This window comes from Roseospirillum parvum, assembly GCF_900100455.1.
GTDB lineage: Bacteria > Pseudomonadota > Alphaproteobacteria > Rhodospirillales > Rhodospirillaceae > Roseospirillum > Roseospirillum parvum.
In genome coordinates, this window is record NZ_FNCV01000009.1 from 1 (window position 1) to 98,541 (window position 98,541).

Sequence of the window (98,541 nt, forward strand, 5' to 3'; positions counted from 1 at the left end):
GGATCGCCACCCGCTTCGAAAAGTCGGCACAGAACTTCTTGGCCGCTGTCATGTTGGCTTCAACACGACTCTGGATGCGGGATTATGAGTCCAGAACCTAGAGCAGATCGCGCCCAATCTGAATCGCTAGGCGATTCAGATTGGGCGCGTGAATCTGCTCTTGATTCAATGATTTAGAGCACGGCCTCGCGTTTATCCGGGGTCGCTTTGTGACCCCGGATAAACGCGACGTGCTCTAGCGGGTCAGATCGAAGCTGATGTCGCCGCCCGGGGTGCCGGTGTCGCGGTCCATCTCGTCGAAGATCTTGTCGAGCAGGGTCACCAGCACGCGCAGACCGCCCTGGTAGCCGAAGGTCGGGAAGCGGTGGTGGTGGTGCCGGTCGAAGATCGGGAAGGTCAGGCGGATCAGGGGGATGCCCAGATCCCGCTCGAGGCTCTTGCCGTGGCTGTTGCCGATCAGGAAGTCGGCCGGCTCGGTGGCCAGCAGCGAGTGCAGGTGCCACAGATCCTTGCCCGCCCAGACCTGGGCGCCGGCCCCGAAGGGCGAGCTGTCGAGCAGGGCCTGCATCTGCTTGGCCCACGGCTTGCCGCCGTTGGTCGACAGGCAGTGCACCGGCTCCACCCCCAGTTCCAGCAGGAACTCGGTCATGCCCAGCACGAAGTCCGGATCGCCGTAGATGGCCATCTTCTTGCCGTGCAGCCACGACTGGCTGTCGGCCATGGCGTCGACCAGACGGCCGCGCTCCAGCTCCAGGGCCGCGGGGATGGGCTTGCCCGAAAGCTCGCTCATCTTCATCAGGAAGCGGTCGGTGCCGGCCACGCCCATCGGGTAGTTGAGGGCGACCGTCTCCTGGCCCTTGGCCTCGCAGTACTTCAGCGTCTCCTTGGAGCAGGCGGCCTGCAGCGACACCGTGGCCTTGGCGTTCAGGGCGGCCTTGGTGTCCTCCAGGGTGGTGCCGCCGGCGTACATCTCGAACTCGCCGTTGGCCGGCGTGTCGAAGACGTCGGAGACGTCACAGATCAGGGTGTGCGGCACCTCCATCAGGTCCAGCATGCGGACCAGCTCCCGGTTGTTGGCCACCGCGTAGCCGTCGAAGCCGGGGATGATGTTGATGCTCTCGGTTTCGCTGCGCTCGGCCTCGTCCCAGAAGTTGGAGAGGATGCCCTTGATCATGTTGTCGAAGCCGGTGGTGTGGCTGCCGACGAAGGCCGGGGTGTGGGCGAACGGCACCGGGAAGTCCTGCGGCACCGAGCCCTTGTCCTTGGCCTGGATGATGAACGAGTTGAGATCGTCGCCGATCACCTCGGCCATGCAGGTGGTGCTGATGGCGATCATCTTCGGATCATACAGGGCGTAGGCGTTGGCCAGCCCGTCGACCAGGTTGGCCAGCCCGCCGAACACCGCCGCGTCCTCGGTCATCGAGGAGGAAACGGCCGACGAGGGCTCCTTGAAGTGGCGCGACAGGTGGCTGCGGTAGTAGGCGACGCAGCCCTGCGAGCCGTGCACGAAGGACAGGGTGCCCTCGAAGCCGGCCGCCGCGAAGACCGCGCCCAGCGGCTGGCAGGCCTTGGCCGGGTTCACCGTCAGCACGGTGCGGGCCAGGTTCTTTTCCCGATAGTCCCAGGACTTGGTCCAATCGGCGATTTCCTGGACCTTCTCGGCCGAGGGGCGGCACTCGAAGTTGGCCCGCTTGTCGGCGAACATCTCCTGATATTCGGGTTCGCGGAACAACGTCTTGTGGTCGAGGATTTTTTCAGCGCTCTGTGGCATGGGAAGAACTCCTAGGTGAAGCCTTTAGAGGGGGGCGGGGGAAGGCGGTCAGGCCGCCTTCCAGGGCGCCGTCATGCGGCTCCACACCGGGTTGTTGATGGCCAGGTCCATGTCGCGGGCGAAGATGGCGTAGCCGTCGTAGCCGTGATACGGGCCCGAGTAGTCCCACGAGTGCATCTGGCGGAAGGGCACGCCCATCTTCTGGATGGCGTACTTCTCCTTGATGCCCGAGCCGACCAGGTTGGGGCGCACCTGCTCGATGAACTTCTCCAGCTCGTAGCCGGTGACGTCGTCATAGACCAGGGTGCCCTGCTTGATGTACTCGCCGGTGCGCTTGTAGTCGTCGTTGTGGGCGAACTCGTAACCGGTGCCGACCACTTCCATGCCCAGGTCCTCGTAGGCGCCGATGACGTGGCGCGGACGCAGGCCGCCGACGTACAGCATCACCGTCTTGCCTTCCAGGCGCGGCTTGTACTTGGCGTTGATGGCATCGACCATCGGCCGGTACTTGGCGATCACGGCCTCGGCCTTTTCCTGGATCGCGGCGTCGAAGTGGGCCGCGATCTTGCGCAGGCTGGCCTCGATCTGGCTGGGGCCGAAGAAGTTATATTCCATCCACGGAATATTGTAGGTCTCTTCCATGTGCCGGCAGATGTAGTTCATCGACCGGTAGCAGTGGATCAGGTTCAGCTTGCCCTTGGGCGCGTTGGCCATTTCCTTCAGGGTGGCGTCGCCCGACCAGGACGAGATGACCCGCAGGCCCATCTCTTCCAGCAGGATGCGGCTGGCCCAGGCGTCACCGCCGATGTTGTAGTCGCCGATGATGGTGACGTCGTAGGGGCCGGGGGTGAAGTCCGAGCCCTCGACCTTGTCCAGCACGTGGTCGCGGATGGCGTCGTTGGCGATGTGGTGGCCCAGCGACTGGGAAACCCCGCGGAAACCCTCGCAACGCACCGGGATGACGGCCTTGCCGGTTTCCTGGGTCTTGGCCTTGCCGACCGCCTCGATGTCGTCGCCGATCAGGCCGATCGGGCATTCCGACTGCACCGAGATGCCGTTGGCCAGCGGGAACAGCTCGTAGATCTCGTCGATCATGGTGCCCAGCTTCTTGTCACCGCCAAAGACGATGTCGCGCTCCTGGAAGTCGGAGGTCACCTGCATGGTGACGAAGCTGTCCACGCCGGTGGTGCCGGTGTAGTAGTTGCGGCGCTGGGACCAGGAATAGTGGCCGCAGCCGACCGGACCATGGCTGATGTGCACCATGTCCTTCACCGGACCCCAGACCACACCCTTCGAGCCGGCATAGGCACAGCCGCGGATGGTCATCACGCCGGGGATGGACTTGACGTTGGACTTGACCCCGCAGGAGGGGGCTTCATCGCCCTCGCCCGCCTGGGCGGTGGTCAGGTGGCGACGGCGCTTCTTGGCCGCCTTTTCAGGGTAGGCCGCCAGCACCTCCTCGATGATCTGGTCGTGGCGGGCCTGGTCGATGGGGGTGTCGAGGCTCATGTCAGGGGACTCCCGAACCGGGGATTGTTGAGGGGGGGCGGGAAGGCGGCGGACAGGCTGCCGCCTTCCCGGAAATCGGCGCCCTTAGGCGTTGGCGGCGGCTTCCAGGCGGGCCGCCTCGGCCAGTTCCTGCTCCTCGGTCTTCATGATGCCGAAGTCGAGCAGCATGTCCTCGAGCTCGTCCATGGTCACCGGGGTGGGGACGACGCCCTTGCCCGAGTTGTTATGGATCTTCTGGGCCAGTTGGCGGTACTCGTTGGCCTGCTGGCTGTCCGGGGCGTACTGGATGACGGTCTGGCGACGCAGCTCGGCGCGCTGCACGATGTTGTCGCGCGGCACGAAGTGGGTCAGCGTGGTGCCCAGCTTCTTGGCCAGTTCCTCGGCCAGATCCAGCTCGCGGTCGGTCTTGCGCTCGTTGCAGATCAGGCCGCCCAGGCGCACGCCGCCCGAGTGGGCGTACTTCAGGATGCCCTTGGCGATGTTGTTGGCGGCGTACAGGGCCATCATCTCGCCGGACATGACGATGTAGATTTCCTGGGCCTTGTTCTCGCGGATCGGCATGGCGAAGCCGCCGCACACCACGTCGCCCAGCACGTCGTAGGAGACGTAGTCGACGTCGTCGTAGGCGCCGTTCTCTTCCAGGAAGTTGATGGCGGTGATGACGCCACGGCCGGCACAGCCGACGCCCGGCTCGGGGCCGCCGGACTCGGCGCAGCGGATGCCCTGGTAGCCGATCTTGACCACGTCCTCGACGTCCAGATCCTCGACGCTGCCGGCCTCGGCGGCCAGGTGCAGCACGGTGTCCTGCAGCTTGGTGTTGAGGATCAGGCGGGTCGAGTCAGCCTTCGGGTCGCAGCCGACGATCAGGATCTGCTGCTCCAGCTCGACCAGGGCGGCCAGGGTGTTCTGCGAGGTGGTCGACTTGCCGATACCGCCCTTGCCGTAGAAAGCGATCTGACGGGGCTTGGCCATGGGAACTTCTCCTTATCCAGGTTTCGGCGCGAAGGGGCCGGCCGGCCCGTCCCTCTCACATCGAGGGCCCCGCGCATGGGGTGGAACGTGGTTTCATGTCTGGGCTGTCGTGCGCGGTGACGTCTTGTGAGAAAGCTCGTCGTGTCGCCCGGCATCCCGGCTCGCCGGTCTTTGCAGCAAGCCGCGTGCCAATTGCCCCGAGTGCCGGTGGGGACTCTCTAGTGGTCTGATAGGATTGCGGGAATTGGCGGCCGTGTCGGTTTCGACGGGCTGTTGGAAAGCCGACAAAGCGAAGCCAAGGCTGTCGCACCCCTGACACCGCCAAGGCCCCGGGAGCCCACCGGAGGACGGAAAACCGAGCCCTCTGTCCGATTGCACGGAATTTGCTTACCCTTGCGCACCATGGCAGCCCCGTCCGATCCCACCACCCCCACCGCCCCCATCGGCCATTCCACCAACCTGCTCGGCATCCCCACCGAGTTGTTGGCCTCGCTGGCCTTCAACGACCATCCCATCGGTCTGTCGCTGGCCGGGGTGCGCGAGATGCATCCGCGCCTGTTCGAGATGCTGGGTCTGGCCGAAACCCTGCCCGAGGCCGGCGAGGCCTTTCACGCCTACATGATGGCGGTGTTCGGCATCGACCCCGAGCAGCGCGAGCGCAAGATCGGTCGCCGCGAGGACGGGGCGCGCCGCTACCGGTCGTCCTACCTGCGGCTGTTGCGTGGCTGGGGATATGATTCCAACGGCCCGGAAGGGGCGGTCATCAAGGGCTGGGCGGAAAGCCGCTTCGGTCTCTTCCCGACCTACCACAAGGCGCCGATCCGCCGGCTGTCCGGCCAGCCCTGGATCGGCTATGTCGAGGAGAAGATGTCCTCGCGCTTTCACAACAACGCCATCCAGAGCCAGCTCGATCTGGTCTATGAATTCTGCCAATGGGCCCTCAGGCGCTTTGTCCTGAAGGGGCGGCGGCATCTGGAGCTGTACCGGGCGGTCAACGACTTCGCCGAGCATCAGGTGCTGGATCGGCCGTCCAAGCGTCAGGCGGTGGTGCGCATGAACAGCGTCGTCTCGTTCAGCACCGAGCGCGAGACCGCCGATTGCTTCGGCGATACCATCATGACGGCGCAGGTGCCGGCGGTGAAGGTGCTGTTCTTTTCCGGCCTGCTGCCCAGCCACCCCCTGAAGGCGGAAAGCGAGGTGCTGGTCATCGGTGGCACCTACCGGGTGGAGACCAGCTATCTTTAAGCCCCCAGCCTGAAATCCCGACTGCCTGAAACCCCGACGGCCTGAAGCAATGGAGACATGCCGCCTTGACCCTGACCTGTGACCGCACCCTGTTCCATGACCGGGCGCTGGGCGCCTTCCTTGGCTTGGCGGTGGGCGACGCCCTGGGCGCCACGGTCGAGTTCATGACCCGCCGCGAGATCGAACAGCGCCACGGCATCCACCAGAAAATGACCGGCGGCGGCTGGCTGAACCTCAAGCCCGGCCAGGTGACCGACGACACCGAGATGGCGCTGGCCCTGGGCCGCGCCCTGGTCGACCACGTCGGCGACTGGCGGGCCGAGCACATCTGCGACGCCTTCGCCGGCTGGCTGAAAAGCGTGCCGGTGGATGTGGGGCACACCACCCGGCGCGGCATCCGGCGCTACATCCTGGAAGGCTCGGTGGCCGGCCCGATGAACGAGGGCGACGCCGGCAACGGCGCCCTGATGCGCAACCTGCCGGTGGCCATCGCCCTGGCCGGCGATGCCGAGGCCCGTCACCACTGGTCGGTGGTGCAGGGGCACGTCACCCACCACCACCCGCTGTCCGACGCCGCCACGGTGGTCTTCGCCGACATGGTCGCCGACCTTCTGACCGGCGGCGGCATGGCCGATGTCAGGCGCCACGCCAGCGCCCTGGTGGCCCAGCACAAGACCTTCCGCTTCGAGCCCTACCGGGGCCACTCCAGCGCCTATGTGGTTGATACCGTTCAGACCGTGCTGGCCTTCTATTTTCGCTCAGACAATTTTCGCACTTGTGTTACGGATACGGTGAATCAGGGCGGGGATGCCGATACCACCGGCGCGCTGGCCGGCATGCTGGCCGGGGCGACCTGGGGGGCGGCGGCCATTCCCCGGGCCTGGCTCGGCAAACTGGACAAGGCGGTGGCGGCCGAGGTCCGCGGCCAGGTGGATGCCCTGGTCGAGTTGGCGTTCTCCGCCTGACCCGACTTCACCGGGGGGCGGTGAGCCCGAAAGGTCGCGCCGCGCACAGCGAACAGGGGCGGGAACCGACACTTTCATGGCGCATGTGATTTTTCACGAACGACCCGGATGCCACAACAACACCCGGCAGAAGGTGATGCTGGCCGAGGCCGGCCACACCGTGGAGGCCCACGACCTGCTGGCCGAGTGCTGGAGTCCGGAAATCCTGGCCCCGTTCCTTGAGACCCTGCCGGTGGCCCGTTGGTTCAACCCGGCGGCGACCCGGGTCAAGTCGGGCGAGGTCGATCCAGCCAGCTTCAGCGATACCCCGGCCGACCGGGCCCGCGCCCTGGCCGCCCTGTGCGCCGACCCGCTGCTGATCCGCCGCCCGCTGATGGAGGCGGGCGGAGAGTTCCGCTGCGGTTTCGACCTGCGTGAGGTGGATGCCTGGATCGGCCTGGAAAAGGGCTGCGACCTCAAGGGCGATGTGCAGACCTGTCCCTACATGGATGTGGTCGAGGGCTGTCAGGACCGCTTCCAGGATTCCCAGGCCCGCTGCGGTGCCTAAAGCAGACCGTGCGAAATGTGAATCGCGGAGCGCTTCAAATTTCGCACGCTCTGCTCTCGGCTCCAGGGAAGCCTCCCGGCGCCCGGTGGACAGACGTTTTCAAGCCGCGCCAAGGGGGCTAGACTCTGTCGATGGTGGATCGCCGTGGGTGTCCGCGTTGGATTCACGGGTGGATTTCACGAAAAATTTCATAAAATGCGAGGCATTCCGGTCGGTGCACGAGCAGGATCAGACGGTAGCAGGAGGCACGCTCGAGTCGCCGGAGACGGCGGCCGACAATGTCTATGCGGCCATCGACCTGGGCACCAACAACTGCCGCATGCTGATCGCCCGGCCGCAGCGCGGCGGTGGCGAGCGCGGCTTTTCCCAGCCCGAGCAGTTCCGGGTGGTCGACAGCTATTCGCGCATCACCCGCCTGGGCGAGGGGCTGGCCGGCAGTGGGTTGCTCAGCCGCTCGGCCATGGACCGCACGGTGGAGGCGCTGAAGCGGTGCGTCGACAAGATGCAGCGGCGCGGCGTCACCCATGCCCGCAACGTCGCCACCGAGGCCTGCCGGCGGGCCGCCAACTGCGACCATTTCCTGGAGCGGGTGCGCGCCGAGGTCGGGCTGGAGCTGGAAATCATCAGCGCCGACGAGGAAGCCCGTCTGGCCCTGGCCGGCTGTTCGGCCCTGCTCGAGGAGGACCGTCCGCGGGCCCTGGTCTTCGACATCGGCGGCGGTAGCACCGAGCTTTTGTGGGTGCGCCTGTGCGACAAGGGCATCGATCAGGTGGAGGGCTTCGCCAGCCTGCCCTTGGGCGTGGTCACGGTCAGCGAGGATTGCGGCGGCGGCGACCTGACCCGGCGCCTGTACGAGGCGGTGGCCGAGCATGTGGCCAACCTGCTGGGGCCCTTCGAGGCGGCGCACGACATCGGCGCGGCGATCGCCAGGGGCGAGGTGCAGATGCTGGGCACCTCGGGCACGGTGACCACGCTGGGCGGCATCGCCCTTGATTTGCCGCGCTACAACCGCTTCAAGGTGGACGGCCTGAGACTGGATTTCAAAACCGTGTTCGAGATCAGCCACAAACTCTCCCTGATGAGTCACGCCTCGCGCGCCGCCATCCCCTGCATTGGTCGCCAGCGGGCCGATCTGGTGCTGGCCGGCTGCGCCATCCTGGAGGCCATCTGCACGGTGTGGCCGGTGGGCAGCCTGCGCATCGCCGACCGCGGGGTGCGCGAGGGGCTGCTGCTCGAGCTGATGGACCGCGACCGCAGCCGGGCCGAAGGGGAGACCGCCTGATGGCCCGGGGTTCCCGTTCCTCCGCCGGCCCGACCGGGCGCGGTCCCGGCGACCGTGGCCTGACCCAGCGCGTCAAGACGGCGCGCGGCCGCAAGCCCAGCTCGACCCGCTGGCTGCAACGCCAACTCAACGACCCCTACGTCAAGGCCGCCAAGGCCGACGGCTGGCGCTCGCGGGCCGCCTACAAGCTGCTCGAACTGGACGAGCGCTACCAGTTCCTGCGCCCCGGCCTGCGCATCGTCGATCTGGGCGCGGCGCCCGGCGGCTGGACCCAGGTGGCGGTCGCCAAAACCGGCGCCACCGAGGGCAAGGGGCGGGTGGTCGGCCTCGACATCCTGGAATGGGAAGGGGTGCCCGGCGCCACCTGCCTGACCATGGACTTCCTCGACCCCGAGGCTCCGGCGGCCCTCAAGGCGGCGCTCGACGGCCCGGCCGATCTGGTGCTCTCGGACATGGCGGCGCCAACCACCGGCCACGCCCAGACCGATCACCTGCGCATCATGGCCATGCTGGAGGTGGCCTGGGACTTCGCCGAGGAGGTGCTGGACGAGGGCGGCGCCTTTGTCGGCAAGGTTTTCCAGGGCGGCACCGAAACCGCCCTGCTGGAGCGCATGAAGCGGGCCTGCCGGGTGGTCCGCCACGCCAAGCCGCCGGCCAGCCGCAAGGACTCGGCCGAGATCTACGTCATCGCCCAGGGTTTCCGGCGTCGCGACGACCGGGAAGGGTCATGAGGGGGCCGGGACGGTCCGGTGTGGAATGGGGTCTTTGATCAAGCACAGGGGGAGCGGGCCATGAGTGAGCACAACGCCGCGCCCCGGGCCGCCGAGCCCGGGACCTTCGAACTTGGGTTGGCCATGGCCGGGGCGGTCTCCGCCGGTGCCTACTCGGCCGGGGTGGTCGACTTCCTGATCGAGGCCCTGAACGCCTGGGAGGCCGAGAAGGAGGCCCAGCGGCAAACCGGCAAGCCGCCCCACAAGTGGACCGTGCCCTCGCATCAGGTGCGGCTGAAGGCGCTGTCGGGCACCTCGGCCGGCGGCATCTGCGCCGCCATCTTGAGCTCCGCCCTGCGCCAGCCGTGGCAGCCCCAGCCGCGCCCGCCGGCCAACCCGGAGGACGCCAACCCCCTTTACCGGGCCTGGGTCAGCGGCATCGACATCCGCCAGCTTCTGAACACCGACGACCTGACCGAGGGCGCGGCGCCGGAAAGCCTGCTCGATTGCACGGTGCTCGACCGTCTGACCGCCCAGGCCCTGGACATCCCCGGCGGCGGCCCCAAGCCCGCCTGGCTGGCCGACCCGCTGGAGGTTTTCATCACCACCACCAGTCTGGCCGGGGTGCCCTACAGCCTGGCCTTCGAGGACGGCCAGCGCGACCTGATGTGGCGCCACGCCGACCATCTGGCCTTCACCCTGGGCGATACCCCGGCCGGCCCCGGCGTCCACCGCCTGGACCCGAGCCGCGACGGGGCGGCCGAGTCGTGGGGTCTGCTGGGGCAGGCGGCGTTGGCCACCAGCGCCTTCCCGCTCGGCCTCAAGGCGCGCTCGGTGGTCCGCCAGCGGGCCGAGTTCGAGGCCCTGGAATGGCCCTTCCCGGGCGGCGACGAGGCCCACCCCGACGCCTGTTGCCATCCCGGCCATCTGGCCACCCGGTTGACCCAGGACGACTTCGCGGCCAGCCATGTCGACGGCGGGGTGGTCAACAACGAGCCCTTCGAGCTGGTCCGCCGGGCCCTGGCCGGCAGCCCGTGCGCCCGCAACCCGCGCCGCGCCACCGAGGCCCACCGGGCGGTGGTGCTGGTCGATCCGTTCCCCAACGACCGCGTCGAGGCGCCCTTCAACGACACCCGGCTGACCCGGGTGCCGGGCCGCCTGTTGACCGCCTGGAAGCAGCAGGCCCGCTTCAAGCCCGACGAGCTGGCCCTGGCCGCCGCCGGCGACACCTACAGCCGCTTCATGATCGCCCCGGTGCGCTGGGACCACGGCCAGCGCCACACCGGCGACATGGCCCTGGCCTGTGGCAGCCTGGGCGGTTTCGGCGGCTTCCTGGCCGAATCCTTCCGCCGCCACGACTATTTCCTGGGGCGCTACAACTGCCAGCGCTTCCTTCAGCGCCATCTGGTGCTGGACCACCGCAACCCGCTGTTCGACGGCTGGGAGCCCGGCCTGAAAAGCAGCCTCGGCCGGGGGCCGGGCAACCAGTTCCTGCCGGTGGTGCCACTGCTTGGCACCCTGGCCGCCGAAGCCTGGCGCGAGGAAACCTGGCCGGCCCTGAGCACCGCCGAGCTGGAGGCCCTGAAGGCGCCCCTGAAGCGCCGCGCCGATGCCGTGACCAAGGCGCTGATCGCCGAGTCGGGCCTCGGCTGGTGGGGTCGGCAGGCGGTCGGGCTGGGTTGGCGCCTGCTCGCCCGGGGCAAGGTGCTCGACCAGATCGGCGCCACGGTCAAGGACGACCTCAGGCGGCGCCACCTGCTGCGCGGCTGAGCAGACCTTCCCTTGGCATCGGCGGGCAGGCGTGTATAGTGAGGCGCACCCCGCTGGCGGCGCCTTTCCCCTTTTGTCAACGCCTCCCCCGGGACGGCGCCCGTCCGTGTTGGCCGGGTCCGTCCGGCGCCCGCCGTTTCTCCCCTGTTGACAGGGGCGCGGCCGCCCGGGGTCCGCGACCGATCGCGGCCCGCCACATTCCCGCCTGCTCGAGGTGTCATGTCCGCCCCCGCCCCGTCCCCCTTCCGCGAAGCCTATACCTTCGATGATGTGCTCCTGGTCCCGGCCGCCTCCGAGGTGCTGCCCAACCAGGTCAGCACCGCCACCCGCCTGACACGGCGCATCAACCTCGGCATTCCCCTGATCTCCTCGGCCATGGACACGGTCACCGAGGCCAGTCTGGCGATTGCCATGGCCCAGGCCGGTGGCCTCGGGGTGATCCACAAGAACCTCGACATCGAGGCCCAGGCCGAGGAGGTGCGCCGGGTCAAGCGCTTCGAGTCCGGCATGGTGGTCAACCCGCTGACCATCGGCCCCGACCAGACCCTGGCCGAGGCCCTTCAGATGATGGACCACAACCACATCAGCGGCATTCCGGTGGTCGAGCCGGGGACGGAACGGCTGGTCGGCATCCTGACCAACCGCGACGTGCGCTTCGCCAGCGACCCCCATCAGCCGGTGCGCGGCCTGATGACCTCGGAAAACCTGATCACCGTGCGCGAGGGGGTGGGCCAGGAGGAGGCCAAGCAGCTTCTGCACCGCCACCGCATCGAAAAGCTGCTGGTGGTCGACAAGGACTATCGCTGCATCGGCCTGATCACGGTCAAGGACATCGAGAAGGCGATCAACCACCCGCACGCCTGCAAGGACGAAAAGGGCCGCCTGCGCGTCGCCGCCGCCACCGGGGTCGGCGCGGACGGGGTCAGCCGGGCCCAGGCGCTGATCGGCGCCGGGGTGGACGTGGTGGTGGTCGATACCGCGCACGGCCACTCCAAGGGGGTGCTGGGAACCATTGAGCGCATCAAGGCGATCTCCAACGACGCCCAGGTGATCGCCGGCAACGTGGCCACCCCGGAAGGCACCCGGGCCCTGATCGATGCTGGGGCCGACGCCGTCAAGGTGGGCATCGGCCCGGGCTCCATTTGCACCACCCGCATCGTCGCCGGGGTCGGGGTGCCCCAGTTGACGGCCATCCTGGAGAGCGTCGAGGAGGCCCGCAAGTCCGACGTCCCGGTGATCGGCGACGGCGGCATCAAGTTCTCCGGCGACATCGCCAAGGCCATCGCCGCCGGGGCCGATTGCGTGATGATCGGCTCGCTGCTGGCCGGCACCGAGGAAAGCCCGGGCGAGGTGATCCTCTACCAGGGCCGCAGCTACAAAAGCTATCGCGGCATGGGGTCGCTGGGCGCCATGGCCCGTGGCTCGGCCGACCGCTACTTCCAGCAGGAGGTGCGCGATTCCCTCAAGCTGGTCCCCGAGGGGATCGAGGGCCGGGTCCCCTACAAGGGCCCGGTGGGCGGGGTGCTGCACCAGTTGCTGGGTGGCCTCAAGTCGGCCATGGGCTACACCGGCAACCGCACCATCGCCGAGATGCAGACCGGCTGCACCTTCCGGCGCATCACCGCCTCGGGCTACCGGGAAAGCCATGTCCACGACGTGGCCATCACCCGCGAGGCGCCCAACTACCGGGTCGACAACTCGTGACCCCGGCGGCCCGTCTGGCCGCGGCCATCGAGCTTCTCGACGCCCTGCCCGGGGCGCCGGCGGCCGATGACCTGCTCTCGGCCTATTTCCGCGCCCGCCGCTTCATCGGCGCCAAGGACCGCCGGGCCATCGCCGAGCGGGTGTGGGGCGTGGTCCGCCGCCGGGCCCGCCTCGCCCATGCCCTGGCCCGCGCCGGCGTGGCCGAGGCGACCGGGGAGGGGGCCGGTGACAGCGCCCCCTGGCTGGCTGGCCGCCCCTTCGTGCTGGCCGACCTGATGCTGGCCGATGGTCTGGCCCCGGGCGCGGTGGAAGGGCTGTTCGACGGCGGCCCGCACGCCCCGCCGCCGCTCTCGCCGGCCGAGCGCGACCTGTTGGAGGTGCTCGCCGGCCAGCCCCTGGAGGCGGCCGATCTGCCCCCCCATGTCGCCCTGGAATGCCCGGCCTGGCTGGCCGAGGAGGCGGCCCGGGGGCTCGGCGCGGCGGCCGCCGACGAGCTGGCCGCCCAGCGCGATCCGGCCGGCACGGTGCTGCGCGTCAACACCCTGAAGGCCGACCGCGCGACGGCCCTCGCCGCCCTCGCCGAGGCCGGCATCGAGGCCCGGCCGCTCGACCTGTCGCCGTGGGCCATCGCGGTCGAGGGGCGGCCCAACCTGCCCGCTGCCGCGCCCTACCGCGACGGGCTGGTCGAGGTGCAGGACACCTCGGCCCAGCTCTGCGCCCTGCTCACCGACGCCCGGCCCCACCAGCCGGTGGCCGACCTGTGCGCCGGGGCCGGCGGCAAGAGCCTGGCGCTGGCCGCCAGCATGGCCAACAGCGGGCGTCTGGTGGCGCTGGATGTGGACAAGCGGCGGCTCGACCAGGGGGCAGGGCGGGCCAAACGGGCCGGGGCCACGGTCATCACCCGTCACCACCTGCGCGAAAACGACCGCTGGGCCGACCGCAACGCCGGCAAGTTCGCCCGCGTGCTGGTCGATGCCCCGTGCTCGGGCAGCGGCACCTGGCGCCGTCAGCCGGCCCAGCGCTGGCGCCTGACCCAGGCCGACCTGGAACGCCTGCGGGCCACCCAGGCCGGACTGCTCGACACGGCGGCCGGGCTGGTGCGCCGGGGCGGCCGGGTGATCTACGCCACCTGCAGCCTGCTCGAGGCCGAGGGCGCGGCCCAGGTCACCGCCTTCCTGGCCCGCCAGCCGCGCTTCGAGGTCCTGCCCGCGGCCCGGGTGTGGGCGGCGCTGGGCGAGCGGCGCGGTGACCTGGGCGCCTATCCCGGCGACCCCGACGATCCCTTCCTGCGCCTGGGCGCTCACGCCCATGGCTGCGACGGCTTTTTCATCGCCCTGCTGCGCCGCCGGGGCTGAGACCGCAAAACGGCGCCCTACCGCTCGACTTCGGAGCCTTTCCATTCGGAGCCTTTCATGGACCACGACCGCATTCTGATCATCGATTTCGGCTCCCAGGTGACCCAGCTCATTGCGCGGCGGGTGCGCGAGGGCGGGGTCTATTGCGAAATCCACCCCTTCAACGCCACCACCGAAGCGTCGATCCGCGCCTTCGCCCCCAAGGGGGTGATCCTCTCGGGCGGCCCGGCCTCGGTGGTCGCCGCCGACACCCCCCGGGCGCCCGAGGGGCTGTTCGACATGGGCCTGCCGGTGCTCGGCATCTGCTACGGCCAGCAGACCATGGTGGCGCAACTGGGCGGCCGGGTGGCCAGCGGCGAACACCGCGAGTTCGGCCGCGCCTTCCTTGACGTCACCGAACCCTGCGTGCTGTTCGAGAACACCTGGGAGGTGGGCGCCCGCGAGCAGGTGTGGATGAGCCACGGCGACCGGGTCGACGCCCTGCCCGAGGGCTTCCGCGTGGTCGGCACCAGCGAGGGGGCCCCCTTCGCCGCCATCGCCGACGATGCCCGGCGCTTCTACGGCGTGCAGTTCCATCCCGAGGTGGTCCACACGCCGCACGGCGCGGCGCTTTTGCGCAACTTCACGCAGACCGTCTGCGGCTGCGCCGGCGACTGGACCATGGCCGCCTTCCGGGCCGAGGCCATCGACCGCATCCGGGCCCAGGTGGGCGACGGCAAGGTGATCTGCGGGCTCTCCGGGGGGGTGGACAGCTCGGTGGTCGCCGCCTTGGTGCACGAGGCCATCGGCAGCCAGCTGACCTGCGTCTTCGTCGACCACGGCCTGTTGCGCCAGGGCGAGCGCGACGAGGTGGAGCAGGTTTTCCGCGACCGCTTCAACATCAATCTGGTGACCGTCGACGCCGGGCCGCTGTTCCTCGACAAGCTGGCCGGCGAGACCGACCCCGAAAAGAAGCGCAAGACCATCGGCGCCACCTTCATCGACGTTTTCGAGGAAGAGGCCAGGCGCATCGGCGGGGCCGACTTCCTGGCCCAGGGGACGCTCTACCCGGACGTGATCGAGTCGGTCAGCTTCCACGGCGGGCCCAGCGTCACCATCAAGAGCCATCACAACGTGGGCGGCCTGCCCGAGCGCATGAACATGGCCCTGGTCGAGCCCCTGCGCGAGCTGTTCAAGGACGAGGTGCGGGCCCTGGGGCGCGAGCTGGGCCTGCCGGAAACCATGGTCGGCCGTCATCCCTTCCCCGGGCCGGGGCTGGCCATCCGCATCCCCGGCCAGCCGCTGACCGCCGAGGCGCTGGACCTTCTGCGCAAGGTGGACGCCATCTATCTGGAGGAAATCAGGAGCGCCGGGCTGTACGACGCCATCTGGCAGGCCTTCGCGGTGCTGCTGCCGGTGCGTACGGTGGGGGTGATGGGCGACGCGCGCAGCTACGATCAGGCGGTGGCCCTGCGCGCCGTCACCTCCAGCGACGGCATGACGGCCGACTACTTCCCTTTCGACCACACGTTTCTCGGCCGCGTCGCCAATCGCATCATCAACGAGGTGAAGGGGGTGAACCGGGTGACCTACGACATCACCAGCAAGCCCCCGGGGACCATTGAGTGGGAGTGAGGGGCGCGCCATGACCGTTACCATCTACGGCATCAAGAATTGCGCCACCATGAAGAAGTCCTTCGACTGGCTGGACGGGCAGGGGATTGCCTACACCTTTCACGACTACAAGAAGTCCGGGGCGCCACGTGAGGCCTTGGAGCGCTGGTGTGACGAGGCCGGGTGGGAGGTGGTGCTCAATCGCGCCGGGATGACCTTCCGAAAGCTGCCCGACGAGGCCAAGGCCGACCTGGACCGGGACAAGGCCATCGCCCTGATGATCGAGCGCCCCTCGATGATCAAGCGGCCCATCCTGGAAGCCAACGGGCGTCTTGAGATCGGCTTCAAGCCGGAGCGCTAGAGCCGAGAGCGAAAAATCGGAACCACTTGGTGGTTCCCGATTTTTCGCTCAGATCGGCTCTACACCTGAAATCGAGAGCAGATCGTGCGAAATCTGAAGCGCTCCGCGATTCACATTTCGCACGATCTGCTCTACGCCGCCTTTTTCGGCGGCTAGCCTTCACACCACCACCTCGCCCACCGGGGGCGCGGCGAGCAGGGTCTTGAGGCGTTCGAGGCCGGTGCTTAGGCGCGCTTCGTCGGCTTCGTGGCTCAGGCACAGGCGGACCGCGTTGGGGGCGGGGGCGCCGGGCGCGGCGAAGGCGCGGGCCTGGCTGATCAGCACGCCGCGCCGCGCCGCCTCGGCCCGCAAGGCGTCGGCTTTCCACGCCCCGGGCAGCTCAAGCCACAGGTGCAGGCCGTGCGGATCGGCCATCACCGCGTGGCCGGCCAGCGCCTTTGCGGCCAGGGCCTGACGGCGGCGGGCGGTGGCGCGCTGGGTCTCGGTCAGGCGCTCCGCCGTGCCGTCCTCGATCAGGCGGGCGGCGATCTCCGCCCCCAGCGGCGCCGTCATCCACACACTGAGCCCCACCGCCTGCCGCAACGCCGGGGCCAACTCGGCCGGGGCGCGCAGCCAGCCCACCCGAAGGCCCGGGGCGACGCACTTGGACAGGCTGCTCAGGTAGACCGTGCGTTCCGGGGCCAGGGCAGCCAGCGGCGGCGGGCGGTCGGGCTTGAGCAGGCCGAACACGTCGTCCTCGATCAGCCACACCCCGTGCCGGCGGGCCACCTCGACCACGGCGGCGCGGCGTTCGGGGCTCAGCGTGACCGTGGTCGGCGATTGCAGGGTCGGGGTCAGGTACAGGGCCTTGGGGGCGCCCTGTCGGCAGGCCTCGGCGAAAGCGTCGGGGCACAGGCCGCCGTGGTCCAGGGCCAGGGGTTGGACATGGAGGCCCAGGCGCTCGGCCAGGGCGCGCACCGGGGCGTAGGTCAGGGCCTCGGTCAGCAGCAGGTCGCCCGGGGCGAGCAGCGCGGCCAGGGTGCACAGGATGCCGTGCTGGGCGCCGTTGGTGCGCACCAACTCGTCGCTGTAGGCGGCCACCCCGGCGCCGGCCAGCCAAAGGCGCGCCGCCTCGGCGTGGCGGCCCAGGTCGGAGTCCGTCTGCCGGTCGAGCAGGGGCCTGAGGTCGGCCGCCCCGGCCAGCTCGCCCAGCACCCGGCGCAGGTGGGGCTCGGCGAGGCCGGGGCAGGGCAGGTTGCGGGCCAGATCGATGGGGCCGTCGGTGGGGCGCCGAAGGTCGCCCACCGACCCACGCCGCGCCGGCGGCTCGGGCGTCCGCACGAAGGTGCCGCGCCCCACCTCGCCGCGCAGCAGGGCGCGTTTCACCCCCTCGGCATAGGCCCGGCTGACCGTGCTGGCGGCCAGCCCCAGGTCGAAGGCCAGGTCGCGATAGGCCGGCAGGCGGTCGCCCGGGGCCAGCCGGCCGGCGGCGATGTCCTCGGCCAGGGCGTCGAGCAGTTGGCGGTAGCGGGGGCCGCGCCGGCCGTCCAGGGAGGGGTGCCAGATTGCCATGCGGTCAATGTTTTCCTTGCCCGGGGCCGATGGATGGAAGCAATTTTCACATCAATCGGTTCAATATGGCAAGGGGATGAGTGCAATGTCCGCCGTCGATAGCAAGAAGGGCGTCGCCCTGGCCCTGGTCTGTCTGGTCCTGCTTGGCACCATGCCGGTGATCGCCAACAGCCGCCCGGCCGGGATGGATGCCCTGGTCTTCGCCTTCGCCCTGTCGGTGTGGCAGGTGGTGTTCGCCGGGCCGCTGATGGGCTGGGAGCTGAAACGGGGCCAGGCCGGGGTGTTCGGAGCCCGCCTGCGCGGCCGGGCGCGGCGCCGCGCCATCACCGTCGCCCTGCTCACCGGGGCCATGTTCGGGCTGTCCACCTACCTCTATGTGCTGGGGGCGGAAAAGGCGGGGGCGACCAACACCGCCATCGCCATCCAGGCCTATCCCCTGTTCGCCATCCTGTGGGAGAGCCTGTTCCTGAAGCGCCGCAAGACGCCCCTGGAACTGCTGCTGACCGGCCTGTTGCTGGGCACCCTCTACTATCTGGCCACCGGCGGCACCTGGCGCATGTCGGGGCTGTCGGAATGGTTCCTGGTGGCGCTTGGCGTGCCCCTGCTGTGGAGCATCGCCCATGTGCTGATCCGCGAGGAGTTGACCCGCACCCCGATCACCCCGGCTCAGGTCACCTTCTTCCGGGTCACCCTGTCCACCCTCTTCCTGGGCGGCGTGCTGCTGTTCGCCGGGCCGACCGAGGGGCTGGGCGCGGTGATCCTGAGCCTCCACGCGGCGGGCATGGGGCTGGTCTATTTCCTCGAGCTGATCTTCTGGTTCCACGCCGTGCGCCACATCGACGTCTCGCTGGCCAGTTCGATCACCACCCCCTGGCCGGCCCTGACCATGGGCCTGGCGGTGGTCTTCCTGGGCGACGGCATCGCGGCGCATCAGGTGGTGGCGCTGGTGGTGGTGATCGCCTGCATCTACGGCCTGACCCTGGCCGGTCTGCGCAAGCAGCGCCCGGCGGCGGCGGAATAGGGGGGCGCACGGCGCATTGGACAGGCGGCGCGGCGCGGCCTACCTTTAGGGCGGTCCGAGGGGGAGCGGGCCGACCCAGCCAGTCGAGCGAAAGTGCCGTGTCGATGTCCGCCGTTTCCCCCGCCGTGTCGCCGCGCGGCCTGTTCTCCTACCGCCAGCACTGGGCGCACCGCTTCGGCCGCGCCCCCTTCCTGCCCATGAGCCGCGCGGAGATGGACCTTTTGGGCTGGGACGCCTGCGACGTCCTGCTGGTGACCGGCGACGCCTACATCGACCACCCCAGCTTCGGCATGGCGCTGATCGGCCGCCTGTTGGAGGCCCAGGGCTTCCGGGTCGCCATCCTGGCCCAGCCCGACTGGTCCAGCGCCGAGCCCTTCACCGCCCTGGGCCGGCCCACCCTGTTTGCCGGCATCACCGCCGGCAACATGGATTCGATGGTCAACCGCTACACGGCGGACCGGCGGCTGCGCCACAACGACAGCTACACCCCGGACGATGAGGGCGGCCGGCGCCCCGACCGGGCCAGTCTGGTCTATGCCCAGCGGGTGCGCGAGGCGTTCAAGGACCTCCCCATCGTGCTCGGCGGCATCGAGGCCAGCCTGCGCCGGGTCGCCCACTACGACTACTGGAGCGACACCGTGCGCCGCTCCCTGCTGATGGACGCCCGGGCCGACATCCTGGTCTTTGGCAACGCCGAGCGGGCCATTGTCGAGATCGCCCACCGGGTCGCCCGGGGCGAGCCGCCGCGCGCCATGACCGACATCCGGGGCACCGCGGTGATCCGCCCGGCGGTGCCGGAGGGCTGGGCGGTGGTCGATTCCTCCAGCCTCGATGCGCCCGGCCCGGTGGCGCCGCCGGCCAACCCCTATGCCGACGACGGGGCGGAGCAGGGGCGTACCCCCGGCCACTGCCAGAACGGCGGCGGCGGAGCGGGGCCCCAGGGTCCGCCGCCCGACGATGCCCCCGACGATGCCCCCGACACGGCGCCGGGCAACCTGGGCACGGTGGTCCGTCTGCCCGCCTTCGAGGCGGTGAAGGCCGACCCGGTGCTCTATGCCCATGCCTCGCGGGTGGTGCATCTGGAAAGCAACCCGGGCAACGCCCGCCCCCTGGTCCAGCGCCACGGCGACAAGGAGGTGTGGATCAACCCGCCGCCCTGGCCGCTCTCCAGCCAGGAGATGGACGCCGTCTACGAGCTGCCCTACGCCCGCGCGCCGCACCCGGCCTATGGCGGGGCGCGCATCCCGGCGTGGGAGATGATCCGCTTTTCCATCACCATCCTGCGCGGCTGTTTCGGCGGCTGCACCTTCTGCTCGATCACCGAGCACGAGGGGCGGATCATCCAGAACCGCTCGCAGGACTCGGTGCTGCGCGAGGTCGAGCATGTGCGCGACAAGACCGAGGGCTTCACCGGGGTGATTTCCGACCTCGGCGGGCCGACCGCCAACATGTACCGGCTGGCCTGCAAGGACCCGGCCATCCAGCGCCTGTGCCGGCGGCTGTCGTGCCTGCATCCGGGCATCTGCAAGAACCTCTTGACCGACCATTCGGCGCTGGTCGCGCTGTACCGCGCCGCCCGCGGGATGCCCGGGGTGAAGAAGATCACCATCGCCTCGGGCCTGCGCTACGACCTGGCGGTGCGCGCGCCGGCCTATGTGAAGGAGCTGGTCAGCCACCATGTGGGCGGCTACCTGAAGATCGCCCCCGAGCACACCGAGCCCGGGCCGCTGGCGATGATGATGAAGCCCGGCATGGACAGCTACGAGCGCTTCCGCCAGATGTTCGAGCAGGTCTCGCGCGAGGCCGGCAAGGAGCAGTACCTGATCCCCTATTTCATCGCCGCCCACCCGGGCACCACCGACCAGGACATGATGAACCTGGCCCTGTGGCTGAAGCGCAACCGCTTCCGGCCCGATCAGGTGCAGGCCTTCCTGCCGGCGCCGATGGCGCTGGCGACGGCGATGTATCATTCCGGCCGCAGCCCCCTGAAGCCGCTCAGGCGGGACGGCGGCGCGCCGGTGTTCACCGCCAAGGGGCTGCGCCAGCGCCGCCTGCACAAGGCCTTCCTGCGCTATCACGACCCGGAGAACTGGCCCTTGCTGCGCGAGGCCCTGAAGCGCCTCGGCCGGGCTGATCTGATCGGCCCCGGCAAGCGCCATCTGGTGCCGGCCCATCAGCCGGGCGGTGGGGCGGGGCGCCCGCCGGGCCATCGGCCTGGGGGTGGCACGCCGACCACCGGCAAGCCGGGCCGGGCGGCGGGAGATAAGCCAGTTCGGGCGGCGGGGGATAAGCCGGGCCGGGCGGCGGGGGACAAGCCGGGACGGGCAGGGGGTGGCAAACCCGGCCGGCGCAAACCCGACCGGCGCAAACCCGGCCGGTAGGCCGGTCGTCAGCCGACCCGGAAACCGATCACCGAGACGTCGTCGCGGCGGTTCTCGCCGCCCTGGTAGGCGATCAGGGCCGCCAGCAGGCGCTCCTTCTGCTCCTCGAAGGGCAGCCCCTGGATGTCGAGCAGCAACTCCTTGAAGCGCTTCTTGCCGAAGCCGCGTCGCCGCTCGCCGCCGACCTGATCGATCAGGCCGTCCGAGCTCAGGTAGAAGCTCTGGCGGCCGTTCAGAGGCACCTCGTGCAGGTCGAACAGCGGATCGCGGGGGACCCGGCGATAGGCGATGCCCTGGCGGGTGCCCTTGAAGGTTTCCACCGCCCCGTCCTCGACCACGAACAGGTCGAAGCGGGCGCCCACGAAGTGCAGCCGGGTCATGTCCGGGGTCAGGTAGCAGGCGCCCAGTTCCAGCCCGTCGTCCGAGCCGCCGTCATGGCGATGCTGGCCCAGGGTTTCCTGGAGGGTATTGTGGAAGGCGGTGATCAGCCCCGGCAGGTCGCCGCTGAAGGACTCGGCCTTGGCCTTGTTCAGGGCGCCGGTGGCGAGCAGGGTGACGAAGGCCCCCGGCACCCCGTGCCCGGTGCAGTCGGCGAGGATCATCAGCAGGCCGTCGCCCCACACGTCGCACCAGTAGATGTCGCCGCCGACCAGATCGCGCGGCTCCCACAGCACGAAGAAGTCGGCCAGGGCGCCGCGGATCATGTCGGTGTCGGGCAGCACGGCGCGCTGGATGCGGCTGGCGTAGGTGATGCTGCCGCGGATCACCTCGTAGGCATCCTCCAGCTTCTGTTCGGCCTGCTTGCGGTCGGTGATGTCGTAGTAGGTCAGCATGCGCCCGCCGTCGGGCAGGGCCAGGCACTGGTAGATCAAGGCCCGGCCGTCGGCGCGCACCATCTCGGTGGGCGGCACGGCCCCCTGGCGCACGGCGGCCACGCGGTCGGCGACGTAGGCCTCGAACTGGGCGTCGTCGACGTTGTACAGCCCGTTGTGGCGGTTGTGACCCAAGAGGTCGGCCATGGTCGGTCGGGATTCGATCAGGCTCTGCTCGATGCCCCACATCCTGGCGAAGGCGTGGTTGATCATGCGCGCCCTCAGGTCGGCGTCCATGAAGCAGATGCCATAGTCGATGGCGGCCATCACGGCGTTCATCTCGTCCAGCGCCTGTTGGGCGATGGCGTGGGCTTCGGCCCGTTTGCGCTCGGCCTCGCGGCGCAGGCTGATGTCGTTGAACGAGATCACCGCACCGACCACGCTGTCGCCCTTGCGGATGGGGGTGCTGTTGTATTCGATCTCCAGCGGGCTGCCGTCCTTGCGCCACAGCACCTCGTCGTCGATGCGGTTCGATTCGCCGAAGGTGAAGGACTTGTACATCCAGCTCTCTTCCAGCGGATAGGGCGAGCCATCGGGGCGGTGGTGATGGAACAGGTGGTGGGCGCTGTGGCCGATCATCTCCTCGGCGGTGTAGCCAAGCAGTCGCTCGGCCGGCGGGTTGACGAAGGTCACCCGGCCCTCGCGGTCGACCCCGAAGACCCCTTCGCCGACCGATTCCAGCAGCAGCCGGGTGCGTTCCTCGGATTGGGCCAGGGCTTCCTGGGCCCGCCGGGTCTCGGTGACGTCGGTGAAGGTGCTGACGAAGCCGCCCGAGGGCAGCGGCCCGCCGGCCACCGAGATGATGGCGCCGTCGGGGCGCGGGCGCTCGAACTGGTGGACCTGCGAGGTCTTGGCCCGTTCGACCAGGAAGGCGACCGTTTCCTCGACGTCGCAGTCGCCGAATTCGCCGTGGGCGATGTCGTGGCGGACCCAGTCCTCGAAGCGGGCCCCGGGCATGCGCAGCTCAGCCGGCATGCCGCGCACCTCGCCCATGCGCTCGTTGGCGACGATCAGGGTCAGGTCGCGGTCGTAGGCGACCAGTCCCTGGTGGATGCTGACCAGCACGGCTTCCAGCAGGTCGGTCTGCTCGGCCAGCTCCTCGGTGCGGGCGCGCACCCGGGTTTCCAGGTCGTCGCGGGCCCGGCTCATGGTGCGGTGGGCCCGCTGGCCGACCAGCAGGGTGAACAGGGTGGTGGCCACGGCGAGCAGGGTGGTGACGGCCGAGATCAGCACCAGGTTGAAGCGGAACGCGCCGTGGGCGGCGTAGGCTTCCTCGACATCGAGTTCGGTGGCCAGCCCCAGGTCGAGGTCGGGCAGCCAGGTCCAGGCCCCGACCACCGGCACGCCGCGATAGTCGCGGTAGCCGGTGAGGTTGGTCGGATAGCTGAAGGCGACGTCCTGGCCGCCCGCCGCCCGGTCCTTGCCCTCGGTGCGCAGCCTCAAGGCATCGCGCATCATCGTTGTCGGCGGCCAGTCTTCCGGCGGGCCGCTGGCCGAGCCACCGGCGATCAGGTTGGCGCCGGGGTCGCGGATCGGCAGGCCGACCGACGAGCCGCCGGCGGAGAGCAGCCCGACGTCCACCAACTGATTGGCGAAGCGGCCCTGGCTGACCATGATCTGCTGGGCCGAGACGGCGTAGGTCTCGCCGCTTGCCCCGACGCGGCCATGGCGCAGGGCCTCGGTCAGGTGGGTCGAGGGCGACAGTCGCTCGGCCAGAACGGCCAGCGGACGGCCCCTGGAATCAAGGATCGGGGTGGCGAAATACATGACCAGCCCGGCGCCGCCGGCGGCCAGTGGCCGCTGGATGGGGCTGGGCGGCAGGAACACCGTCTCGCCGGCGAAGGCCTGGTCGATCAACCCGGCGTGGGTTTCGAGGGCCCCGGCGTCGCCCTGGTCGCCGATCAGCGTGCGTTGAGGGGTGATCAGGAAGTAGTCGGGGTGGTCGTAACGCTCGCTGGCCATGATGTGGTCGCGGACCAGGGTGTCGAGGGTCGAGGCCGGGGCCTTGGAGCGCACCACCACGCCGGTCAGCGAGACCAGATCGGCATCGCGGGCGATCTGCTGCAACTCGGTCTTGTGGCGGTTGGCCCAGGAGAGCACCTGGTCCACCGAGCCGTTGAGCACGACCTGCAGTTTCTGATTGATCTCGGCCCGGGTGCGGGTGCGGCTTTCCGACAGGGCGATCAGGTTCATGCCGACCACCACGGCAACCAGCACGCTGAGCCCGACCAGCACCCCGACCCGGAAACTGGCGGCGCCGAAGAAGGCCGACAGGTCGCGGTTGCGGAGGGCCCGGCCCAGGGCCAGCAGCAGCAGCGCGAAGCCGGCGGTCAGCCCGGCGACGACCAGCAGGAAGGTGGGATCGAACGCGGTCGAGGCGCTGGGCTGCGGCGGGGTCAGCCACTTGGCGCGCAGGGCCGCCAGCTCGGCCGGCGGAATGGCGGCCAGCGCCTTGCTGACGATGTCGTGGAGGACCGGCTGGCTGTTGTGGATGCCGATCCGCAGCGCCCCGCCTTCCAGCACCCGGCTGGCCGCCACCTTGAGGCCGGGCCGGTAGTCGGTGCCCTGGGTATCGACGAAGTTGATCAGGGTGGTGATGTGGGCGTCGATCTGGCCGCGGGCCAGCGCCTCCAGCCCGGCGGCGTTGCTGTCGAACAGGCGCAGGGTGCCGTCGGCGATGTCGGGGCGCACATTGTCGATCACCGCGAAGCCCTTGACCGCCCCCACGGTGCGCCCTTGAAGGTCCTCCAGCCGGCCGATGTCGGTGGTGTCGTCGCGGGTGATGGCGACCACCGGATCGTGGGCGTAGGGCGGGGTATAGAGAATGTACGCCTCCCGCTCCGGGGTGCGCGAGAAGCTGAGCACCCCGTCCACCTCGCCGGCCAGGGCGGCGTCGACCACCTGCTGCCACTGGCTGTAGAACTCGGGCACGATGTTGGTGCCCACCTCGGCGTTGAGACGGGCGATGAGGTCGGCGTTGAGGCCGGTATAGCTGCCGTCGTCGCCGACGATGTCGATCGGTTCGATGAAGTTGGTGACCGCGAAGCGGATCACCGGATGGCGGGCCAGCCAGGCCTTTTCCGTGGCGTTGAGGGTCGCGGCGCCTTGTTCGCCGAGGTAGAAGCGGTCCTCGGCGTGGCGCACCCAGCGGGCGTCGATGGCTTCGAGATCGGCTTGCGGGATGGCGGCCAGCCCGGCGTTGACGTGGGCCAGCAACTGGGGCCGTGTCTTGGGGACACCCACGTGCAGGGTGTTGCTGAGCAGGTCGTCCGGAGCCCGCTGGATGGCGCCGTGCAGCCCATGGCGGTCGAGGTCGGCCTCGACCGTGGGCACCTCGTTGACCAGGGCGTCGATGTCGCCCTCGAGCAGGGCCAGGAAGGCGGCGGCCCCGTCCGGAAAGGTCTGGATGACCAGCCCCGGCTGGATCTCGGCGATATGGCTCTGCTGCACCGAGCGCTCGATCACGCCGACCCGGGTGCCATCCGGCAGGGCCGACAGGGGGGGGTGGTCGGGCCGCTCGGCCGGGTAGTAGACGGCGGTGCGGATGCGGTGGATGGGTTCGGAGAAGCTCAGCCACTGGGCCCGCGCCTGATCGGCGAACAGGCCGGCGTGAACGTCGGCCTGGCCATTGCGCAGGGCGTCCAGGGTGGTCGGCCAGTCGCCGATCACGAAGCGGATCGGGGTACCGGTGGTCTTGCTCCACATCTGCCACAGATCGACCAGGGCGCCGTGCACCCTGCCGCCCGGGCCGACCACCGAGAACGGCGGATAGGGCGCATACAGGGCGACCCTGAGCGGCGTGCCGGGGGAGAGGAGCGGCTCGGCCGTCGGCTGCTGGGCGCCGGCCGGCGAGGCGCTGAACAGGGCCAGCCAGAGCAGCAGCAGGGCGGCCGGAAAGCCGCGCAAGGGCAAACACCTGGGTTGGGAACAATCCATCCGGCACGTCCCGCGTGGCGAGAAACGACCCGCGATGCTACACCGAAAGCCGTTGCAGGGGGAGGTGGAATGGCGGTCCGTCGCCGCGCCGCTTCAGGTGGTGGCCGGTGGCAGCGGATCGGCGGCCGGCCGGGCGAGCAGGAAGCCCTGCACGAAGTCGGCGCCGCTGGCCTTGAGCCAGGCCAGATCCTCGGCCCGCTCGATACCCTCGGCGACGATGCGGATGCCCAGGTCGTGGGCCAGCTGGATCAGGCGCTGGATGATCGTCGCCTGCACCGGGTTGTTGTGCACGCCGTCGACCAGCCCCCGGTCCAGCTTGATGAAGTCCGGTTGCAGGCTGGGCAACAGGCCGAGGGTGGAGTAGCCGCCGCCCAGATCGTCCAGGGCCACCTTGAAGCCGGTGTTGCGGTAGTGGCGCAGCACGTTGGCCAGATGGTCCGGGTCGTTGATCTGCTCGGTCTCGACCACCTCGAAGACCACCCGCTCGCGCGCCAGGCCGGCCCGTTCCACCGCCGCGACGGTGGTCCTCAGGCAGAAGGCCGGGTCGTAGACCGCCGAGGGCGTGAAGTTGATGAACACGTGGCCGGTCAGCCCCTTGGCGCTCGCGTTGGCGACGTGGGTGGTGCGGGCCAGCCGATCGAGCGGAAAGATCAGGTCGGCCCGGGTGGCGGTGTCGAACATGGCGCCGGGGGGGATCATCGCGCCGTCGGGGCCGACGCCGCGCAACAGACACTCGTGGGCGAAAATCCGTGACGGGTCGCTTACATGGAAGATGGGCTGGAACAGGGTGGTCACCCGCTCGGCGGCGATCAGGTCGAGCAGCCAGCCGCCGCGGGCCCGGGCGGCGTAGGCGTCCAGACCCATCACCTGCCCCAGGTGCTGGCGTCCGGGCTCGGTGCCGTCGGGCAGGAACAGCACCCGGCTGTCGCGGCACTCGGCGCGGGTCAGGGCGTCGTCGAGCAGGGCGGCCAGACGGGTGTGGTCGTCATTGCCGACGCGGGCGATCAGGCAGGCGTCCTGGCCGTCGGTGTGGGCCGGGATGGCCGCCGCCGTCAGGGCACGCTCCAGCTTGCCCGAGGTGTGCCCCAGCGGCGTCCAGATCAACAGCCGCCCGTTGCCCCCCGGGGCATCGGGAACACACTCGCAGCGTGGACACAAGGACGCGGACATGTCGTTCTCCAGCTTGGCGGTCGGTGCGCCGGAGACCCCACCATGCCGTCTCGGGCGCTTCCGGGAAACACCCTTTCTCTTCGACCTCCCTCGGCCTACTCAGGTCCGCCAGGGCCGGCGCTGCCCTGGTCGGGGCCCGCGTGTTCCGGTGCCGGCGGGCCCAGGCAGCGTGCGGGCGGGAACCACAGGGAAACGGTGGTCCCGCCGCCGGGTCGGCTGTCGATCTCAAGGCGGCCGCCGAACAAGGTCATCAGGCGCTGGCACAGGTGCAGTCCGAGCCCGGTGCCATCGTGCCGGCGTGGCACGGCGCTGTCGGCCTGCTCGAACGGCCGCAGGGCTTTCTCGATGCCCTCCGGGGTCATGCCGATGCCCTGGTCGGCGACCTGGAGCAACAGACCGCCGGCCGGATCGGGCCGCGCCACAAGCCGCACGCGGCCGCCGGTTTGATTGAACTTCAGGGCGTTGGACAAAAGGTTGTTGAGGATCTGCAGAAGGGCCCGCCGGTCGCCGAGCAGCGGGGGCAGATCGGGGGCCACCTCGACGCTGATGCACTGGCCGCTTTCCTCGGCCATCACCATCTGCAACTCGCGGGTCCGTTCCATCAAGGCGCCCAGGGCCAGCGGTTCTTCGTCCAGTTCGTACTTGCCGGCCTCGATCTTGGACAGGTCGAGCACGTCGTTGACCAGACTGACCAGCAACGCCCCGCTGTTGCTGATGTGGCGGGCGTACTCGACGTACTTGGCGGCGCCGAGCGGCCCGAAGGTCTCAAGCCGCATCATCTCGGCGAAGCCCATGATGGCGTTCAGGGGGGTGCGCAGGTCGTGGCTCATCGCGGCCAGGAACTCGGACTTGGCCTGGTTGGCCCGCTCGGCCTCGGCCTTGGCGGCGAGGATCTCGGCCTCGGCCTTCTTGCGGCTGGTGATGTCGCGGATGAAGACGAACATCCGCCCCTCGGCGATGGGGCTGTAGCTGATGCCGATCTCCACATCCAGGATGCGGCCGTCGCGGGCCCGGTGGCGGCTCTGGAAAAGGTCGTTGCCCTGGCTTTTCAGGCGGGTGATGCGGGCCGCCGTGTCGACCGGGTGTTCGAGGACGTCGACGGCGTCCGGCTGGCGACCGAGCAACTCGCCGCGCTGGTAGCCGGTCATGCGCAGGTAGGCGTCGTTGACCTCGAGCAGCCGGCCCCGGTTGTCGGTCAGCCAGAAGCCGTCATGCGCCGAGGTGATCACCGAGTGGTACAGGGCCTCGCGTTCGCGCACCTGCCGTTCGGCCTCCAGGCGGTCGCCGATGTCGAACAGGGTGACGGGGACATCCGACCAGTCGCCCAGGGACTCGGGCGAGGGGACCGCCAGCACCACGTCGATCACCGTGCCATCAAGGGCCCTGAAACAGGTTTCGACGCGAAACGACGGGCGACCTTCCCACACCGCCAGGATGAACCCGGTGAAGGTGGCGAGGGTTTCGGGCAGGACCAGCCGTTCCAGCGAGCCACACAGCTCGTCCGCGCGGCCGGCCCGGAACAGGCGTGCCGCGGCGGCGTTGGCCCGGGTGACGCGCAGGGTCGAGAGCAGTTCGCGGGCGCCTTGTGGATGCTCGGCCAGCCACCTCCCGAGATCGCGCACGCCGTCGGCGCGCAGGCGCTGAAGGGCGGCGCGGAAGGCGGTCTGGTCCTCGGTCCAGATGGCGGTCTCGGCGGTTTCGAACAGCAGCGCGTTGCGCGCCGCCGCCTCGCGGGCCTGACGCTCGGTCTCGGCGCGTGCCGTGATGTCGCGCATCAACAGGCCGAGCAGCGCCGTGGCCAGGGCCAGGGTGGGTACGAAAACCGGGGTCACGGTGCGCGCCACCACGGCCGCGCTCTCGCCCGGCAGCAGCAGGAACAGGGCGGCGGCGACGCCATGCACCAGCAGGCCGAAGAGCAGCAGCATGCGGCCACTCAGGGCCACCCGGCCGCGCTGGTGAAGGGCCCGGTAGCCCAACCCGAGCAGGGCGCTGGCGGCGATCACGGCGGCGCCGATCACGTCTCCCGGCGGGCCCAGGCCAAGGCGATAGCCGCCGGCGATGGCGGTCGCCACGGCGGCCGGCAGAGGGCCGCCGAACAGGCCGGAAATGGCCAGCACCACCGAGCGTGGATCGAAAATCAGCCCGTCGGTCAGGCGGACCGGGGTCAGCATCCCGAACACCGCGATGCCGCCGAACAGCAAACCGGACAGCACCTGGGTGGTCAGCGGGCGCTGGGCGCGGTTGCGCAACACCATGCCCTGCAGGTAGGTCAGGGCGACCAGGGAGGCGGCGGCTTGCGCCAGGCCGACGATGATATCCACGACTCGCTGTCCGACCAGCAGGGGGGGGCAGGCCGCCAGCGACCGCTTGACCGGCGGTCGCATTCTATAACCATTACATCATCGTTCACATGCCGGGGGAAGGCAAGTTGGCAGCCGGCACGTTTGCAACTGCCCAGTTGCCGGGCGGATTGCTCCCGGGGCGCGGCATTCCCTTCGCGCGCCGACCGTGGTAGGGGTTCGGGGCCCCTTCACCCAGCCTCCCCGAGCCCAAGCCCCCCGAGCGATGGAACAGGCCCGCGACCTCCTTCAACGTGTGTTCGGGTTCGCCGACTTCCTGCCCCACCAGCGCGCCGTGATCGAACGGGTGCTGGCCGGCGACGACCTGCTGGCAGTGCTGCCGACCGGGGCCGGCAAGTCGCTGACCTATCAGTTGCCGGCCATCCGGCGCGGCGGGCTGACCGTGGTCATCTCGCCGCTGAAGGCGTTGATGCGCGATCAGGTGGCCCAGATGCGGGCCCTGGGGATCGCCGCCGGCGCCGTGCACACCGGCAATTCGGCGGACGAGAACGCCGACACCGAGCGGGCCCTGGCCGAGGGCCGGCTGGCCCTGCTCTACCTGTCGCCGGAACGGGCCCTGCGCGACGACACCGCCCGCCGGCTGGCCGCCGCCGCGCCCCGCCTGATGGTGGTCGACGAGGCCCATTGCATCTCCGAATGGGGCCACGATTTCCGGCCGGAATACCTGCAACTGGGCGAGCTGCGGGGTCGGCTGGGCGGGCCGCAATGTCTGGCCCTGACCGCCACCGCCGACGCCGCCACCCGGGACAGCATCAACCAGCGGCTGTTCGGCGGCGGGGCCCACATCCACGTGGCCGGCTTCGACCGCCCCAACCTGCGCCTGACCCTGGCCCCCAAGACCGATCCGACCCGCCAACTGGCGCGCTTCCTGGAGCGCCACACCGGGGGCTCGGGGATCGTCTATTGCGCCACCCGGGCCCGCACCGAGGAGTTGGCCGACAGCCTGCGCAAGGCCGGCCTGGATGCCGAGGCCTACCACGCCGGCCTGGAAGACGCGGTGCGCAACCGGGCCCAGGACCGCTTCCAGACCGAGGACGGGGTGGTGGTGGTGGCCACCAACGCCTTCGGCATGGGCATCGACAAGCCGGACGTGCGCTTCGTCGCCCATGCCGACCTGCCGGGCAGCGTGGAGGCGTGGTACCAGGAGATCGGCCGGGCCGGCCGCGACGGCCTGCCGGCCGAGGTGCTGACCCTCTATGGCCTGCAGGACATCTCCCTGCGCCGCCGCTGGATCGCCATGTCGGAGGCCGACGCGGCCCACAAGCGGGTCGAGAACCAGAAGCTGGATGCCCTGATCGCCCTCTGCGAGGCGCCCGACTGCCGCCGCCAGAGCCTGCTCGCCTATTTCGGCGAAACCGCCGAGCCCTGCGGCAACTGCGACCTGTGCCTGGAGGCGCCGGAGCGCGAGGACGCCACGGTGGCGGCCCAGAAGGTGCTTTCGGGCATCTGGCGCACCGGACAGCGCTTCGGCACCCGCCATGTCATCGACCTTTTGCGCGGCACCGAGACCGACCGCATCCGCCAGTTCGGCCACCACGAGTTGAAGACCTTCGGCTGCGGCGGCGAGCTGTCGATCCAGGCCTGGACCACGATGATCCTGCAGATGTCGGCCGCCGGCCTGGTGGTGCCGGACATCACCCGGCACGGGGTGCTGACCATCACCGAGCGCGGCGAGCGGGTGTTGCGCGGCCGGGAGACCTTCCACCGCCGGGTCCCCACCCTGACCCCACGCGGCAAGCGCAGGAAGGAGGCGCCCGACCCGGTGGTGCAAAACGCGGCCGATCAGGGCCTGTACGACGCCTTGCGGGCCTTGCGCACCAGGCTGGCCAAGGAAGCCGATGTCCCGGCCTACGTCATCTTCCCCGACCGCACCCTGCTGCACATGGCGGCAACGAAGCCGCGCACCACCGAGGCGTTGTCGGCGGTCCATGGGGTGGGGGAAAAGAAGCTGGCCACCTACGGCCCCGCTTTCCTGGCCGTGATCGCCGAGTGGGCGTAGGGGGAGCGCCGATCCCGAGGGTGCGGCCCTGCGGGTCTGGTGGTTGTTTCGTGCGCGGGAGCGGGGGCGCGGCTCTTGTTCAATCAGGCTCCAACGGCCACCGGGCCACCTTGATGAAGCGGAGCGTCATGGCGACCAACGAGACAACGCTGGCCAGCGCCACGGCCTGGAAGATGCCGGCCACCCCCTGACCCGCGGTCAACGTCAAAAGGATGGCGGCCGGCACCAGGATTCCCCAATAGCTGATCAGATGCAGGCCGGTGGGCACCCAGGTGTCACCCCGTCCGCGACAGGCGTGGTTCATCACCGTCTGTCCGCCGTCAAAGACGAGGGCCAGCGCGACCCATGCGAGAATCGGCACCGCGCCGGCGATGACCGCATCCTCGGTGGTGAACAGACGCACCAGAGGGGCCGGGGCCACCAGGTAAGCCAGTGCCACGCTCCCCGTCACCAGCACCGTCAGGGCCAGGCCGATCCATCCGGCCAGCCAGAGACCTCGGGCGTCGGTGCGGCCCCAGGCGTTGCCCACCCGCACCTGCGTGGCGGTGGCCAGGCCGAAGGCCACCATGAAAGGGATCACCAGGAACTGAAACAACACCCCGTTGATGGCCAGCGCCAGCGTGCCCAACAGCCCCACGACCAGGGTCAGGGTGCTGAAGGCGCCGGCCTCCAGGGTGTAGGACAGGCCGGCCGCGTAGCCCGGTTGGCGGAGGGGGGTGATGGCCCGCCACCAGCCCGGCAGGGTTCGCCCGCGCCCGATCCCGGCGCCGTCCGAGGCGGCCCCGGTCAGGCCAAGGGCCGCGCGGTCCTTCAGGCCGAAGCGGACGTAGAGGCCCAGGCCGGCCGCCAACAGACCGGCGGTCAGCACCGTTGCGATGGCGCATCCCAGCGCCCCCATGGCGGGAATGGGACCGGCCCCGAACACGAACAGGACGTTGAGGCCCAGGTTGGCGAGGTTGGCGAGCAGGACGGCCACCATGCCGAGCTTGGGGCGGTTGATGGCCTCCAGGAACGAGGCGCTGACCAGGAACAGCCCCAAAAGGGGCAGGGCCATCCCCAGCACCCGGGCCACCGCTCCGGCGTGAGCCGAGAGGACGGGGTCCTGCCCGCTCCACAGGAACAGGGGTTCCGCCGCCTGAAGCGCGCCCCCCAGACATCCCCCGACCAGCAGTGCGTAGGGCAGGGCGCGCCGCCAGATCGATCCCAGGGTGTGTGTGTCTCCGGCGCCGAACAGTCGGGCCGCCACCACCGGGACACCCAGCAGCAATCCGGACAGCGTGGCGATCAGGCTTTCAAACGGGGCGGCCGCCAGCACGTAGGCGGCCAAGGCTTCCGCATTGGCGCGTCCCAGAACGATGACGTCCGTCGACGACAGGCCCACCATGCCGACACGGGCCACCACCACCGGCCCAGCCAGGGTGAGGGTGCGCAGGATATGGTGGCGCAGGGACTGGGGTGGGGACTGGGGCAGGGACTGGGGCTGAGGGGATCGATCGCGGAATGGACCCCGAACGGTGGTCATGAGCGTGGGGCCTTGACGGGGGAGATGTTTCGACTGAGGTGAGCGGACGCCATGCGGCTTTGCGGACGGGCGCAACCCCTTGCCGGCGCTGCTCAGATCACCGCCGCCGGCAGGGGGTCGGCGGGGTCGAGGGCCAGGGCGTCGGCCACCTTTTCCAGGCCCTGGCGCACCGCCTCGCGGTTGTCGGTGGCGCCCAGGCAGAGGCGCAGATAGGGCGGCGGCGGCTCCAGGCCGCGGGCATCGAAGACGTGCGGGTCGGTGACCGTCACCCCGCGCCGGCGCAGCGCGCCGATCAGTCGGCCCGGCTGGGCGCCCTCGGGCACCGGCAGCCACAGGTGATAGCAGGCCCGGCCGGGCACCGGGGGCGGGGTGCCCAGGATGTCGGACGCCATGCGCTGACGGGTCAGGGCCTCCTGGCGGTGCCAGTGGAGCAGCGGCTCCAGGTTGGCCGGCTCGAGCATGCGGGCGGCCAGCTCGATGCCGATCGGCGGGGCCATCCAGCCGGACAGCCGCACGTTGGTGGCCAGCCGACTGGTCAGCCCCGAGGGGCCGCGCAGGAAGCCGACCCGCAACCCGCCGCTCATCACCTTGGCGGTGCCGGTCAGGAAGACGGTGATGTCCGGCGCCAGACGGGCCAGCGGCGGGGCCGGGCGCTCGGCCAGGAAGCCGTAGATGTCGTCCTCGACGATCATCATCCCATGGCGTCGGCACAGCGCCACCACCTCCTCGCGCCGCTCGGCCGGCATGTAGCTGGCGGTCGGGTTGTGGAAGCTGGGGATGGTGACCAGCACCTTGGGATGGAAGCGGCGGGCCAGGGCATCCAGGGCGCGCGGGCACAGGCCGTGCTGGTTGGTCTCGATGCTGACCACCTTGAGGTGCAGCAGCCGCGCCACCCCCAGCACCCCGGGATAGGTGGTGGCCTCGCAGGCGATGGTGTCGCCGGGGTTGGCCAGGGTGGCCAGGGTGGCGGTCAGGGCGTTCTGCACCCCGTTGGCGACCACCACCTCGGCCGGGTCCACGTCGAGTCCGGCGCGGGCCATCCAGGCGGCGCCGGCCTGCCGATGGGCCAGGGCGCCGCCGTCCGGCAGGTAGTGCAGCAACTGGTCGATCTGGCGGGGGTCGGACTGCTGCGCGGTGCGCCGCAGGAGCTCGGTGAAGGGACCGCGGACCGGGCTCGCCGGGGTGACGTTGAAGCTGAGGTCGATCACCGACTCGGCGTACTGGCTGGCCACCGAGATCTGGTCGGCGGGCGGCATGTGGGGCGCGTCGAGGTCCGGGGCGGCCTCGCCGCGCACGAAGGTGCCGCGCCCCACCTCGCCCGACAACACGCCGAGCCGCCGGGCCTCGCCATAGCCCCGGGTGATGGTGCCCACCGTCACCCCCAGGCGCCACGCCAGGTCGCGTTGGGCCGGCAGGCGGCAACCCGGGGGCAGGGTGCCATCGGCGACGGCGGCGGTGATGGCCTGGGCCAGTCGCTGGTACAGGGGGCCTTGGTGGGCGGAGAGATCAGGGGTCCATATTGTCATGGTTACAATAATTGCATTGACCGAAATGTGGGGCAATGTTTTTCTTCGATTGTACCCGTTGTCGGGGCGGGTATGCCCCGCGATGGACGGGTGCATTAGAGACAATCCACGAGACGTCAGGAGGGCGTCATGACCATGATCGCCGGAAACCCCTCGCCCGCTTATGGCGAATGTACCGATTCATTGTCCCGCAGTGCCGTGTCCCACGCCGCCCTGGTGTCGGCCACCACCGAGGCGCCCCTGCGCGGCTGGCGTCTGGCCGGCGCCGGCGGCAAAGCCGTGGTGCGTGGCCTGGGGCAGGCGGTGATCGATCTGGTCTGGGTCGGCCGCGCCTTCCTGCGCCGGCAGGCCGAGTACAACCGGCTGGCCGCCCTCGATGAGCGGATGCTGCGCGACATCGGCCTGACCCGGGGCGATGTCGATCTGGTGACCTGCCGCACCCCGATTGAACAGTGGGCCCTGCTGCATCGCGAGATGACGTCCGACCGCCGCACCGGCCGCCGGCACTGAGCCTCGGCCCAACCGTCAGTCCCCCGTATCAGACGTCCGAAAGCCTCCCCTCCCATGCTGCTCAACGCTGAATTCGCAAGCCCGGCCGGCGATCCGCTGGCCGGGCTGCCTGATCTTGCGGCCCTGAAGGCGGCCAGCGATCTGGTGCGCCGCCACATGTTGCCGACGCCGACCCTGAACTGGCCGCTGCTCGACCGCCGCATCGGCGCCGAGGTCTGGGTCAAGCACGAGAACCACACCCCCATCGGCGCCTTCAAGGTGCGCGGCGGGCTGGTCTACCTGAGCCGCCTGAGGCAGGCCCGGCCCGAGGTCGGGGGCGTCATCTCCGCCACCCGGGGCAACCATGGGCAAAGCCTGGCCCTGGCCGGGCGGACCGTCGGCCTGTCGGTGGTGATCGTGGTGCCGGAGGGCAACAATCCGGAAAAGAACGCCGCCATGGTGGCCCTGGGGGCCGAACTGGTGGTCCACGGCCGCGACTTCCAGGAAGCCGCCGAGCACGCCGCCGAGTTGGCCGAGGCGCGCCACCTGCACATGGTGCCGCCGTTCCACCCGTGGCTGGTCGAGGGCGTGGCCACCTATGGTCTGGAGCTGTTCTCGGCCCACCCGGACCTGGAGGCCGTCTTCGTGCCCATTGGCATGGGCAGCGGCATCTGCGGGCTGATCACCGCGGCCCGGGCGCTGGGGGTGGAAATCCCCATCATCGGCGTGGTCAGCCAGGGAGCGCCGGCCTACCACCTGTCGTTCCGGGCCGGCCGGGTGATCGCCACCGAGCGCGCCGAGACGGTGGCCGATGGGCTCGCCTGCCGCACTCCCAGCCCGCAGGCGCTGGACATCATCCGGGCCGGCGCCACCGATGTGGTGACGGTTGCCGACTCGTCCATCCGCGCCGCCATGGCGGCCTATGTCACCGACACCCACAACCTGGCCGAGGGCGCCGGGGCGGCGCCGCTGGCCGCCCTGATCGAGGCCAACGGGCTGTACCGGGGGCGCAAGGTCGGCGTGGTCTTGTCGGGCGGCAACGTGGACCGCATTCTGCTGAGCGAGATTCTCGCCGCCGAGGAGTGACAGGCACACCATGACCGACGCCCCAACCACCGAGGAACTGTTCCGCGACGACGGCTATCTGGACCACTGCACCGCCCGGGTGATCGGCCATGCGGAAGGGGCGGTGGTGCTGGATCGCACGGTGTTCTATGCCCAGGGCGGCGGCCAGCCCGGCGACAGCGGGCGGCTGGTTCTGCCCGAGGGTGGCGAGCTGGCGGTGGTCAATACGGTGACCTCGCGCGACGATGGCCGGCATCTGCACCTGCTGGCCGAGGGGGCGGCGCTCCCACCCGTCGGAACCGAGGTCGTGGCGCACATCGACTGGCCGCGCCGCCATCGCCTGATGCGCATCCACACCTGCCTGCACCTGCTGTGCGCGATCGTCGACGGGGCGGTGACCGGCGGCTCGGTGGGCGAGGGCAAGGGGCGGCTCGACTTCGACATCCCCGAGGCGAGCCTCGACAAGGACGACCTGACGGCGCGCCTCAACGCCCTGATCGCCGCCGACCACCCGGTCGCCCCGACCTGGATCGAAGAGGCCGAACTGGACGCCAACCCGGAGATGGTGCGCACCATGTCGGTCGCCCCGCCGCGCGGCGCCGGCCGGGTGCGGGTGCTGGAGATCGGCGCCGAGCCCGCCGCCCTGATCGACCGCCAGCCGTGCGGCGGTACCCACGTCGCCCGGACCGGCGAGATCGGCCCGGTGGTGGTGACCAAGATCGAAAAGAAGGGGCGCCAGAACCGGCGCGTCAACGTGGCCTTTGCGCCAGAGGGTCAGCCCGCCTAACATTGCCGCTCCCAATGATCGCCGCGTTGTCTGCAACCGGGAGCGTCCGTTCGCCCACATGACCCATGATCTGATGGCCACCGGTGGCCTGAGCCTGGAGATGGTTCTGGTCTTCGCCGTGGTGGCCGTGACCGTGACCCTGTACGTCACCGAATGGGTCAGCCTGGAGCTGGCCTCGCTGTTCGGGCTGACCGCGCTGCTGGTCGTCTTCCACCTGGTGCCGGTGGCGGCGCCCGGTGGCGGCACGGTCGGCCCGGGGCAGATCCTGGCCGGCTTCGGCAATCCCGCCCTGCTCGCGGTGATGGCCCTGCTGGTGGTCGGCGAGGGGTTGATCCGCACCGGGGCGCTGGATGCCATCGCCGAGGCGGTCGACCAGCCGCGCCTGGGGCCGCTGAGCCTGGGGCCGACCGGCTCGCTGGTCCTGCTGCTGGCCCTGGTCGCCCTGCTTTCGGCCTTCCTCAACAACACCCCGGTGGTGGTGATCTTCATCCCCATCCTGCAAGCCCTGGCCCAACGCCAGGGGCACAATGTCTCGCGGCTGATGATGCCGCTGTCGTTCATCGCCATCCTGGGCGGCATGACGACGCTGATCGGCTCGTCGACCAACCTCCTGGTCTCCAACAGCCTGACCGGCCTGGGGCTGGCGCCGCTGGGCTTTTTCGAGTTCACCCCGCTGGGGCTGATCATGGCCGTGGTCGGCTTTTTCTATGCCGCCTTCGTGCTGCCCCGGGTGTTGCCGGAACGCGCCCCGCTGGCCAGCCGGCTGACCGGGCACGGCAAGCAGTTTCTGTCGCAGTTCGTGGTTCCGGCCGAGTCGGCGCTGGTCGGGGCCAGGGCGGTGGCCGGCCAGTTCGCCCAGTTGCCCGATGTCACCGTGCGCATGGTCCAGCGCGGCGAACACGCCGAGCTGCCGCCCTTCGACGGCCTGGAAATCCAGGCCGGCGACCTGCTGGTGGTGGTCGCCACCCGGGCCGCCCTGACCGACCTGATGAGCGACCATCCGGGCCTCTTCCTGCCGCCGGTCGATGGCGGGCCGGACAGCGCCCGGGCCCGCCTCGCGGCCACCGACCCGACCCGCGTCGAAACCGCCAAGGGGGGCGGCAAGGGGGGCGGCAAGCAGGCCCGCAAGGGCGACGGCGAAGGCAAGTCCGAGGCCGACAGCCGGCGCGACAGCGAGCTGCGCGACCGGGTGCTGGTCGAGAGCATGGTTTCGCCCTCGTCGCGCATGATCGGCCAGAACCTTCAGCAATTCAGCCTGCGCCGGCGCTTCAACTGCGTGGTCGTCGGGATCTTGAGGCGCAACCGCATGATCCGCGCCCGGATGACCGAGATCCGGCTGGAGGCCGGCGACGTGCTGCTGCTGTTCGGACGCCAGCGCGACATCGACCTGCTGCGCGCCGAGCGCGATCTGGTGGTGATGTCGGGCACCACCGGCACCCTGGTCCGGCGCACCAAGGCGCGGGCCACGGCGGCGGTGTTCGGGCTGGCCGTGGGGCTGGCGGCGCTGGGCCTGATCCCCATCGTGCTGGCGGCCATCGGCGCGGCCAGCGCCATGCTCGCCCTGCGCGCCCTCAACCTCCGGCAGGCGGCGCGGGCGCTCGATACCAAGATCTTCATGGTCGTCGCCTGCGCCCTGGGCATGGGCTACGGTCTGGAGGCCACCGGCGGCGCCCAGTGGCTGGCCGCCAATCTGGTCGGCGGGCTGGGCGAGGTGCCGCCCGAGGTGATGTTGTCGGCCTTCTTCCTGGTCGTGGCGTTGTTCACCAACCTTTTGACCAACAACGCCTGCGCCGTGCTGTTCACGCCCATCGCGGTCAGCCTGGCCCAGACCATCGGCAGCGATCCGCGGACCTTCGCGGTGGCCACGCTGCTGGCTGCCAATGCCTCGTTCGCCGCCCCCATGGGCTACCAGACCAACCTTCTGGTGATGGCGCCGGGACACTACCAGTTCGCCGATTTCGTGCGCGGCGGGCTGCCCCTGGTCCTGCTGCTGTGGCTGGTGTTCTCGCTCTCGGCCCCCCTGGTGCTGAATATTTAGGCGCCAGAGCAGATCGGGCGCGTGAATCTGCTCTCGATTCAATGACTTGGAGCGCGGCCTCGCGTTTATCCGGGGTCGCTTTGTGACCCCGGATAAACGCGACGTGCTCTAAGGACCACCCGTGGCCGGCATTTATGCTTGATGCCAGCGGGGCGGGGCAGTTAACTGCCCCCATGGTGCCCGACCATTCCGCAGGCGGGGCGGTGGGGCGCCATCAATGAAGAAAAACAGGGATACGGCGGTTCCCGGCCACTGACCGGCGCCGCCACGGCAACTGGCCGAAACAACAGGCCAAAAAACTTGGCAAGGTCTGGCATCCAACACGGGAGGACTCCTGCAATGCGGAGACGTTTGATGCGCGCCCTGGGCATGATCGCCCTGGCGCTGGGGATGGTGATCGTCGGGCGCGGCCCGCTGTACGCCGCCGACGGGTCGATCCGCATCGGCTCGTTCCTGGCCGTCACCGGTCCGGCCTCGTTCCTGGGTGACCCGGAACTGAAGACCCTTCAGATGTACATCGAGCTGATCAACACCGATGGCGGGGTCAACGGCCGCCAACTGGAGCTGATCCACTATGACAGCCAGGCCAACCCGAAAAACGCGGTGGGCTTCGTCAAGCGCCTGATCGACCAGGACGAGGTGGACATCATCATCGGCGGCTCGGCCTCCGGCGAGACCCTGGCCGTGATGCCGCTGGTCGACAAGGCGGAGGTTCCGTTCATCTCGCTGGCCGGCTCGATCAAGATCATCGATCCGGTCCAGAAGTGGGTCTTCAAGACCCCGCACACCGACCGCATGGCCTGCCAGAAGATCTTCGAGCACATGCAGGGCGAGGGCATCCAGCGCATCGGCATGATTTCGGGCACCGGCGGCTTCGGCAAGTCGATGCAGGGCCAGTGCCAGGAGGTGGCCGGCGACTATGGCATCGAGATCCTGGCCGACGAGACCTACGGCCCCAAGGATACCGACATGACCGCCCAGCTGACCAAGATCAAGGGCACCGAGGGCATCCAGGCGGTGCTCAATCCGGGCTTCGGTCAGGGGCCGGCGATCGTCACCAAGAACTTCCGCCAGCTCGGCTTCGAGGTGCCCATGTACCAGAGCCACGGCGTCGCCTCGAAGAAGTACATCGAGCTGGCCGGCGAGGCCGCCGAGGGCGTGCGCCTGCCCGCCGCCGCCCTGCTGGTGGCCGACAAGCTGCCCGACACGGACCGCCAGAAGCCGGTGGTGGTGGCCTACAAGCAGGCCTTCGAGGACCGCCATGGCGCGGGCTCGGTCTCGACCTTCGGCGGCCATGCCTACGATGCCCTGTTCATGGCCGTGGAGGCGATGCAGCGCTGCCAGTGCAGCGATGCCGCCGGCGTGCGCGACGAGCTGGAGAAGACCGCCGGCTTCATGGGCACCGCCGGCGAGGTGACCATGTCGCCGGAGGACCATCTGGGCCTGGGCCTGTCCGCCTTCCGCATGCTCGAGGTCAAGGGCGGCGACTGGGCCCTGCTCGACTGACCCCACCTTCAGGTTCCGCCGCCGGGGGCCCAGGGGGCGCCGGCGGCGGGATCTTCTGACTGAGTTGCCGGGGATTTCCGATGCTCGCCGAGCTGGTCCAGTTCCTGTTCGCCGGTCTCACCGCCGGTGCCATCTATGCCCTGGTCGGCCTGGGATTCGGGCTGATCTACAACGCCTCGCACGTGATCAACTTCGCCCAGGGCGAGTTCGTCATGCTGGGCGGCATGACCACCGTCTTCGCCGCCGCCGCCGGACTGCCGCTGGCCGCCGCCGTGGCGGTGGCGATCCTGGTCACGGTGGCCGCCGGGCTGGCGCTTGAGATGGTCGCCGTGCCGACCCGCAACGCCTCGGTGGTGACCCTGATCATCATCACCATCGGCGCCTCGATCAGCTATCGCGGCGCCGCCCAGGCTTTCTTCGACAAGCAGTTCCACACCCTGCCCAGCTTCAGCGGCGAGGACCCCATCGACTTCCTGGGCGCCGCCATCCTGCCGCAGACCCTGTGGGTGCTGGGCATCACGGTGCTGATCGTGATCGCCCTGCAACTGTTCTTCCACCGCACCCTGCTGGGCAAGGCGGTGCTCGCCACCTCGCACAACCGGCTGGCGGCGCGGCTGGTCGGCATCAACGTGCAACTGGTCCTGCTGCTGTCCTTCGGGCTGTCGGCGGCGCTGGGGGCGATCGCCGGGGTGCTGATCACGCCGATCACCTCGACCAACTTCGAGGTCGGCATCATGCTCGGCCTGAAGGGCTTCTGCGCCGCCATCCTGGGTGGCCTGGGCAGCGGCGTCGGGGCGGTGGTCGGGGGGCTTCTGGTCGGCCTGATCGAGGCCTTCGGGGCCGGCTACATCAGCAGCGAGTACAAGGACGCCATGGCCTTCGGGATCATCCTGTTGGTCCTTTTCTTCATGCCGTCCGGGCTGTTCGGCAAGCGCACCACGGAGCGGGTCTGACACCATGCTGAAGGTGCTTGCCTCGCCGCGCGGCGGCGGTCTGCTCGTCCTGATCGTTCTCATCGCCCTGCTGCCGCTCGGCTTTCAGAACAACTTCCACTACGACGTGGCGATCCGCGTCGGCTTCAACGCCATCGTGGTGGTCGGGCTGAACCTTCTGATCGGCTACGCCGGCCAGATCAGCCTGGGCCACGCCGGGTTCCTGGCGCTCGGCGCCTATGCCTCGGCCATCCTGACCGGCAGCCACGACTGGCCGCCCGTGCTCGCCATGCTGACCGGGGCGGTCGGAGTCGGCCTTCTGGCCTTCGTGGTGGCCCGCCCGGTGCTGCGCTTGAAGGGCCACTATCTGGCCATGGCGACCCTGGGCATGGGGATGATCATCGCCATCGTACTGAACACCGAAAGCCAGCTCACCGGCGGCCCGGACGGCATGTCGGTGTGGGTGTCGTTCGGCGTGGCGGGGCTTGAGGCGAACACCCCCCGGCAGTGGTACTGGCTGGTCGGCGCCCTCTTGGTGGTCTGGGTGTGGCTGGCGCTCAACCTGATCGACAGCCCCTTCGGCCGCGCCCTGAAGGCGGTCCACGGCTCGGAGGTGGCGGCCGAGGTGGTCGGCGTCGACACCACCTCGGTGAAGGTCACGGTGTTCGTCGTCTCGGCGGTGGTGGCCTCGCTGGTGGGCAGCCTGTCGGCCCACTACATCTCGTTCATCAGCCCGCAGGAGGCCAGCTTCTTCCACTCCATCGAGCTGGTCATCATGGCCGTGCTGGGGGGCATGGCCTCGATCTACGGCTCGCTGGTCGGGGCGGCCATCCTGACCGTGCTGCCCCAGGTGCTGACCGCCTTCGAGGACTTCGAGCATCTGGTCTTCGGGCTGGTCATGATGGCGGTGATGATCTTCATGCCCAAGGGCATCGTGCCCTCGCTGGGCCTGTGGCTGGCCGGCCGGGCCCGCCGCCCGGGCGGGGAGGCGGCGCCATGACCCTGCTCAAGGTGGACGACCTGTCCAAGGAGTTCGGCGGGGTCCACGCCATCGAGGACCTCTCCTTCGTCATCGAGCCGGGGACCATCCACGCCATCATCGGGCCCAACGGGGCCGGCAAGACGACCCTGTTCAACCTGATCACCGGGGTCTACACGCCAAGCGCCGGCGAGGTCTATCTGGACGACAGGCCGGTCACCGGCAAGGCGCCGTTCGAGCTGGCCCGCGCCGGGATGAGCCGCACCTTCCAGAACCTTCAGGTGTGCCTCAACATGTCGGCCCTGGACAACGTCATGCTGGGCCGGCACATGCACCTGAAGCCGGGCTTCGTGAGCGGCCTTCTGCGCCTGCCCGGGGTGGTGCGGCGCGACCGCGAAGCGCGCCAGATGTGCGCCGGGCTGATGGACTTCGTGGGCCTGGGCAACCACATCCATGCCGCCGCCGACAGCCTGCCCTACGGCGCCCTGAAGCGCCTGGAGATCGCCCGCGCCCTGGCCGCCGAGCCGCGCCTTCTGCTGCTCGACGAGCCGGCCGCCGGCCTCAACAGCGCCGAGACGCGGGAGATCGACGCGGTCATCCAGAAGGTGGCCGAGCGCGGCGTCACGGTGGTTCTGGTCGAGCACGACATGAAGCTGGTGATGGGCATTTCCGACCATGTGCTGGTGCTCGACTACGGCCGCAAGCTGGCCGAGGGCCGGCCCCAGGACATCCGCGCCAACCCCGACGTGATCGCCGCCTATCTCGGGACCGCCCATGCCTTTGCTTGAGATCACCGGCCTTAAGAGCCACTACGGCCGCATCGAGGCCCTGCACGGCCTGGACGTCGCCGTCGAGGCGGGCGAACTGGTCGCCCTGGTCGGCGCCAACGGGGCCGGCAAGACCACCCTGTTGCGCTGCATCTCGGGGGTTCAGCCGGTCAGCGCCGGGCGCCTGCGCTTCGAGGGGCGCGACATCACCCGGGCCCGCGCCGACCGCCGGGTGAAGGCCGGCATCTGTCAGGTGCCGGAGGGCCGCCAGGTGTTCGGCCCGCTGTCGGTGCTCGACAACCTCAGGCTGGGTGCCTTTCGCCGCAAGGGGGCCGATCCGGCGGCCGACCTTCAGCGCATGTACGACCTGTTCCCGGTGCTGGCCGACAAGCGTCACCAGCCGGCCGGCACCCTGTCCGGCGGCCAGCAGCAGATGCTGGCCATCGCCCGCGCCCTGATGGCCGACCCCCGCCTGTTGCTGCTCGACGAGCCCTCGATGGGGTTGGCGCCGCTGCTGGTGGCCGAGATCTTCGCCGTCATCCAGCAACTGAAGGGGCAGGGGGTGACCATCTTCCTGGTCGAGCAGAACGCCCACGCGGCGCTGAGCATCGCCGACCGGGGATACGTGATGGAAACCGGCCGTGTGGTGCTGTCCGACAGCGGCCAGGCCCTGGTCGAGAACCCCCGGGTGCGCGAGGCCTACCTCGGTCTGTGAGATGGTCGGGCCGACGGTCCGGGCGGGCGACTGTTGGGGCCTTTTGCACGGAAACCGGTTGCACGGGAAGGCCGGGCGGCCCATTGTGACAACAGAGGGGTCGCACCACCGCGCTACAGCAGAGGTGAGCCGGGTCATGCCACCTGTCTTCCTGGAGCCAACCGTTCGGCGCGAGCCCGCCGGTTCTCGTGCGAATGCCTGAGCCGCTCGTCACACCAACGCTTGAGCGATCCCGGCGCCTGAACGAGGTGGCCTTGCCCCTGGCGGTGCTGATCGGGGGGCTGCTTCTCAGTGCCTGGCTGGGCATGGAACTGGAGAACCGGCTGGCCGCGGACTCCGAAACCCGCTTCCAGCGCGCCGCGGATGGGGTGAGCCGCGCCGTGGCCGTCGAGGTCCGCTCGGCGCTCGGCGACCTGAGCACGGTGGCCGCCTTCGCCACCGCGCACCCCGACCTGGACCATGCCACCTTCCATACCTTCCTGACCGCCAGCCGACTGCTGGAGATCCGGCCCGAGGTGCGGGCCGTGGCCTTCGCGCCGCACCTGACCGAGGCCACCCTCTCGGACTTCTTCGAGGATCTGAAACGCCGCGAACCGGCCCGCCGTCAGAGCGGCTACCCGCCCTTCTCGCTGGTCCCGCCGGGACCGCGCGAGGACTACTTTCCGGCTTTTCTGGTCGAGCCGCCGTCCGGGCGCCAAGGGGTGGTGGGCTACGACATGGCCTCCAATCCGCACCGCCTGGACGCCTTCCGCCGCGCCTTCAAGACCGGCCAACCCCAGGCCAGCGGCCCGGTGCGGCTGTCCCAGGATGCTGGCAAGGAGCTGATCTCGGTGCTGTTGACCGCGCCGGTGTTCAAGGCGGCGGCGTTGGCGCAGCCCGATTTGGTGGACTGGGCGGACATGAGGGGCGTCGTTGCCATGGGCTACACGCCGGCCCTGGGCATTGGGCGGGTGTTGCCACGGGCCCTGCCGCCCGGGCTGGCGTTCACCCTGTATGGCGATGGTGAGCCGGAACAGGTCCTTTACGATCATCCGGCCTTCAGCCTGGCCACCGTCCCCGACGCGGTGGGCCAGGGGCCGGCGGTGACGCGGGCCGAGGCCGACCTGGAATGGCGGATCGCGGTCGGCGGACGCATGTGGACTCTGGCCTTTTCCGGTTGTGAGGCGGGGCGCGGTGCCCTGTCGCGGGTCTTGCCCTGGCTGCTGGCCGGCAGCGGCGCCCTGGCCGCCCTGCTGCTGGCCCTGCTCACCCGGTCCGTGCTCGGCGAGGGCCGGCGCCTGCGCGAGCGGGTGGCCGAGCGCACTCACGCCCTGACCGTCGCCAATCAGGAGCTGGATACCCGGCGGCGCGAGGCGGAGTCGGCCAACAAGGCGAAAAGCGACTTCCTGGCCCTGATGAGCCACGAGTTGCGTACTCCGCTGACCGCCATCCTGGGCTTTTCCGAGATGATCCGCGACCAGCGCCTGGGCCCCATCGGCACCGAGTATTACGCCACCTATGCCGCCGACATCCACAGCAGCGGCGCGCACCTGCTCGAGGTGGTCTCCGAGATCCTGGATCTGGCCCGTATCGAGGCCGGGCGCGGCGAGTTGAGCGAGGAGCCGGTCGATCTCGGCGGCTTGGTCGAGGAGGCGGCGGGAGGACTGACCGAGTGGGCCGAGGGGCGCGGCCTGACCCTGCGCGTGATGCCGCCGGCCGAGCCCATCCGGGCCCGGGTTGATCGGCGCAAGATCAAGCAGTTGATCCTCAACCTGGTGTCCAACGCCATCAAGTTCACTCCCGGGGGAGGGCGGGTGAGCGTCGGCGTGGAGCGCGACCGCAAGGGGAGGCCGGCGATCATCGTGCGCGACAGCGGCATCGGCATGAGCCAGGGCGACATCGAGCGCGCCCTCGAAACTTTCACCCAGATCGATTCCGTGCTCAGCCGCACCGTTGAGGGCAGCGGCCTCGGCCTGCCTCTGGTCCGCGCCCTGGCCGAGTTGCACGGCGGCACCCTGGAACTGACCAGCCAGCCCGGGCAGGGCACCACCGCCACCGTCTTCCTGCCGCTCTGGCGCTGGGTGAGCGAGGCGCCGCCGACCGATTGAGGGGCCTATCCGGGGCGCTTCAGGGCCTCGGCGATCAGCTCCGAGTAGAGCGCCGCGCCCTGATGATTGAGGTGGTTGTTGTCGTAGAACCAGCGGCCGTCCTGCAGGCGGCGGTGGAAGTCGTGATAGGGCACGCCCCACCGGGCGGCCCGCTCGGCGAAGGCGGCGAACACCGGGCCCTGGTCGATGGAGCAGGCCAGCAGCAGCGGCGCGGTGACGAAGACCAGCCGCACGCCGTGGGCCCGCGCCGCCGCCACCATGTCCTCGATCAGCGCCAGCTTGAAGGGGTCGAGGTCCACGGTCGCCGGTGGGGTCGGGGCGCAGGCCGAGGTGTCCACCGTGCCGGGACGGGTGTAATGGCCATCCGCCGTGGTCAGGCGGTTGTTGAGGTCGGGCTTCAGGTGGCGGGCCAGCCGATCGACCAGGATCGGGGCCAGGGCGCCGTTCACCCCGTAGGTGCGCGACAGGTGGCGCAGCCGGTTCCAGGGATCGACGTGGTGCAACACCCGGCGGGCCGTGGGGCTGTCATGGTAGAGGAAGCCGGCCACCTCGACCGGGAAGCCTCCGGCCGTTTCGGGGCGGCGCTGCAGGTCGATGTGGTCGATCTCGTAGACGATCACCTCAAGGCCCGGGTGGCGGGCCAGCAGCCGCTCCAGCATGATCGCCTGATAGTGCGCCGTCTGCCCCGGCGCCGTGCCGTTGAAGAAGGCCACGCCGGTGGCCGCCTCCAGGGTGGCGGGCAGGATCGCCCCGGCCCGGGAATCGCCCAGGATCAGCCCCGGCTCGTCGCGTTTCAGCAGGCGCACCGCCTGATTGGGCCCCCAGTTGCTGTCGGTGGTCCACAGGGCGGCCTCGACCAGCCGGCCAAGCAGTTGGTCGCCGACCACCAGCAGGGCGGCGAGCAGGGCGATCCGCCGCCAGGGCAGGCGGCGGCTAGAACTGGAAGTAGATGAACTGGCCACCGTTCAGCTTTCCCCACAGCAGGGTGAAAAGAAGGACCGCGCAGGCGGCGGGCAGGGCGCGCCAGGGGTTGGCCAGCCAGCGCCGCCAGCCGTCCTCGAAGCCCTCCCAGAGCAGCAGCAGGGCAAGGCCGCCCAGCCCGTGGGCCAGCGGCATCAGGCCGGCCAGCGGGCGGTCGGCCGGGGCGGCGAGGCGGGCGAAGACGTCCAGCGCGAAGGGCAGGTCGGGGGCACGGAAAAACACCCAGGCGGCGGTCACCACATGGAAGGTGACGAAGACCGCCACGAGGTTTCGGGGGTTGAGCCCGTGCGGCGGCTCGTGGTGGCCCTTGCGCCAGCCGGCCAGCGCCTTTTCCGCCGCCAGCAGGCCGCCGTGGAGGGCCCCCCAGATGAGGAAGGTGAAGGCCGCCCCGTGCCACAGCCCGGAGAGCAGGAAGACGATCATCAGGTTGGCGTAGGGCCAGTACCCGGGCGCATGGCGGCCGCCCAGCGGGGTGTAGACGTAGTCGCGGAACCATGTCGACAGCGAGATGTGCCAGCGGCGCCAGAACTCGGTCAGCGAGCGGGCGAAATAGGGGCGGTTGAAGTTGGTCCTGAGATCGAAGCCCAGAAGCCGCGCCGCGCCGCGCGCGATGTCGGAATAGCCGGAGAAGTCGCAGTAGATCTGGAAGGAGAAAAAATATAGCGCGATCAAGAGCTTCCAGCCGGTCTGCTGACCCAGCGCGGTGTCCACGAACTGCCCCAGGTGGTCGGCCACGGCGACCTTCTTGAACAGCCCCAGGCAGAGCAGCAGCAGCCCTTCGCCCATCTGCTCGCGCCTTGGCGCGCGGGGGCGCTCGATCTGGCCCAGCAGGTGCGGGGCGCGCTCGATCGGCCCGGCGACCAGTTGCGGGAAGAAGGAGACGAACAGCGCGTAGTCGGTGAAGCGCGGGGTGGGTTTGAGCCGGCCGTGCCAGGTGTCGAGCGTGTAGCTCATCGACTGGAAGGTGTAGAAGCTGATCCCCACCGGCAGCACGATGGGCAGCACCGGGGCCAGATAGTCCATCCCCAGGAGCTGAACCAGCCCCACAACATCTTCCACGAAGAAATTGTAATACTTGAAGAAACCCAGAATGCCCAGATTCACCGCCAGGGCCGAGGCCAGGGCCACCCGGCGTCGCATGGGGCGGTGCGGGTTGTTGGCGATGATCAGCGCCGCCGCGTAGTCGGCCACCGTGGTGGTCAGGATCAGGCCGAGGAACTTCCAGTTCCAGGCGCCGTAGAACAGATAGCTGGCGGCGAGCAGGAACAGGTTCTGGCCGCGCCGTGGCAAGTGCCAGTAGACGACAAAGACGGCGGCGAAAAAGACCAGGAACTGGACCGAGTTGAACAGCATGGCGGGCGGGCTGAGGCAGGGCCGGGGAGAGTTGGGTCAGGGCAATGGCCGTAAGGAGAGGCAGCCTAGAGAATGTCGCGTTTATCCGGGGTCACAAAGTGACCCCGGATAAACGCGAGGCCGTGCTCTAAATCGTTGAATCGAGAGCAGATCATGCGAAATGTGAAGCGTTCCACGATCCACATTTCGCATGATCTGTTTAGCGCCGTTTGTCCATCCGTGGCAGCCCTTAAGTTGCTTGCCGGCGGTCCCGGGGGGGGCGATGGTTGGTCCGCTGCGGGGGCGCCCCAATCCGGTGTCGAGAAGGGGGATGGTCTGTCCCCAAAACGCGCTCAGCCGGAGCGGGGGCTCCGGCTGAGGCAAGGAGTGCCGAGGCGGATGGGGCAACCAGGGCCCCGGCGCGTCAGTTCTTCGACTTGTCGACCAGGGCGTTGGCCTTGATCCACGGCATCATGCCGCGCAGGCGCTCGCCCACGGCCTCGATGTCGTGCTCGGCCCAGCGGCGGCGGGTGGCCTTGAAGGAGGGCTGGCCGGCCTTGCACTCGCTCATCCAGTCGCGCACGAAGCGGCCGCTCTGGATGTCGTCCAGCACGCGCTTCATCTCGGCCTTGGTCTCCGGGGTGACCATGCGCGGGCCGGTCACGTAGTCGCCGTACTCGGCGGTGTTGGAGATCGAGTAGCGCATGTTGGCCATGCCGCCCTCGTACATCAGATCGACGATCAGCTTGACCTCGTGCAGGCACTCGAAATAGGCCATCTCGGGCGCGTAGCCGGCCTCGACCAGGGTCTCGAAGCCGGCCGCGATGAGGTGGGTCAGGCCGCCGCAGAGCACCGCCTGCTCGCCGAACAGGTCGGTCTCGCACTCCTCGCGGAAGCTGGTCTCGATGATGCCCGAGCGCCCGCCACCGATGGCCGAGGCGTAGGACAGGGCCAGCTCCATGGCGTTGCCGCTGGCGTTCTGGGCCACCGCCACCAGACAGGGCACGCCGCCGCCGCGCACGTACTCGCTGCGCACGGTGTGGCCGGGGCCCTTGGGGGCGACCATGAAGACGTCGAGATCGGCGCGGGGCTCGATCAGGTTGAAGTGAACGTTGAGCCCGTGGGCGAAGACCAGGGCGGCGCCTTCCTTCATGTTGGCGTGCAGCTCGTCCTTGTAGATGTCGGCCTGCAGCTCGTCCGGGGTCAGCATCATGATGACGTCGGCCCAGGCGGCGGCCTCGGTCGGGGTCAGGCACTTCAGGTTCTCGCCTTCCGCCTTGGCCCGGGTGGCGGAGCCGGCGCGCAGCGCCACGGCCACCTCGGCCACCCCGGAATCGCGCAGGTTCAGGGCGTGGGCGTGGCCCTGGCTGCCGTAGCCGACGATGGCCACCTTCTTGCCCTTGATGAGGCTGACATCGGCATCCCGATCATAATAGACGCGCATGACTGTTCTCTTTCCGTTGAAAATGAGGCTGAAAGACGGGGGCTCAGAGACCCTCGGACCCACGGGCGATGGCGGCCACGCCGGTGCGCGAGATGTCGACCAGACCAAGCGGCTCCATCAGCTTGATGAAGGCCTCCACCTTGCCGGTCTTGCCGACGATCTCGAAGACGAAGCTGTCGTTGGTGGAATCGACCACCCGGGCGCGGAAGATGTCGGCGATGCGCAGGCTTTCAACCCGCCGCTCGCCGGTCCCGGCGACCTTGATCAGGGCCAGCTCGCGGCTCACCATGGGGCCTTCCACGGTCAGGTCGCGCACCGTGTGCACCGGCACCAGACGCCCGAGCTGGGCCTTGATCTGCTCGATGATCATCGGCGTGCCCGAGGTGACCAGGGTGATGCGCGACAGCCGGCTGCGGGTGTCCACCTCGGCCACGGTCAGGCTTTCGATGTTGTAGCCGCGCCCGGAGAACAGGCCGACCACCCGGGCTAGTACCCCGGACTCGTTGTCGACCAGCACCGACAGGGTATGGGTTTCGATGGTCTCGCTTGGCATCGACACGGAACGATGTCTCCGGAAGGTCTGCGGGGCGGAGGAAAGCGGGGGAAGCGGACGATCAGACCAGCATGCGGCCGTCGTCGGAGATGGCGTCGTCGCCGGCATCCTCGGGGCCGAGCAGCATCTCGTTGTGGGCCCGGCCGGAGGGGATCATGGGGAAGCAGTTTTCCGCCGGATCGACCCGGACATCCATCAGCACCGGCTTGTCGATGGCGATCATCTCGGCGATCGCCTCGTCCAGCTTGGCCGGGTCATCGACCATGATGCCGTGGGCCCCGAAGGAGTCGGCCAGCTTGACGAAGTCCGGCAGGGCGGTGGAATGGCTCTCCGAGTAGCGCCCGCCGTGCAGCAGCTCCTGCCACTGGCGGACCATGCCCATGTACTCGTTGTTCAGGATGAACGCCTTCACCGGCAGCTTGTACTGCACGCAGGTGGCGATCTCCTGCATGTTCATCATGAAGCTGGCCTCGCCGGCGATGTCCACCACCAGGGCCTCGGGATGGGCCATCTGCACGCCCATCGCGGCCGGATAGCCGTAGCCCATGGTGCCCAGGCCGCCGGAGGTCATCCAGCGGTTGGGGTGCTCGAAGGTGTAGAACTGGGCGGCCCACATCTGGTGCTGACCGACCTCGGTGGTGATGTAGGTCTCGCGGTCGCGGGTCGCCTCGTACAGGCGCTGGATGGCGAACTGCGGCTTGATGATCTTGTCGGTCGTCTTGTAGGCGAGGCAGTCGCGCTTGCGCCAGGTGGCGATCTGCTTCCACCAGCTTTCCATGGCCGCCTTCTCGGGGCGGGCCTGGGTGGCTTTCCAGACCTTCATCATGTCTTCCAGCACGTGGGCCACGTCGCCGATGATGGGCACGTCGACGGCCACGTTCTTGTTGATCGAGCTGGGGTCGATGTCGACGTGGATCTTGGTCGAGCCGGGCGAGAAGGCGTCCAGACGGCCGGTCACCCGGTCGTCGAAGCGGGCCCCGATGCAGATCATCACGTCGCAGTCGTGCATGGCGAGGTTGGCCTCGTAGGTGCCATGCATGCCGACCATGCCCAGCGACTGCGGATCGCTGCCCGGATAGGCGCCCAGGCCCATCAGGGTGGAGGTCAGCGGAAAGCCGGTGGTGCGCACGAACTGGGTCAAGAGCTGGCAGGCCGCCGGGCCCGAGTTGATCACCCCGCCGCCGACATAGAACAGCGGTCGCCGCGCCGCCGCCATGTGGGCGACGGCGGTCTCGATGGCCTTCAGGTCGCCCTTCATCTGCGGCTGATAGGTGCGGTGCTTGCCGACCCGGTTCATCGGCACGTAGGTGCCCTTGCCGAGCAGGATGTCCTTGGGCAGGTCGACCACCACCGGCCCGGGGCGGCCGCTGCGCGCCACGTAGAAGGCCTCGTGGATGACCCGCGACAGGTCGTCCAGCCGCTTGACCAGATAGTTGTGCTTGGTGCAGGGCCGGGTGATGCCGGTGGTGTCGGCCTCCTGGAAGGCGTCGTTGCCGATCAGGTGGGTGGCCACCTGGCCGGTCAGACAGACCACCGGGATGCTGTCCATCAGGGCGTCGGTCAGCCCGGTCACGGCGTTGGTCGAGCCGGGGCCGGAGGTGACCAGCACGCAGCCCACCTTGCCGGTGGAGCGGGCATAGCCCTCGGCGGCATGGACCGCCGCCTGCTCGTGGCGGACCAGGACGTGACGAATCTGGTTCTGCTGGAACAACTCGTCGTAGATCGGCAATACCGCCCCGCCAGGGTAGCCGAAGATGACATCCACCCCCTGCTCGCTCAAGGCCTTGAGGACCATTTTCGCACCCGGCATGGTCTCGGCGGACATTGCTTCTCTCACCTTGTCATGGACGTTTTGTTTTGGCTGGGCGGTCCGGGGAATGGGCAGCCTGCCCGCTCACCCCGGCTTGGGCGGGGTGGGGCGACACGCGACCGTATGCCCGAACGCCAACCCGCCGCCGAACCGGCGGCGGCGAGCGAGCCGGGAACCTACTCCCTCAATCCCCGGCGGTCAACAAAAAGGCACGAACTTTCCGCAACATATCGGGCAGCAGACTTTCCGAATATTGCGCGGGCACGACCATGTTTGGCCGCATCTGGGTGGCAAGCCAGGTCATCTGCCGTTTCACATAGCGCCGGGTGGCCTGCTGGGCGGCGGCCAGGGCAGCCTCGCGGGACATCTCGCCGCGCTGCCAGGCGGCGATCTCGACCACGCCGATGGCTTTCAGGGCCGGCGTGTCGGGAGGCAGGCCGCGGGCCATCAGCGCCGCCACCTCGGCCGGGGCGGCGCCGTCGAACATCGCCCGAAGGCGCACCTCGGCGGCCCGGTGCACGGCCTCGCGCGGCGGCCTGAGGGCGATCAGGAAAACCGGCCCGGCGATCCGCCGGCGCGGTATCGCCTCGGCCTGCCAGTGGCTCAGGGGGCGGCCGGTGGCTCGCCACACCTCCCAGGCGCGCACGATGCGTTGGCGATCATTGGGCGCCAGACGGCCGGCGGTGGGTCCGTCCACCTCGGCCAGACGGGCGTGCAGGCCGGCCGCGCCGAGGGCCTCGAGATCGGCGCGGGCGGCCTGGCGCGCCGCCTCGGGCACCTCGGGCAGGTCGGCCAGCCCCTCGATCAGCGCCTTCAGGTAAAGCCCGGTGCCGCCGACCACGATGGGCAGGCGGCCGGCGGCGCGGGCCTCGGCCACCGCCTCGGCGGCGGCGTCCAGCCACCACGCCACCGAGCCGCCCAGGGCCGGGTCGCGCACCCCGTACAGGCGGTGCGGCAGGCGGGCCGTCTCGGCCGGGCCGGGGGCGGCGGTGATCTCGCCCAGGCCGGCGTAGATCTGCATGCTGTCGCCGTTGATCACCGTGCCGGCCAGTGCCTCGGCCAGATCAAGGGCCAGCGCCGACTTGCCGCTGGCCGTCGGTCCGGCGATCACCACCAGCGGCCCGGCCCTGTCCGGCATACCGTCCGCGTCCCTGTCATCGCGGGGGGCTTGTTGCCGCCCGGTCATGCCGCTAAAAGCCCCCTTGCCGTCGGCATTTCCCTTCCCTCCCTCCGCGGACCCCGCCATGGACAGCATGCTCACCCTGATCGCCGCCCCGGGCGGCCTCGACCCGGCCATGGTGGACCAGGCGCGCCGGGCCCTCAAGGCAACCTCGGTCCAGGTCGGCTCGCCCGACTGGCTGGCCGAGGGCGAGGCCTGCGACCTGCCGCTGTTCGAGACCGAACCCGACATGGCCCAGTCGGTGGCCGCCAAGGCCCTGGCCGGGGCGCCGGTGGATGTGGTTTGCCAGCCGGTCGAGGGGCGGCGCAAGGCCCTGCTGGTGGCCGACATGGACAGCACCATGGTGACCTCGGAGACGCTCGACGATCTGGCCGCCCGGGTCGGCCTGAAGGACGAGATCGCCGCCGTCACCGCCCGCGCCATGGCCGGCGAGCTGGACTTCGCCGAGGCCCTGCGGGCGCGCATCGCCCGTCTGGCCGGGCTCCCCGAAAGCGCCATCGCCGAGACCCTGACCGAGGTCGAAATCACCCCCGGCGGGGCCACCCTGATCGCCACCATGAAGGCCAACGGCGCCCACTGCCTGCTGGTTTCCGGCGGCTTCACCCAGTTCACCGGGGCGGTGGCGGCGCGTCTGGGCTTTGACGGCCATCAGGCCAACCGGCTGGAGATCGAGAACGGCCAACTGACCGGCCGGGTGGCGGAACCCATCCTCGACCGGCACTCGAAGCTGAAGGCGCTGATGACTGCGGCCGGCGAGTTGCGCCTGCCGATGGCCCGCACCCTGGCCGTGGGCGATGGCGCCAACGACCTGGACATGCTGAGGGCGGCCGGCCTGGGGGTGGCCTTCCGGGCCCGCCCGGTGGTCGCCGAGACGGCGCGGGCGCGCATCGACCACGGCGACCTGACCGCCCTGCTCTACCTGCAAGGCTACCGCAAGGACGCCTTCGCCTGACCTCCCACCCGTGGCGGTTGCCTGGGGTGCCCGGGGCGGGCATACTGACCCGGTTATGGCAAGATCCAAGAACGACATTATCGACGAAGTTGAAGCCTTTGTCGCCAGGTACGGCGGCAAGTTCGGCGACTGGTACGTGGGCATCGCCAAGGATCCCAAGGCCACCCTGAACGGCGAGCACAACTTCAAGAAGGGCGACGTGGGGCTGGTCCGCACGGCGGCCAGCGAGTTGCAGGCCCAGCAGGTGGTCAACTACTTCGTCGAGACGCGCGGCTGCAAGGGCCGCAAGGACAGCTTCGACGCCGGCGAGGTGCACGTCTACGCCTATCGCCGGGCCCGCCACACCAAGCCCTGATCCTCTTTTTCAGCCCGCCTTCACCGCTTCGACCGCGTCGAAGGTGAGCATGGTCTCGACCGTGCCGCCGTCCGGCGTGGACAGGCGGAAGGTGCGCTTCTGCACCCCGGCCCCGGCCAGATGGACCACCCCCAGCGGCCGGTGCGGAGCGTGCGGCTCGACCAGGTGGCCGCTGGCCGGGTTGAACATCGGGGTGGCCTTGCCGCACAGCCAGTTGGCCCAGGCCGGCAGGAAGGTGGCCGGGGCCCGCTTCACCGGCGCCTTCCAGTCGGCGAAGACGATGCTGTTGAGCGCCGTCTGCTCGATGATCTTGACCATCAGCCGGTCGGTGGACAGGCGGGACAGGCGGCGCCGGTTCAGGGCCCGCTCCAGGGCCTCGGCCCACAGCGCCCAGTGGGGTGCTTCGGCGGCCAGGGCGAAGACGCCGGAATTGAGGATCGGATAGCGCCCCAGCCGGTTGGCCGCCGCCAGCCCGTAGGCGAAGGCCACCGCCTTGTGGTTCTGGTCCCAGCCAAGCAGCTTGGGCCGCCGGTAGTGGTTGAAATAGGCCCGGTCCAGCTCCGGCACGATGGCCAGCTTGCCCTGGCGGGCGGCGGCCACGTAGTGGGCCAGCACCGTGCCGTCCTGCACCCAGGCGTCGCTGTCGATCCACAGATAGACCGCGTGGCCGGGAAAATGGCGGGGCAGGAAGGGGCGCGCCGTCATGGCGCGGAACCAGCGCGGGAAGCCGTCACGGCCCGGGAAATCCAGGTCCCAGTCGGGGGCCCGCACCGTCGCCCCTTGTCCTTCCAGCCACCCGACGTGCTCGGGGTCGAGCCCCAGGTCGAGCACCGACAGGGCCATGCGGCGGGCCGTGGGATCGGCCTTGAGGGAGCGCACCAGCCCCGAGAGCAGGCCGAAATAGCCGCCATCGGCGGCACAGACCAGGGCGACATCGCTCAACGACGGCTCTTCGAGGGGCATGGCGGTCATCCGGTGGCGAGGAAAACGGGGCGGCGATGTGTAGCACCCCCGCGCCGCCCGGCCAAGGCATCGCCACCCAATGCGCGCTCGGGGGGGCCTGCACGCTTACCGGTTGGACGGCGTCCAGGCGGGGGGTATGGTGGTGGGAGCCTGGAGGGAGGCGGGGACGACGATGACGGGCAGGAAAGGCGCAGGGGTGACCACCCAGTGGCGACTGGCCCGCCGCCGGGCGGGGCGCGCGGCGCGGCGCCTGGGCTTTCCCGCCCCGCGCCTGCTGGCGGTGGCCTTCATCGCCCCCAGTCTGGCCCTGCTGCTGTTCGGCCCGGTGGTTCTGTTAATCCTGCTGGCTCTGCTTGTAATCCTGCTGGTTCTGCTTGGTCGCGTGGGGGTGGAGATCGCCGCCTGCGCCGGTGGCGCCTGCGGGGGCGGTCCCAGTGCCGCCTTCCAACTGCTCCAGACACTGGTTCTCGGCTTGGGCGGGGCGCTCACCCTGTACCTGCTGGCCAAGCGCGCCGACGCCATGCAGCGTACCGCCCAGGCCAACGTGGAAGCCCTGAACAAGCGCACCGAAGAGCTGCGCCTGACCCGCCGCGACCACCTCAGCCGGCGGTTCTCCGAAGCCGTCAAACAACTGGGCGACGAGAAGATGGCGATCCGCCTGGGCGGCATCGCCGCCCTGGGCGCGGTGGGCCAGGAAACGGACTCCGAGGCCGACAGGCGCATGGTGTTGGATGTCCTGTGCGCCTTCGTGCGGACCGGGCGCACCAGGTTCGCGGATCGCGACGACACTCTCGGACCGGCGCCAGAGGACATGCTGGCGGCCGTCAAGACGTGCGGAGCCATCCCGTGTCCCCAGGGGTATCACCGTGATCTGAGATGAGTGAATTTCCGGGACGCGGAGATTCCGGACATTAATCTGTTCGGCTCATTGTTGGGTTTTGCGAAACTGGATTGGTGCGTACTTTCCGATGCAAACCTCTCGCATGCCATTCTTTTGGGTGCCGACCTTTCACAGGTCGACCTTTTCCATGCTGATCTGACATGGAGCCTCCTTAGGGATGCCACCCTAAGAGGCGCTGAGCTTACTCGCGCCAACCTGACCGACGCCATCCTGACCAACGCCGATCTGACCAACGCCGATCTGACCAGCGCCGATCTGACCAGCGCCGATCTGACCAGCGCCTACCTGAAAGGCGCCGACCTCACGCGTGCCAATCTCACCAACGCCAAGGTCACCGTCGAGCAACTGCGCCAGGCCAAGTCACTGAAAGGCGCCAAGGGATTGCCGGAAGAGCTTCAGCCCCTCGCCGAGGAGTGAGCGGGGCGGGGTCGGGGTCCCGGGGTCGCGGGATCGGCCAACCTGAAGCCTTGCATTCCCATCAATGAAAAAGGGCCCCTCACCATCGTGAGGGGCCCTTGTGGCGTGTCGGCAGCGTAGGGGGGGCGGGGTTCGCCGGTCCTACTTGTCGCCGTTCTGCGGCATCCAGCGGGAGTCCTTGTCGGCTTCCACGTTGCCGCCGAACCACTGGTCGCGCACCTCGTCGTAGTGCTGGCCGGGGTCGTAGAGGCCGGTGCCCAGACCCAGGCCGGCGGCGGTCATGCGGCCGATGGCGCTGAGCAACTGGAAGCTGGTCAGCGCCTCGTCGCGCTGCGCCTCGACCAGATCGACCCGGGCGTTGAGCAACTCCTGCTCGGCGTCGAGCACGTCGAGCACCGTGCGCGAGCCCACCTGGGCCTCGCGCTGCACCCCTTCCAGGGCGATCTCGGCGGCCTCGATCTGGGCCCGGATCGACTTGATGCGGGCCTGCGCGGTGGACAGGTTGTCCCACGCCGTGGCCACCGTCTCGCGGGCCGACTGCCGGGCTTCCTCCACCTGGATGCGGCGCTGGCCGGCGGTGTGCTTGGCCTGGCGAAGCTGCGAGTAGACCCCGCCGCCCTGGTACAGGGGCACGGTCAGGGTGGCGGCGATCTGGGCGTCCTCGCTCATCGAATCGGGTGCCGTGGTGTGCAGGCCGCGGCTGACGCTGGCCGAAACGTCCAGGCTGGGCAGCAACTGACCCTTGGTCTGCTCGATGTTGGCCTCGGCGGCGCGGGCGGTGTAGTCGGCGGCGCGCACCGCCGGGGCCCCGGTCAGGGCCAGTTCGATGGCTGCCTCAAGGTCCTTGGGCAGGCCGTTGACCGGCCGCGTCGCCTCCAGGCTTTCCGGGGGGTGGCCGATAACCCGCTGGTAGGTGGCGCGCGACGACTGCAGGTTGCCCTCGGCCTGGATGCGGTCGGCAATGGCGCCGGCCAGCCGGGCCTCGGCCTGCGAAACGTCGGTGCGGGTGATTTCGCCGACCCGGAAGCGGTCCTGGGTGGCCTCCAACTGGCGGCGCAGCACCTGCTCGTTGTTGGTGTTCAGCTCGACCACGGCGATGTCGCGGACCACGTCCAGATAGGCCTGCACGGCCTCCAGCAGCACGTCCTGCTCGACCGACAGCAGCCGGTAGCGCTGGGCCATCACCGTGAACTCGGCCTCTTCCACGCCGTAGGTGGTCTGGAAGCCGTCGAACAGGTTCTGGGTGACCTCGGCCGACAGGGTGCGGCCGGTGTAGTTGTCGGTGTACTTGGCCGACTGGTTGCTGGTCCGCCAGGTGCGCGACAGGCCGCCGGAGAGGGTGACGTCGGGCCGCCAGCCGGCCAGGGCCTGGGGCACGTTCTCGTCCACCGCGCGCAGCTCGGCGCGGCTGGCTTCCAGGGCCGGGTTGCCCTGATAGGCGGCGATCAGCGCCTCCTCCAGGGTTTCGGCAAGGGCCGGCTGGGGCGCGGCGACGGCCAGCCCGAGCAGCACCGGCAGGGTCCGGGCAAGCAGGCGGCGGCGCGGCGACGGGGTCTTGGCGACTGGGGGCATGGACTTTCCGTAGTCTGATTGGATGGGGCTGCCGGGCACCATGGCCGGCGAGGGCCGGCCGGCGCCATTGACGGCACGTTGGGGGTCATCTTCCAGGTTTGCCGAATCGGCGCAAGGGGATTGTGGTCGACGGGGCCTGTGACGGGGGCGAATTCGGCCGGGTGTTGCGTCTCGGCCAGATCGCGCCCGGGATGAATATGGGGGCGGGAATTAAAACCGGAAGCGCGGCTGGGGATCAAAGCCGGGCAGACGGCCAACCACCGCGTCGAACGCGGCGAACCGGCCGACGCCTTGGCCCTCGTGGGTGTAGATCACGCCACGTCCGATGGGCGCCGTGCCTTCCACCGCCACCAGCCGGCCGCCATCGGCCAACTGGTCGAGCAGGGCAGTCGGCACCTTGGGTACCATCCCGTCGACGAAGATCACGTCATAGGGGGCCTGGTCGGGGTAGCCCTCGGCCAGCGGCCCGGTGACCACGGTGGCGTTGAGCACACCCAGGTCGGTCAGGGCCTCGGTGGCCTTGGCGGCCAGGGCAGGGTCGACCTCGAGGGCGACCACCGCCGAGGCCAGCCGGGCCAGCACCGCCGCCGCATAGCCGGTGGCGCAGCCGACCACCAGGGCGGCCTCGTCGGCCTCGACCTCCGCCGCCTGGAGCAGGCGGGCGAACACCCGGGGCTCCATCAGCGCGCGGCCGGGGGCGACCGGCAGGTCCTCGTCGGCATAGGCCACGCCCCACAGCGAGCGGGGCAGGAAGCGTTCGCGCGGGATGTCGGCCAGGGCCGTCAGGATCAACGGATCGGTCACCCGGTTGGCGTTGACCTGATGGGTGATCATGTTCTGGCGGGCGGTGCTGAGGTCCATGGCGTCGGGCCCTTTTGAGGGGGGGGTGAGGGGCCGGGTCGGCAGGCCGGAAATATATATCAGGATATGGTTATAGGGGGCGGTGGGGCGGTCGATCAAGGCGTCGGGATCGACCTTTTGATCGACCTCTTGTAAGGGCCCGCACTTTTCCTTGACCGGCCGCCTGGGGCTGGCTATAAACCGGCCCTCCGTCGCGGGGGCGCCCGTCGCGGCCGGGGAGGGCAGGGGACATCCCGCCCACCCACGGACCGGACAGGCAATACCGGACCGGCCGGGTGGCAGAGTGGTCATGCAGCGGACTGCAAATCCGCGTACATCGGTTCGATTCCGGTCCCGGCCTCCATGCCAGCCCTTTCGGCGCCCGATCCGGTGTTGCCGATCCGGTGTCTGGCGACGGAGTAAAGAGAGCGCGGCTGATCCGGCGTAGCTCAACGGTAGAGCATGCGGCTGTTAACCGCAGGGTTGTAGGTTCGAATCCTACCGCCGGAGCCATCTCGGGCTTTAGGCCCTTGATTTTCCTCAAAAATACGGGCGGCGGGGAACGGCACCCGCCTAAACCCCAGCCTACGGCAAAACGATGGGGCGCCCTGGCCTTTTGCGGGGCCGACGGACGGGGGCCGCTCCCTCATGGCCCATCCCCGCGCCCGCCTAAAACGGTCCCCAAGGCCCGTTTCCGAACCCGCCTAAATGGCCGATAGTGCGCTGCCAGGGCTCAGGGATCGGGCGCCGGTGGGGCGACTGTCTGGGCGCCCGCCTAAATGGCCGATAGGCCATTCGTCGGGAAGGCGAATCGGGCGGCTGTGGGCGTTCCGGGGACGGCACTGGGCCATCCTTCGGCCCATCCCCCAGCCTGTCCCCAACGGACCACCGCCCATCCCTCAGAGTCGCCACCCCGTGGCCAAGGGCACACCATGAAGCGGGCGCCGGTAGGGTCGGGTGCGGGGGCGGGGGACGCTCGCCGGGGACCACGGGAGGGGCTTTACGTGCCATTCTGCGGCCGGGTCCGCTCCCTTAGCCAAGGGGTGACAGAATCGGTCACATCACTCTACCCAGGTCATGGCAGCCTTGAGCCAGCAGTGATATTCTGTGTCCGTAATGGAGGGCACAGGGGGCGACCATGCAGGATTTCTCTTTCAATGATATCATCACACGTCGAGGCTATCCGTTAAAGGGTTCAAAAATGCTCCGGCACGACAAGACCGCCGTTGCAGAGTGGAGGCAGAGCCGCAGTTCTTTTGAATGCTTTACATCGTATCATCGTGGAGACCATTGGACCCCTTATGGTCCCAAGGTTGTATACGCATTTCAATTTCTGCCTATAAGTAACGGGGCCGCCATATTCGTTGGAGCCCATAAAATTCTTGATACCTGGATAGTCGGAGATGGCGAGAGGAAACCAGTGCTTTGGGATGCTAATTGTCTGTTGAAACCAGAGCCGAATCACTATGCCTATGATTTAGAGGTTTTGAGTGTGTTTGATGATTTAATCGAAAGAGTTTTAATAGACTGGGGGCCTGGTGTGAAGGCATGGCATCAATGGGCTGAGAGGCGCCCCAAGCCTATCATTGAACTTCGGGCGGACGCAGAAGAAGCGGAGTTCCCAGGCTTCGCGGCGTTCCAATCGTCCATCGAAGATGTGACCTTGATGCCCCGGACTTGGCAGGCAGCATTGAGCAATGTTCAAGGGGTCTACTTGTTGGTCTGTCCAGAAACAGGAAACCTCTACGTTGGTTCAGCGACCGGCGAACGGGGTTTTATGGGGCGGTGGGCGTCCTACGCGACAGACGGGCACGGCGGGAACAAGCTGCTCAAAAACCGCAAGCGGGTCAACTATGCGGTTTCAATTCTTGAGGTCGCGTCGCCCGATATGTCATCGGAGGATGTTCTGCGGAGGGAAGCGGCCTGGAAGGCAAAGCTTGGCAGCCGGGCACACGGGCTGAACGCGAACTGAAGGGTTGCGATGACAGGGATTCCACCCGGTCACTATTGGGAGTTGATGATGTCTGAAGAATGCTACTCGATAGACGAGAATGGAAACAAGGTTGACGCTTGGATCCATGAAGAGCTGCTCGGCGATGACGATGCTATTAGTCAGTATAGCATTGACGCTTGGCGGAAGGCTGGGCTTTCTGAAGAGACCATTGCCAAGTGGACCAAAGGAAAAAGGATCATATGACCTGCAACGGTTCGGATGTTCGGCCTGTGGGTCGAAGGCAGTGGATTGCCGACCTGAGTATTACGGCGCACCCGAGGGGCCGGTGTGTAAGCATGTTGAATAAGTTAACCCGCCCCCGGCATTGATCCGAGGGCGGGTCTTCCTTTGGGCTCGATCACCCGGCCATCGCCGGGGCGGGCTGGGGCGCGGTGCTGTTCGCCCTTTCACACGCGGCCATTGCGGCCTTCAACACGCGCCCCCGGCGGTTGGTCTCGCCTACGCGCCACCGGGCCATCGCCAGGGGCTCCTTCGGAAGTTGATCGAGTCGGGCCAAGTCCCAGAGGGCTGCGTCCCACACCTCGTATGGGCGGGCGTGCGGGTCCCGTTCGGCCAGCGCGACGGCCTCGCGCACGCTGGCGGCGAGTTGCTTTTTGGTGGTGCGTTCCGAGTGTTCCATTCCGAGTGTCCTTTCTGTTGGGGTGCCGCTATGCGGCGAGATCGTCGGGGCACATGATTTTTCCGTCCTTCTTTGCGGCGCGGCGCCATGCGCCAACGTCGGTGGCCGTCATTTCGGCGCGGGTGCGCTCACTGATACGCGCCGCGACCTCACTGTCTGGCAAAGCCGGATCAAGCAGAAGGTCGCTCGCCTCATAGAACCGGATAAGCCTTTTCGCAATCAAGGCAGGCTGGACAACCGTGGGATAGCGTGCCCGGATCGCCCGTTTCAAACATGAAATGCGGGGCGGAGGGGCTTTGCTCTCAATGGCATCGTCCAGGGTGGTGCCCTCGATTGCGAAGGCATCGGCCAGAAGGCGCCAATACACTTCGATCACGTCATAGGGAACGCGCAGGCGCGGACGGCCAGCGGCGGACGCCAGCGCGTGACTGCGAGACGCGGCCCAAAGAACGCGGCCTGTCGCGGTCGTGCTGGCGATCCGCTGCAAGGCGGCGGGGATGGACTCGCCCGGTTCGGCGGCCAGTTCGGCAGCAGACCACAAGACCCGCGTCCATCCGGCGGACGTCAACGCGCTGGGGTTGTGCTGGGCAAGGGCGACGTACCGGGCGATTTCGTCGGGAGAGATTGACATGCGGGACCTCGTTGTTTGGGGGTGGGGACCGGCGGGCCGGTGTGACGGAGCGATGCCGGTCCCCACAGACTGCCCCGCGACCACCGCGACGAAGGGCAGCGTTTCAGGGTCAGGCGCGGCGGGACTCTGCCCACAGGCGGCGGCCTTCTGGCGTGTCCGCGACCTTGGAGAAGGCGGTGAAAAAATCCTCGCCGGTCTCCGCAGCGCGCGCCTTCGCCAGATTGTCCAAAGCAGACGGCGGCGGGTTTGCGGCCACCTTCGCAACCGGGGCGGCAGGTTCCGCCGCTCGTTCTGCCCGGATCAAGGCCATCATGTCCGTGTCGCGGTCGGCCAGCAGGCGGCTAACGGCAGCTTCGACTGTTTCGCCTTTGCGGGCCTTGGACTGGGCCAGTTCGTGAAGGGCGCCCTTCCAGTCGCTTTTGTTTCCATACTGATGCAGGCCGGCATGGGCAGCTTTGAGCAATTTTTCAGAGTGAGACATGGGGGGCGATCCTTTCATGGTGCTCGTCGCCGGGGCTGGCGTCGGGATGGCTTCGAGGGCCTTCGCCAATGGCGCCGGTTCGATGGCGTCGGGGTCATGTCGTTTGAAAAGTGTAACGACCGCGCCGGGGTTGGCGGGTTCATCAACGAGGGACAGTTCGTCGAGTTGAATATCCCGCAAAAAGTGTCGCCGGGGGCGGGCTGGGGCTGGGTTCAGTTTGCTCATGGCGTCAGTCAAGGCCTGTCCTCCCGTCCAGGATGGCGAACACGTCCGGCAGCACGTCGCGGGCGTCGGCGGCAATGGTCCGCAAATCGCGCCCTTCGTCATCGTCTGCCAGCAGGGCGGACAGGTCGTCCGGTTCGTCGTCGGTGGGGCGCGGGCGGGGGGTCATCACTCGGCCGCCTCCTTCGTGGCGGTGGCGTCCGCTTCCAGCCGAGCGGCCAGGGCCTCGACGCCATCGGCCAGTGGCATGAACAATTCGGGAACCGGAACACGGCGAGAGGGGTGCGGCCTTGGCATCCCGGCCCGATCAGCCAGCCGGGTGCCAGTCGGCAGTGCGAGCCACGCGATACCAGCGGCCAGCCGTTCCGGGGCGCGCAGCTGTTCCACGGCGCGGGCAGCGTCCCGTCCGCCGGTGCGGTGAATGGCGCGGGCAAGATCATCAATGCGAGAGACAGCGGCGGCGAACGCGGCGCCGGCTGCGTCAAGATCGGCGATGGCCTCGCGCAGTTCCTTGGCCTGTTCGCGCAAGCGCGGGGCGTCCTCACTGGCGCGGCGTTGGCGCTCGGCCTCGTCATGTTTCGCGCGAGCAGCGTTGCGGACCTGGACGGCATCAACAAGGCGCGTTTCAAGACTGGACTGTTCATGCCGGAGTTGTGCGAGGCGCGGGGTAAGATGCGCAATAATATCAGCGGCGCCTGCCCTGTTCGCGGCAATGTCATCGCGGGCAGCCGCAAGGCGGCGCTCAACATCGGTGATTTCCCGCGCACAGTTGGACGCGGCAATGCTCAATTCATCAACGCGCCGCTGGGCATCGGGCAGGCTGATCTCGTCCTCTTTCTTCGCCATAACTCATGGTCTCCATACGTTTGCACTCTGACTATTTAACCTTGTTTTGTGTCGTGGCGAAAGTGATAAATTGTGATCGTGGGAAATTAAGTAAAAGCGTTTTCTTTATTCTCGCCTTGACTGGCCCAGGGGCCAAGGGCGGACGCGGAAGGGCGCCCACGCCGGCAAACGTAGGCGGGCGCGTAGGAGGGTCCCCACCCCTTGGGGGCGCCTGTATGTGGGGGAATGCTGGGGTTTGCCTGCAATTATGGCCCTGAACCTCGGGGCCATTGTCGCCGGGCGGGCTCGACGGGTGTTTGTTGCGGGCGGCCGTGCCGTGGTCGAGGGCGAGCGACAATCGGGACCGGGCGCCCCCCCGGTGCTGGGCCGGGAGAAGGCGCCCCTAGAGGCTTGCGGGGGGCGCGCCAAGGTCTTGGGAAATCGGCCCCATGCTCGCCCCGAGACGGCCCGCCCGCTCCCCGCCGATGGCGAGTTGAACAGTGCGGCGTTCTCTGGGCGTGGCGAGTATCAAGGCGCCAGCGGCAGCGTTCGCCAAGTCGTCGTGGCCGTTGGGCGGGTGGTCGATTGAGTCCTTGCCCGCCCGGCTGGTGCGGCGTTCCAGGGAGACAAGTTGTGTGACGAGGCGCGGGTTGTCCAGCAGGGCCAGCCGGCCACTATTGGCGAGGGGAAGCAAGTCCCTGTACAGGTCAGACCGGGGGCGATCAGCCGTCCGATACTCGATGCCCAGCTTTCGGAATTGTTCGCGGGGCCATTCGCCTGCATAGCGGTCGCCGACAACCGTTGAAATGCGGTAGGTCTTCAATAGGGCGGCGAAGTCCGCAACCACGCTCTCAGGGGAGAAGGGCGGCTTGACTTCCCGCACCGCGTCCAGCACTCGGGTTTCGCCTTCCAGGTGCGAGACTGCAAGGGTCATCGCGTCTTTCGATCCGCCGGACGGGTCAACAAAGCCGAAGTAACGGACCCCCTCAACAGGCGGGAGTTCGTGGACACCGGGAGACACCAGACCCTCGACCACCTCGCGCGCAAGGTAAGCCTCAACGTCGGTCCTGAATTGCGCCATGTATTCGGCGCCAGCGGCAGCCGGGTCTTCTTCCAGGGCGCGGTCGATCAGGCTTTGCGGGACGGTGGGGTTCATTCGGCGGGTGGGGGCTTGCCACACAAGGACTTCGGACTCCTTGCCATAGGATCGGCGGTACTCATCCCACAACGCGCCCCGCCGTGCGTATGGGCTGGACGCGCACAACAGCAGGGCACCGGGGATGCTCGCCATGCCTGGGCGCAGGGCATTGAGGATTTCCTTGTCCGGGTTGGCGCTTTCGTCAGACCGCCAGAAGGCCACTTCGTCCGCCAGAACAGCGGCCATCGTGTAACCGCGCGTTGACCGAAACGACGCGGCGTGAATCTCGATGCTCACTCGGCTGTTGAGCTGAATTTCCTCGCCACTGATGCTGTCAATCGTCTGGGCGAGCATGGGGATTTCGGTAAGGAGTCCTTCGCAATACCGCTTGATGACGCGCGCCTGCCGCTTGTCGGCGGCCAAGATCATCACCGTGGCGCGTTCGCCCGGTTGGAGGTGGGGGCGGTAGTCCCGGAATGACGCCAAGAAAACGCCAATCGTTGCCAGCACAAACGACTTGCCTGCCCGCCGTCCGCAAATCAGCCATGCTTCACTCGCCGGGGTCGCCGGGGGTGTGGTGCGGGCTGTGCATTCCTCGAAGATGGCCCGCTGTTCGTCGGTCATGGGGAGTGCGAACAGGGCGGCAAGGAACGCACGCCACGCGGACCAGTCGCCCCGCTGGAAATGGGGTGCGAAAATGGCCGGATCGTCCAGGCCTTGGAGGATGTTCATTCGGCGGGCTCCGGTTGCGCACTGGCGAGTTGCTTGGCGTATTCAAGGGGATCAGGGACCGGGGCATGGTCGGGGGTGGTGGCGCGGTTCCTGGCCGACTTGCCCCTTTTCTGGCTGCCGAGAAGCCCCAGGGCTTGTAGGTCACGGGCCAAGCTGTTGGCGAACCAAACGTAGCGGCGCTCGGTTTCGTGCGGGAGTTCGCCTTCCGCCATCATTCGGTCGTACAGCCATCGGCAGCGCACAACCTTCTCGGCGGCGCGGTCCAGGATCAAACGTTCCGCCGGGCCGACCTTTTCGAGCCCCCCGAGAGGCTCCGCCAACTCCAAGAGGGTGTCGCGCAGCAACTTTCCCTCGCGCGTCCGGCCATCAATGTTTCCTGCCTTCAAGCGGCGGGAATAGGGTCCTGGCTGCCACTTCTGCTTCATTGATGAGCCCTCCTATCTTGGGCATACTTTGGGCCTACTTCACCCCTATTCTACGCTTGGCATGTTGAGAAGAAAAGGAAAACCCTGTTATTGGACAAATGCAGGGCTTTTGACCATCCGGGACTTTCGCGCGGTGCCCTCCTTTTGCCGCCAGAAGGGCCGGGCGGGAACTGTACCCATCGGGGCGACGGGTGTTTGTCGCGGCGAACCTCAAGGGGACGGGGAGGGGTCTGCGGGTCTGCTTCGACCCCCTGTTTCCTCCTTCTCTCTCTTTTTTTCTCTTCTCTCTCTCTCTCTAATACAGACAGACAGAAGAAAGGAAAAAAGGGGAGAGAAGAGGAAAACAGACCCCAAAGCAGACCCGCAGACCCCTATCCCCGTCCCTGGCCCATTCACATATCGTCCACCACCAAGTCCTCCGGCCTCTGCTTGAAAGGCTTCAGACGGCCCCAACTGAGGCTCTTTTCAGCCCACCACGCGGAGTCAGTCAGGTCGAAGTTGGTGACGACACTTTTCTTGGACGACCCCACTTTGGGCCGTGAATCGTAGTCGCAGACCCACACCCCTTCGACACCCCGCATCGTCTTCAGAAGTGTGTTGATCCCTTCGATCCGGGGCTCATCGCGCTTCCGCCGGACCCATTGCTCTATGTCGCTGGCCAGCAGCACAACATTCTTTTGCTCTTTGGCCTTATCGACCATCGCTTCGGCCAAATCGCAGACCATCTGCTGGCCCGGCGTCATTGATTCCGCAATGATACGCCGCTTTTGCTCAGTAGTAGGCGCATGTTGGCCTTTCTGTACATAGTTGCCGCACGTTAAGGCCCAGTCATAGATGGTCTGTAGACCCTCACCACCGAGCCATTCATTGAGGTCCCGCCAGTACTGTTGCGGCTTCGTCGCTTCCGTCACAGTAGGGACCAACCACCGGCGGTCTTCCTCGACAAGCCGGAGACAGCGGAAAGAGTTGCTGGATGCGGCGAAGTGGCACCAGTTATTCACAACATGAGGCACCATATACTTCTGGTTTACTGTAATCTTCTCACCATCAACCACAGTCTTGAGGGCGTTGTACGCCTTACTGGTGTTACCTGCGTACAGCTCATTGACAATCACAAGCCGTTTATTTGCAGACCAACCATTGAAGCTGCTGTCTACGACTTGTTCGGCGGAGGGGATTGAAGCGTTCCACTCGCCCACCAAAGGGCGCAGCACCTTTTCCGCCAGCGTGGTCTTGCCCACCCCTTGGGCCTCTGACACCAGAAGGAGCGAATAGGTCATCCGCACTTCCGGCCGGGCGATCAGTGTGGCGCACCACCGTTCGACCTCCTTCCGGTCGCCGGCATCGGGTATCAGATGTTCCAGGAAGTCCGTCCAGGGCCGAAGCTGGGCTTCGGTTGGAGGCTTGGGGTTCTTATTGTAGCGATTGTAGTATGGGCTGGGCTTGAACACGTTCAACGTCCGCCCATATTCGCCATTGAATGACTGGTTCTTTTCATAATCAGGCCGGTAGTCTATCGCGTCGAACTGTCGCTCAGCACGCGTCTCAATCAGGGCCGACGTCTCCTTCACGTGCGAAAAGGGCCGGACGGCCCGATCAAACTCGGCCTTTGACAGCACCCTGCCGTTGAGGTGCGTGTTGACGAACACCGGGGGCGTCACGACGACACCCCACTGTTCAGCAAACTCGGGCCGCAGAACCGGGGATGGTTTGCCGCGTGGGTTCGGGATCAGGTCCGTTGCCCACGTCGCCGGGGCAAGGCAATCCTGGAAGGACGGCCCCACATAAACCCGGCAGCCCTTGCGCTCCCGTAACATCCGTTCGGGGAACGGGTCGGCCAGATCGAAGGCCACCGGGAATGTGTCATCGAACCGAATCTGGAACGTCGGCATCCGCAAGTGCTGGGCGATCTTCGGCACGGCCAGAAGCCCCGGCTCGTCATTATCCGCGACAATGTAGGCCCGCTTGATGCCGGCCTTCTTCAGCACATCCCAGTCTGTCCGATACGGACTTAGGGCACCGCCGATCCAGCCGACGTGAACGGAGTGCTTCAGCTGATCGCCCCACGGGTGGGCTGCCAACTCGTCCTTGTCCTGGAAGGTCCGCGCATCGACCAGCCGTTGGCAGTTCCGGGCAGCCTTGGCTCCTTCATGGATGAAGACCACCGCCTCTCCTTTCAAGCGGTCAGCATTGTATAGTGGAAGCGGCCCTTCCGGTTCGCACATCCTCCACTGGCCATCATCCCAGTAGGTCCAAGGGATGTAGGCTTTTCCGCCGTCGTCAGTCTCCCGGCGAACCTGGACCATGACGATCATGCCTTCCGCATTGCGGAACTCGAAGACGTCCTTCCGGTCCGCCTCCTTGATCATCTTGGGTGGATTCTTGATCTCGTGAAGTGGTTGGACCTCGGGCCAGTCAGCTGCCTGGAACTCTTGCTTGATCAGCTGCTGCTCAAGGTCAGTCGGCATGTTCTCTGCGACATTGCAGTTCACCGTTCCGTCACGGTCGAACTTGATGACGGCAATGTCCCGCCAGTACTTGCCCACCCCTTCCTTGACGACGGCACTCCGCAGACCACGGGGCTCCGCGCCAATGCGGGTCAAGTAATTGCGCACTTCTGGCAGGTCGGACAGCGAAGAAATCACTTTTCTTTTTTCGCCGTTCGAGGGAGAATCGTCCCGTTCCCGAGTGTCGTCCCATCCTGTCTTCGTGTGACCGGCCCCGCTCCCCACGGGGCCGGTTTTCATTTCGGCGTTAGACATTGGCCGCCTCCAGTTGTTCAGAGGCCAGGCGCTCTTCATGGGCGATGATATCGTCCCACCGCCAGCGCGTCGTCTGCCGGCCCAGCTTCAAGGGCGCGGGGATCAGTCCATCTTTTGCCCAGCCCCAAATTGTCATTCGATCAACAGAATACCTTTCCGCGAGATCGCGGTCGGTCGCAAATGGCGAGCCGCCCGGAACCGGGACAGGGCTGCGAAGCTTGTTTTTCCTGGAAGTGTTGCCGGCCATTTTTGCCTCCTGGCACGCGCCAAGACGGCAAACAAAAAGCCGCCCGGCGCAAAGGTTGCGTCAGGCGGCTCCGTTTTCAGCGACCCAGCGGGCGATCGGTCGCGGTGGCGTATCAGGCCCAGAGCGCGCGTGCCCCCGTCACGAGGCTGTCGAGCGACATTCGATTAGGTCGGGTTTTGTGCGGCTCGCTCGCCAGCGTCCGTACCGACCAGAGTCGGCGCAAACCGACTCCTGGAATCTTGCCCTGTTTTGCGGCGGATTCAAAGTGTTTTTTTCCGAAACCTCCCGTTCACGTCGAAAGAAATCACCCCATCACCGCCTTCTGATTGATGGAAACAACATTCCCACCAGTCGCCGGGGCCTTGCCTGAACAATAGTCCGCCCAGTCATTGAGCAGATTGCGCCGCTTCTGGAACAAATCACCCCTATTGTAGGCAGCTTCGAGGGCGGACCCTATGGCATGGGCCAACGACACTTCACAAACTTCGCGGGGATACTGGGTCTCCTCTGCGGCCCACGTCCTGAAGGTGGACCGGAAACCGTGGACCGTCACCGGAACCTCCATCCGCTTCAACACCGCACTGATGCTCATGTCCGACAGTTGACCACCGCGCGGCGCCGGGAACACAAGGCCGTCCATCTCGCCCCGGCCCGTCCGCTCCAGCACGTCCAGCGCGGCATCGGTCAGGGGCACGCGGTGTTCGCGGCGCATCTTCATGCGCGCGGCGGGGATGGTCCAGACGCGCTTTCCCACGTCAATTTCAGCCCACGTCGCGCCCCGGATTTCCTTCGACCGGGCGCCGGTCAGAATGGCGAACTCCAACGCGCGGGCGCCCATGCCGGCGCGGTCTTTGAGCGCGGCCATGAACTCCGGAATCTCGGCATAGGGCATCGAGTCAAAGTGCTTCGCTGTCTTGATCTTCGCCGGGGCAGGCAAGACCTTGTCCAAAAAGCCCTTCCAGCGCGCCGGGTTGTCGCCCTTCCGGTAGCCATGGACAGTGGACCAATCAAGAACCGCCTCGATCCGGGCGCGGACCCCGGTCATGGTCTCAGTCTTGTTCTGCCAGTGCGGCTCTAGCACGCGGACGATGTGGGCCAATTCAATGTCTTGAACGTTCATCCGGCCCAACTCGGGCGACGCATACCGGGCCAGCGCGCTTTCAATCTGTTTGGCCTTCTTCTCGGATGACCACTCCTGCTTCTTCACCGTGAGCCACTGTTGCACGGCCCCATCAAAGGTGATCGTCGCGGCGCGTGCGGCGCGGGCGGCTGCGCGTGCGGCGTTCCGTTCCGCGACCGGGTCACGGCCCGCCCGGATTGCCGCGAGCATCTCACGGGCTGAGTCCCGCGCCTGCGATAACGTCACTGTCGGAAACCCGCCAAGGCCAATCTGAACGCGCTTCCCGTCAATGTGCGTTCTGAGAATCCACGTCGCACCCCCGCCAGACCCCTTGGGCACCTTCACCCGTTGGCCGTCCCGCACGACCGCCCGGTCCTTGGGCAGCACGTTGAGGCAAAGCCCGGCCACCCCGCCAACGGCGTGCAGGCCGGGCCGGCGCGTCAGGTTGCGGACGGCCACTGCTGAAAGCTCCTTCGCCACTCTCGGCATTTTCCAAACCCTCCTATGCACCCGCCTAAAATAAACCAATGGGTCGCATCTTAAAGATGCCCGTTCCATCGGGATATGGAAACAAAAATCGTGCGGGAGGGCGAAAATGTGTTGAAAAACGGCACCTTAGCTAGATGCAACGAGACGCAACGAAAGGCAATCAGATGGGAGTGAGTTGGGTTCCCGGTTCCTACCGCCGGAGCCACTCTCCTTCCTGTTCCGAACAAGCGTTGTCCCGCGCCCCGTCTCGGGGACGCCGCCGCAGGCCGGGCACCGGCCCGGCGGTGATTGACAGGCCGGGCGTACCGCCCGGCGGTGATTGGCAGGCCGGGCGTACCGCCCGGCGGTGATTGACAGAACGCATTTACATTAGCAAATATGAATGCAAGCTTCCGCCCCCCGGCTCCTCAAGCTGTCCGGGGCAGGGCGGCCGGCCGCATGGCCGGCGCGCCCCTGGCCGACCATTCCTTCAGTCCGAGGTAACCCCATGTCCGCTTCCCCCCCGCAGGGTCAACCCGCTGGCGGGCCGCCGCCCGCGTTCCAGGCGCCGCCCCACGCCATCGCCGCCGACGGCGGCGGTGCCGGTGGCGCTTGGCTGATGCATGTGCCGATTCCGCTGTTCGCCGTGGTCATGGGGCTGACCGGCCTGGGCCTGGCCTGGCGCAAGGCGGGCCATGTGGCCGGCGCGCCCGAGGTCATCGGCGAATCGGTGATTGCCCTGGCAGCAACCATGTTCGTGCTGATCGCGCTGCTTTACGCGGCCAAGGCGCTGCGCCACTGGAAGGTGGTGGTGAGCGAGTTCAACCACCCCATCCGGGCCAACTTCTTCCCCGCCGTCTCGATCAGCCTGTTGCTGCTGGCGGTGGCCAGTCTGCCCTACAGCAAGCCGCTGGCCAGTGCGCTGTGCCTGACCGGCGGCTTCCTGCATCTGGTCCTGGCGCTCAACCTGATGGGCCGCTGGCTGCTGCGCAACGTGGAGATCCAACACTCCAACCCGGCCTGGTTCATCCCCATCGTCGGCAACATCCTGGTCCCGGTGTCGGCGGTCAAACTGGGCCATACCGAGATGGCGTGGTTCTTCTTCGCCGTCGGGCTGACCATGTGGATCATCGTCAAGGCGATCATCATCTACCGGATCATTTTTCACGATCCGCTGCCCAGCAAGCTGATGCCCACCCTGTTCATCCTGATTGCCCCGCCGGCCGTTGGCTTCCTGGCCTACATGCAGCTTTCCGGTGGCGAGCTGGACGCCTTCGCCCGGGTGCTGTTCCACTTCGGGCTGTTCATGACGCTGCTCAACCTGTGGCTGGCCCGGGCCTTTTTCCGCATTCCCTTCGCGGTGTCGTGGTGGGCCTTCACCTTCCCCACGGCGGCGATCACCATCGCCGCCTTCGAATACGCCCATGCCGGCGTCTGGAGCTGGGGGCTGCCTGTCGCCTGGAGTCTGCTCGGTCTGGCCAGCGTGATCATCAGCGCGGTCTTCCTGCGCACCCTGTGGGCGCTGTTCACGGGTCATCTGTTCGTCCCGGAATGAGGCGCTGACCGCCAGCCAGGGCCGCATATGCCGATTATTGGGCCGTCCCGGTTTTTCCGGGGCGGCCCTTTTATTGCGTTGCGATGCAATATAGACTGGGTTTAATCGCCCACGCGCCCACTCGCCCAATCACGCCGCCACTTACCCCCCCCCAAGCCGTCCTGCCATGGGCCGCCTGGGACCGGCCTTCGGGGCCCGGCGTTGCCTTGTCCCGCACCGTGCCCCCCTTCAAGTGTCGAGGATCCGAGATGAGCACGCGCAACCTCGCCCACCTGTTCCGCCCGCAGTCGATCGCCGTCATCGGGGCCTCCAACCGCGAGAAATCGGTCGGCGCGGTGGTTATGCGAAATCTCCTGGAGGGGGGCTTTGAAGGCCCCATCATGCCGGTCAACGCCAAGTACCAGGCGGTGGCCGGGGTGCTCGCCTACCCGGACGTGGACAGTCTGCCGGTGACCCCGGACATGGCCGTCATCTGCACCCCGCCGGCCACCGTGGTGCCGATGATCGAGGCCCTTGGCCAGCGCGGCACGCGGGCCGCCACCGTGCTCACCGCCGGCATGGCGCGCCACACGCTGGAGGACGGGCGAACCTATCAGGAGGCCATGCTCGACGTGGCCCGGGCCTACGGCATGCGCATCCTGGGGCCGAACTGCGTCGGCCTGCTGGTGCCGGGGATGAAAATGAACGCCAGCTTCGCCCACATCTCGGCGCTGGATGGCAAGATTGCCTTCGTCAGCCAATCGGGGGCGGTCTGCACCTCGGTGCTCGACTGGGCCAAGCCGCGCGGCATCGGCTTTTCCCACTTCATTTCGCTGGGCGACATCGCCGACGTGGATTTCGGCGACGTGCTCGACTACCTGGGCAGCGATCCTCACACCCGGGCCATCCTGCTCTACATCGAGACCATCCGGCAGCGCCGCAACTTCATGTCGGCGGCCCGGGCGGCGGCGCGCAACAAGCCAATCCTGGCCATCAAGTCGGGCCGGGTGGCCGAGGGCGCCAAGGCGGCGGCCTCGCACACCGGGGCGCTGGCCGGGGCCGATCACGTCTACGACGCCGCCTTCAAGCGGGCCGGCATGCTGCGGGTGAACGATTTCGAGGAACTGTTCGCGGCCGTGGAAACCCTGGCCCGGGCCCGCCCGACCAAGGGCGAGCGGCTGGCCGTGCTGACCAACGGCGGCGGCCTGGGCGTGATGGCGGTCGACGAGCTGATCGCCCACGGCGGCCAGTTGGCCGAACTGTCCGAGGAGACCATCGCCCGCCTCGATCAGGTGCTGCCCGAGACGTGGTCCAAGGGCAACCCGGTCGACATCATCGGCGACGCCCCGGGCGAGCGCTACGAGGCGGCCTTGAAGGCGCTGTTCGAATCGCGCGAGGTCGACGCGGTGCTGTGCATGCACTGCCCGGTGGCCATCTCCTCGGCCACCGAGGTGGCGGAAAAGGTGATCGAGGTGGCGCGCGCCAACCGTCGGGTCAATCTGGCCACCTGCTGGGTCGGCGAGCAGGCGGTGCGCGAACCGCGCGAGATGTTCGCCAAGGCCTCGATCCCCACCTTCGACACGCCGAGCAAGGCGGTGCAGGCGTTCATGCACCTGGTCACCTATCGCCGCAACCAGGACATGCTGATGGAGACGCCGGCCTCGCTGCCCAGCGACTTCACCCCGGCCACGGCGACCGCCCGTCTGGTCATGGAGAACGCCCTGTCCATGGGCCACGACTTCATGAGCGAGCCGGAGGCCAAGGCGGTGTTCGCCGCCTACGGCATCCCGACGGTGGAGACCCACATCGCCCGCACCCCCGAGGACTGCCGCGAGATGGCCGCCCAGATGGAGGGCGCGGTGGCCTTGAAGGTGTTGTCGCCGGACATCACCCACAAGTCCGACGTGGGCGGCGTGGTGCTCGACCTGAACACCCCGGAGGAGGTGGAAAGCGCCGCCCGCCACATGGAGGAGCGCCTGCGCGCCACCTTCCCGGATGCCGAGCTGTCCGGCTTCACGGTGCAGCGCATGGCCCGCCGGCCGGGGGCGCATGAGCTGATCGTCGGGGTCAGCAACGATCCCATCTTCGGCCCGGTGATCCTGTTCGGCGAGGGCGGCACGGCGGTCGAGGTGATCGGCGACCGGGCGGTCGGCCTGCCGCCGCTGAACATGTCGCTGGCCCGCCAGATCATCAGCGAAACCCGCATCTATAAGCGCCTGCTGGGCTACCGCGACCGGCCGCCGGCCGATCTGGACGCCATCTGCCTGACCCTGATCCAGGTCGCCCAGCTGGTCATCGACATTCCGGAAATCCAGGAGCTGGACATCAACCCGCTGTTCGCCGACAGCAAGGGCGTGCTGGCCGTGGATGCCCGCATCAAGGTGGCCATTCCGCACAATGTGGGCAAACGGCTGGCCATCCGGCCCTATCCCAAGCAGCAGGAGGAAAAGGTCGCCCTCAGGCCGGTCAACGGCTTCCCCGAGCGCGAGGTGCTGATCCGTCCGATCCGTCCGGAGGACGAGCCCAACCACCACGAGTTCATCTCGCGGTTGACCGACGAGGACATCCGCTTCCGCTTCTTCGGGCTGGTTCACGAGCTGCCGCACAGCCAGATGGCCCGCCTGACCCAGATCGACTACGACCGCGAGATGGCCTTCATCGCCGAGGGGCGGCGGGCCAGTGGCGGCCGCGAAACCCTGGGCGTGGTGCGCACGGTGACCGACAGCGAGAACGACAGCGCCGAGTTCTCCATCGTCGTGCGCTCCGACCTCAAGGGGTCGGGGCTGGGGCAGATCCTCTTGAAGAAGATGATCGGCTACTGCCGCCAGCGGCAGACCCGGGTGATGGTCGGCCAGGTGCTGAAGGAGAACACCCGCATGCTCCACTTCGTGGAAAGCCTGGGTTTCAGGCGCACCCGCACGGTCGACGAGGGGGTGGTCGAGGTGGAACTGGATCTCGCCGCCCCGCCCACCGAGGCGGAAGGGGCCTGAGCCGCCACCCGCCGGCGGCTCAGTCGCCGCCGGCACCCCGGGGTGCAACGGGCAGGCAGGGCGCGCCCCCGCAGGCCAACACCTCGACGGTGACATGCGCCAGATCGTCGCGCCCGGCCAGCAGCGCCTTGTAGTGCCCGGCGGGGCGCGGGTAGTGGGTGACCAGCGAGACGATCACCGCCAGATGGTCCGGTCCCACCTGCCAGACGTGCAGGTCGCTCACCCGGTTGTCGGCGTCGGCCTCGATGCGCCGGCGGATGTCGTCGCGCACCGTCTCGCCAACGCTGCCATCGAGCAGAATGCGCCCGGTGTCGCGCAGCAGGCCCAGGGTCCAGTGGCCGATGACCAGGGCCCCGACGATGCCCATCAGGGGATCCATCCAGGTCCAGCCCATGGTCTTGCCGGCGAGCAGGGCGACGATGGCCAGCACCGAGGTCAGGGCGTCGGCGACCACGTGCAGGAAGGCGGCGCGCAGGTTCTGGTCGCCGCCGGTGTGGGACTCCTGAACATGATGGTGGACATGGTCATGATCGTGGCCGTGGTCATGGCCGTGATGATGGTGGTGGCCACCCCCCTGGTGCAGCAGCCAGGCGCTGAGCAGGTTGACCAGCAGGCCCAGGACGGCCACCGCCATCGCCTCGTCGAAGCGGATGGCCAGCGGCTCGAGGAAGCGCTGCACCGACTCCCAGACCATCATCAGCGCCACGATGCCGAGGCCAATCGCGCTGGCGAAGCCGCCCAGCGCCCCCACCTTGCCGGTGCCGAAGGTGAAACGCGCGTCGTGCCGGTGGCGCCGGGCATAGCGGTAGGCGAAGACGGTCAGGCCCAGCGCCCCGGCGTGGCTCGCCATGTGCCAGCCGTCGGCCAGCAGGGCCATGGAGTTGAACAGCCAGCCGCCGCCGATTTCCAGCAGCATGGCGGCGCCGGTCAGGGCGATCACCCAGACCACCCGGCGTTCGGCCTGACCCTGGTGGGGATCGACGTAGACGTGCTCGTGACGCCAGGTGTCGAGGGAATGGATGTGCATGGGGCGGTTCCGCGGGCTTGACGGCGGGAAGGGGCGGGTGTCGGGGCGTCCCGGAGGGGCGGGCCGTCGCATCATCTCGCCGCGCCGCTTCAGGCTAGCCCCCCGCCGCCCCGGGTTGAAGGCCCCGCCTGTGCGACCAACCGGCACGGAGCCCCCGGGGCCGGATCAGCTCCCTTGCGGGGGATCGCCCTCGGTGTCGAGGAAGGGGGCGGGGCCGGCGCGGCGCAGAAGCTCGGTGGCTTCGTCGACCGGCATCGGGCGGCCGAACAGGTAGCCCTGCACCACGTCGCAGCCCTCGCGCTGGAGCATCTCGAACTGGGTGCGCGTCTCGACGCCCTCGCCGATCACCTTCAGGCCCAGGCTGTGGCCCAGGTTGATGGTCGCCCGGGCGATCACCCGGTCGTTGAAGTCGGTGTCCATGTGGCGCACGAACGACTGGTCCAGCTTCAGCTTGTCGACCCGGAACTGCTTGAGATAGGCGAGCGACGAATAGCCGGTGCCGAAGTCGTCCACGGCCAGCTTGATACCGGCGTCGGACAGCCGGTTGAGCAGGGTGACGGCGGCCTCGGCGTCCTTCATCAGCACGCTTTCGGTCAGTTCCAGCTCGAGGAAGGCGGCCGGCACGTCGTGCACTTCAAGCATGCGGGCCACCTTGTCCGGCAGGTGGCGCTCCTGGAACTGGACCGGCGAGATGTTGACCGCCATCGAGACCTCGCCCAGCCCCTCGGCCCGCCATTTGGCCATCTGGATGATGGCCTGTTCCAGCACCCACTCGCCGATCGACAGGATCAGCCCGCTGTCCTCGGCCACCGGGATGAACCGGGCCGGCGGGATGTTGCCGTGGGTCGGGTGGAACCAGCGCAGCAGGGCCTCGAAGCCGACCACCCGGCGGCCCCGGGTGTCGACCTGGGGCTGCAGGTAGAGGGACAGCTCGTTCAGCTCCAGGGCCCGCCGCAGGTCGCCCTCCAGGCCCAGGCGCAACTGCGCCTCGTCGTTCATCTCGTTGGAGAAGAAGCAGTAGGGTTCGGCGTCGGAGCGGATCACCCGGTACATGGCCATGTCGGCGTTCTTGATCAGGTGGTCGGCGTCCTCGCCGTCCTGGGGGTAGATGGCGATGCCCACGTTGGCCCCGACCCGCACCTCCTGGCCGCTGATCTCCACCGGGCTGGCCACCGTGCGGATGATGCGGGTGGCCAGCGAGGCGGCCGCCTCGGCGTTTTCCAGGTTGGTCTGGATGATGGCGAACTCGTCGCCGCCGATGCGGGCCACGGTGTCGGCGTCGCCGGCGGCGGCGTTGATGCGCGAGGCCACGGTCATCAGGAACTGGTCGCCGGTGTCGTGGCCCAGGGTGTCGTTGACCCGCGAGAAGCGGTTCATGTCGATGAACAGCACGGCCAGCTTGGTGCGCGTGCGGCGGGCCTGGGTCACCGCCTGGACCAGCCGGTCGCGGAACAGCACCCGGTTGGGCAGCCGGGTCAGGGTGTCGTAGTTGGACAGGTAGCGGATGCGCTCGTCGGCCTTCTTGCGCTCGGTGATGTCCTCGTGCACGGCGACGAAGTGCTCGATCTCGCCCGACTGGCCGACCATCGGGGTGACCAACTGGTTGACCGTGTACAGTGTCTTGTCGCGCCTCAGCTCGATCAGCTCGCCGCGCCACACGGCGCCCTTGGTGATCGACTTCCACATGTCGTGATAGGTCGCCAGATCCTGGAACCCGGACTTCAGGATGGACGGCTTCCTGCCCAGCACCTCCTCCGCCGGGTAGCCGCTGAGGCGGCAGAAGGCCTTGTTGACCCACTCGATGGTGCCGTCCGCCCGGGTGATGAAGATGGCGTTGGCCACGGCGTCCATGGCGGTGCCCTGCAGGCGCAGGAGCTGCTGGTCGCGGGTCAGCCTGAGGGCGGCCCCGATGCGTCCGGCCAGACGCTCCAGGCGGCTGATCCGGGCCGGGTCCGGCAACTCGCGGGCAAAGCCCAGGGCGAGCACGCCGACCGCCGAGGCCTGCCCCCACAGGGGGAGCAGCAACAGCCAGCGACAGCCGGCCCGGCGGGCCGTGGCGTGGCTGCCGGGGAGGGTGTCGAGGTCGAGGATGCGGGAGCGCTCCAGGGACAGGATGTCGGTGGTCGAGGCGGTATCGGCGGCAAGCCGGTCCTCGATCCCTTCCGGAACACTCTGCCCGGCCACCCACAGGGCCCGCGGGTTCAGTGATTGGTCGCTCTCCCGGGTGGCGAGCCAGCTCAGGTCGGCGCCGGTCAGGCCGGCCAGGGCCTCGACCACATGGTCGGCCACCTCGCCCAGGCTGGCGCCGCCCAGCACCTTCTGGTCCAACTCGCGGCCCAGGATCTCGATGGTCCGGGCGGCGGTCGCCTCGCTCATGTCGCGGACCACCACCACGAAGAACCGCCGGCCGCCCTGGGTGGTTTCCGAGACCCTGACATCGACCGGCAGCGAGCCACCGCCCTGGCGCATGCCAACGAAGCTGTCCGGCCGCTCGGCGGCGGCTTCGGGGTGGCCGGCCAGCCGGGCCACCAGGCCGCCGAGGGGGTAGTCGTTCTCCTCGTCGGGCAGGATGGTGCTGACCGGCAGGCCGATCATCCGTTCCGCCGAGAGGTAGCCGAAGATGGCGACGGCGGTCGGGTTGACGTCGGCGATGACGCCCTCGCCATCGACCGTCACCACGCCGTCGGCCAGGGTGTCGAGCACGGTCCGCAGGTGGGCCGTGCCGGCGGCGCTTTCCGCCTCCAGTTCACTGACCCGCCGCACGGTTTCCCGGCACCGTTGGCCCTGGAGTCCAGCCGTGACAACCAGCAGCCCAAGCCCACTGGCGACAGCCAGGGTCAGGCCCAGCACCAGCCCCCACGGGCCGATGCCGGACAGGCCGAACAGGAACGGGTAGTCGAGCTTGTGCAACCCCCACAGCGACAGGAGGATGGCCAGCGTCAAGGTCGCGACGTCGCCCGGTTGCCGGTTGTCCAGCCAGTACCAGGCGTTGGCGAACAACATGCCGCCGGAAAACACATAGATCGGCGTGGTGGCGGCCAGGAACTCGGTGCCCAGGCCGACGCTGACCGCGATCCAGGCCAGGCCGCCGCCGAACAGAAGGCCCAGGACGCCAAGTCGCATGGGGCGCTGGAAATACCGTTGGGTGCCGGCAAAAAGCAGGGTCACCGCCGCCAGATGGGCCACTTCGGCCAGGGGGTTGAAGTCGCCGGGAGCAATCCCGGGAGCCAGCCACAGCAGCAGGAAGCGCAAGGCCAAAAGCGCGAAGGCGGCCGACCACAGGATCAGGGCGCGGCGTGGCCAGATGCTGCCGAAGTGCGGGGACAACGCCCCGACGGCGAACAGGGCGGCCCCGATCAGGGTGCCCAGCACGGCTCCGAGAACAAGCCCTAGGGACAAGGCGGAAGCCATCTGGCCGGTGCGTCTCCTGCGCGGATGGGGCGAAGTGGCGGGATACGGCGGGGTGGGGCGTCTTGCGACACCGTTTGGGAGTGTTCTCCGACGCGGCCTGGAAGATTAAGCCTTATTTTCCGCTGGGGAAACCATTGCGTCAGCCCCTGAAGACCAGACCTTCAAAATCAGCCTTTGAAAAACGGCTTGTCGGCGCGCGGTGGACATTTGATCGGACGCGCTGGATGGTGTACTGAAATCTGGCACCTGCCGGCTGCAACGGCGGTACACATCTGGAACCGGGGATTGATGGTGGGATGGGGGCCATGGCCAAGGGACGTGGGTTGGGGGTTGGGATGGCGCTCGTGGCGTTGTGCGCCTGGTTCGGGCCGCCGCCGGCGGAGGCTCGGGAGCCCAACCATTTCGTCAGCGAGATCCAGCTTTTCCTGGCCGATCATCCGCGCCTGCTGGCGCGCGGCAAGATGGACGAGGCGGCCGAGGAAGACATCGGCGCCGCCTTTTCCAACTACCTGCCCCGGGTTGACCTGACGGCCGACTACGGCGTCGATCACATCAGCAGCCCGACCCAGCGCTACAACGCGCCGTTCCACCCCTACACCCACCCGCGCAAGACGGTCGGCGCCACCCTCACTCAGAACCTGTTCGCCGGCAGCGGCAACGCCCTCACCCAGGGCAACGTGACGATGGCCGAATACGGTCACGCGGCCAGCCTGGCGGAGACCGAAAGCGTCCGCCAGGGCGCCCTGTACGAGGCCACCGCGGCCTATCTCGATGTGCTCAGGCAATACCGCCTGCTCGAGGTGGCGCGGCGCAACGAGGCGACCATCAAGCGCCAGCTTGACCTGGAAGACGAGCGAGTGCGGCGTGGATCGGGCATCGCGGTCGACGTGCTGGATGCCAAGTCGCGTCTGCAACTGGCCAAGGAGCGCCGGGTCGGCTACCAGGGCACCCTGGCCGCCGCCCAGGCCCGCTATGTGCAGTACTTCGGCCGGCCCTCCGAGGTTGGCGAGATGACCCTGCCCAACCTGCCGCTGGGCCTGATCCCGGACAGCGTGGACAAGGCGGTCGAGGTGGCCCTGGTCGAGAACCCGGGCATCGTGATGATGGGCCAGACCACCAAGCGCACCGACGAGGGGCGCGACGCCGCGGCGCGCGACTACTACCCCAACGTCGATCTGGAACTCTCCTGGGACTACGAGGACGACAAGGAAGGGGTGCGCAACCACAGCCGCGAATGGTCGATCCTGGTCAAGGCCCGCTGGAACATCTTCAACGGCTTCAAGACCGACGCCACGGTGGCCCGCGCCGCCCACATGCACGGCGCCGCGGTCTATGGCCTGCAGGAAACCCAGCGCACGGTGGCCGAGCAGACCCGCGTTGCCTGGCACACCATGATGGCCCAGCGCGAGCGGGTCGATCTGGTGGAGAACGCCGCCAACATCGCCGCCGAGGTGTTCGAAAGCCGCAAGCGCCTGCTCGATGCCGGGCGGGCCGAGGTGATCGACGTGCTGGACAGCGAGGCGGCCATGGCCAATGCCGAGCTGGCCACCGTCGAGGCCGAGTTCAACAAGCACCTGGCGACCTACCAGTTGCTGCTGGCCATGGGCCGGCTGACCGAGGAAGGCCTGATCGCGGCCAACTGAGGGGTAGGGCCCCCTTTTCCGACACTCCCATCATCCGGTTTCCACGCCCATCCCGGGCGAGGCGGGGCGGCAAGTTGGGGGCTTTGCCCCCAAACCCCCACCGGGGAAGCAGGGCTTCCCCGGACCCCTCCATTCGTTGGTGAACAATCGTTCCCTCTGAACGGGTCGCGTCGTGGTTTTTTTGGTTGCAGGCCAGCTTTGCTGGCCTGCGAAAACAACCGGGGAATGGGCACGCGGCCGGAGCTTGCCCTCCCAATGGTGCAGGCCAAGGCCTGCGTGCGGAAATCCGTCGGCTCGCTCGGCGATCAATGAATGGAGGGGGGCCGGGGGAGCCCCTGGCTCCCCCGGTGGGGTTTCAAAGGGGCAAAGCCCCTTTCATACCAACCGGCGATGAGTTTCACTCGAGCCGAGAGCGAAAAATCGGAACCACTTGGTGGTTCCAGATTTTTCGCTCAAATCGGCTCTACATCTAAGATCGAGAGCAGATCGTGCGAAATCTGAAGCGCTCCGCGATTCACATTTCGCACGATCTGCTCTCATCGCCGGTTGGTGTTTTGCGGCGCCCATGAGAAAGCCGCCCGGCTTCGCGTGCCGGGCGGCTTTGCTGTCTGGGCCGGCGGCGGCCCGGGGGGCCGCCGGGGTCCTGTGTGTTAGCGCGAGTAGAACTCGATGACCAGGTTCGGTTCCATGGTCACCGGGTAGGGCACGTCGGCCAACTGCGGGGTGCGCACGAAGGTGCCTTCCATCTTGTCGTGATCGACGGTGATGTAGTCGGGCACGTCGCGCTCGGCCGACTCAACGGCCTCCAGCACCAGCGGCAGCTGGCGCGACTTGGTGCGCACGGTGATCACGTCGCCCTCGCGGATCATGTAGCTGGGGATGGTCACCTTGCGGCCGTTGACCAGGACGTGGCCGTGGTTGACGAACTGCCGGGCGGCGAACACGGTGGGGACGAACTTCATCCGGTAGACCACGGCGTCGAGGCGGCGCTCGAGCAGGCCGATCAGGTTCTCCGAGGTGTCGCCCTTGCGGCTGTCGGCGTCGGCGTAGTAGCGGCGGAACTGCTTTTCCGAGATGTTGCCGTAGTAGCCCTTCAGCTTCTGCTTGGCCATCAGCTGGGTGCCGAAGTCGCTGGGCTTCTTGCGCCGCTGGCCGTGCTGGCCGGGGCCGTATTCGCGCTTGTTGACCGGACTCTTCGGTCGGCCCCAGAGGTTGACCCCGAGGCGGCGGTTGATCTTGTACTTGGACTCGTGACGCTTGCTCATGAGGTGACGCGTGCCCCTTCGTTGAACAGCATTTTCAATGCTGTGTGAGGTGTTCTTGATGCCGTGGGCGAGGTTGGGGAAGGCCCCTTGTCGCCCCGGCGGCGTTGTGCCCGGTGATCCGGTCCGGTCGGAGCGTGCCTGTCAAGGGGCAGGTCCGGCCGGGGGCGGGGCGCAGGCTTCACGGGGCCGGCCCACATCCCGGGCGGTAAGGCGGCGCATTATGCTGATCGCGCCGCGCTTGTCAAAGGCAAATGGGGCAGATGGGGGGCAAATGGAGGCGCCTCAGCCCTTGGGCCTCATGTCGATCACCCGCTTGGCCTTGCCCTGGCTGCGCTCGATCTCGCCCTGTTCCATGACCAGCACATCGGTGGAGACGCCGATGAACGACTTGATGTGGTGTTTCAGGTCGCGCGCCGCGTTGGCCTTGGCGCTGTCGTCGAACAGGCCCTGGCGCAATTCCACGGCGATGCTCATCTGGTCCAGGTGGCCGTCGCGGCGCACCTTGATCTGATAGTGCGGGGCGAGGCGGCCATCCTTCAGGATCAGCTCCTCGATCTGGGTCGGGAAGACGTTGACCCCGCGGATGATCAGCATGTCGTCCGAGCGCCCGGTGATCTTGTCCATGCGCCGCATGCTGCGCGCCGTGCCCGGCATCAGACGGGTCAGGTCGCGGGTCCGGTAGCGGATCACCGGCATGGCGATCTTGGTCAGGCTGGTGAACACCAACTCGCCGATCTCGCCGTCGGGCACCGGCTCGCCGGTCTGCGGGTCGATCACCTCGGGGTAGAAGTGGTCCTCCCAGATGTGCAGGCCGTCCTTGGTTTCGATGCACTCGCTGGCCACCCCGGGGCCGATCACCTCCGACAGGCCATAAAGGTCGATGGCGTCCATGCCCAGCCGGCCCTCGATCTCGCCGCGCATCTGCTGGGTCCACGGCTCGGCGCCGAACAGGCCCAGGCGCAGGCTGCAGGTGGCCGGGTCCAGGCCCTGGCGCTCCATCTCGTCGGCGATGACCAGCATGTAGGACGGGGTGACCATGATCACGTCGGGCCTGAAGTCGCGGATCAACTGGACCTGACGCTCAGTCTGGCCGCCCGACATGGGGATCACCGTGCAGCCCAGGGTCTCGGCCCCGTAGTGGGCCCCCAGGCCGCCGGTGAACAGCCCGTAGCCATAGGCCACATGAACCAGATCGCCGCGCCGGCCGCCGGCGGCGCGGATCGAGCGGGCCATCACCTGGCCCCACATGCTGATGTCCTCGCGGGTGTAGCCGACCACCGTCGGCTTGCCGGTGGTGCCCGAGGAGGCGTGGATGCGCACCACCTGCTCGCGCGGCACGGCGAACATGCCGAAGGGATAGTTGGCCCTCAGATCTTCCTTGGAGGTGAAGGGGAACCTGGCGAGGTCGGCGATGCTGGTGAAGTCGTCCGGATGCACACCCTTGTCGCGGCACTTGTTCCGGAAGTGCTCGACGTTCTGATAGGTGTGGGTCAGCGTCCATCGCAGGCGCTGGGTCTGGACCGCCGTGATCTCGTCCCGGGTGGCGATCTCGATGGGGTCCATTTCCCCTTCGAGGGGCCGCTTGTGCAGGTTCATCCCGGTCATGGCTCGTCTGTCTCCCCCGATGGCGCGCGGCCCGGTGTTGGTTCGCTGTCCCCTTGGCGCGGCGGTGTCGCATATTCCCGGCGCGAAATGAAGCAGGGAAGAAAGCACTCCTGGGCGGGTTTTTCAATGCCGAGGGACGCCGCCCGGGAGTTAAGTTCAGTCAGGAACCAGTCGATCCAGGTCCCCGGGCGGGAAGACATGGCCCTGGATGGTGCGCGAGTTGCCCCGGAACAGGGCCAGGGTGTCGCCGTGCTGGTTGGTCACCTTGACGTCATAGACCCCGTTGCGGCCGATCAGGCTGGCCTCGCGCGCCTCGGCCACCAGCACGTCGCCGGCCTTGCCGGGCGCGGTGTAGGTGATGCTGCACGAATGGGCCACGGTCAGCATGTTGTGGCTGTTGCAGGCATAGGCGAAGGCGCAGTCGGCCAGGGTGAAGGTGATCCCGCCATGGGTGGTGGCGTGGCCGTTCAGCATGTCCGGGCGTACCGGCATGGTCAGCCGGGCAAACCCGGGGCCGACCTTCTCGATGCTGATGCCGAAGCTCTTGGCCGCTTCGTCGCGGGCCATCATGGCCTGGGCGACGGCCTCGGCGATGCGCTGTTCGATGGGCCGGGCAAAGGCGCCGTCGGCGCCATCGATGGGGGTTTCGGTCATCGGGCGGTGTCCAAAGGTTCAGCGGCCCTTGAAGTCGGGCTGGCGTTTTTCCTTGAAAGCGGCCACGCCCTCGGCGTGGTCCTCGCTGCGGGCGGCGATCTTCTGCAGGTCGCGCTCCATGTTGAGTTGGTGGTCCAGGTTGTGGGTGGCGCTGTCGTGCAGGGCCCGCTTGGTCAGGCCCAGGGCGACGGTGGGCAGGGCGGCCAGCCGGGCGGCCAGGGCGCTGGCCTCGTCGGCGAGGGCGTCATCGTCGACCACCTTCCAGATCAGCCCCCAGGCCAGGGCCTGTTCGGCCTCCAGCGGTTCGCCGAGCAGGCACAGGCCCATCGCCCGTTGCAGGCCGACCAGCCGGGGCAGCAGCCAGGTGCCGCCCGAATCGGGAACCAGGCCGATCTTCGAGAAGGCCTGGATGAAGCGCGCCGAGCGCCCGGCCAGCACCAGATCGCAGGCCAGCGCGATGTTGGCCCCGGCCCCGGCGGCCACCCCGTTGACCGCCGCGACCACGGGGAACGGCAAATCGCGCAGCGAGCGGACCAGCGGGTTGTAGTGATGGTCCAGGGTCTGGGCCAGATCGAGCGGGCGTTCGCCGGGGCCGGTCTCGCCCAGGTCCTGGCCGGCCGAGAAGGCGCGCCCGGCGCCGGAAAGCAGCAGGCAGCGCACCGACTCGTCCTGGCGCACCTGCTTCAGGGCCTGGCGCAACTCGCCGTGCATCTGAATGGTGAAGCTGTTCAGCTTGTCGGGGCGGTTCAGGGTCAGGCGGGCGACCCCATCGGCGATCTCAAGGCGAATGGTGTCGTAGCTCATTAGGTAACTCCGGGTGGCGGAACGGACCCTCAGGATCGGGCCGGGCGGTTCGGAATGCAAGGCATCGACGGTTGCCTGACGGGCTCTGGTCAGGCGCCGCCGGATGGCGCAGGATGGCCGCCGCCCCACGTCCGCCAGCCGGAGACCGCCCGCACCATGCCGACCTACGAGATCGAGGGGGTGCGCCCCGTCATCGACCCCACCGCCTTCGTCCATCCCGACGCCGTGCTGATCGGCGACGTGATCATCGGCCCCGGCTGCTACGTGGCGCCGGCCTGCTCGCTGCGCGGCGACTTCGGACGATTGATCCTGAAAGCCGGCTCGAACATCCAGGACAATTGCACGATGCATGGTTTCCCCGGCACCGACACGGTGATCGAGGAGGACGGCCATGTGGGGCACGGCGCCGTGCTGCACGGCTGCGTGGTCGGGCGCAACGCCCTGGTCGGCATGAACGCCACGGTGATGGACGGGGCGGTGATCGGCCCCGAGTGCATCGTCGCCGCGGCCAGCTTCATCAAGGCTGGCTGGCAGATTCCGGCCCGCTCGCTGGTCGCCGGGGTGCCGGGGCGCATCGTGCGCCAGGTCAGCGATGAAGAGTTGGCCTGGAAGGAGGAGGGCACCCGCGAGTACCAGACCCTGACCCGGCGCAGCCTGGCCTCGCTGAAGCCCTGCGCGCCGCTGAGCGAGGTCGACGCCGAGCGCCAGGAACGGCGGGTCGAGGCCGGCGACGCCGAGCCGCTGTTCGCCCGCAAGAGCCAGGGCGGCAAGGATTGAGCCGGCGGGGGGGATGTCCCTATACTCGCCGGCGGGTGTTGTTTGGCAGCCGGGGGCGCCATGACGGGCAGGGCAGCGGACGAGACGGCCGGGAGGGGAAGCCCCTCGGCGGGTGACCCGCGCGACGCCCTGGCCGCCGCCCTCAGGCGCAGCGGCGACCTGTTCCGCGACCTCGCCCTGGCCCACGCCGACTGGCTGTTCGAGCTGAACGCCGATCTCGACTTCATGTGGATCGCCGTCGGCAACGGCGGCTCGGCGTCGCTCGACCGGCTGATCGGCCGCCACTGGTTCGACGCGGTGGCCGAGGCCGAGGAGGACGGTCTGGCCAGCCATCGGGCCCAACTGGCCAACCGCCAGGGTTTCCGCAACCACCGTCTGTGGCTCGAGGTGCCGGGGCAGGGGCGGCGGCTGGTCCGGGTCAGTGCCCGCCCGGTGCGCGACGCCGCCGGGGTGTTCGCCGGCTATCGCGGGGTCGGGGTCGACATCTCCGACCAGGCCGAGGCCGAACGCCGGGCCGAGGACGCCGAGCGGCGGCTGGTCCGGGCCCTGAACAGCGCCGCCGGGGCGGTCGCCATCTGGAGCCCCGAGGACCGTCTGGTGATGTGCAACGAGGGCTTCGTGCAGCTCCTCATCCCCGGCACCCGACGGGCCGAGCTGACCGGACGGACCTTCGCCGAGGTGGCCTGCCTGAGCCCCCTGTTCCAGCAGCAGGATCGCCACGAGGCCGACGCCTGGCTCAGGATGCGCCGCGACAGCCACGCCCAGGCCGACGGTGAGCCGGTCGAGTTGACCCTGCCCGACGGGCGCCATTTCCTGGTTCGCGAAAGCCGCACCGAGGATGGCCAGACCATCGGCATCTATGCCGACATCACCAACCGCCGCCTGACCGAGGCGGCGCTGGCCGAAAGCGAGGAACGCTATCGCACCCTGATCGAGATGATCCCGGACGGCATCATCGTGCTGGGGGGCGGGCGCATCCGCTTCGCCAACGCCGCCGCCGCCCGCCTGCTCGGCTTTGTCACCCCGGGCGAGATGACCGGCTGGCCGATCTGGGATCTGGTGCCGCCGCGCAGCCGGGCCGAGCTGGAGGACATGGTCTCGCGCACCGAGGGGCTGGGGCTGTCCGGCACCACCTTCGAGGCCCGTCTGCGCCATCAGGGCGGGCGGCTGGTGGTGGCCGAGATTTCCACCGCGCCGATCCATTTCGCCGGCCACCCGTCGACCCTGGCCGTGCTGCACGACATCAGCCGCCAGCAGGAAACCCAACGCCAGTTGATCCAGGCCGCCAAGCTGGCCACCTTGGGCGAGATGGCCGCCGGCCTGGCCCACGAGCTGAGCCAGCCGCTCAACATCATGCGCATGTCGGCCGATGCCGCCCTGCTCAAGATGGAGCGCGGGCGGGCCGATCCGGCCTACCTGCGCGAGACCTTCCAGGTGCTCTCCGAGCAGGCCGGGCGGATGGGCGAGATCGTCCAGCACATGCGGGTGTTCAGCCGCCCGGACATCGGCCCGGCCACCCTGTTCGATCCCCGGGTGACCATCCGCCAGTCCAGCGCCATGGTGCGCAAGCAGTTCGCCCTGCAGGGCATCGCGGTCGACCTCAGGATGCCACTGGATGGCGAGATCCAGGTGCTGGGGCGGCCCATCCAGTTGGAGCAGGTGATCCTCAACATGCTGACCAACGCCCGCGACGCGCTGCAGGAGAAGGGCGCCGCCGAGCCGGCGGGCAGCGCCTTCGAGCCGGCCATCACGCTGCATCTGGCGGAAGTCGGTCAGCAGGTCCGCATCCGCATCGAGGACAACGGCCCGGGCATCCCCGAGTACGCCATGGACCGCCTGTTCGACCCCTTCTTCACCACCAAGCAGGAAGGCAAGGGAACCGGTCTTGGCCTGTCCATCAGCTATTCGGTGATCGCCGGCATGGGGGGCTCGCTGAACGCCCGCAACCTGAAGCAGGGGGCCGAGTTCACCATCCTTCTGCCGCTCGCCCGGGCGGCCCAGGGCGAGCCCCCGCCGGGGGCCGGCGCCCTGGCGGCCCCGCGTCGACAGCGAACAACCCGGCGGCCGCCCCGGGTGCTGGTGGTCGACGACGAGCCGGCCGCCGCCGACCGGGTGGCCGAATTCCTGACCGAGCGCGGCATCATGGTCAGTCGGGCGGCGGACGGGGCCAGTGCCCTGGCCCTGGCCGAGGAGAACGATCCCGACCTGGTGCTGACCGACCTCAGGATGCCCGGCCTGCACGGCAGCCATCTGATCGCCGAGTTGGCCGAGCGGGCGCCCGATCTGCCGGTGGTCATCCTGACCGGCCATCTCGAGGACAGCGACGGGGTGGCCGCCGCCGGGCCGACGGTGCGCCACGTGCTGTTCAAGCCGCTGTCGCTGTCGCGGCTGGCCGAGGTGGTCGACGAGGTGCTCGGCCCGACCCGTGAGGGCGGTGACGGGGGCGGCCAAGGCAACGGTTGAATCCCTTCGTGCAGTGCCGATAATTGCAGCCAACCCAGATCTGGAGTGAAACCACCGACATGCGGGTTCTTCTGGCCGACGATCACCACCTGGTCCAGCACGGCATGCGCCCCTTCCTGGAGGAACTGGAGCCGGGGACCGAGGTCCTGGTGGCGGCCGATTTCGCCGGCGCCATGGCCGGCCTGAAGGAACAGGGGCCGTGCGATCTGGCGGTGCTCGACCTCAATATGCCGGGCATGGAAGGCGGCGACGCCATCCGCCAGATGATGACCGCCCATCCGGAAATGCCGGTGGTGGTGCTGTCGGGCTCGGTCGATCCGGAGGACATCCTGCATTGCTATCGCCTGGATGCCGCGGCCTATCTGCCCAAGACCATGAGCGGCCCAGCCATGCTGGCGGTGCTGCGTCTGGTGCTGACCGGCGAGCGCTTCTTTCCCGCCTTCATGCTGGAGGCGCCGGCCCGGCCCCTGGTCAAGGGGCGGCCCGGCGGCGAGGCGACGCGGGCCACCCTGTCGGCGGGCGGCGAGCCCGGTGGCGAGGGGCCGCTGGCCCGGCTGTCGGTGCGCGAGGCGGAGATCCTGGGCCTGATCATCGACGGCGGCACCAACAAGGAAATCGCCCGCCGGCTGGAAGTGCAGGAGATCACCGTCAAGGTGCACCTGCGCAACGTCTACCGCAAACTGGGCGCGGCCAACCGGGCCCAGGCGGTGCGCATCGCCCTGGAACATGGGTGGCTGGAGCGCAACGCTTCCTGAAAAAACCTCTTGAGACCGACGGGCTGGCCGGCTTGCGGGTGGACTTCGGGGGCCCTTTGAGAGTATCGGAGGGTCGGCGCCGACTCGATTCTCGGGCGAGTCGGCCGCCCTTCCCGGGAGCGCCTTCCGGGACCACACGCAAGCAAACCAGGGGCTGGGCATGGTCTGGAACGACGAGCGGATCGAGGAACTGAAGCGTCTGTGGGCCGAAGGGCTGACCACCGGCGAGATCGGCAAGCAACTGGGCGTTTCCAAGAACGCCGTGGTCGGCAAGGCCCATCGCCTGGGCCTCAAGGGCCGGCCGAGCCCGATCAAGCGGGTCAAGACCCCCGGCAAGGCGGCGGCCGAGCCGGAACCGCGCATCCACTCCATGGTCGATCTGTCGCACAACACCTGCCGCTGGCCGATCGGCGACCCCAAGGAGCCGGGCTTCCACTTCTGCGGCAAGCCGACCCTGCCCGGCAAACCCTACTGTGCCGAGCACGCCGCCATCGCCTATGTCTCCGGCGGCAAGAACCGCGACGACAGCGCCGCCTGACGGGAACTCCACTCAGCCGGCTTCCCGAGCCACCGGCTGGCCCGGCTTCCAGTTGAGGTGAAGCCACAGGGCGAGCATCCCGCCGGCCCCGGCGATGGCGGCGCTGACCACGAAGGCCCCGCCGCCCAGGGCTTGGTAAAGATGCCCCGAGGCGAGCATCACCAGCCCCATCACCAGCCCCATGGCAATCGACGAATACAGGCTTTGCGCCCGCACCGTCAGGCCGCCCGGCACCGCCTGACGGATGAAATGCATGGCCGCCAGATGGGTGCACCCGAAGCTGGCCGCGTGCAGGGTCTGGGCCGGCAGCAGGATCAGGGGGTCGGTGGTCGCGGCCAGGATCAGCCAACGCACCACCCCGGCCCCGGCGGCGGCCAGCAGCAGGCCGGCCGGGCCCAGCCGGCGGACCACCGGGGCGCCGAAGGCGAACAGGGCGATCTCGGCGACCACGCCGATGGCCCACAACACGCCGATCAGGTTCTCGCCCAGCCCGGCCGCCTGCCAGTGCAGGGTGCCGAAGGCGTAGTAGACGGTGTGCCCGGCCTGGGCCAGACTGGCCGCGCCGAGGAAGGCCAGGAAGCGCCGGTCGCCCAGCAGATGGCGCCACGGCGGCGTCGGGCCGGCGCGGCGCGGGCTGGGCGGATCGGGCAGGGTGGGGGCGATCAGCAGGCACAGCCCCAGCCCGCCGAGCATCATCCACAGCACCAGGGCGGGCGAGTGGTCCTCCAGCAGCCAGCCGCCCCAGGCCGCCGCGGCGATGAAGCTCAGCGAGCCCCACAGACGGATGCGTCCGTAGTCGACGCGGCGGCCCGGATTGGCCTCGACGGTCGACAGGGTCAGCGTCTCGGCCAGCGGCATGAGGGCGGCGAACAGGCCCCAGCCGATCACGTTCAGGCCAAGCAGCAGGAAAAACCCGTCGGCGAAGCTGAACAGGGCGAAGCAGGCCAGGGCGCCGGCGGCCAGGGCGATCATGGTGGCGCGGCGGCGGCCGTGGCGGTCGACCAGATGGCCGACCGCCGGATTGGTCACCACCTTGGCCCAGAAGGCCGACGAGAGGATGACGCCGATCTCGGTCTCGGACAGGCCGCGCCACTCCAGCCACACCGGCCAGAACGGCAACTGGGTGCCGATCACCGAGAACAGGGCGGCATAGAACAGCGACAGCCGAAGGGCGGCCAGCCGGGGCGGCGGGCTCATGGCGCCGGGTCCACCGGATCGCCCACGGCCAGCCCGAGAACCCGCGCCGCGTGCCCCTGGTTGACGGCGATTTCCAGCAAGCCCAGGCTGTTGGCGTAGACCAGCGGCTGCCCGACCGGGACCTCGCCAAAGGTGCCGGCGCGCGGCAGCGGGCGACCCTTCACGGTCAGCGGACCGGCATGGTGGCTGGCCCGCAGGCCGGTCATCAGGTTGCCGAAGGCGTCGATGGCGATCACCCGGGCCCGGTCGCCGGCGCCCTCGGGCAAGGCGACGGGGGGCGCGTCCAAGGGGGCCAGCAGCCGCGCGGGGGCCTCGCCGGCGAGCAGCCGGGCGGCCACCGGGGCGAACAGGTCGCGGCCGTGGAAGCTGGCCGACAGGTGGTCCGGGCGCCAGGAAATGGCGAACCAGTCGGCCTGTCGGGCCCGTCCGCCGACCACCGACAGCAGGCCGTTGTCGGGCCCGGTCAGCCAGCGCCCGTCGGCCTTGAGGGCCAACGGCCGCCGCGCCGTGCCCACCCCGGGATCGACCACCGCCACCACCCCCTCGCCGGGCGGGATGTGGCCGACCAGGGCGGCTAGCAGGTGGGCCGCCGCCGCCGCATCGAAGGTGGGGGCGTCGGCGAGCAGGGTGACCGGTGTCACCGGCGGCGCGGCGCGGTGCACGGCGGCGTGCATCTGGCCCATGTAGGGGCCGGCCAGACCGAAGTCGGTGAACAGATGGAGCAGCGGCATCTCAGGGGCTCTCCGGGCCGCGCCGCCCGGCTCCCAGGATGGCCACCGCGCCGGCCACGCACAAGGCGGCCAGGGCGGCGAAGGCCAGCGGATAGCCGCCCGGCGTGGCCAGCAGCAGGGCGAACAGGGCAGGGCCGACCACCACCCCGGCAAAGGTCATGAACAGGGCGCCGCCGGTCGCCGCCCCGGCCTCGCCCGGCGGGGCATGGCGGGCCACCTCGGACAGGAACACCCCATTCCAGCCGATGGCGGCGGTGCCGAGCAGGGTGCCCAGGCCGGCGACCATCAGCCACGGCCAGTCCGGCCCGGTCAGCCCGAAGACCACCGCCCCGCCGGCCATGCCCAGGCCGAGCAGGAACAACAGCAGGTGCGGCGCCACCCGGCGGTCGGCCACCCAGCCCCAGATGATGCGCCCGACCACCCCGCCGCCCTGGGTCAGCGACAGAACCAGACCGGCATCGACCAGACTCATGTGGGCCTCGGTCTCCAGGAAGGTGACCAGGAAGGTGCCCAGGCACAATTGCATGGCGGCGAAGGCGAACGAGGCCAGACCCAGGCGGCGCAGCGCCGGGGTGCGCCAGATCAGGCGGATCGGCCCGGCCAGCGCGGTGATGCGCAACGGCGCCCGGGGCTGGCGGTCGCGGTCCAGGGCCGGGCGCACCGGCTGCACCAGCCCGGCCAGCACCAGACACGCCGCGCCCACCGCCAGGGCCGCGCCCTGCCAGCCGCCCCACAACACCAGGGGTGGGATCAGGGCGCCGGCCAGCACGCCGCCCAGCGGCACGCCGGTCTGCTTGATGGAGAACATCAGGGCCCGGTTGCCGGGCCGGGTGGTGGCGGCCAGGATGTGGCTGCTGGCCGGGGTCACCGGGCCGTAGCCCAGGCCCAGCACCCAGGTGCCGACAAGCACGGCGGGCAGCGCCAGCAGGACGGTGGGCAGGGTGGCGCTGAAGGCCATCACGGCCAGTCCCAGGCCGGCCAGGACCAGACATGCCTGGCTCACCCGCATGGCGCCGAAGCGCGCCATCATCGCCCCGGAGGCCAGCGAGGCGACCATCGCCGCCATGTACAGGGCCGACATGTAATAGCCGACGGCGCTCGCCGGCAGGCCCAGGTCGGCGCTGGCCGGGCCGGCGAACACCGGCGGGCTGAGGGCGGCCATGGCGACCAGTGACTGGACGGCGGTGGTGGCGCCAAGCACCGCCCATGGGCCAGGGGTGGGGGCGCTGGAGGGGGCGGGGGGCACGGGGCGGGGTCCTCTGGTGGGGAGCATCCTCCTTTCCTAAATGGAAGTGACTTGCAGGAAAAGCACCCTGACATCGACTCTGGACGCCAAGGACACCTGCCCGATGACCGCGCTCGATCCGATAACAGGCCCCCCCGCCAACCCGCTCACCGCCGGCCACGCCGAGATGATCGCCTGGCGCCACGACTTCCACCGCCACCCGGAACTGGCCTTCGCCGAGCACCGCACCGCCGCCCGGGTGGCCGAGTTGCTGCGCGGCTTCGGGGTCGATGAGGTGACCGAAGGGGTGGGGCGGACCGGCGTGGTCGGGGTCATCAACGGAACCCAGGGTGCTGGCGCCACGGTGGGCCTGCGGGCCGACATGGACGCCCTGCCGGTGGTCGAGGCGACCGGGCTCGACTATGCCTCCACGCACGCCGGGGTGATGCACGCCTGCGGTCATGACGGCCACACCACCATGCTGCTCGGCGCGGCCCGCCATCTGGCCGAGCGGCGTGACTTCCCGGGCCGCGTGGTGCTGATCTTCCAGCCGGCCGAGGAGGGCCGCGCCGGGGCCCGCGAGATGCTTCAGGACGGGCTCCAGGAACGCTGGCCGATGGACAGCGTGTTCGGCCTGCACAACATGCCCGGCGTGCCGGCCGGCAAGCTGGTGGTCTCGCCGGGGCCGGTGATGGCCGCCGCCGACCGCTTCGACATCACGGTGCGCGGGCAGGGGGGCCATGCCGCCCTGCCGGAGCGCTGCCGCGACCCGGTGGTGGCGGCCAGCGCCCTGGTCCAGGCCCTGCAGACGGTGCGCGGCCGCGAGGTGGCGCCGGATGCCACGCTGGTCCTGTCGGTGACTCGCATTCAGGGCGGCGAGGCCTTCAACATCATCCCCGACGCGGTCGAACTGTCCGGCACCGTGCGCTACTTCGACCCCGGGATGGGCGAGGTGGCCGAGGCCGCCATCGGGCGCATCGCCCAGGGCATCGCGGCGGCCCACCGGGTGGAAATCGAGACCAGCTACCGGCGCGGCTACCCGCCGACCATCAACCACGAAGGCCCGGCCGACCTGATGGCCCGGGCGGCGGCCGATCTGCTGGGCGCCGAGAACAGCGGCCCGCAGCCCCGGCTGATGGTCAGCGAGGATTTCTCGTTCCTGCTCGAGCGCATTCCCGGGGCCTATGCCTTTCTCGGCAATGGCGGCGAGGGCGGCGAGGGCGGTGAAAAACTGGGCGCCTGCGGCCTGCACGCCCCGACCTACGATTTCAACGACGCCATCCTGCCGGCCGGCGCCGGCGTGCTGGCCCAGGTGGCCCGGGTGGCTCTGGAGGAGGCCGCCGGGAAAGAATGAGCGCGAAGCTGATCTCGGTCCCACTCGCTTGCCGATTGACTTTTCAGGAAAGATCGTCTACCTAAAAAATACTGACCCGGGGAAAGTGCGCCTATTTGGTGCCTTCCCGGGTCTTTTCATGTGATCCATCGCCCCAACCCCCGCCCGGCCCCGCCGCCCGGCGGGGTTTTTTGTGCCCAAAGCGACTGCGGAGACCTCGCCATGTATCCCACCCCCTTGCGTCCCTCCACCAAACGTCGCCCCCTGAACCTGCTCGCCCCGGGCAAGAGCGAGTGGTTCGACCTCGACGGCCCGGTCGGCGCCACGCCCGCGTCCCAGCGCAACCAGCGCCAGGACACCCTCAAGCTGGAAGTGGGGCTGGCCAATGCCGGCCATCTCGACTTTTCCAAAACCAAGGGCCCCACCGGCTACTGGGGCCAGAAGGAAGACAAGGCCCTGCGCGCCTTCCAGCAGGACAACGGCCTGAAGGTGGATGGTCTCGCCAATCCCGGCGGCCCCACGGTGAAAACCCTGGAAAAGAGGGTGGGCCCGCGCTTGGCTCCCTTTTCGCCGCCCACTCCGGACGACGTGGACCATCACCACAACACCCTGACCGAACCCGGGAAAGGCCATCTGGTCACCGAGCCGCCGGCGCTGGGGCTGGCGGGGCTGGAGAGGATACTCCTCCCCCTGCCGGCCGAGCAGGCGGCGGCCAACCAGCGCACCGTCGAGGCCTTGCTGGGCGCCGTGGACGATGGTGACCTTCCCGATTGGGCGGCCAAGGGGATCGCGGACGCCCCGGACTCGCTGCCGGTCTGGCAGGACATGTTTCTGCGCCTCAACCGCCACGACCCCAGGCGCGCCAACCTCACCGCCTGGGCCATCCTGGATCGCCTTGAGCCCCAGATCGCCCACCTCCTCCTCGGCCGGCCGCTCCCCGACAAGATGCCCCTCGGCGTCCTGAGCGACGAAGCCGCGCCCCGCCTCCTCAACGCCAAGACCGAGACCACGACCGAGACCAAGGGCGCGGACAAAAATCCCAAGCACGTGGGGGCCGACGTCCCCTCCGTGGATAAAAACGAAAGCCCACAAGTCGCGGACCAACCGCCAGTCGCAGCATCCCATCCCGAAAGCCCTCGGAGCAAAACTGCTGGCATGTCGACCAACCCGACCCCGAGCCTAGCAGAGCCCCCTCAAGGTATGGTCAACCCGTTCGAGATGTACAAAAACATGGCATTTCAGGAGAAGGGCTCAGGGCACTGGGGTGTGCTCATTGATCACCGATCCGCAGCCATAAGGGGCAAAGCGATTGCAGATGAGGTAAGTGAAGTGACCAAACAACGCTATGGAAGGGACAACCCCGGTCTGGGCGGCGGCGAAGGGGATGCCTTTCGGCACGCTTTGTGGAGCTATCGGATGACCAGGGAACTGGGTGCCGAGGTGGCCAAGGAGATAACCGACGCTCACGAACGCCACACATTGGACACCAATCCGATGGGAGATCGCCTGATGGACCTCTACAACAATCGCATCGGCCGACTACTGGCCCAGGATCCCGGCAATCGCGACCGTCCTGACGAAGAGGTGGTCCTGGAAGCCATTCAGAACGGCCATCTCCAACTTCAGCCCTTCGAGGTCGACCCCCTGTTCAGTTCCGGCCTTGAGGGCTACAATCAAAAAAGAAACGATTGGTACTGAAATCTCTAATGACGATCTGGCAACCAGGGACGGTGCGAAAAACGTTGCTTGGCCTTGCCGGCCTTGCCGGCCTTGCCACGGCGCTTTGCCTCATCGTCCTTGGTGCCGCTGTTAGCCGCCAATGCGCCAGCAACCATCTGGTCGTGTTTGGCAATGTCTCTGAGGAAACGGTGGTTACCATTTCGGTGGGCCCGCATGATGTCTGGTCGGGTCGACCAACCGGCAATCTCGTCCGTTTGGACTACTACCTGCCCCCGGTCGAGGAGAGCTATTACGTTGTCGTCGATGACGGCACCGGCAGCGAGCCGGACCGCTACCGGTTTGGCTACGTGCTCCCATTCTTCAGCGAGACCCTTCATCTTGCCGTTGGCGACGAAGGAATCATTGTTGGTGGTGAGAAGGGTGGGCTGACTGCGCAAACCCGCGACTATCTGAGCTGTACCGACGATTTCGTCTACAAGCGCCTGCGCGCGCGTCTTGGATCGTAGGCTCCGCCTTGGTCCTCGGCGGCGTTGCTGCCCGTCGCCGCCGACTAATGGTCCTACGGCCCGGACAGCGAGAAGCACCGGGCCGACGCCGAGGCGGTTCTGGACAAGACCGCTCAAGGCGTGCGCGATCTTTGGGGCGAGGCATTTGGCGGCGCGGAAGGCCCTGGGGTGGCCTCGCGCACCGACATCGCCGATCCGCCGGCGCCGCTGCCGCCCTTGATCCCGCCGGATGCCGCGCCACCCCGCCTTGAAGGCTTTCCGGCCGATCCGCCGGGCGAGCGCGACGGCCGGATCGCTGATCCTCCCACCGAGGACCTCCCCGACCCCAGCCCCCAAGGCCGGCCGGCCGAACCGCGCGATTGGCGCGATTCAATCTATAACAGCGACAAGGATGGCTCGGAGCCCCCAGGCAAACCTCCGGCGCCCTACTCCAAAACCAACATCCCCAAGCCCGACCAGGCGGTGCTGGGCTCCGACAAGGCCCGGGCCGAGTTCGAGGCCTGGTGGGTCCGCGAAGGCTACCTGCGCGCCGAGCAACGGGACAAGGACCCCCATACCCCGGTCGCTCCCTCAGAGAGTCACTTCTGGAAAAGCCGTGAAAAAACAACGCGGATTGGGAAACTTGACACCCGCAAAAGTGCGGACGGCACGTTGATTTATCAATGGGACCGTGGGGGTGCCGGGCGACACCAGTCGGAGATCGAGGTCTACCGCAAGCGCGGCAACAAAGCCTATCACGAGGGCACTCTTGATCCCTTGACGGGAACCTGGAAAACTGAGACCGATCCCAAAACCGGAAAACAACGGACCAAACGCAACCCCAAGCGCTGGCTGGACCTGTCCTTTTATGACCAAGATGGACGATCTCGGGTTGTCTGACGAGATGATGGCGGCGCTGTCGGACGACAGCGTCGCCATCGCTTACGAGCCCACTAGGCGCCATTTTTCGCCTCTTCGCATAGAAAAGGGTCTGCCGCCTGTCGATTTGTATGAAAAAATAAAGCAATTTGGATCAACGGGGGATTCCTGCATTCTCGAATACTGTCCCTGGACGGGCGGCCGTCTTGTAGAGTATTTGGGCGATGAGTGGATGGAGACGGCCTTCCAGCTTGCCGAGGACACCAAGTTCGATTGGGGCGAATACCGGAGAGACCCCGACTCGATCCTGAACTGGCTGCCCTCGTGCATGCACTCGGATGCCTGGTGGCGCAACATGGGCCTTCCCATCACCTATCCCAAGCCCCCCGACCCCACCCAGACAGAGCGCCTGACCAGCGAAGGCCTCAAGATCGTTCTGGACAGCCGGTACCACACTCCAACAGTGCAGTCGCCCGACATTCCCCCGGCAGTGATCTACGAGGACTTCAGTCAGCACGAACCCCTCGGCCCGCCGGCCGAGGAAATCGAGTATCCCCAGGATCCCGAAGCCCCCGGCCTCAGCCGCTGGAACGCTGAGCCGCCCCATCGTTGCGCTGATACCGATATGGTCTGGTGGTCGTATAAGACCATGTACGCCTATCTGCCGCACACCCGGGAGTTCGGCATCCGCATCCTGGACATCCACCGCCCGGTGGATCATCAACCCATCCGCATCAAACCGGTGCGCTACTGCCCCTGGTGCGGCGAGCGCCTGCCGCCCGGCCTGCGCGGCGAGTGGGCCCGGCGGGTCAGCGCCCTTGGCCTGGCGGTGCCGCTTGACCTCAACCCCATCACGCCGCCGCCCGACCTGCCCGCCGACCTCGCCTCCGACGCCTGGTGGCGCAATGCCGGATTGTAGGGCGGCGGTTCGAACGAGGCGGACCCGTCGCCAATGCCCACCATGCTGTGGCGGCTAAGCTCTGGACTCATAATCCCGCATCCAGAGTCGTGTTGAAGCCAACATGACAGCGGCCAAGAAGTTCTGTGCCGACTTTTCGAAGCGGGTGGCGATCC

77 protein-coding genes and 2 tRNA genes are annotated in these 98,541 nt (G+C 68.5%); 42 read left to right on the forward strand and 37 right to left on the reverse strand.

What is annotated here, in order from left to right; genetic code table 11:
- Positions 1 to 235 precede the first annotated feature (235 nt).
- From nifK to nifH, 3 genes are all read right to left on the reverse strand, one after another.
- Positions 236 to 1,771 carry a nitrogenase molybdenum-iron protein subunit beta gene (gene nifK / locus BLR95_RS12515; protein ID WP_092620707.1) on the reverse strand — a complete coding sequence of 512 codons (1,536 nt, stop codon included), beginning with the start codon at positions 1,769 to 1,771 and terminating at the stop codon, positions 236 to 238.
- 48 nt (positions 1,772 to 1,819) lie between these two features.
- A complete protein-coding gene (nifD, locus tag BLR95_RS12520) occupies positions 1,820 to 3,280 on the reverse strand; it encodes a nitrogenase molybdenum-iron protein alpha chain (RefSeq protein WP_092620709.1) in 1,461 nt (486 codons plus the stop codon).
- Positions 3,281 to 3,364: 84 nt separating this feature from the next.
- The gene (nifH, locus tag BLR95_RS12525; RefSeq protein ID WP_092620711.1) at positions 3,365 to 4,252 is read right to left on the reverse strand and encodes a nitrogenase iron protein; all 888 of its coding nucleotides are present in this window, start codon (positions 4,250 to 4,252) and stop codon (positions 3,365 to 3,367) included.
- 402 nt (positions 4,253 to 4,654) lie between these two features.
- Between nifH and BLR95_RS12530 the strand changes: the two genes are divergently transcribed.
- From BLR95_RS12530 to BLR95_RS12575, 10 genes are all read left to right on the forward strand, one after another.
- Complete coding sequence (locus BLR95_RS12530; RefSeq protein ID WP_092620860.1) at positions 4,655 to 5,497, forward strand: NAD(+)--dinitrogen-reductase ADP-D-ribosyltransferase; 843 nt, start codon at positions 4,655 to 4,657, stop codon at positions 5,495 to 5,497.
- A gap of 71 nt (positions 5,498 to 5,568) precedes the next feature.
- Positions 5,569 to 6,462 (forward strand): ADP-ribosyl-[dinitrogen reductase] hydrolase, encoded by an 894-nt coding sequence (draG, locus tag BLR95_RS12535; RefSeq protein WP_245689517.1) that lies wholly within the window; start codon positions 5,569 to 5,571, stop codon positions 6,460 to 6,462.
- 76 nt (positions 6,463 to 6,538) lie between these two features.
- Entirely contained in the window at positions 6,539 to 7,009 is a 471-nt protein-coding gene (locus BLR95_RS12540) for a thioredoxin domain-containing protein (RefSeq protein WP_092620713.1), read from the forward strand.
- Between the two features lie 214 nt (positions 7,010 to 7,223).
- Complete coding sequence (locus BLR95_RS12545) at positions 7,224 to 8,291, forward strand: Ppx/GppA phosphatase family protein (RefSeq protein ID WP_245689511.1); 1,068 nt, start codon at positions 7,224 to 7,226, stop codon at positions 8,289 to 8,291.
- Entirely contained in the window at positions 8,291 to 9,022 is a 732-nt protein-coding gene (locus BLR95_RS12550; RefSeq protein ID WP_092620715.1) for an RlmE family RNA methyltransferase, read from the forward strand. Before BLR95_RS12545 ends, BLR95_RS12550 begins: the two co-directional genes overlap by 1 nt.
- A 60-nt stretch (positions 9,023 to 9,082) precedes the next feature.
- On the forward strand, positions 9,083 to 10,771 hold the full coding sequence (locus BLR95_RS12555) for a patatin-like phospholipase family protein (protein ID WP_092620717.1): 1,689 nt from the start codon (positions 9,083 to 9,085) through the stop codon (positions 10,769 to 10,771).
- 219 nt (positions 10,772 to 10,990) lie between these two features.
- Positions 10,991 to 12,475 (forward strand): IMP dehydrogenase, encoded by a 1,485-nt coding sequence (guaB, locus tag BLR95_RS12560; RefSeq protein ID WP_092620719.1) that lies wholly within the window; start codon positions 10,991 to 10,993, stop codon positions 12,473 to 12,475.
- Complete coding sequence (locus BLR95_RS12565; protein ID WP_092620721.1) at positions 12,472 to 13,830, forward strand: RsmB/NOP family class I SAM-dependent RNA methyltransferase; 1,359 nt, start codon at positions 12,472 to 12,474, stop codon at positions 13,828 to 13,830. Before guaB ends, BLR95_RS12565 begins: the two co-directional genes overlap by 4 nt.
- A gap of 57 nt (positions 13,831 to 13,887) precedes the next feature.
- Positions 13,888 to 15,444 (forward strand): glutamine-hydrolyzing GMP synthase, encoded by a 1,557-nt coding sequence (guaA, locus tag BLR95_RS12570; protein ID WP_092620723.1) that lies wholly within the window; start codon positions 13,888 to 13,890, stop codon positions 15,442 to 15,444.
- Positions 15,445 to 15,454: 10 nt separating this feature from the next.
- Complete coding sequence (locus tag BLR95_RS12575; RefSeq protein ID WP_092620725.1) at positions 15,455 to 15,784, forward strand: arsenate reductase; 330 nt, start codon at positions 15,455 to 15,457, stop codon at positions 15,782 to 15,784.
- A 159-nt stretch (positions 15,785 to 15,943) separates the two neighbouring features.
- On the opposite strand, the gene BLR95_RS12580 is transcribed toward BLR95_RS12575, so the two are convergent.
- Positions 15,944 to 17,335 carry an aminotransferase-like domain-containing protein gene (locus BLR95_RS12580; protein ID WP_092620727.1) on the reverse strand — a complete coding sequence of 464 codons (1,392 nt, stop codon included), beginning with the start codon at positions 17,333 to 17,335 and terminating at the stop codon, positions 15,944 to 15,946.
- 85 nt (positions 17,336 to 17,420) lie between these two features.
- Between BLR95_RS12580 and BLR95_RS12585 the strand changes: the two genes are divergently transcribed.
- Positions 17,421 to 18,356: a DMT family transporter gene (locus BLR95_RS12585; protein ID WP_092620728.1), complete on the forward strand. Its 936-nt coding sequence runs from the start codon at positions 17,421 to 17,423 to the stop codon at positions 18,354 to 18,356.
- Between the two features lie 104 nt (positions 18,357 to 18,460).
- Positions 18,461 to 20,737, forward strand: a complete 2,277-nt coding sequence (locus tag BLR95_RS12590) for a YgiQ family radical SAM protein (protein ID WP_092620730.1) — start codon at positions 18,461 to 18,463, stop codon at positions 20,735 to 20,737.
- Positions 20,738 to 20,745: 8 nt separating this feature from the next.
- On the opposite strand, the gene BLR95_RS12595 is transcribed toward BLR95_RS12590, so the two are convergent.
- The 3 genes from BLR95_RS12595 to BLR95_RS12605 all read right to left on the reverse strand — a co-directional run bounded on the left by BLR95_RS12595 (position 20,746) and on the right by BLR95_RS12605 (position 29,036).
- The gene (locus BLR95_RS12595; RefSeq protein WP_176787839.1) at positions 20,746 to 25,515 is read right to left on the reverse strand and encodes a PAS-domain containing protein; all 4,770 of its coding nucleotides are present in this window, start codon (positions 25,513 to 25,515) and stop codon (positions 20,746 to 20,748) included.
- A 123-nt stretch (positions 25,516 to 25,638) separates the two neighbouring features.
- Positions 25,639 to 26,715 (reverse strand): EAL domain-containing protein, encoded by a 1,077-nt coding sequence (locus BLR95_RS12600; protein ID WP_092620734.1) that lies wholly within the window; start codon positions 26,713 to 26,715, stop codon positions 25,639 to 25,641.
- Between the two features lie 95 nt (positions 26,716 to 26,810).
- A complete protein-coding gene (locus BLR95_RS12605; RefSeq protein WP_176787841.1) occupies positions 26,811 to 29,036 on the reverse strand; it encodes an ATP-binding protein in 2,226 nt (741 codons plus the stop codon).
- 244 nt (positions 29,037 to 29,280) lie between these two features.
- Here BLR95_RS12605 and recQ point away from each other — a divergent pair, with 244 nt between their 5' ends.
- The gene (recQ, locus tag BLR95_RS12610) at positions 29,281 to 31,074 is read left to right on the forward strand and encodes a DNA helicase RecQ (RefSeq protein ID WP_092620738.1); all 1,794 of its coding nucleotides are present in this window, start codon (positions 29,281 to 29,283) and stop codon (positions 31,072 to 31,074) included.
- Between the two features lie 79 nt (positions 31,075 to 31,153).
- Here recQ and BLR95_RS12615 read toward each other — a convergent pair whose 3' ends face one another.
- Both BLR95_RS12615 and BLR95_RS12620 read right to left on the reverse strand, forming a co-directional pair.
- Complete coding sequence (locus BLR95_RS12615) at positions 31,154 to 32,596, reverse strand: MATE family efflux transporter (protein ID WP_092620740.1); 1,443 nt, start codon at positions 32,594 to 32,596, stop codon at positions 31,154 to 31,156.
- A 92-nt stretch (positions 32,597 to 32,688) separates the two neighbouring features.
- Positions 32,689 to 34,122: an aminotransferase-like domain-containing protein gene (locus BLR95_RS12620; protein WP_176787843.1), complete on the reverse strand. Its 1,434-nt coding sequence runs from the start codon at positions 34,120 to 34,122 to the stop codon at positions 32,689 to 32,691.
- Positions 34,123 to 34,320: 198 nt separating this feature from the next.
- Between BLR95_RS12620 and BLR95_RS12625 the strand changes: the two genes are divergently transcribed.
- From BLR95_RS12625 to BLR95_RS12670, 10 genes are all read left to right on the forward strand, one after another.
- Complete coding sequence (locus BLR95_RS12625) at positions 34,321 to 34,632, forward strand: YjiS-like domain-containing protein (RefSeq protein WP_176787845.1); 312 nt, start codon at positions 34,321 to 34,323, stop codon at positions 34,630 to 34,632.
- Positions 34,633 to 34,686: 54 nt separating this feature from the next.
- On the forward strand, positions 34,687 to 35,697 hold the full coding sequence (locus BLR95_RS12630; protein ID WP_218119553.1) for a threonine dehydratase: 1,011 nt from the start codon (positions 34,687 to 34,689) through the stop codon (positions 35,695 to 35,697).
- Between the two features lie 10 nt (positions 35,698 to 35,707).
- Entirely contained in the window at positions 35,708 to 36,463 is a 756-nt protein-coding gene (locus BLR95_RS12635; protein WP_092620746.1) for an alanyl-tRNA editing protein, read from the forward strand.
- A gap of 58 nt (positions 36,464 to 36,521) precedes the next feature.
- Entirely contained in the window at positions 36,522 to 38,501 is a 1,980-nt protein-coding gene (locus BLR95_RS12640; RefSeq protein ID WP_245689513.1) for an SLC13 family permease, read from the forward strand.
- Positions 38,502 to 38,840: 339 nt separating this feature from the next.
- Positions 38,841 to 40,007 carry an ABC transporter substrate-binding protein gene (locus BLR95_RS12645; RefSeq protein WP_092620748.1) on the forward strand — a complete coding sequence of 389 codons (1,167 nt, stop codon included), beginning with the start codon at positions 38,841 to 38,843 and terminating at the stop codon, positions 40,005 to 40,007.
- A gap of 80 nt (positions 40,008 to 40,087) precedes the next feature.
- The gene (locus BLR95_RS12650) at positions 40,088 to 40,960 is read left to right on the forward strand and encodes a branched-chain amino acid ABC transporter permease (protein ID WP_092620750.1); all 873 of its coding nucleotides are present in this window, start codon (positions 40,088 to 40,090) and stop codon (positions 40,958 to 40,960) included.
- Between the two features lie 4 nt (positions 40,961 to 40,964).
- Entirely contained in the window at positions 40,965 to 41,939 is a 975-nt protein-coding gene (locus tag BLR95_RS12655; protein ID WP_092620752.1) for a branched-chain amino acid ABC transporter permease, read from the forward strand.
- A complete protein-coding gene (locus BLR95_RS12660) occupies positions 41,936 to 42,706 on the forward strand; it encodes an ABC transporter ATP-binding protein (RefSeq protein WP_092620754.1) in 771 nt (256 codons plus the stop codon). The genes BLR95_RS12655 and BLR95_RS12660 overlap by 4 nt, the downstream gene beginning before the upstream one ends.
- A complete protein-coding gene (locus tag BLR95_RS12665) occupies positions 42,693 to 43,400 on the forward strand; it encodes an ABC transporter ATP-binding protein (RefSeq protein ID WP_092620756.1) in 708 nt (235 codons plus the stop codon). The genes BLR95_RS12660 and BLR95_RS12665 overlap by 14 nt, the downstream gene beginning before the upstream one ends.
- A gap of 194 nt (positions 43,401 to 43,594) precedes the next feature.
- Positions 43,595 to 45,487, forward strand: coding sequence for a CHASE domain-containing protein (locus BLR95_RS12670; RefSeq protein WP_092620758.1), 1,893 nt, complete (start codon positions 43,595 to 43,597; stop codon positions 45,485 to 45,487).
- A 5-nt stretch (positions 45,488 to 45,492) separates the two neighbouring features.
- Here the strand turns inward: BLR95_RS12670 and BLR95_RS12675 are convergent, their stop codons facing one another.
- The 6 genes from BLR95_RS12675 to miaA all read right to left on the reverse strand — a co-directional run bounded on the left by BLR95_RS12675 (position 45,493) and on the right by miaA (position 52,745).
- On the reverse strand, positions 45,493 to 46,449 hold the full coding sequence (locus BLR95_RS12675) for an SGNH/GDSL hydrolase family protein (RefSeq protein ID WP_143130997.1): 957 nt from the start codon (positions 46,447 to 46,449) through the stop codon (positions 45,493 to 45,495).
- Positions 46,421 to 47,821 (reverse strand): MBOAT family O-acyltransferase, encoded by a 1,401-nt coding sequence (locus tag BLR95_RS12680; protein WP_092620762.1) that lies wholly within the window; start codon positions 47,819 to 47,821, stop codon positions 46,421 to 46,423. Before BLR95_RS12680 ends, BLR95_RS12675 begins: the two co-directional genes overlap by 29 nt.
- 403 nt (positions 47,822 to 48,224) lie before the next feature.
- Positions 48,225 to 49,244 (reverse strand): ketol-acid reductoisomerase, encoded by a 1,020-nt coding sequence (gene ilvC / locus BLR95_RS12685; RefSeq protein ID WP_092620764.1) that lies wholly within the window; start codon positions 49,242 to 49,244, stop codon positions 48,225 to 48,227.
- Positions 49,245 to 49,287: 43 nt separating this feature from the next.
- The gene (gene ilvN / locus BLR95_RS12690) at positions 49,288 to 49,797 is read right to left on the reverse strand and encodes an acetolactate synthase small subunit (protein ID WP_092620766.1); all 510 of its coding nucleotides are present in this window, start codon (positions 49,795 to 49,797) and stop codon (positions 49,288 to 49,290) included.
- 61 nt (positions 49,798 to 49,858) lie between these two features.
- Complete coding sequence (locus BLR95_RS12695; protein WP_092620768.1) at positions 49,859 to 51,622, reverse strand: acetolactate synthase 3 large subunit; 1,764 nt, start codon at positions 51,620 to 51,622, stop codon at positions 49,859 to 49,861.
- Positions 51,623 to 51,791: 169 nt separating this feature from the next.
- Positions 51,792 to 52,745, reverse strand: coding sequence for a tRNA (adenosine(37)-N6)-dimethylallyltransferase MiaA (gene miaA / locus BLR95_RS12700; RefSeq protein WP_092620770.1), 954 nt, complete (start codon positions 52,743 to 52,745; stop codon positions 51,792 to 51,794).
- Positions 52,746 to 52,851: 106 nt separating this feature from the next.
- On the opposite strand from miaA, the gene serB reads away from it, so the two are divergent.
- Positions 52,852 to 53,739, forward strand: a complete 888-nt coding sequence (gene serB / locus BLR95_RS12705) for a phosphoserine phosphatase SerB (protein ID WP_092620772.1) — start codon at positions 52,852 to 52,854, stop codon at positions 53,737 to 53,739.
- Between the two features lie 55 nt (positions 53,740 to 53,794).
- Positions 53,795 to 54,094, forward strand: coding sequence for a hypothetical protein (locus BLR95_RS12710; RefSeq protein ID WP_092620774.1), 300 nt, complete (start codon positions 53,795 to 53,797; stop codon positions 54,092 to 54,094).
- A gap of 9 nt (positions 54,095 to 54,103) precedes the next feature.
- Here BLR95_RS12710 and BLR95_RS12715 read toward each other — a convergent pair whose 3' ends face one another.
- Positions 54,104 to 55,057, reverse strand: a complete 954-nt coding sequence (locus tag BLR95_RS12715) for a hypothetical protein (protein ID WP_092620776.1) — start codon at positions 55,055 to 55,057, stop codon at positions 54,104 to 54,106.
- Positions 55,058 to 55,253: 196 nt separating this feature from the next.
- Here BLR95_RS12715 and BLR95_RS12720 point away from each other — a divergent pair, with 196 nt between their 5' ends.
- Both BLR95_RS12720 and BLR95_RS12725 read left to right on the forward strand, forming a co-directional pair.
- Entirely contained in the window at positions 55,254 to 55,937 is a 684-nt protein-coding gene (locus BLR95_RS12720; RefSeq protein WP_092620778.1) for a hypothetical protein, read from the forward strand.
- Positions 55,938 to 56,375 carry a pentapeptide repeat-containing protein gene (locus BLR95_RS12725; RefSeq protein WP_092620780.1) on the forward strand — a complete coding sequence of 146 codons (438 nt, stop codon included), beginning with the start codon at positions 55,938 to 55,940 and terminating at the stop codon, positions 56,373 to 56,375.
- A gap of 141 nt (positions 56,376 to 56,516) precedes the next feature.
- On the opposite strand, the gene BLR95_RS12730 is transcribed toward BLR95_RS12725, so the two are convergent.
- Both BLR95_RS12730 and BLR95_RS12735 read right to left on the reverse strand, forming a co-directional pair.
- Positions 56,517 to 57,947, reverse strand: a complete 1,431-nt coding sequence (locus tag BLR95_RS12730; protein ID WP_092620782.1) for a TolC family outer membrane protein — start codon at positions 57,945 to 57,947, stop codon at positions 56,517 to 56,519.
- A gap of 210 nt (positions 57,948 to 58,157) precedes the next feature.
- Complete coding sequence (locus tag BLR95_RS12735) at positions 58,158 to 58,808, reverse strand: protein-L-isoaspartate O-methyltransferase family protein (RefSeq protein WP_092620784.1); 651 nt, start codon at positions 58,806 to 58,808, stop codon at positions 58,158 to 58,160.
- Positions 58,809 to 59,077: 269 nt separating this feature from the next.
- Between BLR95_RS12735 and BLR95_RS12740 the strand changes: the two genes are divergently transcribed.
- From BLR95_RS12740 to BLR95_RS15555, 3 genes are all read left to right on the forward strand, one after another.
- Positions 59,078 to 59,151, forward strand: a tRNA-Cys gene (locus BLR95_RS12740).
- A 74-nt stretch (positions 59,152 to 59,225) separates the two neighbouring features.
- A tRNA-Asn gene (locus tag BLR95_RS12745) sits at positions 59,226 to 59,300 on the forward strand.
- 625 nt (positions 59,301 to 59,925) lie between these two features.
- Entirely contained in the window at positions 59,926 to 60,759 is an 834-nt protein-coding gene (locus BLR95_RS15555; RefSeq protein ID WP_143130998.1) for a GIY-YIG nuclease family protein, read from the forward strand.
- 379 nt (positions 60,760 to 61,138) lie between these two features.
- On the opposite strand, the gene BLR95_RS12750 is transcribed toward BLR95_RS15555, so the two are convergent.
- The 10 genes from BLR95_RS12750 to BLR95_RS12785 form a co-directional block, all read right to left on the reverse strand.
- On the reverse strand, positions 61,139 to 61,420 hold the full coding sequence (locus tag BLR95_RS12750) for a hypothetical protein (protein WP_092620786.1): 282 nt from the start codon (positions 61,418 to 61,420) through the stop codon (positions 61,139 to 61,141).
- Positions 61,421 to 61,448: 28 nt separating this feature from the next.
- Positions 61,449 to 62,051 carry a hypothetical protein gene (locus BLR95_RS12755; RefSeq protein ID WP_092620788.1) on the reverse strand — a complete coding sequence of 201 codons (603 nt, stop codon included), beginning with the start codon at positions 62,049 to 62,051 and terminating at the stop codon, positions 61,449 to 61,451.
- 109 nt (positions 62,052 to 62,160) lie between these two features.
- Positions 62,161 to 62,769, reverse strand: coding sequence for an HK97 family phage prohead protease (locus tag BLR95_RS15560; RefSeq protein ID WP_143130999.1), 609 nt, complete (start codon positions 62,767 to 62,769; stop codon positions 62,161 to 62,163).
- Positions 62,762 to 62,923 (reverse strand): hypothetical protein, encoded by a 162-nt coding sequence (locus BLR95_RS15825; protein WP_176787847.1) that lies wholly within the window; start codon positions 62,921 to 62,923, stop codon positions 62,762 to 62,764. The genes BLR95_RS15560 and BLR95_RS15825 overlap by 8 nt, the downstream gene beginning before the upstream one ends.
- Positions 62,923 to 63,600: a hypothetical protein gene (locus tag BLR95_RS12765; protein ID WP_092620792.1), complete on the reverse strand. Its 678-nt coding sequence runs from the start codon at positions 63,598 to 63,600 to the stop codon at positions 62,923 to 62,925. Before BLR95_RS12765 ends, BLR95_RS15825 begins: the two co-directional genes overlap by 1 nt.
- Before the next feature lie 382 nt (positions 63,601 to 63,982).
- Positions 63,983 to 65,449, reverse strand: a complete 1,467-nt coding sequence (locus BLR95_RS12770; protein ID WP_245689515.1) for a hypothetical protein — start codon at positions 65,447 to 65,449, stop codon at positions 63,983 to 63,985.
- Entirely contained in the window at positions 65,446 to 65,874 is a 429-nt protein-coding gene (locus BLR95_RS12775; protein WP_143131000.1) for a hypothetical protein, read from the reverse strand. Before BLR95_RS12775 ends, BLR95_RS12770 begins: the two co-directional genes overlap by 4 nt.
- 392 nt (positions 65,875 to 66,266) lie before the next feature.
- Positions 66,267 to 68,636: a primase-helicase family protein gene (locus BLR95_RS12780; protein WP_143131001.1), complete on the reverse strand. Its 2,370-nt coding sequence runs from the start codon at positions 68,634 to 68,636 to the stop codon at positions 66,267 to 66,269.
- Positions 68,629 to 68,883 (reverse strand): helix-turn-helix transcriptional regulator, encoded by a 255-nt coding sequence (locus BLR95_RS15565; protein WP_143131002.1) that lies wholly within the window; start codon positions 68,881 to 68,883, stop codon positions 68,629 to 68,631. The genes BLR95_RS12780 and BLR95_RS15565 overlap by 8 nt, the downstream gene beginning before the upstream one ends.
- 304 nt (positions 68,884 to 69,187) lie before the next feature.
- Positions 69,188 to 70,462: a tyrosine-type recombinase/integrase gene (locus tag BLR95_RS12785; RefSeq protein ID WP_218119554.1), complete on the reverse strand. Its 1,275-nt coding sequence runs from the start codon at positions 70,460 to 70,462 to the stop codon at positions 69,188 to 69,190.
- A 517-nt stretch (positions 70,463 to 70,979) separates the two neighbouring features.
- Between BLR95_RS12785 and BLR95_RS12790 the strand changes: the two genes are divergently transcribed.
- Together BLR95_RS12790 and BLR95_RS12795 are read left to right on the forward strand one after the other, a co-directional pair.
- Positions 70,980 to 72,026, forward strand: coding sequence for an SLAC1 anion channel family protein (locus BLR95_RS12790; RefSeq protein WP_176787849.1), 1,047 nt, complete (start codon positions 70,980 to 70,982; stop codon positions 72,024 to 72,026).
- A gap of 248 nt (positions 72,027 to 72,274) precedes the next feature.
- Positions 72,275 to 74,995 (forward strand): bifunctional acetate--CoA ligase family protein/GNAT family N-acetyltransferase, encoded by a 2,721-nt coding sequence (locus BLR95_RS12795; RefSeq protein ID WP_092620803.1) that lies wholly within the window; start codon positions 72,275 to 72,277, stop codon positions 74,993 to 74,995.
- Positions 74,996 to 75,014: 19 nt separating this feature from the next.
- Here the strand turns inward: BLR95_RS12795 and dmeF are convergent, their stop codons facing one another.
- Both dmeF and BLR95_RS12805 read right to left on the reverse strand, forming a co-directional pair.
- Positions 75,015 to 76,022, reverse strand: coding sequence for a CDF family Co(II)/Ni(II) efflux transporter DmeF (dmeF, locus tag BLR95_RS12800; RefSeq protein WP_092620806.1), 1,008 nt, complete (start codon positions 76,020 to 76,022; stop codon positions 75,015 to 75,017).
- Positions 76,023 to 76,187: 165 nt separating this feature from the next.
- Positions 76,188 to 79,433: a sensor domain-containing protein gene (locus tag BLR95_RS12805; RefSeq protein WP_092620809.1), complete on the reverse strand. Its 3,246-nt coding sequence runs from the start codon at positions 79,431 to 79,433 to the stop codon at positions 76,188 to 76,190.
- 344 nt (positions 79,434 to 79,777) lie between these two features.
- Between BLR95_RS12805 and BLR95_RS12810 the strand changes: the two genes are divergently transcribed.
- Positions 79,778 to 81,076, forward strand: coding sequence for a TolC family protein (locus BLR95_RS12810; protein WP_218119555.1), 1,299 nt, complete (start codon positions 79,778 to 79,780; stop codon positions 81,074 to 81,076).
- 650 nt (positions 81,077 to 81,726) lie between these two features.
- Here the strand turns inward: BLR95_RS12810 and rpsD are convergent.
- From rpsD to paaG, 4 genes are all read right to left on the reverse strand, one after another.
- A complete protein-coding gene (rpsD, locus tag BLR95_RS12815) occupies positions 81,727 to 82,341 on the reverse strand; it encodes a 30S ribosomal protein S4 (protein ID WP_092620815.1) in 615 nt (204 codons plus the stop codon).
- A 282-nt stretch (positions 82,342 to 82,623) separates the two neighbouring features.
- A complete protein-coding gene (gene paaK / locus BLR95_RS12820; RefSeq protein WP_092620818.1) occupies positions 82,624 to 83,946 on the reverse strand; it encodes a phenylacetate--CoA ligase PaaK in 1,323 nt (440 codons plus the stop codon).
- A gap of 156 nt (positions 83,947 to 84,102) precedes the next feature.
- Positions 84,103 to 84,600, reverse strand: a complete 498-nt coding sequence (paaI, locus tag BLR95_RS12825; RefSeq protein WP_092620821.1) for a hydroxyphenylacetyl-CoA thioesterase PaaI — start codon at positions 84,598 to 84,600, stop codon at positions 84,103 to 84,105.
- Between the two features lie 18 nt (positions 84,601 to 84,618).
- Positions 84,619 to 85,404: a 2-(1,2-epoxy-1,2-dihydrophenyl)acetyl-CoA isomerase PaaG gene (paaG, locus tag BLR95_RS12830; RefSeq protein ID WP_092620824.1), complete on the reverse strand. Its 786-nt coding sequence runs from the start codon at positions 85,402 to 85,404 to the stop codon at positions 84,619 to 84,621.
- Between the two features lie 156 nt (positions 85,405 to 85,560).
- Here paaG and BLR95_RS12835 point away from each other — a divergent pair, with 156 nt between their 5' ends.
- From BLR95_RS12835 to BLR95_RS12850, 4 genes are all read left to right on the forward strand, one after another.
- A complete protein-coding gene (locus BLR95_RS12835; RefSeq protein ID WP_092620827.1) occupies positions 85,561 to 86,181 on the forward strand; it encodes a phenylacetic acid degradation protein PaaY in 621 nt (206 codons plus the stop codon).
- A 60-nt stretch (positions 86,182 to 86,241) separates the two neighbouring features.
- Positions 86,242 to 88,644, forward strand: coding sequence for a PAS domain S-box protein (locus tag BLR95_RS12840; RefSeq protein ID WP_092620830.1), 2,403 nt, complete (start codon positions 86,242 to 86,244; stop codon positions 88,642 to 88,644).
- A 59-nt stretch (positions 88,645 to 88,703) separates the two neighbouring features.
- Positions 88,704 to 89,399: a response regulator transcription factor gene (locus BLR95_RS12845; protein WP_092620833.1), complete on the forward strand. Its 696-nt coding sequence runs from the start codon at positions 88,704 to 88,706 to the stop codon at positions 89,397 to 89,399.
- Between the two features lie 160 nt (positions 89,400 to 89,559).
- Positions 89,560 to 89,937, forward strand: coding sequence for a GcrA family cell cycle regulator (locus BLR95_RS12850; protein WP_092620836.1), 378 nt, complete (start codon positions 89,560 to 89,562; stop codon positions 89,935 to 89,937).
- 12 nt (positions 89,938 to 89,949) lie between these two features.
- On the opposite strand, the gene BLR95_RS12855 is transcribed toward BLR95_RS12850, so the two are convergent.
- From BLR95_RS12855 to BLR95_RS12865, 3 genes are read right to left on the reverse strand one after another with little or no spacing between them, the layout of a single operon-like run.
- Positions 89,950 to 91,134 (reverse strand): MFS transporter, encoded by a 1,185-nt coding sequence (locus BLR95_RS12855; RefSeq protein ID WP_092620839.1) that lies wholly within the window; start codon positions 91,132 to 91,134, stop codon positions 89,950 to 89,952.
- Positions 91,131 to 91,865: an SAM hydrolase/SAM-dependent halogenase family protein gene (locus tag BLR95_RS12860; RefSeq protein WP_342720026.1), complete on the reverse strand. Its 735-nt coding sequence runs from the start codon at positions 91,863 to 91,865 to the stop codon at positions 91,131 to 91,133. The genes BLR95_RS12855 and BLR95_RS12860 overlap by 4 nt, the downstream gene beginning before the upstream one ends.
- A 1-nt stretch (position 91,866) precedes the next feature.
- On the reverse strand, positions 91,867 to 93,111 hold the full coding sequence (locus BLR95_RS12865) for an MFS transporter (protein ID WP_218119556.1): 1,245 nt from the start codon (positions 93,109 to 93,111) through the stop codon (positions 91,867 to 91,869).
- Between the two features lie 103 nt (positions 93,112 to 93,214).
- Here BLR95_RS12865 and BLR95_RS12870 point away from each other — a divergent pair, with 103 nt between their 5' ends.
- The 5 genes from BLR95_RS12870 to BLR95_RS12890 all read left to right on the forward strand — a co-directional run bounded on the left by BLR95_RS12870 (position 93,215) and on the right by BLR95_RS12890 (position 98,386).
- Positions 93,215 to 94,444, forward strand: coding sequence for an amidohydrolase (locus tag BLR95_RS12870; RefSeq protein ID WP_092620845.1), 1,230 nt, complete (start codon positions 93,215 to 93,217; stop codon positions 94,442 to 94,444).
- 201 nt (positions 94,445 to 94,645) lie between these two features.
- Positions 94,646 to 96,121 carry a peptidoglycan-binding domain-containing protein gene (locus tag BLR95_RS12875; protein WP_092620848.1) on the forward strand — a complete coding sequence of 492 codons (1,476 nt, stop codon included), beginning with the start codon at positions 94,646 to 94,648 and terminating at the stop codon, positions 96,119 to 96,121.
- Positions 96,122 to 96,129: 8 nt separating this feature from the next.
- Positions 96,130 to 96,609 carry a hypothetical protein gene (locus tag BLR95_RS15570; protein ID WP_143131003.1) on the forward strand — a complete coding sequence of 160 codons (480 nt, stop codon included), beginning with the start codon at positions 96,130 to 96,132 and terminating at the stop codon, positions 96,607 to 96,609.
- A 120-nt stretch (positions 96,610 to 96,729) separates the two neighbouring features.
- Positions 96,730 to 97,488 (forward strand): hypothetical protein, encoded by a 759-nt coding sequence (locus BLR95_RS12885; protein WP_143131004.1) that lies wholly within the window; start codon positions 96,730 to 96,732, stop codon positions 97,486 to 97,488.
- Positions 97,457 to 98,386, forward strand: a complete 930-nt coding sequence (locus BLR95_RS12890; protein ID WP_143131005.1) for a DUF6980 family protein — start codon at positions 97,457 to 97,459, stop codon at positions 98,384 to 98,386. The genes BLR95_RS12885 and BLR95_RS12890 overlap by 32 nt, the downstream gene beginning before the upstream one ends.
- Positions 98,387 to 98,541 lie beyond the last annotated feature (155 nt).

Coding starts and splice junctions, on each gene's coding strand:
- nifK (WP_092620707.1), bottom strand. CDS start 1,771: ATGCCACAGAGCGCTGAAAAAATCCTCGACCACAAGACGTTGTTCCGC.
- nifD (WP_092620709.1), bottom strand. CDS start 3,280: ATGAGCCTCGACACCCCCATCGACCAGGCCCGCCACGACCAGATCATC.
- nifH (WP_092620711.1), bottom strand. CDS start 4,252: ATGGCCAAGCCCCGTCAGATCGCTTTCTACGGCAAGGGCGGTATCGGC.
- BLR95_RS12530 (WP_092620860.1), top strand. CDS start 4,655: ATGGCAGCCCCGTCCGATCCCACCACCCCCACCGCCCCCATCGGCCAT.
- BLR95_RS12540 (WP_092620713.1), top strand. CDS start 6,539: ATGGCGCATGTGATTTTTCACGAACGACCCGGATGCCACAACAACACC.
- BLR95_RS12550 (WP_092620715.1), top strand. CDS start 8,291: ATGGCCCGGGGTTCCCGTTCCTCCGCCGGCCCGACCGGGCGCGGTCCC.
- BLR95_RS12555 (WP_092620717.1), top strand. CDS start 9,083: ATGAGTGAGCACAACGCCGCGCCCCGGGCCGCCGAGCCCGGGACCTTC.
- guaB (WP_092620719.1), top strand. CDS start 10,991: ATGTCCGCCCCCGCCCCGTCCCCCTTCCGCGAAGCCTATACCTTCGAT.
- guaA (WP_092620723.1), top strand. CDS start 13,888: ATGGACCACGACCGCATTCTGATCATCGATTTCGGCTCCCAGGTGACC.
- BLR95_RS12575 (WP_092620725.1), top strand. CDS start 15,455: ATGACCGTTACCATCTACGGCATCAAGAATTGCGCCACCATGAAGAAG.
- BLR95_RS12580 (WP_092620727.1), bottom strand. CDS start 17,335: ATGGCAATCTGGCACCCCTCCCTGGACGGCCGGCGCGGCCCCCGCTAC.
- BLR95_RS12585 (WP_092620728.1), top strand. CDS start 17,421: ATGTCCGCCGTCGATAGCAAGAAGGGCGTCGCCCTGGCCCTGGTCTGT.
- BLR95_RS12590 (WP_092620730.1), top strand. CDS start 18,461: ATGTCCGCCGTTTCCCCCGCCGTGTCGCCGCGCGGCCTGTTCTCCTAC.
- BLR95_RS12600 (WP_092620734.1), bottom strand. CDS start 26,715: ATGTCCGCGTCCTTGTGTCCACGCTGCGAGTGTGTTCCCGATGCCCCG.
- recQ (WP_092620738.1), top strand. CDS start 29,281: ATGGAACAGGCCCGCGACCTCCTTCAACGTGTGTTCGGGTTCGCCGAC.
- BLR95_RS12615 (WP_092620740.1), bottom strand. CDS start 32,596: ATGACCACCGTTCGGGGTCCATTCCGCGATCGATCCCCTCAGCCCCAG.
- BLR95_RS12620 (WP_176787843.1), bottom strand. CDS start 34,122: ATGACAATATGGACCCCTGATCTCTCCGCCCACCAAGGCCCCCTGTAC.
- BLR95_RS12630 (WP_218119553.1), top strand. CDS start 34,687: ATGCTGCTCAACGCTGAATTCGCAAGCCCGGCCGGCGATCCGCTGGCC.
- BLR95_RS12635 (WP_092620746.1), top strand. CDS start 35,708: ATGACCGACGCCCCAACCACCGAGGAACTGTTCCGCGACGACGGCTAT.
- BLR95_RS12640 (WP_245689513.1), top strand. CDS start 36,522: ATGACCCATGATCTGATGGCCACCGGTGGCCTGAGCCTGGAGATGGTT.
- BLR95_RS12645 (WP_092620748.1), top strand. CDS start 38,841: ATGCGGAGACGTTTGATGCGCGCCCTGGGCATGATCGCCCTGGCGCTG.
- BLR95_RS12650 (WP_092620750.1), top strand. CDS start 40,088: ATGCTCGCCGAGCTGGTCCAGTTCCTGTTCGCCGGTCTCACCGCCGGT.
- BLR95_RS12655 (WP_092620752.1), top strand. CDS start 40,965: ATGCTGAAGGTGCTTGCCTCGCCGCGCGGCGGCGGTCTGCTCGTCCTG.
- BLR95_RS12660 (WP_092620754.1), top strand. CDS start 41,936: ATGACCCTGCTCAAGGTGGACGACCTGTCCAAGGAGTTCGGCGGGGTC.
- BLR95_RS12665 (WP_092620756.1), top strand. CDS start 42,693: ATGCCTTTGCTTGAGATCACCGGCCTTAAGAGCCACTACGGCCGCATC.
- BLR95_RS12670 (WP_092620758.1), top strand. CDS start 43,595: ATGCCTGAGCCGCTCGTCACACCAACGCTTGAGCGATCCCGGCGCCTG.
- BLR95_RS12680 (WP_092620762.1), bottom strand. CDS start 47,821: ATGCTGTTCAACTCGGTCCAGTTCCTGGTCTTTTTCGCCGCCGTCTTT.
- ilvC (WP_092620764.1), bottom strand. CDS start 49,244: ATGCGCGTCTATTATGATCGGGATGCCGATGTCAGCCTCATCAAGGGC.
- ilvN (WP_092620766.1), bottom strand. CDS start 49,797: ATGCCAAGCGAGACCATCGAAACCCATACCCTGTCGGTGCTGGTCGAC.
- BLR95_RS12695 (WP_092620768.1), bottom strand. CDS start 51,622: ATGTCCGCCGAGACCATGCCGGGTGCGAAAATGGTCCTCAAGGCCTTG.
- miaA (WP_092620770.1), bottom strand. CDS start 52,745: ATGCCGGACAGGGCCGGGCCGCTGGTGGTGATCGCCGGACCGACGGCC.
- serB (WP_092620772.1), top strand. CDS start 52,852: ATGGACAGCATGCTCACCCTGATCGCCGCCCCGGGCGGCCTCGACCCG.
- BLR95_RS12710 (WP_092620774.1), top strand. CDS start 53,795: ATGGCAAGATCCAAGAACGACATTATCGACGAAGTTGAAGCCTTTGTC.
- BLR95_RS12715 (WP_092620776.1), bottom strand. CDS start 55,057: ATGCCCCTCGAAGAGCCGTCGTTGAGCGATGTCGCCCTGGTCTGTGCC.
- BLR95_RS12730 (WP_092620782.1), bottom strand. CDS start 57,947: ATGCCCCCAGTCGCCAAGACCCCGTCGCCGCGCCGCCGCCTGCTTGCC.
- BLR95_RS12735 (WP_092620784.1), bottom strand. CDS start 58,808: ATGGACCTCAGCACCGCCCGCCAGAACATGATCACCCATCAGGTCAAC.
- BLR95_RS15555 (WP_143130998.1), top strand. CDS start 59,926: ATGCAGGATTTCTCTTTCAATGATATCATCACACGTCGAGGCTATCCG.
- BLR95_RS12750 (WP_092620786.1), bottom strand. CDS start 61,420: ATGGAACACTCGGAACGCACCACCAAAAAGCAACTCGCCGCCAGCGTG.
- BLR95_RS12755 (WP_092620788.1), bottom strand. CDS start 62,051: ATGTCAATCTCTCCCGACGAAATCGCCCGGTACGTCGCCCTTGCCCAG.
- BLR95_RS15825 (WP_176787847.1), bottom strand. CDS start 62,923: ATGACCCCCCGCCCGCGCCCCACCGACGACGAACCGGACGACCTGTCC.
- BLR95_RS12765 (WP_092620792.1), bottom strand. CDS start 63,600: ATGGCGAAGAAAGAGGACGAGATCAGCCTGCCCGATGCCCAGCGGCGC.
- BLR95_RS12770 (WP_245689515.1), bottom strand. CDS start 65,449: ATGAACATCCTCCAAGGCCTGGACGATCCGGCCATTTTCGCACCCCAT.
- BLR95_RS12775 (WP_143131000.1), bottom strand. CDS start 65,874: ATGAAGCAGAAGTGGCAGCCAGGACCCTATTCCCGCCGCTTGAAGGCA.
- BLR95_RS12780 (WP_143131001.1), bottom strand. CDS start 68,636: ATGTCTAACGCCGAAATGAAAACCGGCCCCGTGGGGAGCGGGGCCGGT.
- BLR95_RS15565 (WP_143131002.1), bottom strand. CDS start 68,883: ATGGCCGGCAACACTTCCAGGAAAAACAAGCTTCGCAGCCCTGTCCCG.
- BLR95_RS12790 (WP_176787849.1), top strand. CDS start 70,980: ATGTCCGCTTCCCCCCCGCAGGGTCAACCCGCTGGCGGGCCGCCGCCC.
- BLR95_RS12795 (WP_092620803.1), top strand. CDS start 72,275: ATGAGCACGCGCAACCTCGCCCACCTGTTCCGCCCGCAGTCGATCGCC.
- dmeF (WP_092620806.1), bottom strand. CDS start 76,022: ATGCACATCCATTCCCTCGACACCTGGCGTCACGAGCACGTCTACGTC.
- BLR95_RS12805 (WP_092620809.1), bottom strand. CDS start 79,433: ATGGCTTCCGCCTTGTCCCTAGGGCTTGTTCTCGGAGCCGTGCTGGGC.
- rpsD (WP_092620815.1), bottom strand. CDS start 82,341: ATGAGCAAGCGTCACGAGTCCAAGTACAAGATCAACCGCCGCCTCGGG.
- paaK (WP_092620818.1), bottom strand. CDS start 83,946: ATGACCGGGATGAACCTGCACAAGCGGCCCCTCGAAGGGGAAATGGAC.
- paaI (WP_092620821.1), bottom strand. CDS start 84,600: ATGACCGAAACCCCCATCGATGGCGCCGACGGCGCCTTTGCCCGGCCC.
- paaG (WP_092620824.1), bottom strand. CDS start 85,404: ATGAGCTACGACACCATTCGCCTTGAGATCGCCGATGGGGTCGCCCGC.
- BLR95_RS12835 (WP_092620827.1), top strand. CDS start 85,561: ATGCCGACCTACGAGATCGAGGGGGTGCGCCCCGTCATCGACCCCACC.
- BLR95_RS12840 (WP_092620830.1), top strand. CDS start 86,242: ATGACGGGCAGGGCAGCGGACGAGACGGCCGGGAGGGGAAGCCCCTCG.
- BLR95_RS12845 (WP_092620833.1), top strand. CDS start 88,704: ATGCGGGTTCTTCTGGCCGACGATCACCACCTGGTCCAGCACGGCATG.
- BLR95_RS12850 (WP_092620836.1), top strand. CDS start 89,560: ATGGTCTGGAACGACGAGCGGATCGAGGAACTGAAGCGTCTGTGGGCC.
- BLR95_RS12855 (WP_092620839.1), bottom strand. CDS start 91,134: ATGAGCCCGCCGCCCCGGCTGGCCGCCCTTCGGCTGTCGCTGTTCTAT.
- BLR95_RS12860 (WP_342720026.1), bottom strand. CDS start 91,865: ATGCCGCTGCTCCATCTGTTCACCGACTTCGGTCTGGCCGGCCCCTAC.
- BLR95_RS12870 (WP_092620845.1), top strand. CDS start 93,215: ATGACCGCGCTCGATCCGATAACAGGCCCCCCCGCCAACCCGCTCACC.
- BLR95_RS12875 (WP_092620848.1), top strand. CDS start 94,646: ATGTATCCCACCCCCTTGCGTCCCTCCACCAAACGTCGCCCCCTGAAC.
- BLR95_RS15570 (WP_143131003.1), top strand. CDS start 96,130: ATGACGATCTGGCAACCAGGGACGGTGCGAAAAACGTTGCTTGGCCTT.
- BLR95_RS12890 (WP_143131005.1), top strand. CDS start 97,457: ATGACCAAGATGGACGATCTCGGGTTGTCTGACGAGATGATGGCGGCG.